The 115,343-nt window shown below is 71.9% G+C and carries 96 protein-coding genes (1 of these 96 running past the window's edge); 43 read left to right on the top strand and 53 right to left on the bottom strand.

What is annotated here, in order from left to right:
- The 3 genes from OERS_RS03785 to OERS_RS03775 all read right to left on the bottom strand — a co-directional run.
- On the bottom strand, positions 1-662 hold the beginning of the coding sequence (locus tag OERS_RS03785; protein ID WP_068624568.1) for a DUF5719 family protein. Its footprint begins 1,096 nt before the window's first position; the window shows 662 of its 1,758 coding nt (coding positions 1-662); it begins with the start codon at positions 660-662; its stop codon lies off the left edge, out of view.
- Positions 663-667: 5 nt separating this feature from the next.
- The gene (locus OERS_RS03780) at positions 668-4,111 is read right to left on the bottom strand and encodes a glycosyltransferase (protein WP_083201206.1); all 3,444 of its coding nucleotides are present in this window, start codon (positions 4,109-4,111) and stop codon (positions 668-670) included.
- Between the two features lie 148 nt (positions 4,112-4,259).
- Positions 4,260-4,589 carry a WhiB family transcriptional regulator gene (locus OERS_RS03775; protein WP_056764226.1) on the bottom strand — a complete coding sequence of 110 codons (330 nt, stop codon included), beginning with the start codon at positions 4,587-4,589 and terminating at the stop codon, positions 4,260-4,262.
- Positions 4,590-4,743: 154 nt separating this feature from the next.
- Between OERS_RS03775 and OERS_RS03770 the strand changes: the two genes are divergently transcribed.
- From OERS_RS03770 to OERS_RS03755, 4 genes are all read left to right on the top strand, one after another.
- Entirely contained in the window at positions 4,744-5,544 is an 801-nt protein-coding gene (locus tag OERS_RS03770) for a TIGR03089 family protein (RefSeq protein ID WP_068624564.1), read from the top strand.
- 75 nt (positions 5,545-5,619) lie between these two features.
- Entirely contained in the window at positions 5,620-6,492 is an 873-nt protein-coding gene (locus tag OERS_RS03765) for a glycosyltransferase family 2 protein (protein ID WP_068624562.1), read from the top strand.
- A 26-nt stretch (positions 6,493-6,518) separates the two neighbouring features.
- Entirely contained in the window at positions 6,519-7,385 is an 867-nt protein-coding gene (gene rfbA / locus OERS_RS03760) for a glucose-1-phosphate thymidylyltransferase RfbA (RefSeq protein WP_068624624.1), read from the top strand.
- Between the two features lie 140 nt (positions 7,386-7,525).
- Positions 7,526-8,146, top strand: a complete 621-nt coding sequence (locus OERS_RS03755) for a dTDP-4-dehydrorhamnose 3,5-epimerase family protein (RefSeq protein WP_068624561.1) — start codon at positions 7,526-7,528, stop codon at positions 8,144-8,146.
- Between the two features lie 51 nt (positions 8,147-8,197).
- Here OERS_RS03755 and OERS_RS03750 read toward each other — a convergent pair whose 3' ends face one another.
- From OERS_RS03750 to OERS_RS03715, 8 genes are all read right to left on the bottom strand, one after another.
- Entirely contained in the window at positions 8,198-9,319 is a 1,122-nt protein-coding gene (locus OERS_RS03750) for a glycosyltransferase family 4 protein (RefSeq protein ID WP_197487109.1), read from the bottom strand.
- Between the two features lie 13 nt (positions 9,320-9,332).
- Positions 9,333-10,925 carry a DUF2142 domain-containing protein gene (locus OERS_RS03745; protein WP_248948333.1) on the bottom strand — a complete coding sequence of 531 codons (1,593 nt, stop codon included), beginning with the start codon at positions 10,923-10,925 and terminating at the stop codon, positions 9,333-9,335.
- A gap of 79 nt (positions 10,926-11,004) precedes the next feature.
- Positions 11,005-11,457, bottom strand: coding sequence for a DUF2304 domain-containing protein (locus OERS_RS03740; RefSeq protein ID WP_068624555.1), 453 nt, complete (start codon positions 11,455-11,457; stop codon positions 11,005-11,007).
- A complete protein-coding gene (locus OERS_RS03735) occupies positions 11,454-12,191 on the bottom strand; it encodes a glycosyltransferase family 2 protein (protein ID WP_068624553.1) in 738 nt (245 codons plus the stop codon). The genes OERS_RS03740 and OERS_RS03735 overlap by 4 nt, the downstream gene beginning before the upstream one ends.
- Before the next feature lie 62 nt (positions 12,192-12,253).
- Positions 12,254-13,348 carry a UDP-N-acetylglucosamine 2-epimerase gene (locus OERS_RS03730; RefSeq protein WP_068624551.1) on the bottom strand — a complete coding sequence of 365 codons (1,095 nt, stop codon included), beginning with the start codon at positions 13,346-13,348 and terminating at the stop codon, positions 12,254-12,256.
- A gap of 227 nt (positions 13,349-13,575) precedes the next feature.
- Entirely contained in the window at positions 13,576-14,562 is a 987-nt protein-coding gene (locus OERS_RS03725; RefSeq protein ID WP_068624549.1) for a Gfo/Idh/MocA family protein, read from the bottom strand.
- Position 14,563: 1 nt separating this feature from the next.
- The gene (locus tag OERS_RS03720; RefSeq protein WP_068624547.1) at positions 14,564-15,664 is read right to left on the bottom strand and encodes a DegT/DnrJ/EryC1/StrS family aminotransferase; all 1,101 of its coding nucleotides are present in this window, start codon (positions 15,662-15,664) and stop codon (positions 14,564-14,566) included.
- Entirely contained in the window at positions 15,661-16,251 is a 591-nt protein-coding gene (locus OERS_RS03715) for an acyltransferase (RefSeq protein ID WP_409365915.1), read from the bottom strand. The genes OERS_RS03720 and OERS_RS03715 overlap by 4 nt, the downstream gene beginning before the upstream one ends.
- Positions 16,252-16,449: 198 nt before the next feature.
- On the opposite strand from OERS_RS03715, the gene OERS_RS03710 reads away from it, so the two are divergent.
- The 3 genes from OERS_RS03710 to OERS_RS03700 all read left to right on the top strand — a co-directional run bounded on the left by OERS_RS03710 (position 16,450) and on the right by OERS_RS03700 (position 19,751).
- Positions 16,450-17,514, top strand: a complete 1,065-nt coding sequence (locus tag OERS_RS03710) for a glycosyltransferase family 2 protein (RefSeq protein WP_083201204.1) — start codon at positions 16,450-16,452, stop codon at positions 17,512-17,514.
- On the top strand, positions 17,511-18,794 hold the full coding sequence (locus OERS_RS03705; protein WP_068624544.1) for a polysaccharide biosynthesis protein: 1,284 nt from the start codon (positions 17,511-17,513) through the stop codon (positions 18,792-18,794). The genes OERS_RS03710 and OERS_RS03705 overlap by 4 nt, the downstream gene beginning before the upstream one ends.
- Before the next feature lie 105 nt (positions 18,795-18,899).
- Positions 18,900-19,751, top strand: coding sequence for an NAD-dependent epimerase/dehydratase family protein (locus tag OERS_RS03700; RefSeq protein ID WP_231907846.1), 852 nt, complete (start codon positions 18,900-18,902; stop codon positions 19,749-19,751).
- Between the two features lie 83 nt (positions 19,752-19,834).
- Here OERS_RS03700 and OERS_RS03695 read toward each other — a convergent pair whose 3' ends face one another.
- Positions 19,835-20,806, bottom strand: a complete 972-nt coding sequence (locus OERS_RS03695; protein WP_083201203.1) for a class I SAM-dependent methyltransferase — start codon at positions 20,804-20,806, stop codon at positions 19,835-19,837.
- Positions 20,807-20,995: 189 nt separating this feature from the next.
- On the opposite strand from OERS_RS03695, the gene rfbB reads away from it, so the two are divergent.
- Both rfbB and rfbD read left to right on the top strand, forming a co-directional pair.
- A complete protein-coding gene (gene rfbB, locus OERS_RS03690; protein WP_068624540.1) occupies positions 20,996-21,994 on the top strand; it encodes a dTDP-glucose 4,6-dehydratase in 999 nt (332 codons plus the stop codon).
- A gap of 47 nt (positions 21,995-22,041) precedes the next feature.
- The gene (rfbD, locus tag OERS_RS03685; RefSeq protein WP_068624538.1) at positions 22,042-22,899 is read left to right on the top strand and encodes a dTDP-4-dehydrorhamnose reductase; all 858 of its coding nucleotides are present in this window, start codon (positions 22,042-22,044) and stop codon (positions 22,897-22,899) included.
- 154 nt (positions 22,900-23,053) lie between these two features.
- Here rfbD and OERS_RS03680 read toward each other — a convergent pair whose 3' ends face one another.
- The 9 genes from OERS_RS03680 to OERS_RS03640 all read right to left on the bottom strand — a co-directional run bounded on the left by OERS_RS03680 (position 23,054) and on the right by OERS_RS03640 (position 34,380).
- Positions 23,054-24,004, bottom strand: a complete 951-nt coding sequence (locus OERS_RS03680) for a glycosyltransferase family 2 protein (RefSeq protein ID WP_248948330.1) — start codon at positions 24,002-24,004, stop codon at positions 23,054-23,056.
- 11 nt (positions 24,005-24,015) lie between these two features.
- Entirely contained in the window at positions 24,016-25,134 is a 1,119-nt protein-coding gene (locus OERS_RS03675) for a glycosyltransferase family 4 protein (protein WP_068624533.1), read from the bottom strand.
- On the bottom strand, positions 25,121-26,368 hold the full coding sequence (locus OERS_RS03670) for an ABC transporter ATP-binding protein (RefSeq protein WP_068624532.1): 1,248 nt from the start codon (positions 26,366-26,368) through the stop codon (positions 25,121-25,123). The genes OERS_RS03675 and OERS_RS03670 overlap by 14 nt, the downstream gene beginning before the upstream one ends.
- Positions 26,365-27,246 carry an ABC transporter permease gene (locus tag OERS_RS03665; protein WP_197487106.1) on the bottom strand — a complete coding sequence of 294 codons (882 nt, stop codon included), beginning with the start codon at positions 27,244-27,246 and terminating at the stop codon, positions 26,365-26,367. The genes OERS_RS03670 and OERS_RS03665 overlap by 4 nt, the downstream gene beginning before the upstream one ends.
- Positions 27,233-28,291 (bottom strand): NAD-dependent epimerase/dehydratase family protein, encoded by a 1,059-nt coding sequence (locus tag OERS_RS03660; protein WP_068624621.1) that lies wholly within the window; start codon positions 28,289-28,291, stop codon positions 27,233-27,235. The genes OERS_RS03665 and OERS_RS03660 overlap by 14 nt, the downstream gene beginning before the upstream one ends.
- A 60-nt stretch (positions 28,292-28,351) precedes the next feature.
- A complete protein-coding gene (locus OERS_RS03655) occupies positions 28,352-29,554 on the bottom strand; it encodes an alginate O-acetyltransferase AlgX-related protein (RefSeq protein WP_082849183.1) in 1,203 nt (400 codons plus the stop codon).
- A complete protein-coding gene (locus OERS_RS03650; protein WP_282956059.1) occupies positions 29,551-30,822 on the bottom strand; it encodes an acyltransferase family protein in 1,272 nt (423 codons plus the stop codon). Before OERS_RS03650 ends, OERS_RS03655 begins: the two co-directional genes overlap by 4 nt.
- A complete protein-coding gene (locus OERS_RS03645) occupies positions 30,819-32,717 on the bottom strand; it encodes a rhamnan synthesis F family protein (protein ID WP_068624527.1) in 1,899 nt (632 codons plus the stop codon). Before OERS_RS03645 ends, OERS_RS03650 begins: the two co-directional genes overlap by 4 nt.
- 73 nt (positions 32,718-32,790) lie before the next feature.
- On the bottom strand, positions 32,791-34,380 hold the full coding sequence (locus tag OERS_RS03640) for a DUF2142 domain-containing protein (protein WP_068624525.1): 1,590 nt from the start codon (positions 34,378-34,380) through the stop codon (positions 32,791-32,793).
- 200 nt (positions 34,381-34,580) lie between these two features.
- On the opposite strand from OERS_RS03640, the gene OERS_RS03635 reads away from it, so the two are divergent.
- The 4 genes from OERS_RS03635 (at position 34,581) to OERS_RS21925 (ending at position 40,158) form a co-directional block, all read left to right on the top strand.
- Complete coding sequence (locus OERS_RS03635) at positions 34,581-35,027, top strand: GtrA family protein (RefSeq protein ID WP_068624524.1); 447 nt, start codon at positions 34,581-34,583, stop codon at positions 35,025-35,027.
- 198 nt (positions 35,028-35,225) lie between these two features.
- Entirely contained in the window at positions 35,226-35,741 is a 516-nt protein-coding gene (locus tag OERS_RS03630) for a hypothetical protein (RefSeq protein ID WP_068624522.1), read from the top strand.
- Complete coding sequence (locus OERS_RS03625) at positions 35,738-38,134, top strand: LGFP repeat-containing protein (protein ID WP_139107683.1); 2,397 nt, start codon at positions 35,738-35,740, stop codon at positions 38,132-38,134. The genes OERS_RS03630 and OERS_RS03625 overlap by 4 nt, the downstream gene beginning before the upstream one ends.
- Positions 38,135-39,291: 1,157 nt before the next feature.
- Positions 39,292-40,158, top strand: coding sequence for an LCP family protein (locus tag OERS_RS21925; protein WP_248948324.1), 867 nt, complete (start codon positions 39,292-39,294; stop codon positions 40,156-40,158).
- A gap of 70 nt (positions 40,159-40,228) precedes the next feature.
- Here the strand turns inward: OERS_RS21925 and purE are convergent, their stop codons facing one another.
- A complete protein-coding gene (gene purE, locus OERS_RS03615) occupies positions 40,229-40,801 on the bottom strand; it encodes a 5-(carboxyamino)imidazole ribonucleotide mutase (RefSeq protein WP_068624517.1) in 573 nt (190 codons plus the stop codon).
- Between the two features lie 3 nt (positions 40,802-40,804).
- A complete protein-coding gene (locus OERS_RS03610) occupies positions 40,805-42,040 on the bottom strand; it encodes a 5-(carboxyamino)imidazole ribonucleotide synthase (RefSeq protein WP_068624515.1) in 1,236 nt (411 codons plus the stop codon).
- A 101-nt stretch (positions 42,041-42,141) separates the two neighbouring features.
- On the opposite strand from OERS_RS03610, the gene OERS_RS03605 reads away from it, so the two are divergent.
- Positions 42,142-42,675, top strand: coding sequence for a GtrA family protein (locus OERS_RS03605; RefSeq protein ID WP_082849181.1), 534 nt, complete (start codon positions 42,142-42,144; stop codon positions 42,673-42,675).
- 39 nt (positions 42,676-42,714) lie between these two features.
- Here OERS_RS03605 and OERS_RS03600 read toward each other — a convergent pair whose 3' ends face one another.
- Together OERS_RS03600 and OERS_RS03595 are read right to left on the bottom strand one after the other, a co-directional pair.
- Positions 42,715-44,070: an ATP-binding protein gene (locus OERS_RS03600; RefSeq protein WP_056645943.1), complete on the bottom strand. Its 1,356-nt coding sequence runs from the start codon at positions 44,068-44,070 to the stop codon at positions 42,715-42,717.
- A gap of 35 nt (positions 44,071-44,105) precedes the next feature.
- Complete coding sequence (locus OERS_RS03595; RefSeq protein ID WP_056645940.1) at positions 44,106-44,789, bottom strand: response regulator transcription factor; 684 nt, start codon at positions 44,787-44,789, stop codon at positions 44,106-44,108.
- A gap of 288 nt (positions 44,790-45,077) precedes the next feature.
- On the opposite strand from OERS_RS03595, the gene OERS_RS03590 reads away from it, so the two are divergent.
- The 5 genes from OERS_RS03590 (at position 45,078) to OERS_RS03570 (ending at position 55,513) form a co-directional block, all read left to right on the top strand.
- Entirely contained in the window at positions 45,078-46,580 is a 1,503-nt protein-coding gene (locus tag OERS_RS03590; protein WP_083201200.1) for a sensor histidine kinase, read from the top strand.
- Complete coding sequence (locus OERS_RS03585; protein ID WP_068624511.1) at positions 46,577-47,299, top strand: response regulator; 723 nt, start codon at positions 46,577-46,579, stop codon at positions 47,297-47,299. The genes OERS_RS03590 and OERS_RS03585 overlap by 4 nt, the downstream gene beginning before the upstream one ends.
- A gap of 244 nt (positions 47,300-47,543) precedes the next feature.
- Positions 47,544-48,386 (top strand): ABC transporter ATP-binding protein, encoded by an 843-nt coding sequence (locus OERS_RS03580; RefSeq protein ID WP_068624509.1) that lies wholly within the window; start codon positions 47,544-47,546, stop codon positions 48,384-48,386.
- A gap of 23 nt (positions 48,387-48,409) precedes the next feature.
- On the top strand, positions 48,410-51,154 hold the full coding sequence (locus OERS_RS03575) for an ABC transporter permease (RefSeq protein WP_139107682.1): 2,745 nt from the start codon (positions 48,410-48,412) through the stop codon (positions 51,152-51,154).
- 114 nt (positions 51,155-51,268) lie between these two features.
- Complete coding sequence (locus OERS_RS03570; protein WP_139107681.1) at positions 51,269-55,513, top strand: FtsK/SpoIIIE domain-containing protein; 4,245 nt, start codon at positions 51,269-51,271, stop codon at positions 55,511-55,513.
- A gap of 56 nt (positions 55,514-55,569) precedes the next feature.
- Here the strand turns inward: OERS_RS03570 and OERS_RS03565 are convergent, their stop codons facing one another.
- The gene (locus OERS_RS03565) at positions 55,570-55,968 is read right to left on the bottom strand and encodes a hypothetical protein (protein WP_068624502.1); all 399 of its coding nucleotides are present in this window, start codon (positions 55,966-55,968) and stop codon (positions 55,570-55,572) included.
- Positions 55,969-56,266: 298 nt separating this feature from the next.
- On the opposite strand from OERS_RS03565, the gene OERS_RS03560 reads away from it, so the two are divergent.
- Complete coding sequence (locus OERS_RS03560) at positions 56,267-56,515, top strand: WhiB family transcriptional regulator (RefSeq protein WP_056645926.1); 249 nt, start codon at positions 56,267-56,269, stop codon at positions 56,513-56,515.
- A 110-nt stretch (positions 56,516-56,625) separates the two neighbouring features.
- On the opposite strand, the gene OERS_RS03555 is transcribed toward OERS_RS03560, so the two are convergent.
- On the bottom strand, positions 56,626-58,113 hold the full coding sequence (locus tag OERS_RS03555; RefSeq protein WP_056646729.1) for a sensor histidine kinase: 1,488 nt from the start codon (positions 58,111-58,113) through the stop codon (positions 56,626-56,628).
- 123 nt (positions 58,114-58,236) lie between these two features.
- Between OERS_RS03555 and OERS_RS03550 the strand changes: the two genes are divergently transcribed.
- From OERS_RS03550 to OERS_RS03525, 6 genes are all read left to right on the top strand, one after another.
- Positions 58,237-58,743, top strand: coding sequence for a DUF2505 domain-containing protein (locus tag OERS_RS03550; protein ID WP_068624500.1), 507 nt, complete (start codon positions 58,237-58,239; stop codon positions 58,741-58,743).
- 285 nt (positions 58,744-59,028) lie between these two features.
- Positions 59,029-60,363, top strand: coding sequence for an extracellular solute-binding protein (locus tag OERS_RS03545; protein ID WP_068624499.1), 1,335 nt, complete (start codon positions 59,029-59,031; stop codon positions 60,361-60,363).
- Positions 60,364-60,466: 103 nt separating this feature from the next.
- A complete protein-coding gene (locus tag OERS_RS03540) occupies positions 60,467-61,594 on the top strand; it encodes a carbohydrate ABC transporter permease (RefSeq protein ID WP_056764118.1) in 1,128 nt (375 codons plus the stop codon).
- On the top strand, positions 61,591-62,520 hold the full coding sequence (locus tag OERS_RS03535) for a carbohydrate ABC transporter permease (RefSeq protein WP_068624496.1): 930 nt from the start codon (positions 61,591-61,593) through the stop codon (positions 62,518-62,520). The genes OERS_RS03540 and OERS_RS03535 overlap by 4 nt, the downstream gene beginning before the upstream one ends.
- Complete coding sequence (locus OERS_RS03530; protein ID WP_068624494.1) at positions 62,517-63,968, top strand: GH1 family beta-glucosidase; 1,452 nt, start codon at positions 62,517-62,519, stop codon at positions 63,966-63,968. The genes OERS_RS03535 and OERS_RS03530 overlap by 4 nt, the downstream gene beginning before the upstream one ends.
- A 57-nt stretch (positions 63,969-64,025) precedes the next feature.
- Positions 64,026-65,042 (top strand): LacI family DNA-binding transcriptional regulator, encoded by a 1,017-nt coding sequence (locus OERS_RS03525; RefSeq protein ID WP_068624492.1) that lies wholly within the window; start codon positions 64,026-64,028, stop codon positions 65,040-65,042.
- Between the two features lie 251 nt (positions 65,043-65,293).
- On the opposite strand, the gene OERS_RS03520 is transcribed toward OERS_RS03525, so the two are convergent.
- Positions 65,294-65,668, bottom strand: a complete 375-nt coding sequence (locus tag OERS_RS03520) for an SdpI family protein (RefSeq protein WP_068624490.1) — start codon at positions 65,666-65,668, stop codon at positions 65,294-65,296.
- A gap of 12 nt (positions 65,669-65,680) precedes the next feature.
- Positions 65,681-65,899 carry a helix-turn-helix transcriptional regulator gene (locus OERS_RS03515; protein WP_068624488.1) on the bottom strand — a complete coding sequence of 73 codons (219 nt, stop codon included), beginning with the start codon at positions 65,897-65,899 and terminating at the stop codon, positions 65,681-65,683.
- 299 nt (positions 65,900-66,198) lie between these two features.
- On the opposite strand from OERS_RS03515, the gene OERS_RS03510 reads away from it, so the two are divergent.
- A complete protein-coding gene (locus OERS_RS03510) occupies positions 66,199-66,987 on the top strand; it encodes an anaerobic ribonucleoside-triphosphate reductase activating protein (RefSeq protein WP_083201199.1) in 789 nt (262 codons plus the stop codon).
- Positions 66,988-67,025: 38 nt separating this feature from the next.
- On the opposite strand, the gene OERS_RS03505 is transcribed toward OERS_RS03510, so the two are convergent.
- Together OERS_RS03505 and OERS_RS03500 are read right to left on the bottom strand one after the other, a co-directional pair.
- Complete coding sequence (locus tag OERS_RS03505; protein WP_068624486.1) at positions 67,026-67,319, bottom strand: hypothetical protein; 294 nt, start codon at positions 67,317-67,319, stop codon at positions 67,026-67,028.
- A gap of 100 nt (positions 67,320-67,419) precedes the next feature.
- Complete coding sequence (locus OERS_RS03500) at positions 67,420-71,025, bottom strand: proline dehydrogenase family protein (protein ID WP_083201198.1); 3,606 nt, start codon at positions 71,023-71,025, stop codon at positions 67,420-67,422.
- A gap of 53 nt (positions 71,026-71,078) precedes the next feature.
- On the opposite strand from OERS_RS03500, the gene OERS_RS03495 reads away from it, so the two are divergent.
- From OERS_RS03495 to OERS_RS03480, 4 genes are all read left to right on the top strand, one after another.
- On the top strand, positions 71,079-71,846 hold the full coding sequence (locus OERS_RS03495; RefSeq protein WP_068624484.1) for an AraC family transcriptional regulator: 768 nt from the start codon (positions 71,079-71,081) through the stop codon (positions 71,844-71,846).
- Positions 71,847-71,936: 90 nt separating this feature from the next.
- Positions 71,937-72,482 carry a hypothetical protein gene (locus tag OERS_RS03490; RefSeq protein ID WP_139107680.1) on the top strand — a complete coding sequence of 182 codons (546 nt, stop codon included), beginning with the start codon at positions 71,937-71,939 and terminating at the stop codon, positions 72,480-72,482.
- A gap of 106 nt (positions 72,483-72,588) precedes the next feature.
- On the top strand, positions 72,589-73,359 hold the full coding sequence (locus OERS_RS03485; RefSeq protein ID WP_056645890.1) for an aldo/keto reductase: 771 nt from the start codon (positions 72,589-72,591) through the stop codon (positions 73,357-73,359).
- Between the two features lie 117 nt (positions 73,360-73,476).
- Positions 73,477-74,778: a Glu/Leu/Phe/Val family dehydrogenase gene (locus OERS_RS03480; protein WP_068624480.1), complete on the top strand. Its 1,302-nt coding sequence runs from the start codon at positions 73,477-73,479 to the stop codon at positions 74,776-74,778.
- Between the two features lie 110 nt (positions 74,779-74,888).
- On the opposite strand, the gene OERS_RS03475 is transcribed toward OERS_RS03480, so the two are convergent.
- Positions 74,889-75,725, bottom strand: a complete 837-nt coding sequence (locus OERS_RS03475; protein ID WP_068624609.1) for a hypothetical protein — start codon at positions 75,723-75,725, stop codon at positions 74,889-74,891.
- 188 nt (positions 75,726-75,913) lie between these two features.
- Between OERS_RS03475 and OERS_RS03470 the strand changes: the two genes are divergently transcribed.
- Positions 75,914-77,776 (top strand): M48 family metalloprotease, encoded by a 1,863-nt coding sequence (locus OERS_RS03470; RefSeq protein ID WP_068624478.1) that lies wholly within the window; start codon positions 75,914-75,916, stop codon positions 77,774-77,776.
- Positions 77,777-77,806: 30 nt separating this feature from the next.
- Here OERS_RS03470 and hemQ read toward each other — a convergent pair whose 3' ends face one another.
- The 8 genes from hemQ to OERS_RS03430 all read right to left on the bottom strand — a co-directional run bounded on the left by hemQ (position 77,807) and on the right by OERS_RS03430 (position 87,599).
- Positions 77,807-78,541, bottom strand: coding sequence for a hydrogen peroxide-dependent heme synthase (gene hemQ / locus OERS_RS03465; RefSeq protein WP_068624476.1), 735 nt, complete (start codon positions 78,539-78,541; stop codon positions 77,807-77,809).
- A gap of 88 nt (positions 78,542-78,629) precedes the next feature.
- Positions 78,630-79,826, bottom strand: coding sequence for a ferrochelatase (locus OERS_RS03460; protein ID WP_248948322.1), 1,197 nt, complete (start codon positions 79,824-79,826; stop codon positions 78,630-78,632).
- A 387-nt stretch (positions 79,827-80,213) separates the two neighbouring features.
- Entirely contained in the window at positions 80,214-81,182 is a 969-nt protein-coding gene (locus OERS_RS03455; protein ID WP_068624604.1) for a carbohydrate ABC transporter permease, read from the bottom strand.
- Positions 81,183-81,328: 146 nt separating this feature from the next.
- A complete protein-coding gene (locus tag OERS_RS03450; RefSeq protein WP_068624474.1) occupies positions 81,329-82,201 on the bottom strand; it encodes a carbohydrate ABC transporter permease in 873 nt (290 codons plus the stop codon).
- 338 nt (positions 82,202-82,539) lie between these two features.
- The gene (locus OERS_RS03445) at positions 82,540-83,931 is read right to left on the bottom strand and encodes an ABC transporter substrate-binding protein (RefSeq protein ID WP_068624472.1); all 1,392 of its coding nucleotides are present in this window, start codon (positions 83,929-83,931) and stop codon (positions 82,540-82,542) included.
- Between the two features lie 82 nt (positions 83,932-84,013).
- Positions 84,014-85,729: a glycoside hydrolase family 13 protein gene (locus OERS_RS03440; RefSeq protein WP_068624470.1), complete on the bottom strand. Its 1,716-nt coding sequence runs from the start codon at positions 85,727-85,729 to the stop codon at positions 84,014-84,016.
- A gap of 402 nt (positions 85,730-86,131) precedes the next feature.
- Complete coding sequence (locus tag OERS_RS03435) at positions 86,132-87,151, bottom strand: LacI family DNA-binding transcriptional regulator (RefSeq protein ID WP_068624468.1); 1,020 nt, start codon at positions 87,149-87,151, stop codon at positions 86,132-86,134.
- Between the two features lie 82 nt (positions 87,152-87,233).
- Entirely contained in the window at positions 87,234-87,599 is a 366-nt protein-coding gene (locus OERS_RS03430) for an ACT domain-containing protein (RefSeq protein WP_068624603.1), read from the bottom strand.
- A gap of 118 nt (positions 87,600-87,717) precedes the next feature.
- On the opposite strand from OERS_RS03430, the gene OERS_RS03425 reads away from it, so the two are divergent.
- The 6 genes from OERS_RS03425 to OERS_RS03400 all read left to right on the top strand — a co-directional run bounded on the left by OERS_RS03425 (position 87,718) and on the right by OERS_RS03400 (position 95,372).
- On the top strand, positions 87,718-89,529 hold the full coding sequence (locus OERS_RS03425; protein ID WP_083201196.1) for a beta-N-acetylhexosaminidase: 1,812 nt from the start codon (positions 87,718-87,720) through the stop codon (positions 89,527-89,529).
- Positions 89,526-91,175 (top strand): N-acyl-D-amino-acid deacylase family protein, encoded by a 1,650-nt coding sequence (locus OERS_RS03420; RefSeq protein WP_083201195.1) that lies wholly within the window; start codon positions 89,526-89,528, stop codon positions 91,173-91,175. The genes OERS_RS03425 and OERS_RS03420 overlap by 4 nt, the downstream gene beginning before the upstream one ends.
- Positions 91,172-92,047 (top strand): IclR family transcriptional regulator, encoded by an 876-nt coding sequence (locus tag OERS_RS03415; protein WP_082849175.1) that lies wholly within the window; start codon positions 91,172-91,174, stop codon positions 92,045-92,047. Before OERS_RS03420 ends, OERS_RS03415 begins: the two co-directional genes overlap by 4 nt.
- Entirely contained in the window at positions 92,044-93,474 is a 1,431-nt protein-coding gene (locus tag OERS_RS03410) for a type III PLP-dependent enzyme domain-containing protein (RefSeq protein WP_083201194.1), read from the top strand. Before OERS_RS03415 ends, OERS_RS03410 begins: the two co-directional genes overlap by 4 nt.
- A gap of 69 nt (positions 93,475-93,543) precedes the next feature.
- Positions 93,544-93,951 carry a RidA family protein gene (locus OERS_RS03405; protein ID WP_068624466.1) on the top strand — a complete coding sequence of 136 codons (408 nt, stop codon included), beginning with the start codon at positions 93,544-93,546 and terminating at the stop codon, positions 93,949-93,951.
- Positions 93,952-94,061: 110 nt separating this feature from the next.
- Positions 94,062-95,372, top strand: coding sequence for an AAA family ATPase (locus OERS_RS03400; RefSeq protein ID WP_068624464.1), 1,311 nt, complete (start codon positions 94,062-94,064; stop codon positions 95,370-95,372).
- A gap of 67 nt (positions 95,373-95,439) precedes the next feature.
- On the opposite strand, the gene OERS_RS03395 is transcribed toward OERS_RS03400, so the two are convergent.
- From OERS_RS03395 to OERS_RS03370, 6 genes are all read right to left on the bottom strand, one after another.
- Entirely contained in the window at positions 95,440-96,687 is a 1,248-nt protein-coding gene (locus tag OERS_RS03395) for a glycerate kinase (protein ID WP_083201193.1), read from the bottom strand.
- Between the two features lie 23 nt (positions 96,688-96,710).
- Complete coding sequence (locus OERS_RS03390; protein WP_068624462.1) at positions 96,711-97,967, bottom strand: hypothetical protein; 1,257 nt, start codon at positions 97,965-97,967, stop codon at positions 96,711-96,713.
- 225 nt (positions 97,968-98,192) lie between these two features.
- A complete protein-coding gene (locus OERS_RS03385; RefSeq protein WP_056645860.1) occupies positions 98,193-100,091 on the bottom strand; it encodes an alkaline phosphatase in 1,899 nt (632 codons plus the stop codon).
- A 165-nt stretch (positions 100,092-100,256) separates the two neighbouring features.
- The gene (locus tag OERS_RS03380) at positions 100,257-100,862 is read right to left on the bottom strand and encodes a CE1759 family FMN reductase (protein ID WP_068624460.1); all 606 of its coding nucleotides are present in this window, start codon (positions 100,860-100,862) and stop codon (positions 100,257-100,259) included.
- Positions 100,859-101,365 carry a MarR family winged helix-turn-helix transcriptional regulator gene (locus OERS_RS03375; RefSeq protein ID WP_056645854.1) on the bottom strand — a complete coding sequence of 169 codons (507 nt, stop codon included), beginning with the start codon at positions 101,363-101,365 and terminating at the stop codon, positions 100,859-100,861. Before OERS_RS03375 ends, OERS_RS03380 begins: the two co-directional genes overlap by 4 nt.
- Before the next feature lie 168 nt (positions 101,366-101,533).
- Entirely contained in the window at positions 101,534-102,295 is a 762-nt protein-coding gene (locus OERS_RS03370) for an isoprenyl transferase (RefSeq protein ID WP_056645851.1), read from the bottom strand.
- 412 nt (positions 102,296-102,707) lie between these two features.
- Here OERS_RS03370 and trhA point away from each other — a divergent pair, with 412 nt between their 5' ends.
- Both trhA and OERS_RS03360 read left to right on the top strand, forming a co-directional pair.
- Positions 102,708-103,382: a PAQR family membrane homeostasis protein TrhA gene (trhA, locus tag OERS_RS03365; RefSeq protein WP_248948326.1), complete on the top strand. Its 675-nt coding sequence runs from the start codon at positions 102,708-102,710 to the stop codon at positions 103,380-103,382.
- Positions 103,383-103,544: 162 nt separating this feature from the next.
- Positions 103,545-103,859, top strand: coding sequence for a hypothetical protein (locus tag OERS_RS03360; RefSeq protein ID WP_211268434.1), 315 nt, complete (start codon positions 103,545-103,547; stop codon positions 103,857-103,859).
- A gap of 69 nt (positions 103,860-103,928) precedes the next feature.
- Here the strand turns inward: OERS_RS03360 and OERS_RS03355 are convergent, their stop codons facing one another.
- Genes OERS_RS03355 through mca form a run of 3 tightly spaced genes read right to left on the bottom strand, consistent with a single transcriptional unit; the run spans position 103,929 to position 106,157 of the window.
- Positions 103,929-104,852 (bottom strand): carbon-nitrogen hydrolase family protein, encoded by a 924-nt coding sequence (locus OERS_RS03355; RefSeq protein ID WP_068624455.1) that lies wholly within the window; start codon positions 104,850-104,852, stop codon positions 103,929-103,931.
- Position 104,853: 1 nt separating this feature from the next.
- Positions 104,854-105,291: a hypothetical protein gene (locus OERS_RS03350; RefSeq protein WP_068624453.1), complete on the bottom strand. Its 438-nt coding sequence runs from the start codon at positions 105,289-105,291 to the stop codon at positions 104,854-104,856.
- On the bottom strand, positions 105,288-106,157 hold the full coding sequence (gene mca / locus OERS_RS03345) for a mycothiol conjugate amidase Mca (RefSeq protein ID WP_056646692.1): 870 nt from the start codon (positions 106,155-106,157) through the stop codon (positions 105,288-105,290). Before mca ends, OERS_RS03350 begins: the two co-directional genes overlap by 4 nt.
- Before the next feature lie 166 nt (positions 106,158-106,323).
- Between mca and OERS_RS03340 the strand changes: the two genes are divergently transcribed.
- Positions 106,324-106,815 carry a DUF4307 domain-containing protein gene (locus OERS_RS03340; protein ID WP_083201190.1) on the top strand — a complete coding sequence of 164 codons (492 nt, stop codon included), beginning with the start codon at positions 106,324-106,326 and terminating at the stop codon, positions 106,813-106,815.
- 518 nt (positions 106,816-107,333) lie between these two features.
- Positions 107,334-107,816, top strand: a complete 483-nt coding sequence (greA, locus tag OERS_RS03335; protein WP_056645841.1) for a transcription elongation factor GreA — start codon at positions 107,334-107,336, stop codon at positions 107,814-107,816.
- 1,257 nt (positions 107,817-109,073) lie between these two features.
- Here greA and ilvA read toward each other — a convergent pair.
- From ilvA to OERS_RS03320, 3 genes are read right to left on the bottom strand one after another with little or no spacing between them, the layout of a single operon-like run.
- Positions 109,074-110,240, bottom strand: a complete 1,167-nt coding sequence (gene ilvA / locus OERS_RS03330) for a threonine ammonia-lyase (RefSeq protein WP_139107687.1) — start codon at positions 110,238-110,240, stop codon at positions 109,074-109,076.
- Between the two features lie 50 nt (positions 110,241-110,290).
- Positions 110,291-111,673 (bottom strand): AI-2E family transporter, encoded by a 1,383-nt coding sequence (locus OERS_RS03325; RefSeq protein ID WP_068624451.1) that lies wholly within the window; start codon positions 111,671-111,673, stop codon positions 110,291-110,293.
- Positions 111,670-112,902: a cystathionine gamma-synthase gene (locus OERS_RS03320; protein WP_068624447.1), complete on the bottom strand. Its 1,233-nt coding sequence runs from the start codon at positions 112,900-112,902 to the stop codon at positions 111,670-111,672. Before OERS_RS03320 ends, OERS_RS03325 begins: the two co-directional genes overlap by 4 nt.
- A 164-nt stretch (positions 112,903-113,066) precedes the next feature.
- Here OERS_RS03320 and msrA point away from each other — a divergent pair, with 164 nt between their 5' ends.
- Positions 113,067-113,729, top strand: a complete 663-nt coding sequence (gene msrA, locus OERS_RS03315; RefSeq protein WP_068624445.1) for a peptide-methionine (S)-S-oxide reductase MsrA — start codon at positions 113,067-113,069, stop codon at positions 113,727-113,729.
- A gap of 123 nt (positions 113,730-113,852) precedes the next feature.
- Here msrA and OERS_RS03310 read toward each other — a convergent pair whose 3' ends face one another.
- A complete protein-coding gene (locus OERS_RS03310) occupies positions 113,853-114,809 on the bottom strand; it encodes a glycoside hydrolase family 19 protein (protein WP_248948320.1) in 957 nt (318 codons plus the stop codon).
- Positions 114,810-115,343 lie beyond the last annotated feature (534 nt).

Genomic DNA, 115,343 nt, shown 5'->3' with positions numbered 1-115,343 from the left:
CCCGGCCCCCAGACGCTCAACCGCACCGTGGCGGGCGTGCGTCCGGGGTTCTGGAGCACGAGCTGCGCGCTGCTGCCGACCTCGGTGCTCCCCCCGACGAGCCACTGGCTGATGTCCGGCACCGAGCAGCTCGCCGCCGCGAGACCGCGCAGGTCCCCTGCTGCCGTCACCGAGCCCACGGACGCCGCGACCCGGGTGTCGACCGGCATCCCGGCACCGACGCGCAGCACCTCGCTGTCCGTCACGTCGGCCAGCGAGACCGTCGTGGCGCCGTCGCCCTGCTCGAGCGGCGAGGCGTCCAGCGCGTCGAGGCCCGTGAGGTTCACGGGCGTGTCCCCCGGGTTCGCCGTGCCCGCCCCCGCACCGCCGACCACCGCCGCGCGCAGGGCCGTCGCGGTCTCGACGGGAGCCGCGCTGAACTGCGCGTCACCCACCTGCGCCGTGTCCGCGAGGCGCACGGGTGCGGGGCACACGAGCACACGCTCGGGCGTCGACGCCTCGATCTGCTCGACGTCGGTCGAGACCGCGCCCGGCGCGGCACCCCACCCCTGAGGAACGCCGACGGCGGCCACGACCCCCGTGAGCGCGACAGCCACGAGGCCCGTGGAGATGGTCGCGACCCGGCGTAGGGCAGCGCGCGGGTGCGAGCGTCTGGTGGTCACAGGTACTACCTCGTTCCGGTCCGACGACGTCCCACCGGCACGGCGAGGAGCACGAAGATCAACAGGGTGACCCCGGCGGCGACGAGCCACGGGAGCCGGTGCGCGGGGTCGTGCTCGATGCTGAGGAACCCGCCGTCCGGGCCGAGCAGGAAAGCCTGGCGCCCGTCGACCTCGGCGCGTGGGAGGTTCCGGCCGTCGAGCGTGGCCGTCCACCCCGGGTCGGCCGTCTCGGCGAGCACCACGGCGCGCGTCTGCGCACCGGGCTCGACCAGGGTCGCCACGGTCTTGTCGTCGGTCGGGAGGAGACGCTCGACGGAGACCGCCTCGCTCGCCTCCTCCCCCGCGGCCGGGGTCGCAGGGAGGGCGTCCACGACGCGCGCCCAGGCGGGCGCGTCGGTCTCCGCCGGACCCGGCGCGACGCGCCACAGGACGCCCGACTGCCCCTCTGTCACGCGCTCGAGGCCAGGCACCATGTCGAGGCGTGCCACGAGCTCGGCGCGCTCACGTGCGGTCGTCGGGTCGGGGGCCGGCTCGGCGGGGATCAGCACCGCCCCGACCGCCAGGTCGGCGAGCCCGGTGGCGGCGTCGGACGAGCTCCCGGAGGCCATGGCGGCGACGAGGTCAGGGACGGGCCCTTGAGCGGACGACGGGTCGCCCATGGCGTGGACGTGGACGACGCTCGACGAGTCGATCATCTGCGGACCGTCGCCACGGAGCAGCGCGTACTCGAGCACCCCACCGGGCCCCAGCTCGATCGAGAGCACGCGCACCTCGCGCTCGGAGTCCTGCATCTGCTGGCCCACCCTGGGCACGACAGGTTCGGTCGTGACGGTCAGGTCGCCGACCGCGCCGACCCGCTCGGTCGCGGACAGCACCCACGAGGTGAGCGACGCCGCGGGGACAGCGAGCGCGACGAGCGCCAGCAGCCCGACGGCGGCGGCCCGCCATCCCGCACGCGCTCGGCTCCGCGGGGTGGCGGTCGGGATCGGACGGACCGGGCGGCGCAGGGCCGGTGCGCCGAGGAGCGCAGCGCCAAGGAGCGCCAGGAGGATCACCGAGACCCCGACCCCGGGCCACCCCGTGATCGCGCCGTGCTCACCGACGGCGACCTCCACCGAGCCCGCCACGGCGGCCGTCACGAGGCCGAGCACGGCGACGAACCAGGCGCTCACGACCGCTGCTCCTCGCCGACGGAACAGCGCCACGAGCGCGAGGGCGGCAACGAGCACACCGGTGGCGAGCGGCGCCCAGCGGGCGGCCTCCCCCAGGGCGCCGACGTCCAGGTCGAACCAGGCAGAGGCCTCGACCGGCTGCCCGAGCAGCTGCTGCCAGGCGGGCGCGGCCACGGCCTGCACCGGGGCGCCCGGGTCCGCGAACAGGAGTCGCCATCCTCCGTCGTCCCAGGTCGTGACGACGCGCCACCAGAACGGGACGAGCAGGACGATCGACGGGAGGAGCACCAGGAGGAGGTACCTGCGGTGCTGTGCGGCTGCCAGGGCGACGACGGACAGCGCGAGGGCGGCGACCGGGAGCAGCACGGGTGCACCGCACACCGCGACGAGCAGCGCGAGTGCCGCCGCGGCGGCCGCCCCGATGGATCCCTGGCGCCGGCGCCGGGCCGTACGGACCACGCGGGGGGCCGTCGGCGTCGTGCCGACCTCGACCACGGACCTGTTCACGAGCGCGGGAGCGACCTCGTCGCGGGCCTGGACGCCGAGCGCCCGCAGCACCCCGAGGGCGACCCAGGGAAGCGCGGCGTGGGCGACGAGGGCTCCCAGCCTGCCGTCGCCGAGGGCGATCACGAGCGAGGGTGCCGCGACCCAGACCACGGTCGCCCAGGCACGCAGCCACACCGAGCGCGTGACGCCACCTGCGGCGAACCACGCTCCGAGCCCCGCGACGAGGAACGACGTCACCACGAGCACGCCGATCACAGGCTGTGCAACGCCTCCGCCGAGGAGCGAGGCCGACAGCAGGAGAGTCGTGAACGGGTCGGCCGGACCTGCAGCCCCCATCCCCTCCGCGATCCAGCCTCCGGTGGCCGCCTGCCAGGTCTCGGCGAGACGGCCCTGCGCGGGCAGGAGCGCCCCGCCGACGAACCGGCCCCCTGCGCCGAGCACGGAGAGCAGCGGGCCGAACACGACCGCGGTCACCCCGAGCAGGGCGACCACGACCACCGAGAGCATCGTGCGTCGACGACGGGCCAGGGCCCGCAGCTCGGCGCGTTCGAGATCCGTCGGAGCCTCGACGGTCCTGCTCAGCTCGGCGTGCGCGAGGCGGTGGTCCCGACGTTCCCCGAGCACGTCCCGCCAGGTCCCCCGCAGCGGCGCCAGGGCACGACGCGGGAGCGCGCTCGTCCGCCGGATCCTCCTGCGCGAACGTGCGAGCGCCCGGAAGCGGAAGACCGCCCACAACGGCGCCAGGAGCTCGTCGCGAGCCTGTCCCGGGCGCTTGACCGCGAGGCGGTACATGGCCTGGAAGGGGGCCCAGAGGATCATCGCCAGAGCCGCCGGCAGGAGCATCGGAGCGGAGACGCTGACGAGCCGCTGGTGCAGGAGGCTCCGTCGTCGTGCACCGTAGGACGCGTCGACGTCGGGAACGGGAGCTTCGTGCTCCTCGTCCCGCGGGTCCTCCTGTCGAAGCCCCAGGAGCGAGGCCTGCGCATGGCGCACGACCGCCCGAGGCACGACGACGATCCGGTGCCCGGCGAGGCGTGCACGGCGGCACAGGTCGAGGCCGTCCCCGAACACCCCGTGCTCGGGGTCGGTGCCGCCCAGCTCCAGCCAGACCGAGGTCCGCACCAGCGCGCCGGCAAGCCCGACCGCCAGGACGTCCTCCCGTGCGTCGTGCTGGCCCTGGTCGATCTCGTGCTCGTCGATGCCGGTCATCCGACGCCCCAGCGGGGAGATCGTGAAGCCGACCTCGAGGAGCAGCCCGTCGTCGTCACCGCCGGCGTCCCATCGACGCTGCTTGGCGCCTGCGACCGCGACCGTGGCGGAGTGCTCGACGGCGCGCAGCTGCTCGGCCAGGGCGCCCGGCTCGGGAGGGGAGTCGTCGTGGAGCAGCCACAGCCAGGTCGGAGGTGCGTCCTCGCCGCGCGAGGCGAGGGCCGTGTCGACCGCCTGCCCGAAGGACCGGGCGTGCGGGGCCGCGAGGAAGCGCGCGCCGCCCAGGTGCAGCTCCTGGTACTCGCTCATGGCCCGGGACGTGGCCACGTCGACGACGATCACCGCGTCGGGGGCGATCGACTGCGCCCGGACCGCGTCGAGGGTCTCTGGGAGGTAGCGCGTGTGTCCCTGCGTCACGATCACGGCAGTGACCGTGACCGTCGCGGAGGACGAGCCCGCTGCTGCCACCGCGGCATCAGCCGCCACGCCGCGTGCACGCTGCTGCGTTGCACCCGGCTGAGAGAGGGGCCCGGTCACGGTGGTGGTGTCTGAAGAAGTCATCCTGCCGTCATCATGACCCGCGTCCGTCGTGGATCGTGGGACCTCGGCTCGGCAGGTCGCGGACCCGGAGCGCTCGGGGGCGCCCCGCGCTGAGGCCCCGGTGCGACGGCGCGCGGACCCTGGACCTGCTGTGCGGGCAGGGTGCCGGTCAGACCACCCGACGCTTCAGCTTGCGGCGCTCACGCTCGGAGAGACCGCCCCAGATACCGAACCGCTCGTCGTGCTCGAGCGCGTACTCGAGGCACTCGGACCGCACCTCGCACCCCGTGCAGACCTTCTTCGCCTCGCGGGTCGAGCCGCCCTTCTCCGGGAAGAACGCCTCGGGGTCCGTCTGTGCGCACAGAGCACGCTCCTGCCACCCCATGAGCGTGTCGTCCACCACCTGACCGAAGAGCGGCAGCACAGGGGCTACCGTCTCGATCGTCCGACCTGCATCCGAGGGGAATGCCCCTTGGTCCTCGCCCAGCACGTTCCACATGATGCGCCCCTTCATGCCGTTCTTTGGAAACTGCATTAGGGAAATTACACGCGTGTCATGCGCGTCCGTCAAGCCGAAATGTGCTATCGAGCCGATCCCGTGGGTGAAATCACGGAGTCCGCCGCGTCGACGACCGCACCCTAGGCTGGACTCCATGGCCCTCTCCCCAGCACCCGTCGCTCACGTCGCTGACCTGCAACGTCTCATCATCCGAGACCCTGGGCGCCCCCGTGTCACCTGGTACGGCGACGACGGCGAGCGCGTAGAGCTTTCGGGAGCGGTCCTGCACAACTGGATCAACAAAACCGTCAACCTCCTCGTCGAAGAATTCGACGCCGCCCCGGGGACACGAGTCCTGCTCGACCTGCCCCCGCATTGGCGGGCGATTGTCTGGGGCCTCGCCGCGTGGAGGACGGGTGCCACGCTCGTCCTCCTGCCGGACACCGCGGCGAGCGGCGTCGTCGAGCAGGAGGAGGGGGCCGGGGTGCCCGCGCTCCCCGAGCTCGCGCGCGACGTCGACGTCGTCGTGACGTCCCGGCCGGCGGCCTGGACGGGGACGCGTGCGCCCGTCGTCGCCGTGCCGCTCCCCGCGCTCGCCCGTCGGTTCGACGGCGACCTCCCTGCCGGTGCCATCGACGCGGGCTCGGCCGTCATGACCTACGGCGACCAGATCGGCTGGGTCGAGGAGGTCGACCCGGAAGCCGTCGCCCTCGAGCCGGGAGCCGTATCCCACGGCGAGCTGGTCACCTGGGCGACCCGGCTCGGCGACGACGTCGCCCCGGGGGCGCGTGTCCTCGTCCAGGAGGGCGCCGCCTCCCGGCTTCTGCGGCGGACGATGCAGGTCCTGGCCGTCGACGGTTCGGTGGTCGTCCTCTCTCCCGCTCTGACCACGGTCCTCGACCAGGACCCCGAGCGGCTCTCCCGCCTGCGGACGAGCGAGCGCGTGGATCTCTGACGCGCGGGACGCAGAGGCGGGCGCCTCGGTACGTGGTTCGACAGCGTCCGAGGTGTCGATAGGCTGAGCGCCATCATGAGCAGCTCTACCGGCGCAACGAACGCCCTTCGTGTCATCTGCGTGATCTACAACCCCGGGGCAGAGCTCCTCGACTTCGCGGCCTCGCTGAGATCCGCGACGGCTCGCCCGACCGAGCTCGTCCTCGTCAACAACGGCGGCCCCAGCGAGATCGCCGACGCGCTCGCGCGGGAGCCCGGGACGCGGGTGGTCGAGTCAGGGGGAAACCTCGGGTACGGCAGGGCCGCCAACCTCGGTGCCCGCGGCGCCGAGGGGAGCTGGATCGTGGTGGCCAACCCTGATCTCATCTGGACGCCCGGATCGCTCGACGTGCTCCTCGACGCCGGCAGCCGCCATCCCCGCGCCGGTGCTCTCGGGCCCAAGATCCTCAACCCGGACGGGAGCGAGTACCCCTCGGCGCGAGCCATCCCGTCCTTGCGTCTTGGCGCCGGGCATGCCGTCCTCGGCAGGATCTGGGCAGAGAACCCGTACTCTCGCGCGTACCGCAGCGCCAACGAACCGGGCGACGGGTCAGAGCGGGCCGCCGGCTGGCTCTCGGGCGCCTGCCTCCTCCTCCGTCGTGAGGCGTTCGCGGAGGTCGGAGGATTCGACGAGAACTACTTCATGTTCTTCGAGGACCTCGACCTCGGGGACCGCCTGGGGCAAACCGGGTGGAGCAACGTGTTCGTCCCCGCAGCCGAGGTGACCCACGTCCAGGGAGTCTCCTGGAAGAAGGACCCGGCACCGATGATCCGAGCACACCACGTGAGCGCTCGACGCTATCTCTCGAGCCGCTACGACGCCTGGTACCAGGCTCCTCTGCGCTGGTCGGTCTCTCTGGGGCTCAGCATCCGCGAACGCCTCGAGATCCGGAGCGCGCGGCGCCGATGATCGGTCCATGCGGCACAATGGCCCGCATGCGTGGAATCATCCTGGCCGGCGGATCCGGCACTCGTCTGCACCCGATCACTCTTGGTATCAGCAAGCAGCTCGTCCCCGTCTACGACAAGCCGATGATCTACTACCCGCTCTCGACGCTGATCCTGGCGGGCATCAAGGACATCCTCATCATCACGACCCCGCACGACGCGGACCAGTTCCGGCGGCTGCTCGGCGACGGCTCGCAGTTCGGGGTGTCGATCGAGTACACGGTCCAGGCCGAGCCGAACGGGCTCGCACAGGCATTCGTCCTCGGGGCCGACTTCATCGGCACCGAGTCCGCGGCCCTCGTCCTGGGCGACAACATCTTCTACGGCCCTGGCATGGGGTCGACCCTCTCGCGCTATGCAGACCTGGACGGCGGAGCCGTCTTCGCCTACCGGGTCGCGGACCCCACCTCCTACGGCGTCGTCGAGTTCGACGCGGCAGGCAAGGCGCTCTCCCTCGAGGAGAAGCCGACCACGCCCAAGTCGAACTACGCCGTGCCGGGCCTGTACTTCTACGACAACGACGTCGTCGCCATCGCGCGCGACCTCGCCCCCTCTGCGCGAGGCGAGTACGAGATCACCGACGTCAACCGGACCTATCTCGAGCAGGGACGCCTGCAGGTCGAGGTCCTCCCCCGCGGCACGGCCTGGCTCGACACGGGGACGTTCGACTCGCTCGTCGAGGCCTCCGACTTCGTGAAGACGATCGAGCATCGCCAGGGCCTCAAGGTCGGCGCTCCCGAGGAGGTCGCCTGGCGCCGCGGCTTCCTGACGGACGACGAGCTGCGCGAGCGCGCTGAGAAGCTCGTCAAGTCGGGCTACGGCTCCTACCTGCTCGGTCTGCTCGAGCGCGACTGACCAGCCACCACGAGTGCCCGCCCTCGCAGGACGGCGGGCACTCGCCGGCCGCTCCCGGCTTCGGTGGACGACACTAGACTCGACCCTTGGCCGTGGTGGATACCGATCCACCGCACGCACCCGCCTGAAGGAGCCGTCCTGTGGAGTATCGCGAGCTGTCCGTCCCCGGAGCCTGGGAGATCACCCCGAAGCAGTTCGGTGATCCCCGGGGAGTCTTCCTCGAGTGGTTCAAGTCGGAGAAGTTCGAGGAGTCGCTCGGGCACCGCCTCGACCTGCACCAGGCGAACATGTCGGTGTCCTCCGCGGGAGTCCTCCGCGGCATCCACTTCGCCGACACCCCTCCGGGACAGGCCAAGTACGTCACGTGCCCCAAGGGTGCGGTGCTGGACGTCGTGGTCGACATCCGCGTCGGCTCCCCGACCTTCGGTCAGTGGGACTCGGTGCTTCTCGACGACACCGACCGGCGCGCGATCTACCTGGGCGAGGGCCTCGGCCACGCGTTCCTGTCGCTCGAGGACGACTCGACCGTCGTGTACCTGTGCTCGACGGGCTACTCACCCGGTCGTGAGCACGGCATCCACCCGCTCGACCCGGAGGTGGGCATCGAGTGGCCGACCTCGGCGCGGGACGGCTCACCGTTGACTCCGCTGCTCTCGGAGAAGGACCTCGCGGCTCCGGGGCTCAGCGAGGCAGCCGCCCTGGGGCTGCTGCCCACGCTGGACCAGGTCAGCGCGTACCTCGAGACGCTCCGCTCCGCCTGATCGGCTGCGGAGCGACGCAGGCCGCCCACCGACCGCCCAGCAGCCCGGCGGTCAGTGGGCGGCGGCCGCCTCGTAGGTCTCCGCATGGAGACGCGCCGCCGCGGCCCACGTGAATCCGACGGCTCGCTCGGCCGCCGCCTCGGCAAGCATCCCGCGTCGCGCGGGGTCGTCGAGCAGCCCGGCGAGCTCGCGACCGATCGAGGCCGCATCGGTTCCGCAGTAGGCGACCGCTTCGCCGCCCACCTCGGGAAGGGACAGCTCCCTGGTCGTGAGGACCGGGACGTGGCATGCCATCGCCTCCAGGACCGGCAGGCCGAATCCCTCGCCCAGGCTGGGGTAGGCGACCACGACGGCTCCCCCCAGAAAGGCCGGCAGGTCCTCGAGCGGCAGGAAGCCGGTGCGACGGACCGTGAGATGGGCCGGGACCGCCTCGATCGCGGCATCGACCTTGTCGTCCCACCCTCGTCCGCCCGCCAGCAGGAGCGCGGGCGGGTCCACCCGGTCCGTACATGCCGCGACCCAGCCTCGGATCAGAGCGGGCACGTTCTTGCGCGGCTCGAGCGTACCGAGGAACGCCACGTAGCTCGCTTCTGCCAACCCCAGCGATTCCCTGACACGGGATTGCTCGGCCACGGTCGTCGGGTGGAACAGCCCGTGATCGACGCCGTGGTAGGCGACGGTGAACTTCTCGGGGCGGGCCCCGACGAGGCGCACCACCTCGTCACGGGTCGCACGCGAAGGCACGATCAGGCGTGCGGCGCGGCGTGCCGCGACACGGATGGCCGTCCGGAAGAAGACCGCCTTGGAGCGCAGGTGCAGCTCGGGCGTCGTGAAGAACGTCGCGTCGTGCAGCGTGACGACCACGGGGGTACGGGTCAGCAGGGGCATCGTGTAGTGCGGACTGTGCACGACGTCGGGCTTGATGCGTCGGACGAGCATCGGCAGGCCCGTCTGTTCCCAGAGCAGACGAGCCGGTCGCCGGGCCGTCCACGCGGGCGCCGCGACGACGCTCGCGTCAGGGGCGAGACGTCGGTAGTGCTCGACATCGCGATGCTGTACGACGATCGTGAGGTCGATCCCGGCCGCTGCGAGCTCGGGCACGAGCTCGTCGACATATCGCCCGACGCCTCCGCGATCGGCGGGGACGGCCGTGGCGTCGAGGAGGATGCGCAAGGAGGGACTCCGATCAGTTCTGAGGGGCTGCGCGAGCATGTCGAGGCGTGGTCGCTTCGAGGGTTTCCAGGGGTTCCTCGGAAACCGGCACTACGGGAGTCGCTCCGCTCGCGACGGACCTCGATCCCCGCAGCTCGTCGCTCTCGCCAAGGCGGCCGGTGACGTCGGCCGCCCCCGGGACGAGCACACGCGTGGCGAGGACGAGCACGGTGACGAGCGCCGCTGCGGAGATGATGCAGAGCACCTCGGGCGACACCGGTGCGCCGGGCCACCACCACTCGGCAGGCGTCAGGCGCAGCTTCTGCACGTCGACGCCTGTGACGTAGCGGCGGAGGTTGATGTAGATCGCCACGGCGCCCGCGATCGAGATCGCCCCGACGACGAACCAACGCTGGGGCACGGTGAGCGTCAGACCCCGCGACGTGGTCGCGGCAGGTCCGCGCGCCTCGGTAACGAGAGTGGCCACGGCAACCGCGATGATCACCATCGGGAAGATGTACCGGGCCTGCAGCGCAGCGCCCGCGACCCAGGACGTCACCGCGATGTACGTCGGGACGGCGAGGAGTGCGCCGACCGCCACGAGCGACGCGAACAGTCGACGCCGACCGAGGGGCGCGACTCCCACGAACACGACCCCCGCGCAGGCCGTACCCACGAGCACCCAGACGATCGTGGGCATGGTCGTGTCCCCCCAGCCGAGGGCGAACCACCCCAGGGAGCCTGGAATGTACTGGAAGACATCGAGGAAGACCTGAACGACCGGCCATGAACCGCTCGTCCCCTCCTGAGGTGCCTGCACCGCAGAGCTGCCTACCGACAGGAAAACCCTGAGCGCCACGACGAGCATCACGGCCGGCAGCACCAAGCGCAGGAGATTGCGCCAGGTCGGGCGCAGGGAGCGCAGCCCGAGCATCGTGGCGACCACCACGGCGAGCCCGGCGTACACGGCCCCGTCAGCGCGTGAACCGACACTCATGGTGAACGCGAGTACCGCGGTCGAAGCCAGGACGGCGATCGTCGTCCTGGAGCGTGACTGCACGACCCCGTAGAGCGCGAAGAACAGGATGGAGGCGGAGCCGATCGTCCAGCCGCTCGGGTTGATCGACGGGATGAGGAAGGCGCCGAGCGGCACCAGCGTGACCGCGGTGGTCGCCACCAGTGCTCGGCGCACGCGCACGGAGGAAAAGGCGTAGACGACACCGACGAGCAGCGTGAAGATCGCGGCGTTCAGCACACGCATGACGAGGATGCTGCGTTGGACGTCGGGCCCGACGAACTGGCTCATCACCGAGTAGAAGAGCCCCGGGTAGTCGCCTGCGTGCTCGCCGAAGTTGCCGACCTTGGTGACCACGTAGCGGTCAGTCCCGATCAGCTCCACCTCGGGTTGGCAGGTCGCCGCCTTCTCCGGGTCGAACGCATAGCAGACCCTCATCGGCAGCGCCTCCGGCACCGCGAAGACGGTGCCGTCATCATTCGTCAGACAGGCGCCGTCGCGCTCGCCCTCAGCGCACCAGATGCTTGCCATGTGGTAGTTCTCGTCAGGCGTCGCCCCCAGGGGTGACGCAAACGCCCACGTCACCAGAAACGTGAACAGCGCCAGGAGCATCACCCCGGCTCGGAACGCCCTCCGTGGGCGCATCGCTGCGCGCCTGGTCGTCTGCTCGCCGCCGGTCGTCTGCGGCTCCTCAGTCGCCATGATGTCCCCCTGCTTCCTCGTCCACGGCATCCTGCCGAACGTCTTGGCCCTCACCTCGCCCGGGCGTCTCGGTCTTTGCTCCTTCCGGCGCGCAGGACTGCGCCCGAGCCAGCCGGTCGACGTCCAGCCGCAGGAGCGCGATCTCCTCGGTCAGCGTCCGGGCCTTCTCCTCCGTGGCGGACAGCTCGACGCTGAGCTGTATGCAGACCCCGAACAGGACGGCGAGCGCCGAGGCGAACAGCAGGTTGCTCGCGGTGGCCACACCCACGAGGGACGCGATCGACGAGACCGTCTCGGGGAACGCACCGATGATGCACACCGCGACCGCCAGGACGAGCCACACCGCGGCGTACTTCTCCTTGATGCGTCGGGTACGCATGAGCATCAGCAGTACGACGACGACCACGACGCACGTCGCCAGAGCAAGGAAGTAGAGCTTCATGAGTGTTCCGTCGGGAGAGTGACCGGTCGCGTGAGCGCGATGAGCAGTGCAAGGACGGCACGCGCAAGGAAGATGGCGGCCTTGACAGGGTTGTGCGAGGGTGTGCCGCCCGCACGAGGACGCATCGAGACCCCGACCTGGCGCACCCGCAGACCCGAGCGCGCCGAGATGACGAGCGACTCGACGGTGTCGCCGAGGTACTCGGCCGGGTACTCACGCGCGAAGAGCTCGATCGCGCGACGGTTGGAGGCCTTGAACCCTGAGGTCGTGTCCGTCAGCCGTGTGTTCGCGACCCGTGACAGGACGAGCGAGAGGACCCGCATGGCCCACCGGCGCGGTCCCCGCACGGAGTACGCGCCCTCGCCGGCGAAACGGGCACCGATCACGACGTCAGCCTGCTCCTCGGCCATGACCCGCAGCAGCGAGGCCACCTCGGCGGGGTCGTGCTGTCCGTCCGCGTCGAGCTGGACGGCGACGTCGTAGCCCTCGCGCTGGGCAAACTTGTACCCCGCGCGCATCGCCCCGCCCACCCCGAGGTTGACCGGCAGGTCGAGCACCATGGCTCGGCCCCGCCGCGCCACCTGGCTCGTGCGGTCGGTCGAGCCGTCGTTGACCACCAGCACGTCCGCGTTCGGAAGGGTGGCCTGCACGTCGTCCAGGACTCCTGGCAACGCCTCCTGCTCGTTCCATGCGGGCAGGACGACGAGTACGCGACGCTCAGCGGACGAGGGCACAGCTTCCCTCCAGGGGCAGGATCGGTCGAGGGGCGGCGGCCCCGCGGCGGAGTGAGCTCATGTCAGACCTCGAGCCGCTCGATCGCGTCGACCACGACGCGTGAGGGGTGGGCGTCGTCGTCGAGGTCCGTGCGACGGTAGGAGTCGACGTCCTGCAGGAAGTGCCCCAGCCGGGCGACGTCCATCTCGGTGAGGATCGCGTTCTCGCCCAGCCCCTGGTGGCTCTCGGTCTTGAGCCGGTGGATCGCGCACGGGATCCCCAGGTGCGCGCACTCCTGCTGCACGCCGCCCGAGTCGGTCACGACGAACCGGGCCCCGGAGAGCACCGGCAGGAAGTCGACGTACCGCAGCTTGTCCTTGATGACGAACCGGTCGTCGAAGAGCCCCAGCAGGTCGTACTCGACCAGACGCGCCTTCTCGGACTCACCTGCGAAGTACACGATCGGCATCGTCGCCGAGGTGTCCTTGAGCGCGCGGAGCGCTTGCGTGTACGCCTTCTGGTCACGGACCAGCTCGAACCGGTGCAGCGTCGAGAGGCCGTATCCGGCCGGCAGGTCGCCGACCTCGTCGGCGGGTCCGCGTTCCAGCACCAGGCGCACGGCGTCGATGACGGTGTTCCCACCGGTGCACACGACCCCGCGACGCCCCGAGAGGTTCTTCACCTCGACCTCGCTCGGGGCGAAGTGCAGGTGCGCCAGCCCAGAGGTCAGCTTGCGGTTGATCTCCTCGGGCAGCGGGTGCAGCAGGTGACCGCTACGCATCCCGGCCTCGATGTGCCCGACCTTCGCACCCAGCATGCGCCCGATCATCGCGCCGATGAACGTCGTGAACGTGTCCCCGTGCACCAGCACGACCGGCGTGCGACCGTCCGCCCGCAGACGTCGGCGCAGCTCCGCGCGTCGTGAGAGCGTCGTCCGCGCGACACGCGTCACCCACCCAGGCACCTGGGCGGTACGCGCAAGGTTCTTCGCGCTCTCACGAGGCACGAGCCACACGGCGGGATCCGGCAGTTCAAGGTCGCCCAGCACTGCGGGCAGCTCCTGGACGTGCTGGCCCGTGTACCAGATCTCCGGGGCGCTCCCACGGCTGATCAGCTCGTGGTGGACGGGGGCGATCTTGATGAGTTCGGCGGTCGTGCCGACGATGAAGACGATCAACGGTGTTCCTTCCAGGTGACGTGAAGAGCGTACCGGTCCCGGGGCAGAGTCCTGTACGCACGTCCGGGAAGATCCGCGGCCAGGAGCCCGTGCGACGTGGACGCTCGAGTCGCGGGACGGCGAGGCCGACGGCCGGTCGGTGCGGGTCCCGTCCGAAGGCCACGCACGAGGACCGGTGGTGGGTGAGGTGTCCTCGCCCACCACCGGTCCTCGGCCCTCGGTCCGTGTCAGAGCCTGATGGTCTGCCCGGTCCTCGCCGACTCGGCCGCAGCCTCGGCGACGACCAGCGTGTGCACACCGGCAGTCAGGGAGACGACATCGTCGCGGACCCCGAGGACCGCGTCGCGGAAGGCCTCGTGCTCGACCCTCAGCGGCTCACGCTTCGCGTGCGCATACCGGATGATGTCACCCTCGGCGACGCCACGGAACGCGGTGATCGAGTCCCACTCGGTGGGGATGACACCGTTGGCGTAGAAGGTGAGGTCCGCGCTCGCCGTGTCCGCGACGAACGCGCCGCGCTCGCCCGTGACGATCGTCAGGCGCTCCTTCATGGGCGAGAGCCAGTTCACCACGTGGCTCACGATCACGCCGCTGTCCAGGAGCCCGGTGGCCAGCACCATGTCCTCGTGCTCTCGGCCGCTGCGGTGCGCCGTCTGCGCCGAGATGCTGCGGTAGGGCGAGCGCGCGATCCACGAGGTCAGGTCGATGTCGTGCGTGCCGAGGTCCTTGATGACCCCGACGTCCGCGATGCGGGCAGGGAACGGCCCCTGGCGACGGGTCGCGATCTGGTAGACCTCCCCCAGCTCGCCTGCCTCCAGGCGTCGTCGAGCCTCCTGCAACGCCGGGTTGAAGCGCTCGACGTGCCCGACGCAGCCCACGAGACCGGCATCGGTGAACGCCTGCGCCACCCGCCGTCCGGCCTCCGCCGTCGCGGCGATCGGCTTCTCCACCATCGTGTGCACGCCTGCGTCCGCCAGCGCGACGCAGACCTCCTCGTGGTAGACCGTCGGGACGGCGACCATCGCCATGTCGATGCCCGCGGCGACGAGCTCGTCGACATCGCGCAGCACCTCCAGGGGGCCTGCCACCCCGAACGGGTCGCCGCCAGGATCGGCGACAGCGACCAGGTCGACCCCGTCGATCTCCCGCAGGACACGCGCGTGGTGACGTCCCATGCTCCCGAGACCGATGAGCCCCGCCCGCAGGTTCGCCATCTCAGGCACCTGCCTTCACGACGCTGTTGACGCTGGTGACGATGCGGTCGAGGTCCTCGGCCGACAGAGACGGGTGCACCGGCAGGGAGATCACCTGGGCGGCTGCCTCCTCGGTGCGCGGCAGGTGGAGGTCCGGCGCGAAGTGCGCGAGGCTCTCGAGGCGGTGGTTGGGGATCGGGTAGTAGACCCCGCACCCGACTCCGTGCTCCTCGCGCAGGGCCTGGACGACGCGGTCACGGTCCTCGGACACCCGGATCGTGTACTGGTGGTAGACGTGGGTCGCCCCCGGCGCGACAGCCGGGACCACGACCCCCTCCAGGTGCGCGGAGAGGAAGTCGGCGTTGGAGCGGCGCGTCGCCGTCCACCCCTCGACCTTGGTGAGCTGCACGCGCCCGATCGCCGCGTGGACGTCGGTCATGCGCGCGTTGAAGCCGATGACCTCGTTCGCATACTGACGTTCCATGCCCTGGTTGCGCAGCAGGCGCACGTTGCGTGCGATGTCCTCGGTCGCGCACGAGACCATGCCCCCCTCACCGGAGGTCATGTTCTTCGTCGGGTAGAGACTGAACATCGCGAAGGTCCCGAACGACCCCACGCGGCGCCCGTCCAGCATCGCACCGTGCGCCTGTGCCGCGTCCTCGAACAGGAGCAGGTCGTGCTCGTCGGCCAGCTTCTGCAGCGCCGCCATGTTCGCGGGGTGGCCGTAGAGGTGCACCGGCATGATCGCCTTGGTGCGCGGGGTGATGGCTGCGCGCACCGACTCCGGGTCGAGGCAGTAGAAGTCCGGCTCGATGTCCGCGAACACCGGTGTCGCGCCGGTCAGCGCGACCGAGTTGGCGGTCGCCGCGAACGTGAACGAAGGCACGATGACCTCGTCGCCGGGGCCGACACCAGCAGCGAGCAGCCCCAGGTGCAGCCCCGAGGTGCCCGAGTTCACCGCGACGCACGTCTGCCCGTCGACGAGGATCTCGGCGAACTCCTTCTCGAAGGTAGCGACCTCCGGGCCCTGGGCGATCATGCCGCTGCGCAGCACGCGGTCCACGGCCTCGCGCTCCTCGTCGCCGATGATCGGCTTCGCTGCCGGGATCATGCTCTGGCTCATGCTGCCACTACCTCTCTGATGGTGTCGTCGTGCTCTTCGTACCGGACCCCCGTCTCGGGGCACAACCAGTGCTGGCCGTCCTGCCGCAGCGGGTGGCCCGCCCGCCCGACCCAGCCGACCCGCCGTGCGGGCACTCCGGCGACGATGGCGTGCGCCGGGACGTCGCGCGTGACCACCGCTCCAGCAGCCACCGTGGCCCAAGCACCGATCGACAGGGGCGCCACGCAGACCGCCCGTGCCCCGATCGAGGCACCGTCGCCGATCCGCACGCCGACCGCGTCCCAGTCGGAAGCACTCTTGAGAGAGCCGTCCGGGTTGACCGCTCGGGGGTACGTGTCGTTCGTCAGGACGACCCCCGGGCCGACGAAGACACCGTCTCCCAGCACGGCGGGCTCGTACACGAGCGCGTAGTTCTGGATCTTGCAGTTACGCCCCACCTGCACGCCGGTGCCGATGTAAGCTCCACGGCCCACCACGCACCCCTCGCCCAGGCGAACGCCCTCGCGCACTTGCGCCAGGTGCCAGACCTGGCTGCCGTCGCCGATCTCGGCGCCCTCGGCGACGTCCGCGCTCGGTGCCACTCGGATACTCACATCGACCCCACTTCTCACGGCCCTCCGGACCTTTCCAGAGAAGAGGCTAGTCCACCTGGAACCGTCCTCCAGCCGCCCGGGACCTAGGTCCCGGGCGGCTGGAGGACGCTCGGGGCCAAGGTCCCCGTGCGGTGGGGCCACAGCGTGGGGCGCTCGACCGGGAGCCCGCCACGCAACCGCTAACCTAGGGCGGTGACCGCTATTCCAGCCACCGCCCCCCTGCCCCCGGCACCTGCGCTGACGGCGCTCAGCGTGGTCGTGCCCGTGTACAACGAGCAGGCGTGGATCCGCCGGTCGCTCACCGCGATCCTGGAGTCCGGCGACCGGGCCGGCCTTCCGCTGGACGTCGTCGTCGTCGACGACGGCTCCACGGACTCCACCGCAGCGGTCGTGCAGGAGATCGCTGCGCACGATCCTCGCGTGCGCCTGGTCGGCCAGGCGAACGCCGGTCGGATGGCCGCCCGCCTGACGGGTGCCGGCGCCGCGCACCACCCGTGGATGCTCCTGCTCGACGCCCGGGTCATCGTCGATCCCGACGCCCTGCGCTGGCTCGTCGAGCAGGCGCCCGACCTGCCCGAGGCCCGCGTGTGGTGCGGTCACGTGGAGGTCGACACGCGAGGCAACCTGCCCGCCGCGTTCTGGGACGCCTTGGCCCGCGTCGGCTGGCGTTCCTACCTGCGTGAGCCTCGGGTCCTCTCCTTCGGCGGAGAGGACTTCGACCGCTACCCCAAGGGCACTGGTTGCCTGCTCATCGAGCGTGACTACTTCGCTCAGCTCGCCGAGTCCTTCGAATCCCTCTACGACGTCCAGCACCTGGCCAGCGACGACACCCGCCTCCTCCGCACGGCTGCTACCGAGCGACGCATCTGGCTCGCCCCGGACTTCAGGTTCACGTACCACGGCAAGTCGGGCTGGGGTGGGTTCCGTCGGCAGGCCCTCTTCCGTGGGACCACCTTCGTCGACAGCTACCTCGGCCAGTCGACACCGCTCACGGTCGCACTCTTGAGCGCCACCGGTATCGGCTTTGCCCTCGTCGCCACCGCGATGCTCAAGCCCGTCGTCGGCCTTCCAGCCATCGCGCTGGCGTGGGCCGCCGTGCCCGTGGCCGTCGGTGCCGCCGGTGGACGCCGCCGGCACGTGGTCGCTGCCGCCGTCATGACCCCACCCTTCGTCGCACTCTTCGGCGCAGGCGTCCTGCGCGGCTACGCCCTGGCGGCCCGGTCAGCCCTGCGCGCACGCTCCGCCCGCACCTCGTGAGCCTGCTGCAACGCGCCCGCACCTCGGGCATCCTCGGCGTCGGCTCGGCCGTCGCCGTCTCCAGCATCGCGGGGTACCTGCTGCTCGCGGTCGTCGGCCGCACCCTGACCACCTCAGAGTTCGCGCTCTTCATGTCCTTCTGGGGTCTGCTCTTCGGGCTCGCGAGCTCGATGTCGATGGTCGAGCAGGAGGCCGCCCGACAGTCGGCCGGAGGCGAGAAGGACCACTCGGCCCCGATCCTGCGCGTCGCTCTCGCGGCGGGTGCCATCGCCACCACGGTCGCGGCCCTGACGCTCCTCCCGGCGGTCTCCGCCCGTCTCTACGGTCACGCCGAGAGCGGCATGGGAGTGCTCGTGGTCATCGCGACGCTCGGCTTCGCCGCGCAGTTCATGGTGCGCGGGCTGCTGATCGGTGCCGACGACATCCGGGGCTACGCCGGCCTGGTCGTCGCCGAACCCACGTCCCGACTGCTCCTCCTGGCCGTCGTCTGGCTCACGGTCGGAGTCACGCTGGGCTCCGCCGCCGCGGCGGTCGCCGTCGGCGCGTTCGCGTGGATCGGGTGGATCGGTCCCGCTCGTCGGTTGCTGCGTCGAACCCAGGTCCAGGCCGGGTTCGGTGTCCGGTCCTGGCTCGATCCGCTGCGGCGCGCAGGATCGCTCATGCTCGGGGCTGCGCTGACCGCCGCGCTGATCACCGGGTACACGACGATGGTCACGGCCTTCTCGGGAGGGGCACCCGGCGCAGCGGGCGGCGCCGTCTTCGCGGCGCTCACCGTCTCCCGTCTACCGCTCCTCTTCGTCGCCCCGCTCCAGGCTCTCGCGGTACCCACGATCCTGCGCTGGCAGCAGGCCGGTACGAACACCGTCAAGGACGCACACCGCCTCCTCGTGCTCGCAGCGGCCGGCACGCTGGCCATCGGCCTCGTCGGTGGCCTCGTCGCGTGGTTCATCGGCCCGTGGGCCGTCCAGATCGCGCTCGGGGCGAAGTACGTCGTCAGCCCCGCGACGATCGCCGTCCTGGTCTTCTCCGCCTGCTTCCTCGGCCTCCTGCAGCTCGCTTCCGCCGCGCTCATCGCCTTCGGCAGCTACCGCTGGATGGCGACCGTCTGGGCCACCGCCACGGGGACGACCGCACTGTGGCTCCTCCTCAACCCGTTCGACATCGTCCTGTCGGCCGTCGTCGGCGCGCTGGTCGGCCCGGTCGTCGGAGTCTGCGTCGCCCTGGTGGTCCTGTGGCGGATGGTCGGTCGGCAGGTGGGCGCCGTCGCGGACCACGCCTGAACCGCAGGTCGACCTGTCCGTCTCGGCGGCTCCGGGTCGCCGGCGCCGCGGACGCGACGGCAGACGGAGGTCGAGCGCTTTCCTCACATGCGGCAGAATGACTGCGTGACTCGGATTCTTGTGACAGGAGCAAACGGCTACATCGGGGCCCACGTGGTCAAGGCCTTGATGCGTGCAGGGGCCACGGTCGTGGCCGCGGACCGGTCGCCGGATGCCTCCACGCGATATCCCGAGGGTGTGGTCGCGGTCCCGGGCGACATCTTCGCGGACCCCGAAGGGCTGTTCGACCGAGCGGGGAAGCTCGACGTCGTCGTGCATCTCGCGTGGGAGAAGGGCTTCGTCCACAACGACCCGGTCCACATCCGCCGCCTTCCAGACCACCTGCGCTTCCTCGAGGCTGCGATCGCCGCGGGGGTGCCGCAGCTGGTCGCCCTCGGGACCATGCACGAGGTCGGCTACCACGAGGGTGCGATCGACGAGTCGACCCCGACGGCCCCACGCTCGCTGTACGGCATCGCCAAGGACGCGCTGCGACGCAGCCTGGGAGTGGTGAGCGAAGGCAAGGGCGTGACCGTCCAGTGGCTGCGCTGCTTCTACATCCACGGCGACGACGAGCGCGGCAGCTCGATCTTCGGCAAGATCGCCGCGGCAGCACGGTCCGGCCAGCGGGAGTTCCCCTTCACCAGCGGGAAGAACCGGTACGACTTCATCGAGGTCGACGAGCTTGCCGAGCAGATCGCCGCGGTAGCCCTGCAGACCCGTGTCACGGGGGTCATCAACTGCTGTACCGGAGAGCCCGTGTCCCTCGCAGACGAGGTCGAGGCGTACATCGCGCAGCACGGCTACGACATCACGCTGGCGTACGGGGCGTTCCCCGACCGCGCCTACGACTCCCCGGGCGTGTGGGGCGACGCGACCAAGATCCGGCAGATCCTCGAGGCCGATCCCTCGATCTGAGCGATGCCTCCGGCCACGCCGCCACCTGCACCGGGCGTCGACCGGAGGCGTGGACCACCCGGAACGGGCCCCGGCGCCCGGGATCAGCCCTTGCCCGGGTCCGTCGGCCGGAACGCACGCTTGGCGGCCCGCAGCGGAGTCACGACGGCGTTGCCCACCCGCCACGTGGCCGAGTCACGGAGCCTTCGCTCCGCCTCGAGCGCTGCCGCCTCGTGGTAGGCGATGATCTCCTTCGCAGCACGGAGCTCGTCCTCACGGTCCGCGAGCGTGCGACGGAGCTGTTCAACCTCCTCGCGTGCCGAGACGATCGTGGGGCTCTCTGCCGGGGCGACGACAGGCCCCGCAGGCAACGGCTCGACCTGCGGCGGCGTCTCGCCGGGCACGGCTCGACGGGCGGACAGGACGAACTGATAGCCGAGCGCCAGGGGCTGGGCACGCACCCAGTCGACGACCTCCTGGGGCAGCAGCGCGGGGTCGACGTCGACCTCGGTCGCCAGAGGATCGGCGGTGGTCATCCATGCGGCGGAGACGATGATGCCGGCGTCGGTGAGCAGGTCCTGGAGGGTGTCCCAGGTGACGAACCGGACATGGGTCTCGTCGAGCAGTCCGAGGGGCGTGTAGTTCCAGCGCCCCTGCAGCAGCCCAAGTCGTAGCGACCCGTGAGCGACGTTGGGGATCGAGATCACCAGGGTCCCGTCCTCGGCGAGGACGGAGAGCGCCCCGGCGAGAACCCGCGCCGGGTTGCGGACGTGCTCGAGCACGTCCGCAAGGACGACGACGTCGAAGGCCTCGGCACCGAACTCCGCCGCATAGTCAAGGGTCTCCGCGTCCGCGACGACCACGGATGCGAGGTGAGCCCGGGCTTCCTCGGCCGCCACGGGGTCCAGCTCCACCCCGCGCACGATGCACTCCTTGTCCTTGAGCGCATCACCCAGGTATCCCGCAGCGCAGCCGACGTCGAGCACGCGGCTCCTGGGTGGGACCATCCCGACGAGGAGGCCATGGCTCGTGTTGGTCTCTTGTGGATCGAAGTCGAAAGCGTACTTCGACGGCATGGACGGTCTCCTTCGACGAAGGGAAGCGCGGCTGTGCGCAACCGGAAGATGACGAGCAGCCGAGCGATCGATGTCGGCAAGCGTACTCACACGTCGAGAACACGACGTCACCCCCGACCTGGGGCGCACGGGGCCATCCTTCGGTTCGGTAGGCTTGCAGGCCACACCACGTTCAGGAGGAACACCCCCATGCGTCTGCTCGTCACCGGCGGAGCCGGCTTCATCGGATCGAACTTCGTCCACCAGACGGTCCGGGAGCGTCCGGACGTCCAGGTCACGGTCCTCGACGCGCTGACGTACGCAGGGGACAAGTCCTCCCTGGCCTCCGTCGCGGACACGATCACCTTCGTCGAAGGGGACATCGCTGACGCGGCGCTCGTCGACGGGCTCGTCGCCGCCGCCGACCTCGTCGTGCACTTCGCCGCTGAGTCTCACAACGACAACTCCCTCGACGACCCGTGGCCGTTCGTGCAGACGAACGTCATCGGCACCTTCACGCTGCTCGAGGCGGTTCGTCGTCACGGAGTGCGCTACCACCACATCTCGACCGACGAGGTGTACGGAGACCTCGAGCTGGACGACCCCGAGCGGTTCACCGAGAACACGCCCTACAACCCTTCGTCGCCGTACTCGTCCACGAAGGCGTCGAGCGACATGCTGGTGCGCGCCTGGGCGCGGTCGTTCGGTGTGCAGGCCACGATCTCGAACTGCTCCAACAACTACGGCCCGTACCAGCACGTCGAGAAGTTCATCCCGCGCCAGATCACCAACCTCATCGACGGGGTTCGCCCCAAGCTCTACGGCGCCGGCCTCAACGTCCGCGACTGGATCCACGTCGAGGACCACAACTCTGCGGTGTGGGCGATCATCGACGGTGGCCGGATCGGCCAGACGTACCTCATCGGTGCCGACGGAGAGGTCAACAACCTGGACGTCGTTCGGACCCTCCTCGAGATCTTCGGCCGCCCCGCCGACGACTTCGACCACGTCAACGACCGTCCCGGCCACGACCTGCGCTACGCGATCGACTCGAGCCTTCTGCGGACCGAGCTGGGTTGGACCCCCCGCTACACGGACTTCCGTGCCGGGCTGGAGGCGACAGTGACCTGGTACCGCGAGAACGAGGCGTGGTGGCGTCCGGTGAAGGCTGCCACGGAAGCCAAGTACGAGCTCTCCGGCCAGGCCTGAGCGTCCCTTCACCATCGCCGGCCCTGGCCAGGACGAGGAGTACTGACATGCAGTGGATCGTGATCGGCGCGGCCGGGATGCTCGGCCAGGACGTCGTCGCACGCCTGGAGGGTGAGGGTCGGTCGGTCGAGGCGCTCGACCGGGCCGACCTCGACATCACCGACACCGGTGCGTGCGATCGGCTCCTCCGTGGCGCTGACGTGGTCGTGAACTGTGCAGCGTGGACGGCTGTCGACCTGGCCGAGGAGCGCGAGGCCGAGGCCTTCGCCGTGAATGCGACAGGCGCCGCAAACCTTGCGCGTTCTGCATCGTCTGTCGGCGCGCGGCTCGTGCAGATCTCTACCGACTACGTGTTCGACGGGTCGGCGCGCACTCCCTACGCCGCGGACGCACCGCAGAACCCCGCGACGGCCTACGGGCGGACCAAGGCCGCAGGCGAGTGGGCTGTCGCGGCCCTCGGCTCCCGGCACCTGATCATGCGGACCGCGTACCTGTACGGGGCCGGCGGCGTGTGCTTCCCGCGGACGATCGTGAAGCTCGCGGCGGAGCGGGGCGGGCTGGACGTGGTCGACGACCAGCACGGCCAGCCGACCTGGACGGTCGACGTCGCCGACCTGGTGCTGCGTGCGGTCGACGCCGAGGTGCCCGGCGGCGTCTACCACGCGACGTCGCAGGGCAGCGCCTCCTGGTTCGAGTTCGCGGCTGAGGCCGTAGCAGCAGCGGGGATGGACCGAGGGCTGGTTCGCCCGACGACGAGCGAGGCCTTCGTACGCCCTGCTCCACGTCCGGCATACTCGGTGCTCGATCACGGGTCCTTGCGGGCGGTGGGGGTCGAGCCCATCGGCGCGTGGCAGGAGCGTTGGAGCAAGGCTGCCGGTTCGGTCCTCGCTGCGACCCGACACTGACACCTTCGGGCGCGCCGATCCGGCGCTCCCGAAGGCACGACGCAGCCCGTCGAGCGGGCCATCGCACCCTGGCCCGTCCCGGCCCACGTCCAGCGCCCCGGAACAGGACACGAACCTGGCTCCGAGTGCTGATGTGCGGATCCGCCGCGAGGACCTAGCGCTCGAACAGCGCGTCCAGCCCCCCTTGCGCGGCGAGCCGTCGGCGAGCCGCGCGGGCAGAACGCCGCTCGACGGGCATCCGCCGACACGCCTGTGCCAGGGCACGGATCCGCGCACGCAGCAGTTCCGGTCGCTCGTCGCGGCGCAGGACGTGCCGCAACGGTGCGACCACTTGACGTGCGAACGCCCTGACGACCACTGAGAACGGTGCGTAGCGCGCGAACACGAGCAACGCGTTGCGGTTGTTGTAGTAGCGGAACAGGGCGCTCGTCGAGTCGGAGCTCTGCGCGTGCCGGTGCCACGCCACAGCATCCCGGTGGAACAGGATCCTCCATCCGCCCGCGCGCAAGCGCCACGAGAGGTCGGTGTCCTCGTAGTACAGGAAGAGCGAGTCGTCGAACTGACCCACCTGGTCCAGCGCGGCCGTCCTCAGCACCGCCGCGCCCCCGCAGAAGCCGAAGACGTCCTGCGGAGCCGACAACCGGTTCAACGGCGTGAGCCAGTCCCGATCCGTCGCCGAGCCGGCCCGTGAGACCACGTTCCCGGTCGAGTTGACCAGGGGGGCGCCTTCGCCAGTCCGGCCTTCCAGCAGGAGCAGGGCCGTGACAGCACCGACGTCGTCGTTGCCCGGCTCCTCGAGCAGCTCGATCATCCGTCTGACGGCATCCGGTTCGAACCGCGCGTCGTTGTTCAGCAGGACGACGTACGGCGCTCGTAGATCGTGAAGCCCAGCGTTGACTCCACCGGCGAATCCCCGGTTGGTCGCGTTCTGCACCAACCGGACGGACGGGTACTCCCTGCGCAGGAGATCCACGGAGCCGTCGTGCGAGGCGTTGTCTACCACCACCGTCTCCAGAGAACCCGGCGGAAGGTCCTGAGCGACGAGCGAGTCCAGGCACGACCGGAGGAGCGCCTCACCGTTCCAGTTGACGACGACGGCCCTCACCAGAGGTGCGGTCACGAGATCACCTCTTGGTAGACCGTTGCCGTAGCCGTCACTGCCGCGTCCCAGGTGAACCGCGAGCTGTTCACACGTCCTGCAGCGGACAGCTCGTCATGCCTGTCCCCCGTCGCGAGAAGCAGTGCCTCGGCCAACGCCGGGACGTCCAGCGGATCGACGGCCAGTGCGCTCGGACCGCAGATTTCCTCCATCGAGGTGCCACGCGATGTCACGACGGGAGTGCCGTGTGCCTGCGCCTCGAGCACAGGGAGGCCGAAGCCCTCCCACACTGACGGGAAGCAGAAGGCACGTGCCCCCGCATACGCCGCCTGGAGGTCGTGCTGGCTCAGCTTGCCCAGCCGATGCACCCGGTCGGGGCCGTTCACCTCGACGGCCCTGTTCACCTCGTCCGCGGTCTCGCCCCACCCCGTGGGTCCGACGAGCACGAGATCCAGGTGGGTGCCGTCCGACCTGAGCTCCGAGTAGGCCCGGAGCAACGTCGGCAGGTTCTTGCGCGGCTCGAGAGTTCCGACCCACAGGAGGTAGGGGCGCTCGAGCCCGTTGCGTCGCCGGAAGTCGGCGACGTCGTCCGCGGAGATCCGCTCGGACGTGACACCGTGCGGGACCACTCGGACGCGGCCGCGCTCGATACCTGCGGACACACAGTCTCGAGCCGTGGCCTCGGAAGGGACGATCACCACCGCTGCCTCCTCACGCGTGATCGCGAGCGCGTCCCGGAAGTAGGCCGCCCCGTGCTTCGTGAAGTGCTCGGGCTCGCGCAGGAATGCGAGATCGTGCACTGTGACCACGAGCGGGACGGGGGCCGGCGGAATGGCCCACGTGGTGGCATGGACGAGGTCGAGATCGCGCCCACCAGGCACCCGGGGTGTGCGCAGCCGGCGCCAGGACTCGTACAGCACCCTTCTCGGAAGGCGAGACATGCTGATCGGGACCCTCGGGTCCAGCCCCTGGAGCTCCCCCGCCGCGCCGTGGGCCCGGATCCCCCGTACGCGTGCGGCACCCGAGCGGACGAGGCCGTTGGCGAGCTCACGGACGTAGGTGCCGGAACCGCCGGGCACGGGCTGCCACAGCTGCTCGACGACCAACGCGACCCGTGGGGTGCTACTTCGTGGCATCGACGACGTCGTTCCTCGGGGAGGTGACCATGGGGCGCGGCGGTGTGAGCCGTTCGAAGTGAGATCCGAAGACCACGTATCCACCCGACTCGGTGCGCCCCGTGGGCACCACCGTGAAGGTCAGCCCGCGCAGGTAGCCGTCGATCAGGTGCGACGTCCCGGGCCCCTGGATCGACGCGGACAACGTGTAGGTGTCCGGACGCAGGGGCAGGCTGGGAATCACCACGTCGATCGACCCGTCACCCGGATCGATGCTCTGGGGCACGTAGTCGGAGTCCTGGGCGTGATGTCCCCAGATGAGACGGTCGTCGAGTGTCTGGACCGAGACACCGAAGACTGGCCGTTCGATGGTTGCCGACGCCGTGTAGTGCAGGCGGATCCGGATCTCGTCGCCCGTCCGGCACGTCCGCGCGTCACGGCCGTCGGGATGGAGCCATTCCATCCGGGTGATCTGGGCGTCACCCGATCCGATACGAGCGCCACCTCCCTCGACGGGCTTGGCAAGGTGTGCTGCCTCCGAGTACTGCTCGATGACCTCGCTGACCGGTCCGGTGCCCTTGAGCTCACCGTGCGAGAGCCAGGCGGCCTCGTCGCAGAAGCTGCGCATCTGCTCCAGACCGTGGCTCACCACGACGACCGTCCGCCCCTCCCGACGGAAGTCGGCGAACTTTCCCATGCAGCGCTCTTGGAACTCCGCGTCCCCCACCGCCAGGATCTCGTCCACCAGAAGGATCTCGGGTTCGACGTGGATCGACACCGCGAACCCCAGTCGCACGTACATGCCGGACGAGTAGTTCTTGACCGGTTGGTCGATGAACGCCCCGATGCCGGCGAAGTCGACGATGTCGTCGAACTTCCGGTCGACCTCGTGTCGATTCATGCCGAGGATCGAGCCGTTCAGGTAGACGTTCTCCCGCCCGGTCAGCTCAGGGTGGAACCCGGATCCCACCTCGAGCATGGCGGCCATGCGTCCACGGCTCGTGATGGACCCCTGGTTGGGGGTCAAGATCTTGGCGATGCACTTGAGCAGCGTCGACTTGCCCGAGCCGTTGTTGCCAAGGAGACCGAAGGTCTTGCCCTCCGGGATCTCCAGCGCGACATCTCGGAGAGCCCAGAAGTCCTCGTACTGCGACCGGCGACGGTCGACGAACAGCGACTTCAGGGACTGGCTCCGGTTCGTGTACATCCGGAACGTCTTGGAGACGTTGTCCACGGTTACGGCTGACGTGCTCACAGTGCCTCCACAATCCGCGCACTGTGCTTGCGGAACACCAGGATCCCAGCAGTCAGTGCAAGTACAGCCCACGCAAGGCAGCCGAGCCACACCCCGAGAGAGGGGGCGGCGAAGTCGTACAAGATGCTGCGGTACGCCTCGACGTAGAGCTGCGCAGGATTCAGTCGTGCGATCTGTGCGAGCGGGATCGGTTCACCGCGGAACTCCCACCCCTCGTCGTAGAGATCGTTCTGCACGGTGACCAGCAATGTCAGCGGAAAGACGATCCCCGAGATGTACAGCCAGATCTGGTTGAAGATCCCCCAGAGGTACGACAGGTCGCGGAAGTAGACCATGCCCAGTGAGAGGACGAGGCCGACCCCGGTCGCGAACAAGCCGGTCAGCAGCACGACTCCGAGGAGCAAGGGGACGAAGGGCAGGACCCCTGGTCCCCCGACGAAGAGCACGAGCACGACCAGGATCGCGATCTCGGGAAGGTGGTTGATCGTGTTCGCGACCATCTCCGAGACCAGCAGCACCCAGCGCGGGAAGTACACCTTGGTCAGCAGCGCGGTGTTGGACGTCAGGGAGTTCATGCCCGACATGATCGACCCGGAGAGATAGCCCCAGGCGATGACTCCGATCGCGATCCACACCGCGAACGAGGTGATTCCCGAGTTCGTGCCGGGTGCGACACCACCGCGCATCACCAGTCCGAACACGAGGGAGTAGATGGCGATCGATGCGAGCGGGTTGAGCAGCGACCACACCCGCCCGAGCATCGTGCGCTTGTACTGGGAGCTGAGCTGACGTCGCGCGAGGTTCCAGATCAGGCCGATGGTGTGACGGAACTCTTCACTCCCCGTGGGCTCGGCCACCCCTCTGTCAATGCTGCTCACTGCCATCGATCCAATCGCACAGTCGGCCAATCCCTCGTTCCACCGACATGGCAGGACGCCATGCCAGCACGGCCTTCGCCGCTTCGATGTCTGCCACGCCCGAACGCACGTCCCCCTCACGGAACTGTCCGGTCACGTGCGGCGCCGGGGCGCCGTACCTCTTCGCGACCATGGTCGCGAGCTCCATGATGGTCGTCCCCTGCCCTGACCCGATGTCGATCGGGTCGGTGGTCGGGGCGACGAGGTCCGTCCCTGCGACGATCGCGCTGGCCACGTCGTCGATGTAGACGAAGTCCCTGACGATCTCGCCGTCCTCGTAGACCGGGATCGACTGGCCCGCCTTGGCCGTCCGGGCGAAGAGCGGGACGATCCCGGTGTAGGGATTGGTCAGCGACTGACCCGGCCCATAGACGTTCTGCAGGCGGAAGAGCACTGCGGCCACTCCCATCGAACGGCACCAGGCGGACACGAGGTTCTCCTGGCACAGCTTGGTGGCCCCGTAGACGCTCGACGGCGTCGCATGGACGTCGTGCGACCGGTGCGGCAGCGGTTCGAGCCCCGGGAAGACCCACTGGTGCGCCGTGAGCATCTCGCTCGAACGCTGGCCCGGAAAGGTGACCTCCCCGGTGACGGAGTCCCGCCACGCCCCTTCGCCGTAGACCGCGCGGGACGACGTCAGGACGATGGAACGTGGTCGGATCCCACGGCGCGCCAGCGCGTCGAGCATGCGGGTGGTACCCACGACGTTGACCATTCCGTGCCGGCTCGCCTCGCTGAGCGACTGAGCAGTCCCGGTCTCTGCGGCGAGGTGCACGATCACGTCAGGGACGAACCGATCGAGAAGCCCTTCCCAGTCCGCGGCCTCCGTCACGTCTCCGACGACGAGCTCCACCCTAGGGTCGAGCCCCTCCGGTCGTGACCGGTCGGAGTGCACCTGCGGATGCAGGTTGTCGATCGCCACCACCTGGTCGAAACGGTCTGCCAGGGAAGCGGACAGTGCGCATCCGATGAAGCCTGCACCACCTGTCACCACACACGTCGTCATCGATCCGTACTCCCTCCACACATCTGGCATGCGCCCCACCGGGGCCCTTCCACCAACACGTCAGCTGAGGATCGTGGGTGGCTGCAGGCTCAGATATCTCTCCGTCAGCTCGAAGACGACCAGGTCGGCACCGGACGTCCGTGCGGCGTGAAGAACATTGGCGCGCTGGCTCGGATCGTCCAGGTGGTGACGGATCTGGAACGTCGACTCGAACGAGCCTGCCCAGAACGCCGACAGGGCGGTTCCTTGCGAGTCACCCACGACGAGCGCCTTCTTGGCAATCTCTCCGCCGGTGGTCGTCACGGGGAGCTCGAGCAGGTCGACACCACCGGGCCAGGAGAGCTCCGACTCCGTCCCGTCGGCCGCGGTGCGGGTGGTGACCACCGGGTCTGGCTCAAGGGTCGGAACGGTCCAGTCGTCCCGCGGCGCCTCGACGCCCCACTCGGCGAACTCGTTCGGCGGGGCCTGCCTCTCGATCTCGACGACCTTCCCGCTCACCAGCCCGTCGTAGTCGGAGTTCGGGTACAGGTCCTGGAGGCACTCGCTGATCGACTCCCAGGCTACCGACGCGCCGTACGGGGTCCAGTGGCTGTTGACCGCGCTGTAGACCCACTCGTCCTCCGCTGCGTCCTGCAGAGCGCTGCGGACGTCCACGATCGGGAGGTCTCCGGAGACCTCGAGCAGCTGGTCGAAGTGCGTCAGGCCGCGCAGGGGCTGCGCCCAGTCGGGCAGCATCTCCGGGTAGACGGAGCCCGACGAGGGGGCGACGACAACGATCAGGTCGGTTCCCTCGCGCGCGAGCCCCGCCTGCAGATCGTCGAAGTAGTCACGCCACTGGTCTCGCTGCTCGTCGAGCCAGGGAGCCCGGCCGAGCATGTCCGAGAAGTTGTTGGCCTGGATGTCGGACCAGAAGACGAAGCCGTCTCGTCCTGGCACTCCCGGGTACGGCAGGTCTGTCGTGTTCGCGGCGAAGACAGCTTCCGACTCGGGTGTCTTGGGCCCTGTCCAGATCGTCGGGTCTCCAGGGACGACCTCGGATCGGCAGGCCTCAGGGGTGCTCGCGGCACCGACCGCCTCGGCGTCGAGCCATCCTCGTGTCGTGGCGACACCGAGACCAGCCATGAGTGCCGAGAGCACGACGAGCGTCACGAGCGGGATGTAGGAGCGACGCGGCAGCAATGGCGTACGCGGGCGGACACCAGGCGCTGACGAGGTCGTTGGAGCGGAGGTCTGCTCACCCGCGCCCTGCAGGGGCTCGCTCATGACTGTCCTTCTGCTGACTGCCGCTGCTTGCGCATCCGGCTGGCGTACGGCGTCGACGAGTAGTCGACGTTGACGAGTTCCTCCCGCAGGAACGTGGTCGCGGGCCTCATGCGGGCGATCCCGCGCTCGAGGAACCGAGGGGTCCAGTTCTTGAGGCTCATCGCAGGAGACTCGATGAGGTGCCACGAAAGATAGGCCAGCACGTGCGTCGCGACGATCACCACGACGTGGTAGACCGCCCACCCGTAGTCCTGCAGGCCGAAGAATGCACCGAGAGTCATGACCGGCCAGGCGGTGATGTAGATCCCGTAGCTGAAGTCTCCGTGCTTCTCCCAGTTGGTGATCCGACCACGCACGGCGAACCACATGAGGAAGTAGAGGAACCCGAACTGGCCGATGACGTTCCAGCCACCGTACGCGTAGGTGAGCGCGCTGAAGATCAGGGCTCCGATCGCGAGACGGTCGTCGACCGGGATCTTGTCACCGAAGAGCGTGAAGAGGACCCCGAAGCAGAAGGGCGCGAGGAACATCAGGAGGAAAGGGTCCGAGAAGATCGGGTTGACGGACCACAGGGTGGCCGCACCGGACCACTGCATCGCGTTGAGCCCCAGGATCACGGCACAGAAGATGCCGCCGACCATGCGGTTCGCCAGCGCGCCGAAGAGGCCGAGTATCGCAACGATGATGTACGCCAGGAACTCGTACCTCAGCGTCCAGGCCGACCCGTTCCAGTCGTAACCACCGTGCAGCTGCGCATAAGGCAGCTCCGCGCCCATGCCAGCGATGTTGCGCTGTCCCAGGTCCAACCACATGTTGTTGGAGAAGTAGGTGAGCGGTGACTCGTAGTTCACACCCCAGTAACCAGCGATCGAGCCGGTCGTGTGCCACCAGGCGATCGGGGCGAAGACCAGGACGACGAGGAGGAGAGTTGCCCAGAATGCCGGGAAGATACGGAGGCAGCGGCGCCAGAGGTAGCGCCAGATGGTCGACGAGCCCATCCGCGAGCGTGCGATGAGAAACCCGCTGAAGAAGAAGAAGCCTGCGACCGCGACGCCACCGATCGACTGCTCCGAGCTGATCTGGACCCCGAGGTCATGGCCGCCGTAGAAGCCGGCGATCGGGCCGGCGTGGCTGAAGATGACAAGGAATGCCATGAGCCAGCGCAAGAATCCGATGCTGTTTGCTCGGGGGTCGAACGCTTCGACGAGCGAGAGCGGCCCCCCTTGCAGGCGCAGCTTGCGGGGGACTGAGAAGACACCTGCGGTCACGTGAGGTCCTCGTCCTGGCTCGCCGTAGCAGCGGGGCCGCCCTTGATCCCTCTGGCCAGGTTCCCGGGAATTCGTCGGACCCCTCGCACTCCCCGATAGGCCGGCCGGAGCATGCTGGCGACACGGGGGTGGCGCAGTGCCACCGAGCGCTTGATCGCGACGAGCACGTTGGGGAGACCGGTGATCGACTCCAGGTACTCGTTCTGCTCGGTGATGGTTCCGGGCAGCCGCGAGCTCAGTGCGCTGAGCTTGTACTCGAGGAAGTTGTAGTTGATGGCAGCGTTCGTCGTGTTGATCACGGTGTGCACCATGTACCGCTGCGACAACGCCGAGTAGCTGAAGAGTCGCTCGACCACGTGGGCCAGGGAGCCGTCGGCGTACTGCCCCTCCAGCGGGAAGTCGCTCCAGGTGAACTGTGCGTCGAGCAGCGGACGGAGCGCATCAGGACGGAAGTAGAACATCGAGCCGTACGGCGACAACGGGGTGGTCGCGTCGAATGCGACATCGATTCCCAGTCGCTTCGCGAGCGCCATGGCCGGCTTCTTGTTGGCGTACCAGGCCTTGCCCAGCGTCGCGTAGCCGATCTGCACCACGGGAGGGAACACCATGCCGACCGACTCGTCGTCGCCGAACAGGTCGAGGACGTTCTGGACGTACCCCGGGGAGCTCAGCAGGTTCTCCATCAGGTGACGCTTGAACCACTCACCGATCGTGAACCCGTCCTGGGCGGACTTCTTGGAGTGCAGCTTGAGCATCACGTCGTACTTCGGGTCCAGGAGGACGTCCCGCAGCCCGATCAGGAAGGCGGTGATGTCACGACCACGGTTCGACTCGAGCACCCGGACGTCGAACTGCTCCCGTCCACGAGCCAGGAGGCGGCGCTCGATGAACTCCTTCTTGAGCGTGTCCGTGGTCGTGATGTACAGGTCGTACGGGACCGGGACGTGATCGATGGAGTCCATGAGCTCGTCGATCATCGACTCGTAGAAGACGTGCACCAGGACGGCCATCGAGACTTCGGAACCGCTCCCGCCGCCGACCGGCACGTCGGGGAGCACGTGCGTCAGGGTCATGTTCGTCGATGCGACCCGTGGCTCTGCCGAGTGCGAGATGTTCTGCCAGACGAGCCGCACCGGATAGTCCGTGGTCCGCAGCTTCTCGATCATGTCTCGCCCGATGACCGCGTTGTCGTTCATGTAGAGCGGGTCCTGGAAGAAGAGACGGCGCTTGACGATCGGGCAGCGATCGTTGAGCAGCAGGACCGGCGTGTCGATCGCCGGGTGGCTGGTCGGGTAGTTGCGCTCGGGGAACGCCACCATGCTGCCGTACCCGAGCTCTTCGAAGTGGTGGGTGAACCGAGCCTCGTGGTTGTCGACCGAGTCGTTGTAGGTCGCGATGGGGGGCATGGTGTCCCAGTACGCCCGGAACGCGTCGGTGTCGAAGAGCGACCGTCGGACCGCGATCCAGTGGGACTGGATGTGGCCGTGCATGGTCCTCTTCGCGGCGAACGGGTGCGGTGTGACCTCACCGTGGTCGGTGAGGCCCCAGAAGTCGACGTTCCAGGTCTCCGACCGCTCGAAGACCTCGGCGAACGGGTAGACCGGACCGAAGAACGTGTAGTTGAGCAGCACGAGCTCGTCGTACTCGCGCAACCGGTCGGCGCCGAGCCTCGCGAGCCCCTCCAGGTAGCCGCCGACGTCGAGTCCGACGTTCTCTCTCTCGACGATCTCCGCGACGAAGGGCGCGACCCGCGCTCGGGAGTCCTCGTCGAGCGGACCGTTGGACACGAAGATGATCGTCTCGACGCTGCGCCCCAAGTCCTCGAGGCAGAACGGGATGTAGTCGTCCACATGACCGTCAGCAGCCCAGAACAGGTAGATGGCAACGCGCTTCAATCGATTCCTCCGTATGGCGAGCTCGCTCGGCAAGGCCGCGCCGAGGACTGCATGATGCTACCCCAACACCACCCTACGGCCGGGCGCCCACCGGCCCGTCTTCCACGACCGGCCGCCGCCCCGCAGAGGGGGCCGGCGCCTTGCTCACGTGCTCAGGAGCTTCGAGCCCGCGAGGACCCCGAGCACCCTCCAGCGCCACGATGAAGATCGTCAGCGCGATCACGTAGAGGACGACAGCCGGCATGAAGCCGAGGTTCGACGACCACGCGGGCTCCGTCGTGGCATAGGGTCCGCTCGCTCCGACGGCATACCTCCTCGCAGCGCCGTAGAACGCCAGCGCTCCCGCCCCCCCGAGGGCTGCGGTCATCCCGCGGGAGAGGCGTGCCGCCGTCGGTTCCTCGCCCTCGTCCCCCGGCGCGAGGATCCAGGCCGCGAGCAGAGGGAGGCCGATGGCGATGGGGAGGGTGTAGCGCCCTTGCCAGACAAGACCGGCGTCCTCGGCCCCTGGGAGCTGGACGAGCATCGGACCGACGACCACACCGACGAAGAGCACGCCCAGTGCCACCTTGGCCGCCACCTGCCCACGGCGCTGGAGAGCGAGCGCGGCCAACATCCCGAGCGACAAGGTCCACACGAGCAGGGTCAGGAGCGGGACCGGCGAGTCGAACCACCCCAGGTTCCCGATCATCTGCTCGTACTGCTTGCTCAAGGAGAGCACCATGTCGGTGACCGCCAGGACCTTGTCCCCGTAGGCCGGCCACAGCCCCTCCCCGGTGAGCAGCGTCCCGTACCGCACGGACCACAGGACCGAGGGCAAGGACACGACCGCCACGTAGGCGAAGGATCCCAGGACGAGCCGTCGTCGTTCGCTCCACAGGATCCGTGCCCGCCCGCTGCCGAGCAGGCTGAGCGTGACGATCACCAGCGCCCAGAGGGGAGAGAGACCTCGGACGTTCGCCAGGACGGCGAAGCTCACCGCGGCGATCACCAGTGCGTGTCGGGGGATGCGACCTCTGGCACCGAACACGGCCCAGCTCGACGCCCACGCCGCGAGCGCGGCCGAGATCTCCAGCCCGTTGGGATTGATCGTCGAGAACAGGAACAGTGCCATCGGAGTGAGTGCGCTGATCGCCCCCCACCAGACGATCCGGCTCGCTCTCACGGCACGGAGCGCGACGAGACCCGCGACGACGAAGGCCGTCGACACCGCAGCCGACACCAGGCGCATCGCCAGGATTCCCGGGTCGGCGGGGAGCAACCGGGAAGGCCAGCCGACGAGCGCGTAGTACAGCGGCGGGTAGTGTCCGGCAGCCGTGTATGCCTCCATGATCGTCGTGTGGTCGTCCAGGACGGCCGGCATGCAGGAGGCAGGCTGCTCCGGGAGTGTCGCGTAGCAGTTGAGCCCTGGCACGACGGCGTAGTCGGCAGGGACGTGGACCATGGTCAGCGCGCCCGGCACCATCCAGGTCGTGGGTCGAGGACCGACGGTTCCCGTGAGCTGCCCTCGGGCGACCGCGACGGCCTTGATCGTGTGACTGGGTTCGTCCGGCGAGGACATCGCCGGCGTCGCGACGGCCCACAACGCGCACATCGCGAAGAAGGAGGCCGTGATGACGAACCACCGCAGACGCACCGCTGCGACGGCTGTCAGCGCCCGGATCACAGGGCGACCACGCGGCGGGGCGTAGCTCGGGAAGAGGAGGGCGCCTGTCGAGGTCGCGGAGCCATCTGGCGGTCCGGCAGACCCCGAGGTCGAGAGGACGTCATGCGGTCACCTTATTCTGGGTCGACCGGCCGGGCGATGTCCGAGCCAGACTTCTCGGCCGCCTGGCCGAGGAAGTGGGACACGAGAGGTGGAACCAGATGCCCGACGAACGTCCGGGTGACAGCGCGAGAGCCTCGGTCCCCCCTGCCGTCGGACCGAGGAGCGCGGTCCAGCGGCTCGTGCGGCACCCGCTGGTGAAGTACCTCGTCGTCGGCGGGCTGTCGTTCCTCGTGGACGCGGGCCTCCTGTGGGTCTGCACCTCGCTCCTCGGGTGGGCCGTGTGGCTCGGAGCGACGATCGGGTTCTGGACCGGCGTGCTGGTCAACTTCACGCTCAACAGGATCGTCATGAATCGCGACAAGAGCTCGCTCCTGACCCAGACGAGTCGGTACGGCGTGCTCCTGGCGTTCAACTACCTCGTGACCCTCGGAATTCTCCACCTCACGACCTCCTGGGGCGTGCCGGTGGTGGTCGCGAAGACCGCGATCGTCGCAGGAAGCACGTGCTGGAACTACGTGCTCTATCGCGTGTGGGTCTTTGCCTGAGCACGGACCCCGGCCAGGTTCGTCTCACGGCGCGCCTGCGAGGCGACAAGTCTCTTACCACGTAGCGTGCCAGAAAGCGACCCTCTGACCTGCCTCCTTACGGGGTTCTCACATCGTCGTCGGCACGTCCTTCGATCTGTGCGTCCCGCGCGCGCCGCGAGCTGTCGCTGAGCACACCGCCGACAGAGAGACCTGACCATGGCCAGCAACACATCACTCACAGGCGTCGCCCTCGTCCTTGCCCTCGCGCTCGCCGTCGGCGGGTGCGCGGTGGACGGCCAGGTCACGCCCGGGGCATCGGAGTCGACGGGCACCGTCCCGACCGAGGCACCCCCGACGGAGACGACCACCGACCCACCAGAGATCGATCCGACGACGCCCGCACCGACCACGCCCGCGGAGTCGGGGAAGCCGGTCGTCGGTGGCGTGGGCGTCCTGATCTCCAACGCGAGCTGGGCTGCGGAGACCGGGGTGACCGTGCGCGGATATGCCGACACGATCGACGCTGCGGCGACCTGCACCCTCGACCTGTCGAAGGCTGGTACCACCCGGAACGTCACGTCCGAGGCACTCGAGGGCCCGACCACCATGTCCTGCGGCGAGCTGATCGTCGGATCGGATGCCCTCTCCTCGGGGGACTGGACGGCAGTCCTCTCCTACAAGTCGACGACCGCGTGGGGCTCCTCCGCCCCCGTGGTCGTCACCGTGCCGTGATCCGCGGAGCGTCGAGCACGAGGCGCTTCCGCTCCCTGGTCGGCGCACTGGCCTCGCTCGTGATTCTCCTCGCCGGAGCACTCGTCTCCGCGGGACCGGCGTCCGCGGTCTCCGGTTCGGACTTCAATCCCGGTTTCATCATCTCGGACGCCGTCTTCTACGACGCCGGGGCGATGAACGCGAACCAGATCCAGTCGTTCATCGACTCGAAGGGTGCTCGGTGCAGCCCGGCCGCCGGGAACACCTGCCTCAAGAACTACCAGGAGTCGACGAACACGATCCCCGCCGACAGCTACTGCGCGGAGTATCGGGGCGCCGCCTCGGAAGCGGCCGCGCAGATCATCGCCAAGGTGGCGGCTGCCTGCCGGATCAATCCCCAGGTCCTCCTGGTCACGCTCCAGAAGGAGCAAGGACTGGTCACCTCGACGGCTGGCAAGCCCGCCGCCACCTTCCGACGCGCCCTCGGGTACGGATGTCCGGACAACGCCGGCGGATGGTGCGACCCGAACTACTCGGGGTTCTTCGTCCAGATGCAGCGCGCCGCCCGCCAGTTCCAGATCTACAAGGCACGGCCCACCAGCTACTCCTACGTCGCGGGCAGGACGAACACGATCCTGTACCACCCGAACACGGCGTGCGGGACGACCCAGGTCTACATCCAGAACCAGGCGACCGCGGCGCTCTACAACTACACCCCCTATGTCCCCAACGCGGCCGCCCTCGCGGCGGGCTACGGTACGGGCGACTCGTGCTCGAGCTATGGGAACCGCAACTTCTTCCTGTACTTCGGCGACTGGTTCGGCTCGTCCGGTCTCGTCATCTCGCCCTACATCTGGGACTGGTACCAGAACCCGACGAACAAGGCGGGCGCAGGCGAGCCCACGACCCCGGCCTCCGTCACCGCAGGAGGCATCCGGCAGGGCTTCCAGGGCGGAACGGTGTACATGTCGGGAATGTTCGGCGTACAGCTCGTCCCGGCAGGGCTGCTCAACCTGTATTACGACGCGCTGGGCGGCCCCCCGGGGGCCCTGGGATTCCCGACCGGTGCGTACTCGGCCCCGGCGGGCGGGCTGTCGCAGCCGTTCCAGAACGGCACCGTCTTCATCTCCGGGGGCTCCGGCTTCGCCTACGTCTCGGGCTGGCTGCTGGACGTCTACCAGTCCAAGGGCGGTCCTGCGGGAGCCCTGGGATTTCCGACGAGCCTGGGCTCGGTGAACACCGGTGGGCTCACGCAGTCGTACCAGGGCGGGACGGTCTGGATCTCCGGGAGCGCCGGCATCCAGACCCTCAGGCCCGAGATGCAGGGTGCGTTCCTTGCCGCCGGTGGGCCGTCCGGGCCGCTCGGCTTCCCCACGGGCGCGCAGACCTCCGTCGGCGGGATGGAGATCCAGCCCTTCCAGGGCGGTGTCATCGCCGGCCGCAGCGGTGCGTTCTACGCGGTGTCCGGATGGATGATGGACGTCTACCGGACGAACGGTTTCCCCTCGGGCAAGCTGGGGCCGCCCATCGGGAACCAGCGGTGGGAGGCTGGTGGGATCGTCCAGTCCTTCGAGGGCGGGACGATCTACATCGCTGGTTCCACCGGGATCCAGGTGGTACCGACCGCGGTGCAGTCCGTCTACTCGGCGAGCAACGGTCCGACCGGTCCGCTGGGCTTCCCGACCGGTCCCGCCACGTCGGCGAGCCCCGTCACGTTCCAGCCGTTCCAGGCGGGGGTCGTCTACACGGACGGGACGGTGGGCGGTTACGTCTCGCGAGGGATGATGGCCGACTTCTACGGGTCGCGCGGTGGGTACAACGGCTCGATGGGCCTGCCCGTCGGCAACACCGAGCTCGTGGGCGGCGGGATCACGCAGGCGTTCAAGAACGCGACCGCGTACATCTCCGGCTCGGGGGGATTCCACACCAACCCCGCCGGTGGTCTCGCCGAGATGTACTTCCGGTCCCTGGGAGGTCCGACCGGGACTCTCGGGTGGCCTGCCGGGTCGGAGCAAGGCGTCGCGGGCGGGATCGTCCAGGCGTACACGGGCGGCACGATGTACATCTCGGGCGGAACGGGGTTTCACTACTCGTCGGGCTGGATGGGAGACGTCTACAAGCAGCTCGGTGGGCCCGCGGGTTCCCTGGGGTTCCCGATCTCCGGCCCCTACTGGGAGGCGGGCGGGATCGTCCAGTCCTTCCAGGGCGGGACGATCTACATCGCCGGCGGCACGGGGATCCACACGGTACCCCCGGCGATCCAGGCCGCGTACGCGTCGAACGGCGGCCCCGCCGGAACGCTCGGATTCCCGGTCGCCGCGGCCGTCGTCTCCGGGACCGTGACGACCCAGCGGTTCCAGCACGGCAGCATCGCGGTGGCGTCGGACGGAACGGTGACGGTCACCCGGGGCTAGGCCCGCGCCGCGCACGGGCCTCGCACGAGGCGGAGGTGCTCCCGTCGCCCACCGTGGCACGGGTCGCCTCCGCCTCGGCAAGGCTTGCGGGGCAGATCCACGGTCTCTACGAGACCTCCACGTCGCACCCTCCGGCGCGCCGCCAGGTGGCCGGGACGACGACCTATGCTCTTGAACCGTGACCTCTCGTAGCTGCTCCTCGCTCGACGTGGCCGGGGGGCCTCAGGAACCGACGATCCGTCGGTCGACCTTGCGCACCTCGGCCCTTCGCGCCACCGGGCGCCGTGATGCACGCCGCGGGCTCGGGACCCACGGGCGCGCTTTGCCCGTTCTGGCCTCGTCGAGTGGCAACATCTCCTTCATGACGGTCTCGTTCGGAACCCGCCTCGACGCCCGGGTAGGGGTCTCCCCGCTCGACGACCTCTCACCCGTCGGGACCTGAGGCGAGCATGAGTCACGAGGAGTCAGGGCGCACTCGCCCACCCAGCTTCACGCCGCAGTCGGGGCGCGCGGTCCGTCCGCCCAGCGTGGGTGACGCGATCGCCGTCGGCTCCGACGGCGCGCGACCCGCCCCACAGAAGCCGGGCGAGCACCTTGCCCCGGACGTCCCGCTCGCCGCGGAACCCCGGATCAAGCGCCAGTCCTCTCGCGCACCGGACAGTGCTCCGTCCCGACCGGGCACCCCGCCACCCGCGGTACCGGTGCGCCCGGTCGGCTCGACCCGCGCCGAGAGACCGCGGGCGTCGGCTCCGCAGCCGTCCGCAGCACGTGGCGAGGCGCCACCGTCGGTCACACCGTCACGTGGAAGGCAGCAGCGCCCCCCGAGCGCGCCTGTGCGCTCCGTGGGGGCGCAGCAGCAAGGTGCCGGGGGAACGGCCGGACGTCCGGCAGCGGTCCAGCCGACCCAGCGACCACGCCCCACGACGCCGGGCCAGGCGACGCGTGGCGCCTCCGCGACCACCGCGCGCAGCGGTCGCGCCCCCGGCTCCGCTTCGCCCCGGCCGGGAGCGGGTTCGCCCCCGGGGGCTCGTCCCCCGCTCGACCGGCCGTCGAGCCCGCGTGGCGGCTCGGGCTTCCGACTGCGGAAGGGACGCCTCGCCGCCGTCGTCGGGGTCTTCGCGCTCGTCCTGCTCCTTGCGTGGCCTGTCGGGTTGCTCGTGTGGGCCAACGGGAAGATCCAGCACGTCGACGCGCTCTCCGGTGCGCCGGGCACGGCCGGCTCGACCTATCTTCTGGCCGGGTCCGACGCTCGTGGTGGCGACGGGATCGCCGAGGACGGGACGGAGGGCGCTCGTACGGACACCATCATGGTCCTGCACAAGCCTTCGAGCGGGCCCGCCGCGCTCATCAGCCTGCCCCGCGACACCTTCGTCGACGTCCCCGGCAAGGGACCCGCGAAGCTCAACGCCGCGTACTCCTGGGGTGGGGCCCCTCTTCTCGTCCAGACCGTCGAGGGCCTGACCGGTCTGACGGTGGACCACTACGTCGAGATCGGCCTCGGCGGGGTCTCGAACGTCGTCAACTCGGTCGGGGGCGTCGAGCTGTGCCTCGACTACGACGTCAACGACCCCAACAGCGGGCTCGTCTGGGCCGCCGGGTGCCACGAGACCGACGGAACGACCGCGCTCGCCTTCGCGCGCATGCGCTATGCGGACCCCAAGGGCGACATCGGTCGTGGCGAACGCCAGCGGCAGGTCGTCGGTGCCGTGAGCCAGAAGGCCGTCGACGCGAGCCTGCTCGTCAAGCCCGGCGACCAGGTCGCGCTGATCGGCGCGGGCCTCGGCGCGATCGAGGTCGACGAGAAGACGGGAATCGTCGACCTCGGCAAGCTCGCCCTGGCCTTCCGCGCTGCCAACGGCCCCGACGGCATCACGGGCACCCCGCCGATCTCCAACCCGGACTACCGACCGGGTGGCGTGGGATCCACCGTGCAGCTCGACCCCGACCTCAGCCCTGCGTTCTGGGCCGACGTCCGCGACGGCAAGCTGCCCCCGGGTGTCGTGGGCGGGCTGCCGCAGTCCTAGCTCGTCGCCGGCCGGCCGCAGCGGGGCGTCCCGATCTCGGAAGGCCCCGCTGCCGATCGCTAGGGACCCCCTACGCCCCGAACCCCGTCCGGCGCTCCCCCGCGACCGAGGCACGCAGCGCGGCGCCCTTGGCGTGCGCCTGCTCGCTGAGCCCCTCCTGGAAGGCGACCATCTTCTCGCGCAGGCGCGCTGCGTCGTCGTCCACGCCCGAGGCCAGGATGCGCGCAGCGAGCAGGCCCGCGTTGCGCGCGCCCCCGATCGAGACGGTCGCGACGGGCACACCCGCGGGCATCTGGACGATCGACAGGAGCGAGTCCATGCCGTCGAGGTAGCGCAGGGGCACGGGGACCCCGATGACCGGCAGGGGCGTCACGGCCGCGAGCATGCCGGGCAGGTGTGCTGCTCCCCCGGCGCCCGCGATGACGACCCGCAGGCCGCGCTCGGCAGCGCTGCGACCGTAGTCGATCATCTCGGTGGGCATGCGGTGGGCCGAGACGACGTCGACGTCGATGGCCACGCCGAACTCGCGCAGCGCGTTCGCGGCCTCCTGCATGACGGGCCAGTCGGAGTCGGAACCCATCACGATCCCCACGACGGGGGTGCCGGTCACCGTGTGCGTGCTGGTCGCAGCGTTCTCCGTCATGTCTCAGGCCTTCGTCTCGTCGGTGGTGGGGTTCTCGGGGAGGGACTCGCCGCGCAGCAGCGCGGCGGCCCCCAGCGCCCGACGGCGGACCTCGCCCAGGTCGTGCCCGCTCACGTTCACGTGGGCGAGCTTGCGGCCCGGGCGCACGTCCTTGCCGTACAGGTTGACGCGCGCGTCGGGGAAGGCGCCCAGGACCGCGGGCAGGGCGTCGGTCAGCCGGGGCAGGCTCGACCCCAGCACGTTGGCCATGACGGTCCACGGGGCCGTGGGCGAGGTGTCGCCGAGCGGAAGGTCGAGGACGGCGCGCAGGTGCTGCTCGAACTGGCTCGTGACCGATCCGTCGATGGTCCAGTGTCCCGAGTTGTGCGGGCGCATCGCGAGCTCGTTGACCAGGACGCGGCGCACCGGACGGCCGTCGCCCGTGCTGTCGAGCACCTCGAACATCTCGACCGCGAGCACGCCCGTCACGTCGAGCCCCTCGGCGATCGCGACCGCGGCGGTCCGGGCCTCCTCGGCCTCGGCCTCCGTGAGGTCGGGCGCGGGCGCGACGACCTCGGAGCACACGCCGTCGCGCTGGATCGACTCGACCACGGGCCAGGTGCGGACCTCGCCGCTCGGACGGCGGGCCACCAGGACCGCGAGCTCGCGCGTGAAGGGGACCTTCTCCTCGACGAGGAGCTGCGGTCCGCCCGCGGCCGCCGCCGCGAGCCAGTCCGCGGCCTCGTCGGCCGACGACACGACGCGCACGCCCTTGCCGTCGTAGCCGCCGCGCGAGGTCTTGACCACGGCCTGCCCCCCGACCTCGGCGAGGAACTCGACGAGCCTCGCGTGGCCCGCCTCGGGGTCGACCGGCAGGGGTGCCCAGCGCGGGCACGGGGCCCCGAGCTCGGTGAGCCGCCGACGCATGACGATCTTGTCCTGCGCCTGGACCAGTGCGTGCGGCGCGGGGCGCACCGGGGTGCCGTGCGCGATGAGGTCGGCAAGCAGGTCGTTGGGCACGTGCTCGTGCTCGAACGTGAGGACGTCTGCGGGGGGCCGACCGTCGGTCGGGGCGATGAGCTCACGCACCGCGGCCTCGTCCCCGGCAGCGCCCACCGGGGCGTCGGTCACGACCTGGGCCGCCGACGAACCGGGAGCCTCGACGAGCACCCGCAGGTGCACCCCGAGCTCACCGGCCGCAGGGGCCATCATGCGGGCGAGCTGCCCGCCTCCGACAACGGCGATCACTGGTGCTGACACGTGTACCGAGGGTAGTCGCTCGGCACGGCTCCGGCCGACCCGTCCCAACAATCGGTTGCTCCTGGCAATTGTTCCCAGGTCGACGGCGTACCCTGCCGACCATGTCCAGCCAGGTCGACGAGCTCGTGCTCGAACCCGCCAGGGCGTCCACCGTCCGTGAACCTGCAGTTCGCGGGCCGGTCGACGGCCGCCCTCGTGGGGCGCTGCGCCGTGCGCGCGTCGCCGCGCGGCTCCTCGAGCTCGGACGCTTCAGCTTCGTCGGGACGATCGCGTTCTTCGTCGACCTCGGCGTCTTCAACCTCCTGCGGTTCGGCCCCTGGGAGGCGCTCAGCTCGAGCCCCCTCGAGGCCAAGGCGTTCGCCGTCGTCGTGTCGACCCTGGTCTCGTGGCTCGGCAGCCGCTACTGGACGTTCTCCGACCGGCGCACCACGCAGCGCACGCGCGAGCTGGTCGGCTTCCTGCTCGTCAACGCCGTCGGCATGGCCATCTCGGTCGGGTGCCTCGCCTTCTCGACGAGCGTCCTGGGCCTGACATCGCCGCTCGCGGAGAACATCTCCGCGAACGTCGTCGGGCTGGCCCTGGCCAACGTCTTCCGCTACGTGAGCTACCGCAGGTTCGTCTTCACGGGAGCCTGACCGGGCGCGGCATCCCGCCGATCACCGGAGCGCCCGCACCTAGCGGGGCTCGACCTCGGGTCCGCGACCACGCCGACGCCGACGTCCACCCCGCGCGGAGATCAGCGTCCCCGTCGGCAGGACGACCCGCGGGTCGAGCGTCCGCGGGACGCCCGCGAGGAAGAGCGCGAAGATCGGCGGACGGCGCTGCGCGAGCTCGAGCCTGCCTCCGTCGGCAGCGGCCAGGTCGCGCGCGAGCGCGAGCCCCAGGCCCGTCCCCGCTCCTGAGGTCGCACCGCGCTCGAAGACCCGTGGCGCCATCTCGTCCGAGACGCCCTCGCCCTCGTCGCCGACCTCGACGGCGACCGCGCCGCTCGTCCCGCTGGGGCGGGCACGGACGGTCGTGGTGCCGGCACCGTGCTTGAGCGAGTTCTCGATGAGCGTCGCGAGGACCTGGGCGAGCGCGCCCGGCGTCGCGAGGACCTGGTACCCCTCGGGCACGTCGATCACGAGCTCACGCCCGGCCTGGGCGAACGTCGGTACCCACTCCTCCTCCTGCTGCCGGACGACCTCGATGAGCCGCACGGCCTCGGTGGTCCCGCCCTGGGCCCGCCGCGACTGGGTCAGCAGGTCGTCGACCACCGTGACGAGCCGCTCGACCTGCTCGAGCGAGATCCGGGCCTCCTCCTGGACGGCAGGGTCGTCCGAGGCCATCGAGATCTCCTCGAGCCGCATGCTCAGCGCCGTCAACGGCGTGCGGAGCTGGTGCGAGGCGTCGGAGGCGAACTGCCGCTCGGCCGCGAGGCGGCCGGCCAGGCGGTCCGAGCTGCGTGCGAGCTCGGCTGCGACGAGGTCGATCTCCTCGACCCCGGAAGGTTCGAGCCGCGGGCGCACCTGCCCCGACCCGAGCTGCTCTGCCGACGCCGCGAGGTAGACCAGCGGCGCGGAGAGCCGGTTCGCCTGCCACACGGCCATGGCGATCCCGGCCGCGAACGCCACGACCGAGGCCGCCACGACGAGCAGGACGATCTGGGCGGCCTTCCAGTAGCTCTCGGCGAACGACGTGCTCAGCGCGACCGTCGCGTTCTGGTCCGTCCGGTCCGCCGCCTCGTTGGCTCGCCCCGTGACGACCTCGCCCGCGGTCATCTGCTCGCCGTCCGGGAGGTTCACGAACACGTACGCGGGCAGCTCCCCCGGTCGCCCCACGGACGCGTTGTCGAGGACCGACTGCGGGATGGGCTCGTTCTGCGCGAGCCTGTTGTCGATGTTGCGCGCCAGGGTGTCGACGCGACCCTGGAGCTGGTCCATCTCGTTGGCCAGGACGAACTGCGCCCCGAGGAACGCGAGCGGAAAACCGAGCAGGAGCACGGCGACGGCGACGGCCGCGACCGTCGCCTGCAGAACGCGTCGACGCACGCTTCCCCGACCCTTCGCTCAGCCCCGTCGGGGGATCAGCCCTCGCCGGTCTCGAAGCGGAAGCCGAGGCCTCGCACCGTGGAGACGTAGCGCGGCGAGTTGGCGTCGTCCCCGAGCTTGCGACGCAGCCAGGACACGTGCATGTCCAGGGTCTTGGTGGAGCCCACGGGCTCAGAGCCCCACACGTCTCGCATGAGGGTGTCACGCACCACGACGGACCCCGCGCTCGCGATGAGGACGCGCAGGAGCTCGAACTCCTTGGTCGTCAGGTGCAGCTCGCGGTCGCCCTGGAAGGCGCGGTGCGCAGCGACGTCGATACGGACGTCCTGGGCGACCAGCTCTTCCTCGTCGGTCGGGTCGCCGTGCGTACGGCGCAGCAGCGCCCGGACGCGGGCGAGCAGCTCGGCGAGGCGGAAAGGCTTGGTCACGTAGTCGTCGGCGCCGGCGTCGAGGCCGACCACCAGGTCGACCTCGTCGGCACGCGCGGTGAGGACCAGGACCGGTGTCGTCAGACCCTTGTTGCGGATCTCACGTGCGACGTCCAGGCCGTCCATGTCCGGGAGGCCCAGATCCAGGACCACGATGTCGACACCGCTCGCGGCGTCGATCGCTCCTTGACCAGTTCCATGCACGACCACGTTGTAACCCTCACGCGTCAGCGCACGCGCCAAAGGTTCGGCAATCGCCGGGTCGTCCTCCGCTAGCAGTACGTGGGTCATTCGATCATGCTAGGGCATTCGTAGAACTTTGGCGTTATCCATCAGGCCCCGTGGGACGCACGTGACACACCTGATGGACACCCCGCGGCAGGCGTTCCGCTCTGCCCGGGTCTGTCCCGGTCCGCGCCGTCCGGCAGGTCCCGGCGCCCGCCGGTTCCCCACCGCAGGACATCGTGCGCCGCCTCTCGTCCCGGCCGCCCGCGCGACCGCGGGTCCCCCCACGGTCGCGCGCCCCGTCCGTCCCCGGGAGGACGCGTCGCCCCGGGCCCGCCACCTACCCTGGCAGTCATGGGTTGGTACGAGAACATGGGCAAGTGGTGGGAGCGGCACCGGTTCGCGGTCGACCTCACGAGCACGGCCGTGGTCGCGCTCGTCTTCATCCCGTTCGCGCTCGCGTACGGGACGAACGTCACGGGCGGGTCGACGCTCTCGACGCTGTTCACGATCGGCATGCTGGCCCCGCTCCCCTGGCGACGGGTCCGCCCCGTCGCCTCGGCCGTCACGGTCTACGCGGTCGCGCTCGTCCACCTGCTCGTCGGGATCGTCTTCCTGCCGTCCGACTTCCTCCTGCTGATCTCGCTGTTCTCGGTGACGGTCTACGGCCCTCGCTGGGCCCACCGCACCGCGATGATCTCCTCGGCGGCCGGCTCGCTCGTGCTCGGGCTGAGGCTCGCCGTCAACGCGAGCAGCACGGCCGAGGCCGCGGGGGTGCTCGTCTTCACGGCGATGTTCACCACGATGATGTTCCTCGCGGTCTGGGCCTTCGGTCTGGTGCGCCGCTCACGGCGCGAGACCATCAACGCCCTGGTCGACCGCGCCGAGCGCCTCGAGGTCGAGCGCGACCAGCAGGCGCAGATCGCGACGGCCGCCGAGCGCTCGCGCATCGCGCGCGAGATGCACGACATCGTGGCCCACTCGCTGTCGGTCATCATCGCCCAGGCCGACGGCGGCCGGTACGCAGGAGCCGCCGACCCCGCCGCGGCCACGCGTGCGCTGGCCACGGTCTCGGACACCGGTCGTGCGGCCCTCGCCGACATGCGCCGTCTCCTGGGCGTCCTGCGCACCGACGACCGCGACGCGGTCGCGGGCTCGGGCCACCCCGCGCAGCTCACGCACGCCCCCGGGCTCAACAACCGGCCCCGGCAGGTCCTGGACGAGGCCCGGGTGACGTGGGCGACGGCAGGCACGGCGACGGGCCAGACGACGGGCGCGCGCACGAGCAGCCCGACGACCGGCGCCGTGCCGACCGCCACCGGGTCCGTGCGGCGTGTCGAGCTGACGCCCCAGCCCGACTCGGCCGACCTCGAGTCGCTCGTCTCGCAGGTCCGCGACAGCGGCATGCGCATCTCGCTCGTCCGCATGGGCACCCCGCGCCCGCTGCCCCCGGGCGCCGGTCTGACGGTCTACCGCGTGTGCCAGGAGGCGCTCACCAACATCCTCAAGCACGCGGGCCCCGACCCGACCGTCACGGTCGTCGTGACGTGGGGGGTCGACTCGCTCCAGCTCGCGGTCGACGACGACGGCCGCGGGGCGTCCGCCGACGGCACGCACTCCCCCGGCTACGGACTGCTCGGGATGCGCGAGCGCGCGGTGATCTTCGGCGGCGCGGTGACCACGGGTCCGCGCCCCGGTGGCGGCTTCCGCGTCCGGTTCACCATGCCCATCCCCCGGCTCGACGGCGTCGCTCCCCCCGTCCCGGCGCCGCCCGCTCCGCCGTCGGGCAGGATGGGGCAGCAGACGTCCGGCACCCCCGCACCCGCACCCGCACCCGACGATCCCCAGGAACCATGACCTCCACCTTCTTCACTCCCGACCTCCCCGCGCAGGCCCCCATCCGGGTCGCGCTCGTCGACGACCAGCAGCTCGTGCGCGCCGGGTTCCGGATGGTCATCGACTCCCAGCCCGACCTCCAGGTCACGGTCGAGGCCGGCGACGGGCTCCAGGCCCTGCGGCTCCTCGCGGACCACCCGGTCGACGTCGTGCTCATGGACGTGCGCATGCCGCACCTCGACGGCCTCTCGGCCACGGCCCAGCTCACCGCCGCGGCGGCCGAGGGCCAGCACGTGCCCCGGGTCATCGTGCTCACGACGTTCGACCTCGACGAGTACGTCCTGGAGGCCATCCGGTCCGGGGCCAGCGGGTTCCTGCTCAAGGACGCCCCGCCCGAGGAGATGCTCGCCGCGATCCGCACCGTGCACTCGGGCGACGCGGTGATCGCCCCGTCCTCGACCCGCCGGCTCCTCGAGCACCTGGTCGTGGCCCTGCCCGCCGAGCAGCTCGTCGACACGGGGGCGCAGGAGCAGATCTCCTCGCTCACCGAGCGTGAGCGCGAGGTCCTCGTGCTCATGGCCCGAGGCCGGTCCAACACCGAGATCGCGAGCGACCTGTTCGTCGCCGAGGCCACGGTCAAGACCCACGTCGGGCGCATCCTCGCCAAGCTCGGGGCGCGCGACCGCGTCCAGGCCGTGGTGACCGCGTACGAGACGGGACTCGTGCGCCCGGGCGCGTGACGCCGTCGGGCACCTGCAGGTAAGGGTATCCCCCGGTCCGCGTACGACCACGGGATGACGTCCCGCGTCCCGAGGACCCGCCCCTCGCCGGACGCACGACCCCCGCCCCGGCTCCTAGTGTCGTCATCAGGTGGGAACGAGGGCCTCGAGCCCTCTCCCGCACCCCCTCGGTCCCGGTCACGGACGCCTCGCGCGCCCCGCCCGGGACCGGCGCAGACCGACGACGAACTCTCCTGGAGCAGACGTGGACACCACCGTGTACCAGCCCATCCCCGGCAACGCCCCGGCGCAAGGCACGCCCGCCGTGCGCGCCCGGTCCCTGACCAAGCTGTACGGCAAGGGCGAGGCGACCGTGCGCGCCCTCGACGGCGTCGACGTGGACTTCGAGAAGGGCGCGTTCACCGCGATCATGGGCCCCTCGGGCTCGGGCAAGTCCACGCTCATGCACCTGCTCGCCGGGCTCGACACGGCCTCGAGCGGCCAGGGCTTCATCGGCGACACCGAGATCACGGCCCTGGGCGACAACGAGCTGACCAGGCTGCGCCGCGACCGCGTCGGCTTCGTCTTCCAGTCGTTCAACCTGCTGCCCATGTTCACGGCCGAGCAGAACATCACGCTGCCGATCGAGCTGGCAGGACGCAAGATCGACGCCGAGACCAAGGAGTGGCTCGCGACGCTCGTCCAGACCCTGGGCCTCGGCGCGCGCCTCACGCACCGCCCCAGCGAGCTCTCGGGCGGCCAGCAGCAGCGCGTGGCCATCGCCCGCGCGCTCATCGCCAAGCCCGAGGTCGTGTTCGCGGACGAGCCCACGGGCAACCTGGACTCGCGCTCGGGCGCCGAGGTCCTGAGCTTCCTGCGCCGCTCGGTGCGCGAGCTCGGCCGGACCATCATCATGGTCACGCACGACCCCACGGCTGCCGCCTACGCGGACCGTGTCATCCTCATCGCCGACGGGCGCATCGCGGGAGACATCGACAACCCGACGCCCGAGTCGGTCCTCGCCGGGCTCGACGCGCTGCGCACGCTCGAGAGCGACCCCGCGGACGCTCTCGCCGGCACCACCGGTCCGACGGCGGTGCGCGCCTGATGGTCCGGCTCACGCTGGCGCAGATGCGCCGCAGCATCGGGCGGCTGAGCGCCGCCGGCATCGCGATCCTCATCGGGACCGCCTTCCTCACCGCGACCCTGCTCGCGGGGACCGTCATCAACCGCATCACGACCGACTCGATCGCCGCGCAGTTCGCCGACTCCGACCTCGTGGTCGCGAACGGTGCAGGCATCGACGAGGCCGGGCTCGAGGAGATCCGTGGGACCGAGGGCGTCGAGGCCGCCGACCCGCAGGTCATGCGCGCCTTCGAGCTCGTCTCGGGGAGCAAGCGCACCTACCAGGTGGTCGTCCCGACCGCCTCGGACCCGCGCTTCGAGGCCCAGGAGGTCGTCGAGGGCGCGATGCCCGCACGCTCGGGCGAGATCGCGCTGCCGTCCGACGTCGCCGAGCGGTTCGGGCTCGCGCTCGGCGACACCGTGACGGTCGTGCGCTCGGTGTGGACGCCGAGCGCCGAGGGCGCAGCGCCCGAGGCGGGTGCACCCACCGAGGAGGGAGCGCCGTCGGAGGACGCCACCGCGCCCGCGGACACCGCGACCACCCCCGACGAGGCCGCCGCGTCGGCTGGCGAGGGCGGCGACGCCGCCCCCGCCGACGAGCCCGCCCCCGACGAGGAGGCGCCCGCTGGCACCTTCGTGGACACCAACGAGAAGCTGACCCTCGTCGGGACCCTCGACGACCCCATGGGCGCCTACGCCCAGGTGGGCGGCGCGGGTGTCCTGTCGAACGAGGACCTGACCGTCTGGGAGGCCGAGAGCTTCGTCCCGGGCGACTCGGCGACCTCGTACAACGCGGTCCTGGTCGCCCTGGCGCCCGGGACCGACCTCGAGGCCGTCCGGTCGACCGTCACGGGCTCGCTCGGGGGAGACACCAAGGTCTGGACGAGTGCCGAGTACGCCAAGGACCAGGCCGCCCAGATGACGGGCGGCGAGGACGTCTTCACCTACGTGATCCTCACGTTCGCGGCGATCGCGCTGCTCGTGGCGGCCCTCGTCATCGCGAACACCTTCCAGGTGCTCGTGGCCCAGCGCACCCGGACGCTCGCGCTCCTGCGCTGCGTCGGCGCCGACCGCAAGCAGCTGGCGCGCTCGGTCCTGCTCGAGGCCGTCATCCTGGGCCTGGTCGCCTCGGTCGCCGGCATCCTGTTCGGCATCGGGCTCGTCCAGCTCGCGCTGACCGTCGCGGGCAGCATGGACCTCGGCATCCCGCTGCCCTCGGTCGTCCAGGTGACGGCCGTCGCGGTCCTGGTCCCGCTGCTCGTCGGGACCGTCGTGACGCTCGTCGCGTCGTTCTCGCCGGCGCGTGCCGCGACCCGGGTCGCCCCGCTCGCCGCGCTGCGTCCCTCCGACGCGCCGACCCTCTCGTCGGGCGCTGGACGCGTCCGCCTCGCGATCTCGTCGATCCTCGTCGTCGGCGGTGCGGGCCTCCTGGTCCTGGGGGTCCTCCTGGGACAGCAGGGCAGCGCGGAGGCCGGCCTGCTCGCCGCGACCGCCGGAGGCGCCGCCTCGTTCGTGGGCGTCCTCGTGGGAGCGATCTTCTGGCTCCCCAAGGTCGTGAGCCTCGTGGGCAAGGTCCTCACGGGCTCGGGCAGCACGGCCAAGCTCGCGGCCGCGAACACGCTGCGCAACCCGCGCCGCACGGCCGCGACGAGCACCGCGCTCCTCATCGGCGTAACGCTCGTGGCCATGATGTCGACCGGGGCCGTGAGCGCCCGGATGAGCATGAACAACGAGCTCGACGGCCGCTACCCCGTGGACGTCTCGCTCGCGACCGACGGCTACGACGAGTACGGCGGCAACCAGCCCGTCGAGCTCCCGCAGTCGACGATCGCCACGGCCGAGAAGGTCGACGGCGTCGAGTCCGTCGTCCCGCTGACCGCGACGTCCGTCACGGTCCCCCTCGACGGCAACGACATCACGTTCCTCGCACGCGGCGTCGACCCCGGTGCGGCGACCGCGCTCTCGCGCGACAAGAAGGCCGTCGAGGGCCTGGCCCCCGGCACGGTCGTCGTCCCGGCAGGGGTCGCCGAGAGCTGGGACATCTCGACGGGCGACCAGCTCGTCCTGACCGCCGCACCGCTCCCCGAGGACGCGAACCCCGAAGGCACGCCCGCGACCCTCGAGGCCCTCGTGACCCCGATGGGTGGACGTGCGCTGCTCGTCACGCCGCAGACGCTCGAGGGCGTCGCGACGGGCGCGCCGGTCACGACCGCGTGGGTCGGTCTGGCGGACGTCAACGACGCTGCGTCCGTGGTGCCCGCCCTCCAGGACGCGCTCGCCGACAGCGACCTCCCGATCGACGTCACGGGGGCCGCGGTCGAACGAGCGATGTACCAGAAGGTCGTCGACACGATCCTCGGCGTCATCGTCGGACTCCTCGCGGTCGCGGTCGTCATCGCCCTCATCGGCGTCGCGAACACGCTCTCGCTCTCGGTCATCGAGCGCCGTCGCGAGTCCGCGACCCTTCGGGCCATCGGCCTGAGCCGGTCCCAGCTGCGCTGGATGCTCGCGATCGAGGGCATGCTCATCGCGGGGGTCGGTGCCGTGCTCGGCATCCTGCTGGGCATCCTCTACGGCTGGGCCGGCGCGTCCGCAGCCCTGGCCGTGATGGGCGACGTGACGCTCGCCGTGCCGTGGCGCGACGTCGCCCTGGTCCTTGTCGTGGCCCTCGTCGCGGGACTCCTGGCGTCGGTGATCCCCGGCCGCTCGGCCGCCCGCACCTCCCCGGTGGAGGCGCTCGCGGTCGACTGACCCGCGGCATGGCTCGACGCCCGACGGCGCGCCTGTGGACGACCCCCTCGTCCACAGGCGCGCCGTCGTCGTCTGCGGGGGCGTCCGCCCGGGCGCCAGGATCGGCTCGTGCGCATGACCCTCCATCCCGGCCTCGACGTCCTGCTCGAGCCCGGCGCCCGCCTGGGCGACCTCCGGGCCGACCTCGCGCGCCTCGCGCGCCGGCCCGAGCTGCTCGTCTCACCGCTCGCGGTCGACGGGGTGCTCGTGCACGACGACCACCTCGTCGGCACCCGTCCGCTGCTCCCGGGGGCGACGCTGCGCGCACTGCCACCGGGGACGGGCCCGGCCGCGAGCGCCGTGGCGCAGGACCCGGAGGCCGAGGCGCTGCGTGCGCCCTGGCACGTCGCGGTCCTGTCGGGTCCGGGGACCGGCGGGCTGCACGCCGTGCACGAGGGCTCGACGATCGTGCCGGCCGCCTCGGGGGCCGGTGGGGCGTCGGTCGTCGTGACGCTCGAGGCCCGGCGCGGCGCGGCGTTCCCGTGGACCCGGCGGACCGGGCGGCGCCCGCGGGTCCGGGCCGCGGTCCGGGTCTCGGTCCGGGGCGCCCGCGGCACGTGGGAGTCCCCCGGCGTGCGTCCACGCCGGGTGCGAGGTCGTCGGCCCCAGGCCTGGCCCCCGGGCAGGGTCCTGCTCGTGGGCGACGCGGTCCACGACCTGCGCCCGCGTCCCCGTCTCGAGGAGTGGGCCGTCACGAGCGCACTGCCCCTCCCCGCCCCGGCGCCAGCCGTCGGTCCAGGCCTCAGCGGTCAGTCGATCGCCATGGCGCTCACCCCCGCGGTCGGCTCGCTCGCGCTCGCGGCCACGCTGCGTCAGCCCGTGCTCGCGCTCCTGGCCCTGCTCGGTCCGCTCATGCTCGTGGTCCCGCTCCTCGTCGCTGCCCGACGACGTCGCTCACCCGGGCAGGACGGGTCCGGCCCTGCCGCCGGCCAGGCCGGGCGACCGGTGCCGGGCGTCGGCACAGGTTCCCGGCGCTCCCCCGGTGGGGGTGCGGACGACGGGCGACCGATCGCGCCGCGAACGAGTACGGACCCTGTCGGCACGCCCTCCCTCGCCGGCGCGCACCGGGGCACGGGTGCGGGCAGAGACATGGGCCCGGACCGCATCCCCGGGCCGGCGACCGAGGCGGCCGACGGCGGGCCGCCGGTCCCGAGCCCGGCAGACCTCATGACCGCCGTGATCGCGGTCCACCGCGCCGCTCCCGACCCGTCGCGCGCGCAGGGTGCCGCTCCGGCGACGAGTCTCGGTCCAGCCCCCGGGACCGGCACGCCTCCCGGGCCACCCCGCGCCCCGGGGGCACGGCTCCCCGACGGGTGCGTGGCCGTCGTCGGGCAGCGGGCCGACCGGCTCGCCGCGGCCCGCACGCTCCTCCTGGCCCAGGTCGCCTCGGGCGCGACGGTCGAGGCCGTGCACGCCGACGAGGACGCCCACGAGTGGGCGTGGTTGCGCTGGCTCCCCCGGGCCTCCCGGCGCCGGGACACCTCTCCGGGAGCCCCCACGACCGACCGCGCACTGCTCGTCGACGACTCCCCTGCCCGGCCCGACGGCCGACGGGACGGCGCCCAGGCCCTCGACCGGTGGTGGGCCGCCCGAGGCCCGCACGACCGGCTGATCCTGCTCACCCCGGACAAGATCGCCGTGCCTGCCTGGTGCCGGACCGTGCTCGACGCCACGCACGGCAGGTGGCACCTCGCGGACGGCAGCGACGGGCCCGCCCCCTGGTTCGGTGTGACCGCCGGCTGGGCGGAGCGGTACGCCCGGCACCTCGCCGCGACGGCCCGGCTCGGGCGCTGGCCCGTCGGCGCGGGCACCCCGACCGCCGGGGAACCGTCCGACCCCGCCGCCTCCGGGCTTCCCGTCACGGTGTCCCTCGCGGCGCTCCTCGGGCTCACGGCTGACGAGGCAGCCGCCCCCGTGGCCGACGTATCCCGCTCGCTCGCGACCCACGTCGCGCTCCGGTGGGAGGCGTCCGCCCTGAACGCCTCGACCACCCCGGGTCTCCCGGTCGCGCTCGGGCTCGATGCGTCCGGCCGACCGGTCCTGGTCGACGTCGTCCGGGACGGCCCGCACGCGCTCGTCGCCGGGACCACGGGCGCAGGCAAGTCCGAGCTGCTCCAGTCGCTCGTCCTGGGCCTGGCCCTCACCACGTCCCCGCGCGACCTCGCGATCGCGCTCGTCGACTACAAGGGCGGCGCGAGCTTCGGCGGGTGCGTCGGGCTCCCGCACGTCGTCGGGCAGGTCACGGACCTCGAGCCCGGCCTCGCGGGCCGGGCGCTCGCAGGGCTGCGCGCAGAGCTCCGCCGCCGCGAGCACGTCGTCGCGGGCGCGGGGGCCACGTGCCTCGAGGACCTGCCGCCCGGCGCCCTGCCTCGCCTGCTCGTGGTCGTCGACGAGTTCCGGGCGCTCGCGGACGACCTGCCGGACTTCCTTCCCGGGCTCCTGCGCCTCGCGTCCCAAGGGCGCTCGCTCGGGGTGCACCTCGTCCTGGCCACCCAGCGGCCCGCCGGCGCGGTCACCGCGGACATGCGCGCCAACATCTCGCTGCGGGTCGCGCTGCGGCAGGTCGACGCGGGCGACTCGCACGACGTGATCGACGCACCGCACGCCGCACGGATACCGGTCGACCGCCCCGGGCGGGCCGTCCTGCGCCGCGGCGACGGTCCGCCCCTCGCGTTCCAGTGCGCCCATGCGGCCTCCCCAGCCCCACGGGGGACGGACACCGTGCGCCCCGCACCACGGTGGGGCGCGGCCCCCCTCCCCGTGCGTGCGCCGGAGCCGGACGCCCCCGACCTGGTGACGGTCCTCGTCGCGGCAGCCCGCGAGGCCGCGGCGACCGCGGCGCACACCCCTCACCCCGCGCCCTGGCTCCCGGGCCTGCCAAGGCGCGTGACGCCGTCGGACCTTCCCGGCGCGCGCACCTCCCCCGGCGGCGCCTCCGAACGCCTGCCCCTGGCCCTCTCCGACCTGCCCGCCGAGCAGCGCCGAGGTGTCGTGACGTGGGACGTCGGCGAGGGGCACCTCGCGGTCGTCGGCCGACCGCGCTCAGGGCGTACCACGGCACTTCGGGCGCTCGCGGTCGCCGCCCTCGACCGGGGGTGGGACGTGCACGTCGTCGCCGAGGACCCCGCACTCACGGGGCCGGCGCTGCGGGAGCACGCGGGCTGCGGGACCGTCGTCGACCAGCACGACCCACGCCGCGTCGCCCGGCTCGTCGACCTCCTGCTCGCCCGGGCCGGGCGCCGCCCCACGCTCGTGCTGCTGGACGGGAGCGAGGACCTGCGTGCCTCGCTCGGGCTCCTGGCCGGGGGCACGGGGGCCGACCTCCTGGGCCGCCTCCTCGGCGACGGGGCCGCGCGCGGCGTGCACGTCGTCCTCTCGGGGCAGACCGCGGGACTGGGCGGGCTCGCCCACCGTGTCGGGCCGCGGCTCGTGCTGACCTCGAGCGCGGTGCACGACGACGTCGCGCACGGCGTCCCCTCGCGCCTCGCAGGACGCGGCGGACGAGCAGGGCGGGGCGTGTGGCTCGGTGCGGACGAGCCCGTCGAGTGCCAGGTCGTGATCGACGCCTCGCCGCTCGAGCGCGACGCGTCCTCGGACGCGCCGTCCCTCGACGACGGCCGGTCGCTTCCCCTCCGGCTCGCGCCCCTTCCCCGCCTCGTGCTCCCGGCGGACCTCCCGGTGCCGGGCGAGGACTCGCTGCGGGCCGTACCCGTCGGGATCGGCGGAGACGCCGCGGTACCGCAGTGCCTCGACGTGACCGCGGGTGGGCTCGTCGTCGGCCCGGGGGGCAGCGGGCGCAGCAGCGCGTTGCTCCTCGTGCTCGGGTACGCGCTGCCGACGGGCCGGGTGCGGGCCGTGCTCTCGCGCGACCCGCGTCTCACGGAGCTCGTGACCACGGATGCGGGCGCGGGCGGACTCGTGGTCGCGAGCACCTTCTCCCCGTACGAGGCAGCCACGGCGCTGAACCTGCTCGCCACCACGCCGCCGGCCCCGGGGGACCTCGTGGTCGTCGACGACCTCGACGTCCTCCAGCAGGCGTGCCCGCTCGAGGTCGAGGTCCTCACGGGACTCGTGCGGACGGGCGTCGTGCTCCTGGCCTCCGCGTCGACGGTCGCCGCCGCGACGGCGCACCGGGGCCCGCTCGCCGAGGTGCGCGCGGCGCGCTGCGGGATCGTGCTGCGCCCCGGTGAGCGCGGCAGCGGCGACGTGTTCGGGATGTCGCTCGAGCGGGTGCTCGACCCTGGTGCGGGGCCCGCTGGCCGGGCCGTGCTCGTCCGCTCGGGCGCGCTCGTCCCTGTGCAGGTCGCGTCCGCGGGGTGAGGTGCCGCCGGGGCGGGGTGCGGCCAGCCGGCCGGCCGACGACTCCGCTCGTCCGGTCAGTCCTCGGCGCGGGCCGTGTCGCGCGTCGTCGCGACGACGACCGGACGCAGCATGAGGCACACGAGCACCACCACCGCGAGCACCATGACCGCGATCCCCGGAGCCGTGACCTCCACCTGGAGCCAGCTGAACGCGACGACGACCTGCAGCAGCTGCCAGGTGGCCACCGGGGACCGGGACCAGCGCTGTCCGCGCAGGAGTCCTCGCGCGCTCGCACCGAGCACCGCGGCGACCCCCAGGGCGAACACGACCAGGAAGATCGAGACGCCCACGGCCGACGACCTGCCCGAGACGAGCTCGACCAGGACGAGCAGCGCGCCGACGACGAGCGCGACCGCCTCGAGCCCGATCCCGGCGATCACGACCCACAGCGCGAGCGGTCGCGGACCACCCACGGGCGGGGTCGACGGGCCTGAACCGTCCTCAGGAGGTTCGGGCGTGGATTGATTCGGAGTCCTCACAGCTGCCACGACAACCCAGACTACGCGTGACCTGCACCTTCACCGAAGTGTGACCAAGACCTCACCGTTCACGTCGCAGAAACTTTCCGGCAACCCCTTGTGCTGGGCTTCTCAAGATGTGAACCTAGTTCAAGCATCAATTACCCCCCACCTGAGCCTGAAGCCCTTTTGTGGACGTGCGTCCGACACCATTCCACCTGGGGCCTTGCTCGTCATGCCAAGGAGACCTCACATGGACTGGCGCCACCGCGCAGCCTGCCTGGACGAAGACCCGGAGCTGTTCTTCCCGATCGGGAACACCGGACCCGCCCTCCTCCAGATCGAAGAGGCGAAGGCCGTGTGCCGCCGCTGCGACGTCGTCGACACCTGCCTCAAGTGGGCGCTCGAGTCCGGTCAGGACGCGGGAGTCTGGGGCGGCCTGTCCGAGGACGAGCGTCGTGCGCTCAAGCGCCGCACCGCTCGCGCCCGTCGCGCCGGCTGAGCTTCACATACTTTTCTCATAAAGGGCCGTCACCTGCTGGTGACGGCCCTTTATGTTTGCCTCGGGAAGAGAATTGTCGACGTTCTGGATCCTCTCCGTCGAGGCGCTCGTCACCCCTGGCGCGATCCCCCGCCGTCACGCAGCACGAGCTGAAGCACCACCTGCGTCCCGCCTCCCGGACGATCGGACCACTCGATGGTCCCGCCCAGCTCGTTGGACACGAGCGTCGCGACGATCTGGGAGCCCAGGCCGCTCTTCTTGGGCTTCTCCGAGGGCTCGGTCCCGGGCACGGGCATGCCCACCCCGTCGTCGGCGACGATGATCCGCAACGCCGACCCCTCGCGCTGCGCGTCGATCTCGACCGTCCCGTTCGTCCGGTTCGAGAACCCGTGCTCGACCGCGTTGGTCACGAGCTCGGTCAGGACGAGCGCGAGCGGCGTCGCGTCCTCCGCCGGCACCAGTCCGAAGCTCCCGGTCTGGACCGTGCGGACCTTGGTGTCGGCCGAGGCCACGTCCGCGGCCAGGCGCAGCGCGCGCCCACCCATGTCGTCGAACTCGACCTCCTCGTCGAGGGTCTGCGAGAGGCTCTCGTGGACCAGCGCGATGGTCGCGACGCGACGCATGGCTTCCTCGAGGGCCGCGCGCGCCTCGGGCACGTCCATCCGGCGCGCCTGGAGCCGCAGCAGGGCCGCGACCGTCTGCAGGTTGTTCTTGACCCGGTGGTGGATCTCGCGGATCGTCGCGTCCTTGGTGATGAGCTCGCGCTCACGGCGGCGCAGCTCGGAGACGTCACGACACAGCAGCACCGCACCGATCCGCTGCCCCGACTCGGTGAGCGGCAGGGCCCGCAGCGAGAGCGCGACCCCGCGGGCCTCGATGTCTGTGCGCCACGGGGCGCGGCCCATGACCACGAGCGGCAGGGACTCGTCGACGGGTGTCTGGTGCTCGATGAGGTCCGTCGTGACCTCGATGAGCGAGCGGCCCACGAGCGGTCCGATCACCCCGAGGCGGTGGAAGCAGCTCAGCGCGTTGGGGCTCGCGTAGAGGACCTCGCCCTCGGAGTTGAGGCGGATCAGGCCGTCGCCCACGCGGGGCGCGCCCCGACGCGGGCCGGTCGCGGCGTTGGGCGCCGGGAACTCGCCCCGGGAGATCATCGCGATGAGGTCGTCGGCGGCCTCGACGTAGTTGAGCTCGAGGCGGCTGGGCGTGCGCCCGCTCCCGAGGTTGGTCTGGCGCGCGACGACGGCGATCGCGTGCCCGTTGTGGACGACGGGGATGGCCTCCTCGCGCACCGCGTACGCCCCGAACCAGCGCGGCTCGCGCGAGCGCTGCGACCGCGCCTCGGACAGCGCCCGCTCGAGCTGGGGTCGCTGCCCCTCGGGGGCGGTCGAGCCGACGATGTCGTCGTAGTGGACCGTGGCCCCGGTGCTGGGCCGGCACTGCGCGACGGCGACGAAGCTGCCGTCGTCGGTGGGCAGCCACAGGACGAGGTCCGCGAAGGCCAGGTCGGAGACCACCTGCCAGTCGCCGACGAGCAGGTGCAGCCATTCGTTGTCGGCAGGCGACAGCTCGGCGTGGCGGGAGATCAAGTCACTCATGGCAGACACGAGCCCCAGCGTACGCATCCGTGGGCGTCTTCACGGGATCGGGGCCCCTCCTTCGGTAGAGTCGGACTCCCTGGCGCACCCTGCGCGCCGGTCAGCACGTCCCGAGGAGAACCTGTGCACCTGAGCGTCGATCTGCACTACCCCGCCGGTCTCGACGAGGTCACCCGGATGCTCGCGAGCGAGGCCTTCGTCCGCTGGCGCGCACAGCGCACGGGCGGCCCGCAGGCCCTCGTGGAGCTCGCCGACGTGACGGGCTCGATCGACGAGGGCTTCTCGGTGGTCGTGCGGCGCACGCTGCCCACGGACCAGATCCCGGGTCACCTGCGCGCGTTCGTGGGCAACGCGCTCGAGGTCCGCCAGGCCGAGGTGTGGGAGCCCGCGGACGGCGGCGTCCGGCGCGGCACGGTCTCGCTCGAGATCACGGGAGCGCCCGTGCGCATGACCGGCACGGTCACGCTCGAGGCCCTGCCCGACGGCGGCACACGGCACGCGTACGACGGCGAGCTCAAGGCCACGGTCCCCCTGTTCGCGGCAGCCGTCGAGGAGGCCGCGGCCGGGGCGGTCCGCGCGACCCTCACGTCGGAGGAGCAGGCCGGCGTGGAGTGGCTCACGGCCCCCTGAGGCCTGCGCGATCGTCGGCCCGTTCAACGCCGCGAGCAGAGTTGAACGACCGTCCATATTACTTTCCAGGCGGTCGGTAACCAATAACGATTGGGGAACGGTCGACGCGACCACAACGCGCTGACCTGCACGAACATGCGCGTGGGAGCGTTTCCACGACGAGATGTCACGTCACGAGGTTGACATCCCCAGAGGCGGCGGGCCACCATCGTGGCACTTCGTGGGAGCGCTACCACCCCTGACCGTGGAAGCGCTGCCACGCCGATCATCGACAAGGGAGTCATCGTGCTGAGCAGCACCCGTCCGACCCGCACCCGCACGGCAACCGCCGCCGTCGCAGGGCTCGCGGCCCTCACCCTCACCCTCACCGCCTGCTCCTCGGGCTCCGGCTCGTCGGACGACAGCAGCGGTTCCTCCGACGGCGAGAAGATCACCCTCACCGTCGCCACGTTCAACGACTTCGGCTACACCGACGAGCTCCTTGCGGCGTACACCGCCGAGCACCCCAACGTCACGGTCAAGCAGACCAAGGCCGCGAAGTCCGAGGACGCACGCACCAACCTCACGACCAAGCTCGCCGCCGGTGGCGACGGACTGGCCGACATCGAGGCGATCGAGGTCGACTGGCTCCCCGAGCTCATGCAGTACCCCGACCTCTTCACCGACCTGACCGATGCCTCGCTCGACGGGCGCTGGGTGGACTGGAAGGTCCAGCAGGCCACGACCCCCGACGGCAAGGTCATCGGCTACGGCACCGACATCGGCCCGAGCGCCATCTGCTACCGCCAGGACCTGTTCGAGGCCGCAGGCCTCCCGACCGACCCGGCAGCCGTCGCCGAGCTCCTCGGCGGGACCGACGCGACCTGGGACGACTACTTCGCCGCGGGCGCCACCTTCACGGCCGCGAGCGACGCCGCCTGGTACGACAGCGCGATGTCGATCTCCCAGGGCATGGTCAACCAGATCGACAACGCCTACGAGGAGTCCGACGGCACGCCCAAGGACCTCGCGACCAACACCGCGATCCAGGACATCTACAACACGGTCGTCGAGCAGTCGGCCACCAACGGCCTGTCCGCCGGGCTCGAGCAGTGGAGCGCCGACTGGGACGCCGCGTTCCAGAACAACGGCTTCGCCACGATGATCTGCCCCGCATGGATGACCGGCCCGGTCGAGGAGCGCTCGGGTGGCGTGACCGGCTGGAACGTCGCTGACGTCTTCCCCGGCGGCGGCCTCAACTGGGGCGGCTCGTTCCTCACGGTCCCCGCGTCGGGCAAGAACGCCGACGCCGCCAAGGAGCTCGCCGCCTGGCTGACCGACCCCGCGCAGCAGACCACGGCGTTCACCAACGCCGGCACCTTCCCCTCGCAGATCGAGGCGCAGGAGTCCGACGCCGTGCAGTCCTTCACCAACGAGTTCTTCAACGACGCACCGGTCGGCACCATCTTCGTCAACCGTGCGCTCGCGATCGACGGGGCCCCGTTCAAGGGCGCGAACTACTTCGCGATCCACCAGACGGTCCAGGACGCCATCAAGCGCGTCGACGTCGAGAAGACCGCCGACGCCCAGGCGTCGTGGGACAAGGCAGTCCAGGCCTACAAGGACCTGGGCCTGAGCTGATCCGGTGCGCGGGGTGACCTCTCCGGGAGGTCACCCCGCGCTCCCACGCCCCAGCCCGCCGTCGGGCACCGCGTCCCAGCTCGACCCAGCACAGGAAAGTCAGATGACCGTCCTTTCTCCCACCCAGCCCTCCCAGGGCCTCGGCGAACCGCCGCGCCGCTCCTCGCGCCGCGTCGGCTTCTCCCAGCGGCTCGGCCGCTGGGACGTCAAGCTCTCCCCCTACCTCTACATCTCCCCGTTCTTCATCCTCTTCGCCATCACGGGGCTCTTCCCGCTGATCTACACGGCGTTCGTGTCGGTCCACGAGTGGAACCTGCTGGGCGGACAGGGAGACTTCGTCGGCCTGCAGAACTTCACCGACGTGCTCGCGCAGCCCACCTTCTGGAAGTCGCTGCGCAACACCTTCTCGATCTTCCTGCTGTCCTCTGTCCCGCAGGTGATCTGCGCGATCATCATCGCGGCCCTGCTCGACCAGAACCTGCGCGCGGCCACGTTCTGGCGCATGGGGGTCCTGCTGCCCTACGTCGTGGCCCCCATCGCGGTCAGCCTCATCTTCGGGCGCCTCTTCGCCGACCAGTACGGCCTCATCAACGGAGTGCTCGGGACGTTCGGGATCGACCCCATCCGCTGGCACGCCGACACGCTCGCGAGCCACGTCGCGATCGCCTCGATGGTCAACTTCCGCTGGACCGGCTACAACGCGCTGATCTTCCTCGCCGCGATGCAGGCCGTCCCGCGCGAGCTCTACGAGGCTGCGATCATCGACGGCGCCGGACGCTTCCGCCAGTTCTTCTCCGTGACCGTCCCGCAGATCCGCGCCACGATCATCTTCGTCATCATCACCTCGACCATCGGCGGCCTGCAGATCTTCGACGAGGTCCGTGCGTTCGACGCCCAGGGGCTCGGCGGCGCCGACCGGCAGTGGATGACGACCGTGCTCTACCTCTACGACGTCGCGTGGGGCAACCAGAAGAACTTCGGCCGTGCGGCCGCGATCGCCTGGATCCTGTTCATCGTCATCCTGCTCATCGGCCTGGTGAACTTCGCGATCACGCGGAGCATCTCGACGTCGGGCCCCAGCAAGAAGGTCCCCCGCGGCGTCCAGCGTGCCCGACGCAAGGCCGCTGCCGCGGCCGTCCGCGCGCAGAACGCCTCCGGCCGACCCAGCGGTGCCCCCGCCCGCAGCACCAGCGCGCCCACGGGCGCTCCGAACGAACGGAAGAAGCGATGAGCTCGATCCCCGTCGTCGCGCAGACCGCCGGAGCCGGCGCCGCTCGCGCCGCGGCCCGCCGCCCGAACCGTCGCCCCGTCCGCAAGGGCACGGGCGGCTACACCCGCCGCCCGGGCTGGATCACCTACACGGTCCTCGGGCTCGTGCTGCTGGTCTCGGTCTTCCCGCTGTACTTCACGCTCATCCTGGGCTCCTCGACCCCCGAGGAGATCTCCAAGAGCGCGCTGCCGCAGCTCCTGCCGGACATGAGCCTGTTCACCCAGTTCGCCGAGGTGGTCGGCTCGAGCGCGATCAACTTCTGGAAGGCGTTCACGAACTCGGTCATCATCGCGGTCATCACCTCGCTGTCCGTGGTGCTGTTCTCGACGCTCGCGGGCTACTCGTTCGCCAAGCTCCGTTTCCGCGGCCGGGGGCCCCTGCTGGTCTTCGTCATCGCGACCATGGCCGTGCCGACCCAGCTCGGCGTGATCCCCATGTTCATCCTCATGTCGGACCTGGGGTGGATCGGGAAGCTGCAGGCCGTGATCGTGCCGGCGCTCGTCACGGCGTTCGGCGTGTTCTGGATGACCCAGTACCTGTCCGAGTCGCTGCCGTACGAGCTCATCGAGGCCGCACGCGTCGACGGTGCGTCGATGTTCCGGACGTTCTGGTCGATCGCGCTGCCCGCGGCACGGCCCGCCGCGGCGATGCTCGGGCTGTTCACGTTCGTCCAGCAGTGGACGAACTTCTTCTGGCCGTCCATCGTGTTGAACCAGGAGAACCCGACGTTGCCGCTCGTGGTGCGCTCTCTCCAGGCGAACTACTTCGTGGACTACTCGCTCGTCATGGCAGGAGTGTTCCTCGTGACCCTGCCGTTGATCGTGCTGTTCATCTTCACCGGTCGCCAGCTGGTCGCCGGCATCATGCAAGGAGCTGTCAAGGGATGACCGAGATCATCACGCCCCGCACCCTGGGCACCACGGGGCGCGTCCCGTTCCCCGAGGGATTCCTCTGGGGCGCCGCCACGGCCGCGTTCCAGATCGAGGGGGCCGCGCACACCGACGGCCGCGAGGACTCCGTCTGGGACACGTTCTGCCGGATCCCGGGCGCCGTCCTGGGTGGCGACGACGGCGAGGTCGCGTGCGACCACTACCACCGCTACCGCGAGGACGTCGCGCTCCTGGCCGACCTGAACCTGGACACGTACCGGTTCTCGTCCTCCTGGGCACGCGTGCAGCCCGGCGGCGGAGCGGTCAACCAGAAGGGGCTCGACTTCTACTCGCGCCTCGTCGACGAGCTGCTCGCCAAGGACCTCCTGCCCTGGATCACGCTGTACCACTGGGACCTCCCGCAGGCGATCGAGGACCAGGGCGGGTGGACCAACCGCGACACGGCCTACCGGTTCGCCGACTACGCCGTGACGATGCACGAGGCGCTCGGCGACCGGGTCGGGGTCTGGACGACTCTCAACGAGCCCTGGTGCTCGGCCTTCCTCGGGTACACGGGCGGCATCCACGCCCCCGGGCGCCAGAGCCGGCCCGACGGGCTCGCCGCGGCGCACCACCTGCTGCTCGGCCACGGCCTCGCGGTCCAGGCGTTGCGTGAGCGGGCCCCCGAGGCGAACCTCGGGATCACGCTCAACTTCACGGTCGCCGACCCGGTCGACCCCGACGACGCGGGCGACGTCGACGCGGCCCGCCGCATCGACGGTCAGTTCAACCGCATCTTCCTCGACCCGGTCATCAAGGGCGAGTACCCGGCCGACGTCCTCGCGGACGTCGCGCAGTACGGCTTCACGGACCACATCCAGGACGGCGACCTGGCGATCATCTCGTCGCCCATCGACGCGCTCGGGGTGAACTACTACCACGGCGAGCTCGTCTCCTCGCGTCCCGCGAGCACCGAGCTCGTGGGCGACGCCCCGGTCGAGCGCAGGACGTCGAGCCCCTACCCGGCCGCCGACGGCGTGTTCAACCACCCGCGCGGTCTGCCCGTCACGGACCAGAACTGGGAGATCCAGCCCGAGGGCCTGACGCGCCTGCTCAACCGCCTCCAGGCGGACTACACGGGTCCCGCGGGAGTGCCGCTCTACATCACCGAGAACGGCTGCGCCTACGACGACGTCGTGGAGGCCGACGGGTCGGTCGACGACCAGAACCGCCTCGAGTTCTTCGACGCCCACCTGCGGGCCGTCAAGGACGCGATCGTCGACGGCGCCGACGTGCGCGGCTACTTCGCGTGGTCGCTCCTGGACAACTTCGAGTGGTCGTGGGGCTACTCGAAGCGGTTCGGGGTCGTCCGGGTCGACTACGAGACCCAGGAGCGCACGGTCAAGGCCAGCGGTCGGTGGTTCGCCCAGGTGGCGGCCGACAACGCCGTCCCCGCGCGCTCCTAGCGCGTCGACGCCGATCGTGGCAGTTCTCTCATCGTGGCCTGGCAGGATACTGAGACCATGAGCACCTTGAGTTCCGCGCCGACCCTGGACGAGGTCGCCCAGACCGCCGGCGTGTCCCGCTCGACGGCGTCCCGCGCGATCAACGGCGGCCTGCGCGTCTCTCCCGAGGCGCAGGCCGCCGTCGACGCCGCGGTCCTCCAGCTCGGGTACACCCCGAACCGCGCGGCCCGCTCGCTCGTGACGCGACGGACCGACTCGATCGCGCTCGTCGTACCCGAGCCGGACGAGCGCATCCTCACGGACCCGTTCCTCTCGGGAACGCTCCGTGGGGTCAGTGCGGCCCTCGCCCCCACGGACCTGCAGCTCGTGCTGCTCATCGCCCGGCCCGACGAGCACGCGGGCCGGATCGTGCGCTACCTGCGCAGCGGTCACGTCGACGGCGCGATCATCACCTCGCACCACCGCGAGGACGACCTCGAGGGGGCGGTGCTCGCCTCGCCGCTGCCCGCGGTGTTCGTCGGGCGCCCCTTCACCGCGATGGACGACCTGGTCTACGTCGACGTCGACAACGTCGAGGGTGGTCGCATCGCGACCCGGCGCCTGCTCGACGGCGGCTACCGCCGCATCGCGACGATCGCCGGACCGCAGGACATGACCGCCGCGGTGGACCGCCTCGCGGGGTGGCGCGCGGCCCTGGGCTCGGCGGGCCTGCCCGACGACGCGATCGCCTACGGGGACTTCGCCGCGGCAGGCGGGGCGGCAGCCATGGAGGAGCTCCTCGACCGCCACCCGGACATCGACGCGGTCTTCGCCGCGTCGGACCTCATGGCCGAGGGCGCGCTGCGCGTCCTGCGCGCCCGGGGCAGGTCCGTGCCGGGCGACGTCGCGGTGGTCGGCTTCGACAACCTGGGCGTCGCCGCGACCACGAGCCCCGCCCTGACGACGGTCCAGAACCCCGTGGTGGAGATGGTCAAGGCTGCGACCGGCATGCTCCTCGACCTCATCGCCGGCCGCCCCGTGAAGGAGTCGGCACGCGTCTTCTCCCCCGAGCTCATCCGCGGGGCGTCGGACTGACAGCAGGCAGTGGCGGTATCCGGCACGCGTCCGTACCAGACCTCTCCCGTCGGGGGTGAGCGTCTGCGCACGTCCCACCACTCCCGAGCCTCGCCCCGCGAGATGCGGCCAACGGGGGTCTTCTCAGCGATTCGACCCCCGTTTGCCGCATCTCGACCTCAGAGCGTCCCGACCTCCGTGGCGACGCGAGCGGTCGGGGCCCACTCTTCAGCAGGGGTCGGCGAGCGTCACCGACCTCATGAACCGCAGCATCAGTCGACGTCCCACTGGTCGGCGCGCTCGTCGCCCCGGCCCACGTCCACGCCACGGGCCGCGACCTCGGCGACCACGGCCGCGACGACCACCTCGACGAGCAACGCACCCGCGACGGCGAAGAACGCGACGTCCGTGGCGCCGTCGGGCTCGAGGACCGTCACCACGAGCGCGACCACGACGACGAGGGCCGCCCCCGGGACCACGACCCTGAGCGCCGCCCGGTGCCCGGCGATCCACCCCGCATCGCTGCGCTGCGTCGCGGGCGTCCTGATCCCGATCAGACCGTTGCGCGTCATCCGGTCGGTCGCGCCGAGGAACGCGAGCCACGCGACGAGGAGCGCGACCACGACGAGTATCCAGACTCCGAGCACGGGGGCCTCTTTCTAGAGGGGGTCGGTGCGGACGTCGTGGTCCGCGGGGACGAACAGCTCCTCGATCGACGCGCCGAGGAGGGCCGCCAACCGGAACGCGAGCGGGAGGCTCGGGTCAAACCGGCCACGCTCGATCGAGATGACGGTCTGGCGGGAGACCCCGAGCCGCTCGGCGAGCTCGGCCTGCGTGAGCCCGAGAGCCGCGCGGCGGGTGCGCACGTGGTTCTCCATCAGGCGGCGACCAGGCGTGCCCAGTGCACGCGGGAGCGCAGCGCGAAGTCGAACAGCACGACGGTCCGGAGCGCTCGGTGCAGCATGCGTTCAGAGTAAAGGACACTTGACATCCAGACAAGGATCAGATGAGCGGCGCGCCACACACTCCGATCCGCACCTCTTGTGAAAGTTCTCACAAGAAGCGTCGGTGAGTCGCGGGTCACACGCGCGTACGGTCGAGGGACGTCGCGTCGACGCCGACCCGTGCGCGCCCGGGAGGGCTTCCCGACACCCATCCACGGACGGAAGGACCTGTCATGACCGCCCTCGCGAGCACTCCCCCGGGTCCCTCCGGCCGCCCGGCCGGGTCGCCGACCGCAGGACACCGCACCGGCTCGCACCGGAGCCGCACGCTCGCGCCGCTCGCGGTCGCAGGCATGACCTCGCTCTCGACCGTCGACTGGCCGGGTCGCCTCGTCGCGACCGTCTTCCTGCAGGGCTGCCCCTGGCACTGCACCTACTGCCACGCCCCGGACCTCGCCGCCGTCGCGCCGGGAGACGTCACGAGCCCCATCTCGTGGCCCGACGTCGTCGCGTTCCTCGAGCGGCGCCGCGAAGCGCTCGACGGGGTCGTCTTCTCGGGCGGGGAGCCCACCCTCCAGGCCGCGCTCCCCGCAGCGATCGCCGACGTGCGGAACCTGGGCCTCGCCGTCGGGCTGCACACCGCGGGGCCCTGGCCCGTGCGGCTCGAGCACGTCCTGCCGCTCGTCGACTGGGTGGGCCTCGACATCAAGCACCTGCCCGAGGACTACGCGCTCGTCACGGGCGCGCGACCCTCGGGCGAGGCCGCCTACAAGTCGCTCGCGGTGCTCCAGCGCTCGGGCGTCGACCACGAGGTCCGCACGACCGTCGACCCGACCGTCCACTCGCGCGGGGACGTCCTCGAGCTCTGCGGGCGGCTCGCAGCACTGGGGGTACGCGGGCACGTGCTCCAGGAGGCGCACCCCCTCGGGACGGACGCCCGGTACGGCGCCGCACTGGCCGGCCGTCGGCTGTCCGACGTGCTCCACGACGACGACCTGCCGCAGCTCGAACGCCGCACGTAGCCCGCGTCCGTGCTCGCCCTCGAGCGGAACGGTCCCGCTCAGCGCCCCCGCGGCCCGAGGTGCTTGCGCGGGGAGAACGTCACCACGAAGTTCGGCCAGTGGCCGTCCTCGTCGATGATCTCCTCGTAGGTGATCGAGATGATGTCCTCGGCCTTCAGTCCCATCGCCCGTACCTCGGCCGCCACGTGCTCGAACAGGGCGGCGACGTCGTCCCGTCCCTCCCCGTCCGGCAGGCTGAGCGCGAAATGACGCGCCGGGTACCCGTGGGTGTCGACGCGCGTGCGTGCGGTCCTGTTCCACCGCTTGGAGGCGCGGCGTGCGAGAGGGTCCATGCGGGGCACCCTACCGACACCTCCCCGTGCCGAGCCCGAGGTTTCTCCGGTGACCGGCAGCGGTCGCCGGTCGCACCTCGGGCTCGGCACACCCCAGGGGTCAGGCGGTCACGTGCCCGAACCGGTGCATCGTCCGGCTGATCGCCTGCTCGCGCAGGACCGTGAGGAGCTCGCGCCGACCGCTCGCGAGCACCGGGTGGTCGAGCACCGTCACGTCGCCCACGTGGCCGGCCGCAGCCTCGCGCAGGCCCTGCGCCGAGCCCACCACACGCACGCGGCCCGTGACCTCGCCGCGCGCGACCGCCGCGGCGAAGTCCTCGTCGCTCACGGGAGCGGCGCCGTCGGCGCGGCTCACCACGACCGGCACCCCGGCGGTGCGCGCCGCGGACAGCACACGCTCGACCTCGACGGGCGCAGCCCCCGTCCCGACCCGGACCGTGAGCACGTCGATCGGCCGGTACCGGAACAGGTTGGACTCGACGAGCAGGCCCGAGGGGTCGTGCTCGACCGCGAACTCGTGCGCCCACCAGCGGGCGTCGTCGGCCCGTGCCCACGCGAGCCAGGCCTCGGGCGAGGTCTCGCGCGCGGGGACGGGTCCGCCGTCGGGCAGGCCGCTCCCGGAAGCCGCGGCGACCGCGTCGCTCCACGTGCCCAGCTCGGCCACGTAGTTGGGCCCACCGGCCTTGGCGCCCGGGCCCACGGCCGAGCGCTTCCAGCCGCCGAACGACTGACGCTGCACGATCGCCCCCGTGATGACCCGGTTGACGTACGCGTTGCCGACCTGGACGCGGTCGAGCCAGGTGTCGACCTCGGCGTCGTCGAGGCTGTGGATTCCGCCCGTGAGACCGAACGAGACCGCGTTCTGGAGCTCGATCGCCTCGTCGAGCGTCGCGGCCGTCATGACGCCCAGCACGGGGCCGAACACCTCGGTGAGGTGGAAGAACGAGCCGGGCGCGACGCCCGAGCGCAGGCCCGGGGTCCACAGCCGCCCGTCCTCGTCGAGCCTGCGCGGCGCGACGAGCCACTGCTCCCCGGGCTCGAGCGTCGTGAGGGCGCGCAGGAGCTTGCCCTCGGCGACCTCGGTGAGCGGTCCCATGGTCGTCGAGACGTCGGTCGCCGGTCCCACCGCGAGCGAGCGGACCGCGTCCACGAGCTGCACCGAGAACCGGCGGCCGGTCTCGGTGCGCTGGTCGCCGACCGAGCCCACGAGGATCACGAGCGAGGCCGCCGAGCACTTCTGCCCCGCGTGGCCGAACGCCGAGCGCACGACGTCCGCCGCCGCGAGGTCGAGGTCCGCCGAGGGGGTCACGACGATCGCGTTCTTGCCCGACGTCTCGGCGAGCACGTCCAGGCCGGGGCGCCACGACGCGAACATCTGCGCGGTCTCGATCGCACCCGTGAGGATCACGCGGGCCACGCCCTCGTGCGTCACGAGATGGCGCCCCAGGTCGCCGTCGGGCACGCGCGAGAGCTGCACGACGTCGCGCACGGCCTCGGGCGTGAGGCTGCTGCCCACGGGCGCGTCCGCGACCGCGTCGGCGAGCCCCGCGTGGATCGCGTCGACCGCGACCTCGAGGCAGCGCGGCGTCGCGGGGGCCGGCTTGGCGACCACGGCCGAGCCGGCCGCGAGCGCCGCGACGATCCCGCCCACGGGGATCGCGACGGGGAAGTTCCAGGGCGGGGTCACGAGCGTCACGCCGTCGGGCGTGAAGGTCGCGCCGGGCACCTGGTCGAGCGCCTCGGCCGACCGCGCGTAGTAGCTCGCGAAGTCGACGGCCTCGCTGACCTCGGGGTCGGCCTCGGCGACGGTCTTGCCGGGCTCGTGCACCATGGCGGTCACGAGCGCGGTGCGGGCGTCCTCGAGCCGCACGGCCACGGCCCGCAGCGCGCGGGCACGGTCAGCGGGGGCGACCTGCGCCCAGGCCGCGGCGGCCTTCTCGGCGCGCGCGACGACGTCGTCCACCTCGTCCGTGCTGGTCACCTCGGGCGACTGCGCGGGCACGTACCCGGAGTCCGGTCCGACGACCCGCGCGGCCCAGGCGCGGTTCGCCGCGACGGCCGGGTCGGTGTCGGAGGCGTTGTGGAACCCGGACCCGACGATGCGGTCGGGCGTCGCGGCGTCGCGTAGCCCGACGGCGTCGCGCACCCGACGACGCGGCGTCACGTCCGCGTCGGCGTAGTGCGTGCCGAGAACGACCGAGGCGCGGTACGCGGCCTCCTGGCGGTCCATCGCGGAGGCGGCGGAGTTGTCAGAACCAGCACGGTCCCGAGCCCGGTCCAGCTCTGACACCGGGTCGGTGGCAGGCGCGAACATGGCGTGCAGGAAGTTCTGCTCGGCCGCGTTCTCCTCGAGACGGCGCACGAGGTAGGAGATCGCGACGTCGAAGTCCTCGCGCGCGACGACCGGCGTGTAGAGGACGACGCGGCCGCCGTCCCGGGAGACTTCGTCCCGCACGGCCCGCGCCTCGCCGGGCGCCATGCCCTGGAGCATCTCGATGTCGAGCGCGTGGCTGACCCCGCGTGCACGCGCGGCGAGGATCGCGAGCGCGACGTGGAACAGGTTGTGGCTCGCGACGCCGATCCGCACGGCGTCGGTGCGCGGGGCGCGCAGCGCATGGTCGACGAGGCGCACGTAGTTGGCGTCGACGTCGGGCTTGGTCGGGTAGGGCGCCTGCTCCCAGCCGTGGAGCTCGGCCTCGACCTTCTCCATCGCGAGGTTCGCGCCCTTGACGAGGCGCACCTTGACGGGGGCGCCGCCCGCCGCGACGCGCTCGGTCGCGAACGCGGTGAGGCCGTCGAGCGCGCCGAGCGCGTCAGGCAGGTACGCCTGGAGCACGATCCCGGCCTCCAGGGCGCGGAACTCCTCGCGCCCCAGGATCGCCTGGAAGACCTCGGTCGTCAGCGCCAGGTCGCGGTACTCCTCCATGTCGAGGTTGAGGAAGACCCCGTGGTCGCGCGCTGCGCGGAACAGCGGCAGGAGCCGCTCGACGACGCGGTCGCGCGACCCCTCGAGGTCCCACGTGACGAGCTGGGACGCGACCGAGGACACCTTGACCGACACGTAGTCGACGTCGGGGCGCTCGACGAGCGCGATGGTCCGGGCGAGACGGGCCTGCGCCTCGTCCTCGCCGAGCACGGCCTCTCCGAGGAGGTTGACGTTGAGCGCGTACCCCTCGGCGCGCGTGCGCGCGAGGTGCTTGCCGAGACCCGGGCCGGCGTCGGCCACGAGGTGGCCCACGAGCTGGCGCAGGCGGATCCGCGCGGCGGGCACGACGACCGTCGGCAGCACGGACGCCATGCGCGCGCCGAGCCGCAGCAGCGTGGTGTCGACCGGGCCGAGGAAGCCCTTGGCGCCTCCCGCGAGCTCACCCAGCAGGCCCAGCTCGCGCGCGGCGACCTGGACGTCCTGCGGGCGCGCCACGTTGTCGACGAAACGCACGGCGAGCTCGAGGCCCGCGGGGTCGGACACCAGTGCGCCGAGCCGCTCGGCGGTCCTGCGCTCGCGCGCCCCCTCGGAGGCCGCTTCCGCCGCGGCGATCCAGCTGCGGGCGAGGCGCGCGGCGTCGTCGGTCAGGTCGGCGATCGGGGTGTCGGTCGAGGTGCTGGTCGGGTCGTCGGCCCTGTCGGCCGGGTGCAGGGGCGCGGCGGTGCCGGCTCGTGACCGGTCCTCCGCGTGTGGTTCAGCCGCGAGGGCGTCGTCGCTCATCTCCCTAGCCTGCCCCCGATGCTGACGCTTCGTCTTGTACGATCCGGGCTGTCATGGCACCACTTCCGGACAAGCCCACCGCACCGCGCACCTGGCCCGAGGGCGAGGCGCTGCTCGCTGCCCTCAGCCCCGCGATGGTCGACCTCATGGACGAGCTGGCGTCGACCATGTTCTGCGCCAAGGACGTCACGGGCCGCTACGTGCTGGTCAACCGGGTCTTCGTGGCCCGCACCACCGAACGCTCGCGCCGCACGGTCCTGGGGCGGCGCGCCACGGACCTGTTCGTGGCGCAGCTCGCCGAGCGCTACGACCAGCAGGACGCCGAGGTGCTGCGCACGGGTCGCCCGCTGCGCAACGAGCTCGAGCTCATCCGCCGCCTGGGCGGCACCCCCGGCTGGTTCCTCACGTCCAAGCTCCCGGTGCACGACGGCGCAGGTCGCCTCGTCGGGCTGGTCTCGGTCTCGCAGGACCTGCGCGAGGACGACGCCGACGACGCCTCGATGGACTCGATGGCGCGGCTCGTCGCGGGGATCGAGGCGCGCCTCGGCCAGTCGCTCACGGTCGCCGACCTCGCGGCCCTCGCGGGGTGCACGCCCGCGGTGCTCGACCGGCGCGTGCGCCGGGTGTTCTCGCTCAGCCCGCGCCAGCTCGTGCTCCGCGCCCGGGTCGACCGCGCGGCCGAGATGCTCGCGGCGACGGACTCCCCCATCGCCGAGATCGCGGTCGTCACGGGCTTCTACGACCAGCCCGCGTTCACCCGGACCTTCGCGCGCCTGACGGGCGAGACGCCGTCGTCGTTCCGGCGCCGGGCGCGGCGGTGAGCGAGTCGGCGTGACGCGTCGCGCCGAGCCGCCTAGCCTCGGGGCGACGAGGATCGAAGGGATCCCCCGACGACGAGGAGACCTGTGCCCGTGCGCCACGACGACCGTCCACGACGCACTGCCGGCGCTCTCGTGCTCGGTGCCGCGGTGCTCCCCCTGCTGGCGGCCTGCGGCGTGGGCGACGACGGGATCGCCTGCGCGCTCGTCATGCACGCGTCGACGCTCGAGGTGCGGCTCGCCGACTCGTGGCCCGACCGCGAGGCCTTCGACGTCGCGGTCGACTGCCCGCCGGGTACCGGGGGCTGCGACCTCGTCCGCGCGGGCACGGTGCAGCTGGTGCCGGCCCCGGACGCTCCGCCGATCGCCGACCTCTCCGGCGGTGCAGCTCCGTCCGTCGCCGCGCCGTCCGACGGCTCGGCCGACGCACCGGCCGCGCCGTCCCCGCCCACGGTCACCGGACCGGTCTGGACCGGCACCACCTTCTCCCCGCCGTCGGAGGTCGTCGTCACGGTCGAACGCACCTCGACGGGCGACGTCGCTCTCGACCGCGTCGTCGAGCTCGACTGGCAGGCAGCGAGCCCCGGCGACGACTGCCCCGGACCCCGGACGGTGACGGTCGTCCTGGACGAGGAATGAGCAGCGGGCGTCCTGGTCGCCACGGAAGGACGCCCGCGGGCGCCCACCCCGGGCCTTTCGCCCTCCCGGTCGCGCACCCGCGCCGGCCGTGCCAAGACTGGGACCCATGACCTCGATCCCCACCGCCGCCCTGCCCGGCGGCGACATCCCCCTGCTCGGCCTCGGCACCTGGCAGTCCGAGGGCGACGACTGCTACCGCGCGGTCCGCCACGCGCTCGACGTCGGGTACCGGCACATCGACACCGCGACCATGTACGGCAACGAGGAGCAGGTCGGCCGCGCCCTCGCCGCGTCGGGCGTCCCGCGCGAGGACGTGTTCCTCACGACCAAGCTGCGCCCCGCCGACGTCGGGCGCGAGCACGAGACCCTCGCGCAGTCGCTGCGCCTGCTCGGCACCGACTACCTGGACCTGTGGCTCATCCACTGGCCCCCGTCGGGGGACGCCTCGCCCTGGGTGTGGGCCGAGCTGCTCGCGGCGCGGAACGTAGGCCTCGTGCGATCGGTCGGGGTGTCCAACTACTCGGTGGACCAGCTCGACATCCTGTCCGAGCAGACCGGTGAGACGCCCGCGGTCAACCAGATCCCGTGGGGCCCTGACGACTACGACGCGCAGGTCGTCGAGCAGCACGCCAAGCGCGGCGTGGTCCTCGAGGGGTACAGCCCGTTCAAGCGCACGAACCTCGACTCCCCCGCCCTGCAGGCCGTCGCCCGGGCGCACGGCGTGAGCACCGCGCAGGTCGTCGTGCGCTGGCACCTCGACCACGGGTTCGTCGTGATCCCCAAGTCGGTGACCCCGGCACGGATCGAGACGAACTTCGACGTCACGGGCTTCTCCCTGACCCCCGACGAGCTCGCGAGCATCGACGCGCTCGGGTGAGGACACGACCGCCGGGACGGGCGCGGACGTGAATCACGCCCCGACCTGGCGGTACGTTGGTCGGACACGGTCCCTCACCACGGGACCGCGAGGAATCCCTCATCACCCGGAGGAAGAGTGACGACGACGTCAACGCCGCCCACGAGCGGTGCCACCCAGCCAGCACCCACCCCTGAGAAGGCCTCGGCCCTCGCGACGGCCCACAGCCAGCTCGCGAACGCGGTGGAGATCCTCGGCTACGACCCGGGCCTGCACGAGATGCTCGCGACCCCGCGCCGCGAGGTCAACGTCTCGGTCCCGCTCCGACGCGACAGCGGGGACATCGTGCTGTTCCGCGGCTACCGCGTCCAGCACAACGTCTCGCGCGGCCCCGGCAAGGGCGGACTGCGCTACCACCCGAGCGTCGACATCGACGAGGTGCGCGCGCTCGCGATGTGGATGACCTGGAAGTGCGCCGTCGTCGACCTGCCGTACGGCGGGGCCAAGGGCGGCGTGTCGATCGACCCGCGCGAGTACTCGCAGGCCGAGCTCGAGCGCGTGACCCGTCGCTACACGAGCGAGATCATGCCCGTGATCGGCCCCGAGCGGGACATCATGGCACCGGACATGGGCACCAACGAGCAGACCATGGCGTGGGTCATGGACACCTACTCGGTCAACCGCGGCTACACGATCCCGGGCGTCGTGACGGGCAAGCCCATCCCCGTGGGCGGTTCGCTCGGGCGCACCACGGCCACGTCGCAGGGCGTGGTCCACACGACCAGGGCCGCGCTCGCCGAGGCGGGCCTCGAGCTCTCCGACGCATCGGTCGCGGTCCAGGGCTTCGGCAAGGTCGGCTCGCACGCCGCCGCGATCCTCGCGGGCCACGGCGCCCGGGTCGTCGCGGTGAGCGACCAGTACGGCGGTATCCATGACGAGGGCGGGCTCGACGTCGCCGCGCTGTTCCGGCACGTCGCCGAGACCGGGACCGTGGTCGGCTTCGAGGACGCCGAGCCGATCGACAACCACGCGCTGCTCGCGCTGCCGGTCGACGTGCTCATCCCGGCCGCGGTCGAGGGAGTGCTCGACGACGTGACCGCGCACACCGTCAAGGCGCGCTGGGTCGTCGAGGGCGCGAACGGCCCGACCACGGCCGCGGGCGACCGGATCCTCGCCAAGAACGGCGTGACCGTGGTGCCGGACATCCTCGCGAACGCCGGCGGCGTCGTCGTGTCCTACTTCGAGTGGGTCCAGGCGAACCAGGCGTACTGGTGGACCGAGCAGGAGATCGGCGAGAAGCTCGAGCACCGCATGCACGTGGCCTACCAGGGGGTCTCGTCGTTGGCGCGCCGCGAGGAGCTGAGCCTGCGCGACGCCGCGCTCGTCATCGGCATCCAGCGGACCGCCGAGGCGCACCAGATCCGCGGGCTCTACCCGTAGGGTCCTTGCTCGACGCTCGGCAGGGGCGGTCCTCGCACGGCGAGGGCCGCCCCTCGCGCGTCGGGGGCGGGTGCCGGGCCGTGGGAGGTGCCAGGCCCGACGGCGGCGCGTCAGCCGCGCCGTGCGCGCAGCGTGGTCACGACAGGGGCCAGGAGCGCGACGCCCGCAGCGAGGCCGGCCGCGACCGCGACCGTGGTGTCGACCAGCGGGCCGTTCGCCCGGCCGTAGGCGATCCACCCCAGTCCCCAGGACATCGCCAGCCCGATGCCGATCGCGACCACCGGTCGCCTCGCCGCGAAGACCGCGTAGGCGACGGCCAGGACCGCACCGGCGGCGACGACGAGCACACCCCAGACGATCGCCCCGAGGACCAGGTCCCCCACGCCCGCGTCGGTGAGGGCGGCGGCGACGTTCGCGAGCGTGGCCACGCTGGCCCAGCCCAGGTAGAGGCCGACCGTGCCGTCGAGGACGAGCGCCTGGGCTCCGCTCGTGGGCGGGGTCCGGACCAGCCGCACGAGGATCACGGCGAGCACCGCGACGAGGACCCCGATCACCACGACGCTCAGGGGCAGGACGCCCGTCTGGACCACACCGATCCAGGCCGCGTTGAGCAGCATCGAGGCCAGGACCCACCAGGACACGGCGCGCAGCCGGACGTCGGCGGCGTGGCGTGGGAGCGCCTGGTAGACCGCGAAGACCGCGAGCCCCAGGTAGATCAGCGACCAGATCGAGAACGCCGGGCCGTCGGGGGCGACCGGGGTGGCATCGGCCGCGAGGGCTCCTCCCGAGGCGTTCTGCACGGCCTGCCCACCGAACGCGCCGGAGCCGAACGCGGCCCCCACGATCGCGATCACGGCCCCGACGAGGACGGTGACCTGGCGGACCCGGTCGGCGGTCGTGGGGACCGCGACCGGCTGGGAGGTGGCAGTGTGTCGGTCGGTGCTCATACCTCCCAGGATGCCAACGCTCAGCATGCTGAGCATCTTGAAGGAGGCGCCCTGCGCGCGCGAGACCACCGACGGCCCACGACGAGCGACCGGCCGCACGTCGATCCGCTGGTGCAGCGTGCCTCCGAGGCGCTAGGCTCCGGCGCCAGCGGACCGCATCGGAGCGGTCCCCGTCGTCGGAGAACGCCATGTCCACCACCCTGCGAGCAGCGCTCTCAGTCCTCATGCTCGTCGGCTTCTACGTCCTCGCGCTCGCGATGCTCGTCGGGCTCGGGGCCGCCACGGTGTGGGCCTTCTCGGAGCACGCCGGGTCCTGGGCGGCGAAGCTCGGGTTCTTCACCGTGGTCGTCGCGGTCGGCCTCGTGGTCGCCCTGTGGAAGGTCGCCCGCGCCAAGCCGTCGCCCGAGCCGGGCGTCGTCCTCTCACCCTCGGACGCCCCCGAGCTGTGGTCGACGGTCCGTGAGCTCGCCGACGCCGCGCAGACCCGCGTGCCCGACGAGATCCGCCTGGTCGCCGACGTCAACGCGGCCGTCTCGGAGGAGACCCGCCTCCTCGGCCTGGTCGGCGGCAAGCGCCACCTGTACATCGGCATCCCGCTGCTCCAGGCCATGAGCGTCGCGCAGATGCGCTCGATCCTCGGGCACGAGCTGGGCCACTACTCCCAGCAGCACACCCGTCTCGGCGCCATCACCTACCGCGGCCGCTCCGCGATCATGGCGACCGTCCAGGAGCTCTCGGGGAACCTCGTGGGCTGGTTCCTCAAGCAGTACGCCAAGCTCTACGTCCTGGTCTCGGCCGCCGTGAGCCGCCGGCAGGAGCTCGAGGCCGACCAGATCTCGGTACGAGTCGCCGGCCGCTCGACCGCGCAGTCGGCGCTTCGCGAGGTGCCCCTCGTCGACACCGCCTGGACGTTCTACGAGCGCCAGTACATCGGCCTCGGCTGGGAGAACGGGTACGCGCCCACGTCTGCGGACGTGTTCGGCGGCTTCGCCCGCATCCTCGAGGCGCGGGACGCCGAGCTCGCGTCGATGCGCGAGGAGACCCCCGACGAGGAGCACTCGCGCTGGGACACGCACCCGGCGATCGGTCTGCGCATCGCGGCCATGGAGAAGATGCCCGAGGGCACGGTCACGGTCGACGAGCGGCCGGCCAGCGTGCTCGTGCCGGGCTTCGACGAGCGCAGCGCGCAGGTCGCCGGACGAGCGCTCGACATCGGCACCCGCACCGCCGTCGACTGGCAGACGCTCACCGAGCGCTCCATGCCCCAGACCGAGCAGCGGCACGCCGACCTCGTGTACCGCGGCGCGGCGCGGGTCGCGGGCCAGGCGTCGGCCGACCTCACGACGGTGCTCGAGCTCGTGCGGACCGGGCGCCTGGTCGCGCTCGTCCGGGAGTTCGTCCCCGAGGTCGCGGAGCCCGACGCCGCCGAGGCGTTCATGCCCTCGATCGAGACCCTGCTCGGGACGGCCGCCGTCCGCAGCGGCGTCGGGACCTGGCGCCTGTCCTGGTCCGGACCTGCCCGGCTCGTCGGACCGGACGGCGAACCGCTCCCGCTCGAGGAGATCGGCCGTCTGGCCCTCGACCCGGCGACGGTCGATGAGGCCGTCTCGCGGCTCTCGGCGCTCGGGATCGACACCGCGCGAGCCGTCCAGGTCAGCACGACGGCCACGGCCCACGGCGCCGAGATCCTCGGCGGCCTGGCGAACGTCAAGGTCGACGGGGCTCAGCACGACGTGCTCGTCCTCGACACCGGGCTCGTCCTGCGCCCGTGCCCCAAGAAGACGGAGGGTGGCAAGAACCGGCTCATCGCCCTGCTGCAGTCCGGTGAGGTCGCGGACGTCGCCTCGTCCAACAGGTACCTCGCCTTCGAGGACATCCGCGAGGCCACGATCGTCAAGGCCGGCCCGGTCCGCGCAGACCTCACGCTCCACGACGGCACGGTCGTGCGCGTGCACGAGACCTGGTCCGGCGAGCGCCTCACCAAGGACAGCGACCAGGCGTTCCTCGCGGGCGTCTACCCCTACGTCAAGGACGAGGTCCCGGCGGGCTGACGCTCCGCACTCAGCGGTCGGGACGGCGGCTCAGGACAGCGGCTGCCGGCCCGCCCACTCGATCAGCGTGGTCCGAGGCCCCGTGAAGAACGGCGTCTCCTCGCGCACGTGGCGGCGCGCCTCGGTGGCCCGCAGCTCGCGCATGAGGTCGACGATGCGGTGCAGCTCGGCGGCCTCGAAGGCCAAGAGCCACTCGTAGTCGCCCAGCGCGAACGAGGCGACCGTGTTGGCGCGCACGTCCGGGTAGTCGCGCGCCGCGAGGCCGTGGTCGCGCAGCATGGTGCGGCGCTCGGCGTCGGGCAGGAGGTACCAGTCGTACGACCGCACGAACGGGTACACGCACAGGTACGCCCCCGGCTCCTCGTTCATGAGGAACGCCGGGACGTGGCCACGGTTGAACTCGGCCGGGCGGTGCAGCGCCGCGTTGGACCAGACGGGCTCGAGGTGACGGCCGAGCTCGCTGGCCCGCAGGCGCTGGTAGGCACCCTGGACCGACTCGATGCTGGGGCCGTGCCACCAGACCATGAGGTCCGCGTCCGAGCGCAGGCCACCCACGTCGTACCAGCCGCGGACCACGAGGTCGCCGTCGACGGCCGCGGGGTCCTCGCCGCCGCCCACCGCGGCGAGCGCGGCCTCGACCATCTCGGTGCGCTCGGCGGGGTCGGCCGGCAGGGACTCGGCCAGCGCGAAGACCGACCACATGGTGTAGCGGATCGCGTCGTTGATCTGCTCGTGGTCCACGGGGACGCGGTGCGCGTCGTTCATCGTCGTGCCTCTCTCGGTGCGGGGGCCTCGGTGACGTCGGCGTCCCGAGGGCGGGTCGTGGCGACCAGGGGCCGCCGTGTCGTCGGGGTCAGCGGTGCACGTCGGTGCTGCACAGCGCCGGGATGCCGCTGGGCTCGCCGTCGCGGCGCAGGCAGCAGTCCGGTGCGCACACCGAGCGGAACGGGCCGAGCTCGCCCACGACGGCCTCGGCGAACTTCTCGTCGCGCGCGATGGCCGCACGCTCGAGGACCAGGTCCACCAGGCCCGCCACGAACGGGGCGCGGGTCCCCACGGTCCCGGCACGCACGGCCGTGATGCCCAGGCGCGACGCGGTCTCCATGGCCTCGGTGTCGAGGTCGTACGCGACCTCCATGTGGTCCGACACGAAGCCGATGGGCGAGAGCACGACGTTCGTGACGTCGTCGGCCGCGAGCGACTCGAGGTGGTCGTTGACGTCGGGCTCGAGCCACGGCTGCGCGGGCGGGCCCGAGCGCGAGCAGAACGTGAGGTTCCACTCGACCTCGTGGCCGAGTCGCGCCGAGACCTCCTCGGCGACGACGCGCGCCAGGTCGAGGTGCTGGCGCGAGTAGGTCGCGTGCGAGATGCGCGACGCGGCCTCCATGGTCAGCGGGATGGAGTGCGTGACGAACACGAGGCGGGCCTCGGTCACGTCGCCGCCCTTGGCCGCGAGCGCCTCGTAGGCCTCGAGCACGGCGTCGACGTTGGCCTGCGCGAACCCGGGGTGGTTGAAGTACGAGCGCACCTTGTCGAACTGGATGCCGGTCGAGCCGTCGGGGCCGAGCTCGCCGCGCGCGTCGAGCGTGAGCGCGAGGTCCTCGCGGTACTGGCGGCACCCGGAGTAGGACGAGAAGGCCGAGGTCACGAGGGCCACGACGCGCTGGGCGCCCGCACCGGCGAGCTGCTCGACGGCGTCGCGCGTGTACGGCTCCCAGTTGCGGTTGCCCCACACCACGGGCAGGTCGATCCCGCGCGAGGCGAGCTCCTCCTCGAGCGCGGCCTTGAGGGCCAGGTTCTGCTCGTTGATAGGGCTCTTGCCACCGAACCCGTAGTAGTGCTCGCCGACCTCCTCGAGGCGCGAGTCGGGGATCCCCTTGCCGACCGTGACGTTGCGCAGGAACGGCACGACGTCCTCGGGCTTGTTGGGCCCTCCGAACGAGTACAGGAGGAGGGCGTCGTAGGGGCGGACTTCTGCGGCAGCGGCAGGAGCGGTGCTGGTCCGTGCACCGGGTCCGGCGGCCGTCGTCTGAGGCGAGAACGAGGGCATGCCTGCCATCATGTCAGGCGTTCCTGGGGGTTCTCGGCCGGAGCCGGACGACCCCGACGTGACATTGACGGGACAGTTCGTCAGAACCGCCGGGAGTGAGGCTCGGGCCCGGCCCGTGGCGCGGGAGCGGTGGGACGAGCTGACGCGGGGGCCGCGGCACGGGCCGTCTCGCGTGCGTCGGACGGGCCCCGCCGCGCCAGGGCGGGACCAGCGCCGACAGGTGTGAGCGGCACGGTCGCGGAAGTGTGGCGCGAGCCGACGAGATGCGGCGAACGGGGGTCGAGAGGCGCTCTCGACCCCCGTTCGCCGCATCTCACGAGCGAGTGTCCGCGCGGTCAGCGCGAGCGCGCCGCCGTCGGCACCACGTGCCGCACCCGGCGCCCACGGCTACCCCTTGACCGCTCCCCCGAGCCCCGCACCCTGCAGGAACGTGCGCTGGAACACGAGGAACAACAGCACCGGGATGATGGTCGAGATCGCGAGCGCCGCGAGGAACACGCCCTTGTCGGTCGTGGCCGCGATCGCGGGCAGACGCACCGACAGCGGCTGGATCAGCGGGTCCTTGAGGACCAGGAGCGGCCAGAGGAAGTCCTTCCAGCTCGCGATGATCGCGAACACCGAGACCACGCCCAGGATCGGCTTGGACATGGGCAGCACGATCGACCAGAACAACCGGTAGGGACCCGCGCCGTCGACCCGTGCGGCCTCGAAGACCTCGCGCGGCAGGTTGTCGAAGAACCGCTGCACGAGCAGCACGTTGAACGCGCTCGCGCCCGCGGGCAGCCACACGGCCCAGAAGCTGTTGATGAGCGAGGTGCCCAGCAGCGGCGGGTTCAGGATCGTCAGGTACAGCGGGACGAGCAGCACCACGGCCGGGATGAACATGGTCGACAGCACCGCGGCCTGGATCGCCTTGCCGTAGCGCGGGCGCAGGACGGACAGCGCGTACCCGGCCGTCGTCGCGACGACCATCTGCACGGCCCACGAGCCCAGCGCGAGCCAGATCGTGTTGAAGAAGTACTTGCTGACCTGGACCTCGTTCCACGCCTTGTCGAGGTTGTCCCACGCGATGCCGTTCGGGAAGATCGCCATGGGAGTGCGCAGGATGTCCTGCGTGGGCGTGACCGCGAACTTGGCGAGCAGCAGCATGGGCCCGAGCCCCGCGACGACGAGCAGCACGAGCAGCAGGACGTGCGTCCCGCCCATCCCGAACCGCACCGAGGGGCGTCGCCAGTCGGCGGTCGACACGGCGCCGCGGTCGGCCACGGCATCCAGCGCCCGACGGCGGTTCTTGCGCTCGCGTGCCGCGTCGCCCTCGCGTCGGGTCAGCAGGGCCTTCTCGGCGAGCACGGCCATCGAGCCGCCCGCCTGGGCCGAGACCTCCTCGGGCGGGGGGTAGGTCCCGGGGCGTGCTGCGCCGTCGGGCAGGTCACCGGGCGTGGCCCCCCGCCCCGCGGGGGACGTGCCGCCCGAGGCGGCAGGACGGTCTGTGCGCGAGGTCGTCATGAGGTGCTCCAGGACCGGGTCAGGCGGAAGTACAGGGCGGAGAAGGCCGCGAGGGCGAGCGCGAGCATGAGCGACAGGGCCGTCGCTGCGCCGTAGTTGCCGCCCAGGCTGTTCGCGAACGCGTAGTTGTAGATGAGCAGCAGGATCGTGATCGTCGAGTTCGCGGGGCCGCCCCCCGTGAACAGGTACGGCTCGAGGAACACCTGCGCGGTCCCGATGATCTGCAGGATCAGCGTGATGAACAGGACCCCGCGCAGCTGGGGCATGGTCACGTGCCACACCTTGCGCCACACGCCCGCGCCGTCGACCTCGGCCGCGTCGTAGAGCTCGGGTGGGACGCTCGTGAGGGCCGCGAGGTAGATGATGATCGTGCCGCCCGCGCCGGCCCACGTGGCAGCGAGGACGAGCGAGGGCATGGCGGTCGACGCGTCCTGGAGCCACGGGTACGGGCCCAGGCCCACCCAGCCGAGGATCGTGTTGAACACCCCGTTGGGGCCGGCGTCGTAGAAGAACTTCCACAGCAGCACGGCCACGACGGGCGGCACCACGACCGGCAGGTAGGCCAGGGCCGAGTACAGGCCCTTGTACCGTCGGACCTCGCTCATCAGCACGGCGGCCACGAGCGGGATCGGGTAGCCGAACAGGAGCGCGAGGAACGCGAAGTACGCCGTGTTCTTGACCGCGGTCCACAGCAACGGGTCGGCCAGGACGTACCGGAAGTTGTCGAGCCCCACGAACTGGGTGTCGACGAGGTTCGTCTCCTGCACGCTCATGACGAGCGCGCGCACGATGGGGAACCACGAGAAGACCCCGAAGATCACGATCACGGGCAGCATGAAGATCAGGTTGCTCAGCCCGCCGCCACGCACCCAGGTCGCGGGCGACCGTCGTCGGGCGGGCTTGTCGGCGGGCGCTTCATGGCGTCTGCGCGGTGGTGCACTGGTCGCGGTCACGAGGGGTCCTTCGGGTCAGGGAGAGGAGAAGAGGGTTCCCGGTCGGTCGGAGGGGGCGCCCGCGACCGACCGGGAGGATGGGAGCCGGGCCGCCCGCTCTCACGAGCTCCGGGAGAGCCCGGGCGAGAACAGCGGCGAGGGCCGGGAGGTGAGGCGGGGGACGGGGCCGGGCCGCGGCGGGTCTGGCGGGAGGCCGAGGAACGAGGCCGGATGGAAGGCCCGGCCCCGTCCCCCGCGTCACCTCCCCCAGGGACTCACCCCTGGTCGAGCAGCGCCTGTGCCTGCTTGTTCGCGTCCGCCAGCAGCTTGTCGATGTCGGCGTTCTGGTCGGTCAGCACGGCCTGGACGACGGGGTCCATGAGCGCATAGACCTCCTGCGTCTTCTGCGACGGCTCACCGACGAGGGGCAGGTCGAACATGGTGTCGGTGTACCCGGTCATCTGGTTCAGCGGGACGTTGATGTAGTCCTTGATCCATTCCTGGTTCTCGAGGTACTGCTCCTTGCTGAACATGGGGAGCACCGGCGTGCCGACGGGCTGGTCGCTCGCGACGAGCGTCTGGGCGTCCTTGACGGCGGCGTCCTGGTCGACGAGCTTGTTGAGGTAGAAGAAGTCGATCCACTTGACGGCGGCGGCCTTCTTGTCGTCGGTGGCCTTGGCGGGCATCGCGGCGAGGGTGCCGCCCGTGAGGACGCCGGCGTCGTCGCCGTCGAGCGGGAGCGCGGTCAGCCCGTAGGTCGCGGGGTCGAGCCCGTTGGACTGGACCATCGAGGTGTAGACGTCGGAGCCCGACGTGTACATGCCGACCTGGCCTGCGGCGAAGGCCTCGTTCATGGTGCCCCAGTCGAGCAGGAAGTTGCTGCCCATGGAGTTGTCCTCCCAGCGCAGGGCCTGCAGGAACTCGAGGGCCTCCTTGGTGCCGTCGTTGTCGAGCGACTCGGTGGCCTTGCCGTCGTCGCCGACCTCCTGGACGCGTCCGCCGCGCGAGTAGGTGTTGACGGTGAGCTGCCAGCCGCCCGTGTTGTTCTGGGTCATCTGGGCGTAGCCGGCGACGCCGGGGTTGGCGTCGGCGATCTTCTTGGCGTACTCGCGGACCTGGTCCCAGGTGGTGGGCGGCGAGTCGGGGTCGAGGCCTGCGGACTCGAACAGGGCCCGGTTGTAGTGGAGGCCGACGCCGTAGACGTTCTTGGCGGGGATCGCGTAGACGTGGCCGTCGGGGCCGGTCCCGGCCTCGATGATCGCCGGGTTGAACTTGTCGGCGTAGGGCAGGGTGCGGAACTGGGTGTCGAGGTCCGCGATCTGCTTGTTCTCGACGAGGGTCTTGGCGTCGGTGAACGGGATCTCGAACACGTCGGGCAGCGTGCCGCCGGCGAGCTGGGCGGCGAACGTGGTCGCCTTCCACTCGTACTCCTCGGGCACGACGTCGATGTCGGGGTTGGCGTCCTCGAACTGCTTGACCTGCTCGTTGAAGGCGTCGATCGCCTCGGGCTCGGAGCCGGGAAGGAGGGAGACGACCTTGAGGGTGGTCTTCCCGTCGGCGGACTCGCCGTCGCCGTCGCCCGAGCCGGAGCTCGAGCAGGCGGCGAGGGCGGTGGCGGTGAGGGCCCCCACGAGGGTGAGGGCGATCGCGCGGCGTGTGGACTTCATTGTCTCTGCTCCTTGTGCGGGCGGGTGCGCTGGGCGGTGCTGCTCAGCACGGTGCGGTGGTGGGTGCGGGTGGGTGGGCTGGTCAGGTCGGGGTGGTGCCGGTCGCGTGGCCCGGCGGGGTGCGCCGGAGCCACGCGGCCGTGTCGGTGGGGAGCTCGACGCCAGAGGCGCCCTGCTCGAGGTCGGCGCTCGCCAGGAGCACGTCGTACCCCGCGGGCAGGGGGACGGCGGGGCCCAGGTTGACGACGCACAGCACGTCGCCGCGCGTGAACGCGAGGAGGTCGCCGGTCACGTCGCCCGGGCCGCTGCCGACGAAGACGTCGTCGGCCCAGGCGAAGCCACCGCGGAACGCGGGGTCGTCGTGGCGCAGCGCGAGGACGCGGCGGTAGAGGCTGAGCATCGACGCGTCGTCGCCCGCCTGCGCCTCGACCGACAGGTCGCCCCACCCGGCCGGCTGGGGCAGCCAGGGGTGAGTGCCGCCGTCGGGCCCGAACCCTTGGCTGCTCCCGCCGCGCGCCCACGGCAGGGGGACGCGGCAGCCGTCGCGGCCGGGGTCCACTCCCCCGGACCGGAAGTGCATGGGGTCGTTGATGACGTCGAGCGGGAGGTCCTCGACCTCGGGCAGGCCGAGCTCGTCGCCCTGGTAGACGTACAGCGAGCCGGGCAGCGCGGCGGAGAGCAGGGCGGCCGCCCGTGCCCGACGGCGTCCCGCGGCCAGGTCGGTCGGCGTCCCGAAGCGCTTGGCGCCGAACGAGAACGCGCTGTCCTCACGGCCGTAGCGCGTCACGGGGCGGGTCACGTCGTGGTTGGACAGGACCCACGTGGCGGGGGCGCCCACGGGGGCGTGCGCGTCGAGCGTCGTCTGGACGGACTCGCGCAGCGACTTGGCGTCCCAGGGGCGGGCCATGAAGTCGAAGTTGAACGCGGTGTGCATCTCGTCGGGGCGCAGGTACTGCGCGAACCGGGAGCGGTCGGCGAGCCAGACCTCGCCCACCAGGACGCGCGGCTCGTCGTAGGACTCGGCGACGGTGCGCCAGCCGCGGTAGATGTCGTGGATCTCGTCGCGGTCGACGTGGGGGTGCTCGCCCGGGCCGGGGTGGGCCGGGACCTCGGGGAGCGTCGCGTCCTTGACGAGCAGGGCCGCGGAGTCGATGCGGATGCCCGCGGCACCACGGTCGAACCAGAACCGCAGGATGTCCTCGTGCTCGCGTCGGACGTCGGGGTGGTTCCAGTTGAGGTCCGGCTGCTCGGGCGTGAACAGGTGCAGGTACCACTCGCCGGGCGTGCCGTCGTGGTTCGTGGTGCGGGTCCAGGTGGTGCCCTGGAAGTCGGAGACCCAGTGCGTGGGCATCTCGTCGCCGCCCGGGCCCTTGCCGGGGTGGAACCAGAAGCGCTCGCGCTCGGGCGAGCCGGGGCCCGCGTCGAGCGCGGCCTGGAACCAGCGGTGCGCGGCCGAGACGTGGTTGGGCACGACGTCGACGATCGTGCGGATGCCCAGCTCCCGGGCCTCGGCGATGAGCTGCTCGGCCTCGGTGAGGGTGCCGAACTGCGGGTCGATCTCGCGGTAGTCCGCGACGTCGTAGCCGCCGTCGGCGAGCGGGGACAGGTACCAGGGGGTGAACCAGATCGCGTCGACGCCCAGGTCGCGCAGGTACGGCAGACGCTGCCGCACGCCGGCCAGGTCGCCCGTGCCGTCGCCGTCGCCGTCCGCGAAGCTGCGTACGTACACCTGGTAGATGACCGCGTCCCGCCACCAGGTGGGGTCGGCCGTCGTTCGGGTCGAGTCGTCCTCGCGCACCGTGTCCTCGTCTTCCGTCCGTCCCGTTCAGCGATGAACGGGTGCTCTGCGTCGAGCGCGGCGTCCCGGGTGGGCGGGCCGCTGGACTCCCGATCCGTGGATCCGGCGTCTTGGGCATCAACGTAATCACTCGACAGCAATCGCGCAAGAACTCGACAGTAGCGTTATCGAAACGCGACCTTTGGCGGTGGTCAGGGCGACTCCCGGGCAGCGCGTCGCTGAGTGCGGAGTTCTTGCGCGACTCGCCGGGTGCGTCGCGCAAGAACTCCGCACTCAGCGAGCAGCTCCGGGCACGACGAAGGGCGCCGCCCCGGGTTCCCCCAGGGCGGCGCCCTCAGTGCCGCTCGACCAGCCGGTGCCGCTCGACCAGCCGGTGCTGCCCGCCTAGCGGGTACCGCTCGCCTAGCGAGTACCGCTCGTGCTCAGCGGCGCGGTCGAGGCGCGCACCACGAGCTCGGGCTCGAACAGCAGCTCGTCGCGGGACACGTCGGCCCCCGCGATCATGCTCGCGAGCAGGTCCACGGCCGCGCGCCCCATGGGCTCGATGGGCTGGCGGACGGTCGTGAGCGCGGGGTCGGTCGAGTTCATGAGCGCCGAGTCGTCGTACCCGACGACCGACACGTCGGTCGGGACCTCGCGCCCGGCCCGGCGCACCGCCCGGATCGCGCCGAGCGCGAGCGGGTCGCTCGCGCACACGATCGCGGTCGCACCGGCCTCGAGGAGCCGCACCGAGGCGGCCTGGCCGCTCTCGAGCGAGTACTGGCTGTGCTGGACGAGCGCGGGATCGATCGTGACGCCGTGGCGCGCCGCGAGGGCGTGCGCCGCCGCGAGCTTGCGCTCGGACGGGATGTGGTCGGCGGGGCCGAGCAGGAGCCCGATCCGGCGGTGCCCCAGGGACAGGACGTGCCCGAGCGCCTGGTTCATGGCGACCACGTCGTCGCACGAGACCCGTGGGAAGTCGAGCGACTCGATCGAGGCGTTCATGAGGACCACGGGCAGGTTGCGCTCGGCCAGGCGCCGGTAGGGCTCGTGGTCGGCCTCGCGCTGGGCGTAGAAGCCGCCCGCGAAGAGCACGCCCGAGACCTGCTGGCCGAGCAGCAGGTCGATGTACTCGGACTCGGTGATGCCGCCCGCGGTGCGCGTGCAGAGCACGGGCGTGAACCCCTGCTGAGCCAGTGCGCCGCCGATGACCTCGGCGAACGCGGGGAAGATGGGGTTGGCGAGCTCGGGGAGGACGAGGCCGACGAGTCGGCCTCGTTCACCGCGCAGCTTGGTGGGGCGCTCGTACCCGAGCACGTCGAGGGCCGTGAGGACGGAGTCGCGCGTCGCCTGGGAGACCCCTGGCTTGCCGTTGAGCACGCGGCTGACCGTGGCCTCGCTGACGCCGACCTTCTTGGCTACCTCGGCAAGTCGTCTGGACATGCTGCTGACTATACGCAGCGCGCAAGCCGCTTGCGTTCACTTGCGCAACCTTGAGCAGCGCCGTCAGCGCCCTTCCGCGCCGTCAGCGCCCCCGCGTCACGGTGTGCCCCGCGTCGACCAGCACGTCCACGGCGGCCTCGACCGAGTCCTCGGGGACCAGCACGAGGTCCGCGTGGAACGTCGAGGCGACGAACACCGCGATGCTCGCGTCGGCGAGCGGCCCGACGAGCGCCGCGAGCATGCCCGGCATGCCCAGCCCGTGCGGGTCGCCGTAGAACCCCGCCCAGCGGTCGCCACCGCCACCGAAGGGCGAGGCCTCGCGCAGGACCGTCAGGCCCTCGGGCGCACGCACGAGCGCGACCCACTCGTCGTCGTCCGGGAACGCGGAGTGGGGCTCGTGCGCGAGCGTGAAGAACGAGTCGAGGAGGCGCAGCTTCTGGGCGGGCATGCCCGCGAGCCTAGGGCGCGCCACCGACACGCGGATCACCACCCCGACCGTCGTGCAGTGCACAACGACCCGTGTGCGCGGCACACCACGAGCGCCGCGCCGTGGTTAGGCTCGACAGGTGAGCGCCCCCACCCTCTCGCCCGGGCTCCTGCCCGCGCCCGTGAGCCTTCAGCCCGCCACCGGCTCCTTCCCGCTGACCGACGGCACGCCCGTCCGTACGGACCCGGCCCTCGCCGCGGCCGCGCGCTGGTGGCGTCGGACCACGGAGGCGGCGTTCGGCGTCGACCTCCCGTTCGTCGTCGGTGACGGCGCCGTTGACAGCCCCGCCGCAGCTCCCGGCGGCGCTCCCCGAGGGGCGCACCAGGCGAACGTCACGCCCGACGACGCAGCCCGCCCGGGCGTGACCCTCGCCCTCGACGCGTCGCGCCCCGCGGGCGGCTACCGCCTCGAGATCACCCCGCAGGCCGTGCTGCTCACGGCCGCGGACGCGGCCGGTGCCCACGCGGGTGCCCAGACCCTGCGCCAGCTCGCAGGCCCGCAGGCCTACCGCACGGCGCCGGTCGCCGCGGCCCCCGGGACCCCGGCGAGCACCGTCCACCTGCCCGCCCTCACCGTCGAGGACCACCCGCGCTTCGGCTGGCGAGGCGTCCTGCTCGACGTCGCCCGGCACTTCCTGCCCACGCGCGAGGTGCTGCGGTTCATCGACCTCGCGGCGGCGCACAAGCTCAACGTGGTCCAGCTCCACCTCACGGACGACCAGGGCTGGCGCATGCAGGTCCACCGCTACCCGCTCCTGACCGAGGTCGGCGGCTGGCGCACCGAGTCGAACGTCGGGACGTGGCGCACGGGGGTCTTCGACGGCCGCCCGCACGGCGGCTTCTACACCCAGGACGACCTGCGCGAGATCGTCGCCCACGCGCGCGAGCGGGGCGTCGTCGTCGTGCCGGAGATCGACGCGCCGGGGCACGTCGAGGCGGCCGTCGCGGCCTACCCGTTCCTCGGGACCCGCAAGACCCCGCACACGGTGCGCACCACGTGGGGCGTGAGCACCGAGGTGCTCGACCCGTCCGACGAGGCGCTCGAGTTCTTCACGAACGTGCTGGACGAGGTCCTGGACGTCTTCGACTCCCCCTGGATCGCGATCGGCGGCGACGAGGTCCCCACGACGCTGTGGCGCGAGAGCCCGGCGATCGTGGCCCTCGCCGAGCAGCGTGGCCTCGCGGACGTCGCCGACCTCGCGGGCTGGTTCCTGGCCCGCCTGAGCGAGCACGTCACGGCCCAGGGGCGTCGGGCGGTCGTGTGGGACGAGGGCTTCGGCGAGCAGCTCCCGCGCGACGTCGTCGTGACCGCGTGGCGCGGCTTCACCGTGGGGGCGGACGCGCTCGAGGCGGGCAACGACGTCGTCATGGCCCCGGAGCAGGTCGTCTACCTGGACCACCGTGCGGGTGACGGCGAGGACGAGCCCGTCCCCGTGGGGTTCCTGCGCACGGTCGAGGACGTCCTCGCGTTCGACCCGTTCCCGCCCGAGGTCCTCGCGCAGTACCCGGGCCTCGACGCGGCGCCCGGTCGTCTGCTGGGTGCCCAGGCCGAGGTCTGGTCCGAGCACCTCGACTCGCCGCGCCGCGTCGACTACGCGGCGTTCCCCCGCCTCGCGGCGTTCGCGGAGGTCGTCTGGAGCCCGACGGCGGAGCGCACCCCGGGCGGTCCGGCCTCGGCCGAGTTCCTCGCTCGGCTCGAGCAGGACCACCTGCCGCGCCTCGACGCGGCGGGCGTCGAGTACCGCCCGCTCGACGGGCCGAAGCCCTGGCAGCGGCGTCCGGGCGTGCACGGGTTCCTGCGCCACCTCGACCAGGAGATGGCCGCGGGCGGCTACGCCGGCGTGGGCGGCTGGGTCGAGGGACGCGACGCGAGCTCGGAGGGGCAGGCATGAGCACCACGGACCGTCAGGACACCCACGGCCCGGCTGCAGGGGGCTCGGCGGGCGTGACGCTCGTCGTCCGCGGCGCACGGCTCACCACCCCGGAGGGGCTGTCGGGGCCCGTGGACCTGCTGGTCGCAGGAGACGTGATCGACCACGTCGTGCCGGCGGGCAGCGTGCCCGTCCCCGCCGGGGCGCACGTGATCGAGGCCGCGGGCCGCATCGCGTTCCCCGGCTTCGTCGACTCCCACGTGCACGGCGAGGCCGCGGTCCTGGACCCTGACGTGCAGCTCGCGATGCTGCGCCAGGGCGTCACGAGCATCGTCGTGGGCCAGGACGGCGTCTCCTACGCCCCCTCCGCGAGGCAGCCCGTCGCGGACGGGACCCACGACGCGCACACCTGGGCGACCGGCTACTTCAGCGCGATCAACGGCGAGCACCCCACGTTCCGGGGCGGCTCGGTCGCCGACCTGCTCGCGACGTACGAGGGCACCACTCCCCTCAACGTCGCCTACCTCGTCCCGCACGGCACGCTGCGCTACGACGTCCTGGGCGGCGCGGCCCGACCCGCGAGCCCCGAGGAGACGGGCCGCATGGTCGCCCTGCTGCGCGAGGCCCTCGACGACGGCGCGTGCGGCATGTCCACAGGCCTCGAGTACGCGCCGGCCTCGAACGCGACCGACGACGAGCTGGTCGCGCTGACCCGTGTCCTCGCCGAGCACGACCTGCCCCACGTGAGCCACATGCGCGGCTACGAGGACAGGGCCGGGTCCGCGATGGCCGAGCTCGTCCGGGTCGCCCGGGCGTCGGGCGTCGCGACCCACGTCTCGCACTACCACGGGCCCGCGGACGAGCTCATCGGCTACGTCGAGGACGCCCACGCGGCCGGGCTCGACGTCACGTTCGACTCCTACCCGTACCTGCGCGGCTGCTCGATCCTCTCGATGGTCTCGCTGCCCACGTGGTTGCCCGTCGCGGACCCGGACGCCACGGTCGCGATGCTCCAGGACCCCGACGTCGTCGCGCGCCTCCGCGCCGAGCACTTCCCCGGCCTCGCGGACCTCTGGGAGCGCGTGACCATGGCCGCCGTGCCCGGCGAGCTGCAGTGGAGCGAGGGCATGGCGCTGCTCGACGTCGCCGACCGCCTGGGCCTCGACCCCGTCGAGACGACGCTGCGGATCCTGGTCTCGACCCACCTGCGCGCGGGCTGCGTGTTCGCCCAGCCCCCCACCAACTCCCCCGGGTCCGTCCGGGCGCTGCTGCGCCACCCGGCGCAGATGGGCGGATCGGACGCGATCTACCAGGGCGGGCGCCCGCACCCGCGCGGCTGGGGGGCGTTCGCGCGCTTCCTCGCCGAGCACGTGCGCGCGCTCGGCGACTGGACGTGGCACGACGCCGAACGGCACCTGTCGACGGCCGCCGCCGAGCGCTTCGGGTTCGGCGACCGCGGGGTCCTGCGGCCGGGCGCACGCGCCGACGTCGTGCTGCTCGACCCCGAGACCGTGCAGGACGTCGCGACGTACGAGGACCCGCGCCGTCCCGCGACCGGGATCGACGACGTGCTCGTCGCGGGCGTGCCCGTGCTCGCGGGCGGGCGGCCCACCGGTGCCACCCCCGGGCGGGCGCTGCGCCCGACCGTCCTGGCGGGGCGCGCATGACGGCGACCGCGCGGGAGGCGGCGAGCGCCGCCCACCCGGGGCGGCAGGCGCTCCCGGACGCGTCGGCGCCCGCCGCCGACGCCGCCCGGAACTCGTCCCAGTCGCTCCGCCGCGCCCTGACGATCCTCGACGCCCTGCGTCACGACGCGGCCCGCGGCCTGAGCCTCGTCGAGCTCGCGGACGTCCTGGGCGCGCACAAGAGCACGGTCTCTCGCCTGCTGGCGCCGCTCGTCGAGGTCCACCTGGTCCGGCGCACCCCGGGCGGACGGTTCGTGCTGGGCGCCGGCACGCTCCGGCTCGGCCAGGCCTACCTCGAGGGGCTCGACCTGCGCACGGTCGCCGAGCCCCACCTCGCGGACCTCATGCGGGCCTCGGGGGCCACGTGCCACCTCGTGGTGCGCGACGGTCTCGACGTCGTCTACATCGACAAGAAGGAGAACACCGCGGTCGTGCGCATGGCCTCGCGCATCGGACGCCGCATGCCGCTGTACTGCACGGGAGTCGGCAAGGCGATCCTCGCCGCGAGCGACGTCGACCTGCTGGAGTCCGTGCTCGACCACCCGCTGCCCGCCGTGACCGCGCGGACCCTGACGGACCCCGACGCCCTGCGCGCCGAGCTCCGCACGGTCGCACAGCGCGGCTACGCGATCGACGACCGCGAGAACGAGGCCGAGGTGCGCTGCGTCGCGGCCGCCGTCGTCGACCACACGGAGACCGCGATCGGCGCGCTCTCCGTCTCCGCCCTCGCCTCGCACATGCCGCCCGCGCGGGTGCGCGAGCTGGGCCCGCTCGTCGTGCAGGCCGCCCGCGCGGTCTCCGCCGGGATGGGCTCCGTGCGCTGCGGCTACGAACCCACCGGGAGGAACGCATGACCGACCCCACCCAGGCTGCCCACCCCACCCAGCCGTCCGCCCGCGCGACCGTCCCCGCGGACCCGAGCGCCGTCGTCGGGCCCGCGACCAAGGGCCTGCGGCTCGACGCCGAGCGGACCGTCGCGGACGTCCTCGCGGACTCCCCCCGCATCACCGACGACGCCTTCTCCTGGCCGCTGCTGACGCTCGACGACGCGGCCCTCGACCACAACGTCTCGCTCATGGCGCGGCTGTGCGCCGAGCACGGCGTCGAGCACGCACCGCACGTCAAGACCGCGATGTCCCGCGGGCTCTACGCCCGTCAGGCCCGCGCCGGGGCCTGGGGCGCGACCGTCGCGAACCCGGCGCAGCTCCGCGTGGTGCGCACGTGGGGCGTCGAGCGGGTGTTCCTCGCGAACGAGCTCATGGATCCGCGCGAGATCGCGTGGCTGCGCCGCGAGCTCGAGGCCTCGGTCGCCCCCGGCGGCACCCCCTGCGAGGTGTGGGTCTACGTCGACTCGATCGAAGGCGTCGGGCTGCTCTCGCGCGGCTTCGCGGGCGCCTCGCCCCAGGTCGTCGCAGGCCTCGGCGTGCTCGTCGAGGTCGGCGTCCCCGGCGGCCGGACGGGCGTGCGCAGCACGGCCGACGCGCTGGGTCTCGCGCGGGCCGTGCGTGCCGCGGGACTGCGCGTGCCCGGGGTCGCCGGGTACGAGGGGTCGGCCGCGGGCGGCACCACGCCCGAGGACCTGGACAAGGTCACGGCCTACTGCCGGGGCCTGCGCGACGTCGCGGCCGCGTTCGTCCGCGAGGGCCTGGTGCCCGGCGACGAGCCCGTGGTCGTGACCGCGGGGGGCAGCTCGTTCCTCGACGTCGTGCTCGCCGAGCTCCCCGGGCCGCTCACGGTCACGGGCACGGGTGACGGGGTGGACGGTGGCGGCGGCGCCGACGGGGGCGGGACCACCCGCGACGTCCGCGTGGTCGTGCGCTCGGGCGCCTACCTCACGCACGACCACGGGTTCTGCGCCCGCATGGACCCGTGGGACCGCATCCCGGGCGGCGAGCCCATGCACGCGGCCGCGGTCGTGTGGGGCCAGGTGCTCTCGGTCCCCGAGCCGGGGCTCGTCCTGTGCGGTGTGGGGCGACGCGACGTGTCGTACGACATCGACCTGCCCACCGCGCTGTGGCTGCGCACGCTCGACGAGAACGGAGGTCTGCGCCCCGCGCACGACCTCGCGGGCGCGCGCGTCACGGGCCTCAACGACCAGCACCTGTACCTCACGGTCGACCCCGCACCCGCGGGCAGCGCCCCGGTCACGACGCAGATCCGGCCCGGCGACGTCGTCGGGTTCGGGATCTCGCACCCGTGCACGCTGTTCGACAAATGGCGCGTGGCGGCCGTGGTGGGCGACGACGACCAGGTGGTCGACCTGGTCGGCACCGAGTTCTGACGCTGCCCGTCCCGGACCACCCAGCATCACCCGCGACATCCCGAGAGAAACCCGAGAGAAAGAGGCACGATGAGCACCGCCAAGTCCCCGATCAGCACCCCGCACGCACCGGCACCGGCCCACACGTTCCACCAGGGCGTGCGCAAGGGCCCGTTCGTCCAGGTCTCGGGTCAGGGGCCGGTCGACCCCGCGACGAGCGAGTACCTGTTCCCCGGCGACGTCGCCGCGCAGACCACGCGGACCCTGGAGAACGTCAAGGCCATCGTCGAGGGCGCGGGCGCCACGTTCGACGACGTCGTGATGCTGCGCGTGTACCTCACCAAGCGCGAGGACTTCCCGATCATGAACGACGCGTACGGCGCGTTCGTCGAGGCCAACTGCCCGGGCGGCGTGCTGCCCGCCCGCACCACGGTCTTCACGGGCCTGCCCCGCGAGGAGATGCTGGTCGAGATCGACGCGTTCGCGATCACGGACTGACCCCTTCGCCGCCGAGTGCACGGTTCGGCTGCGACACGCCCGGCGAGTCGCAGCCGAACCATGCACTCGGCGGAACGCGCGTCGTGGGTGACCGCGCCTAGCCTGGCGGGATGATCGAGACGCTCGCCATCGAGGGCTACCGCTCGCTGCGGCACCTCGTCCTGCCGCTCGGCCGGCTCACGGTCGTGACGGGTGCCAACGGCGCGGGCAAGTCGAGCCTGTACCGCTCGCTGCGCCTGCTCGCCGAGTGCGCGCTGGGCGGCGCGGTCGGGGCGCTGGCCCGCGAGGGCGGGCTGCCCTCGACGCTGTGGGCCGGGCCGGAGGTGATCGGCCGCTCGGTGCGCGCGGGCGTGCACCCCGTGCAGGGCACGGTCCGCAACGGACCGGTCGCGCTGCGCCTGGGCTTCGCGAGCGGCCCGGACCTCCTGCCCGACGGCGCCACCCCCGCAGGTCCACCCCTCACGGGCGCGTACGGGTACGCGATCGACCTGGGGCTGCCGCAGGACGGCGGCGAGTCGTTCGGCCTGGACCCGGAGATCAAGACCGAGGTCGTGTGGTCGGGCCCTGTGCTGCGACCCGCGACGCTGGTCGCCGACCGACACGGCCCGTCGGTCCGGCTGCGCGACGAGGACGGGTCGTGGCAGGTGTCGGGTCGGCGCCTGCGGTCGTTCGACAGCATGCTCTCGGAGGTCGTGGACCCCGTGGGCGCACCCGAGCTCGTGCTCGTGCGCGAGCGGCTGCGGTCCTGGCGCTTCTACGACCAGTTCCGCACCGACGCCCTGGCTCCGGCCCGCGGCGCGCACGTCGGCACCCGGACCCCCGTCCTGGCGCACGACGGCGCCGACCTCGCCGCAGCGCTCGAGACGATCCGCGAGCTGGGGCTGGCCGACGAGCTGGACGCCGCGGTCGAGGACGCGTTCCCGGGGTCGACCGTGCGGGTCCGTGCGGCGGACGACGGCCGGTTCTCGCTCGAGCTGCGCCAGCACGGCCTGCTGCGTCCCCTGGGCAGCGCCGAGCTGTCCGACGGCACGCTGCGCTACCTGCTGTGGGTCGCCGCGCTGCTCACGCCCCGGCCCCCTGAGCTGCTCGTGCTCAACGAGCCCGAGACCAGCCTGCACCCCGACCTGCTGCCCGCGCTGGGGTCGTTGATCGCGGGGGCCGCGCAGCGCACGCAGGTCGTGGTGGTGACGCACTCGGGGGCGCTCGTGCGGGCCATGGAGGAGGCGGCGGACGGCTCGCGCGCGTCGGGGACGTCGGCGCTGTCGGCACCGGGAGGCCGCGCGCCCCGGACCGGTCACGCTGGGGCGCGCGGACTGCCCGGGCTCGGGCACGTCGAGCTCGTCAAGGAGCTCGGGGAGACGACCGTCGCGGGCCGCGAGGGTCCGCTCGACGAGCCGCTGTGGCACTGGCCGAAGCGCTGAGTGCATGATCCTGCGGCGACTCGCCGGGTGTGTCGCTGCAGGATCATGCACTCGGCGGGTCCCGGGATCAGCGGCGCACGGACCCCAGGTACAGGCTCATGACCGACGCCGCGAGCTCGGCCAACCTGCTCCCCGTGCGCCCCACGAGCTCGTCGAGGTCGATCGGCCCCGGAGCGATCGAGAACGCGGCCGTGACCCCTGCGGCCCGGGCGCGCTGGGCGGGCAGCAGGACCTGCCCCGCGAGCACCACCACCGGAGGCCTCCCGGGAGCCGCCGCAGCGAGCGTGCCGATCGCGTCCGCGACCTTGCCGTTGACCGACTGCGAGTCGAACGAACCCTCGCCCGTGAGCACCAGGTCCGCGTCCGCGACGGCCGCGGGCAGCCCGATGCTCTGCGCGACCAGGGTCGCGCCGTGCTCGAGCTCGGCGCCCAGGACCGCGACGAGCGCCGCGGGCACCCCGCCCGCGGCCCCAGCCCCCGAGAGCTCGTGCGTGCGCACCCCGGTCTCGCGCTCGAGCAGGTCGGCCCAGCGCACGAGGGCCGCGTCGAGGAACGCGACGTCCGACCCGCGCGCGCCCTTCTGCGGGCCGAACACCGCCGCCGCTCCGCGCTCGCCCACGAGCGGGTTCGTCACGTCGACCGCCACGCGCCAGCGCACCTCACGGGCGCGTGGGTGCAGCCCGTCGAGGTCGAGGCCCACGACGCGCGCGAGCCCCTCGCCGCCGTCGGGCACGACCCTGCCCGCGAGCTCCCCGTCCGTCGAGGACGGGACCGTCGCCGGCTCGTGCGCGACCAGCCGCGCCCCGAGGCCCGTGAGGAGACCCGCCCCGCCGTCGGTCGAGGCCGACCCGCCGAGGCACACGAGGACCTCCTCGACCCCCGCGTCCAGGACTGCGGCGGCGACCGCGCCCGTGCCGCGCGTGTGCGCGTGCAGGGGCTGGAGGGCGACGTCGCTCACGTCGGGCAGGCCGCTCGCGGCGGCGAGCTCGACCACACCGACCCGGCCGTCGGCCGAGACCCCGTAGCGGGCCGTGTGCGGCCGGCCGATCGCGTCGACCGTGACGAGCTCACGTGCCGGCACGCCCCAGACCGCGAGGAGCGCGTCGAGCGTGCCCTCCCCGCCGTCGGCCATGGGCAGGAGCGTGAGGAGGGCGTCGGGCGCGGCGGCCAGGACCCCGTCCGCGATGTGCCGCGCGACCGCGTCCGCGGTCGCCGACCCCTTGAACGAGTCGGGCGCGATCACGACCCGCAACGGTCGCGCTCCGCCGGGTGGGTCGAGGGTCCGGGAGGCGTCGGTGTTCGTCGTCGAAGGCACGTCCCGATCGTAGCCACGCTCCTTCAGGCGCGCTGGGCAGCCTGGGCCGCGACCGCGGCATCGATCCGTGCCTGCGTGCGCGCCTCGCGCCGGCGACGTGCGCGCACCGCCGCGAGCACGAGCCCGACGAGCACGAGCAGCGACCCCAGCTGGACCCACGGCAGCGCCCACGCGCCGTAGGCCGCTGCGGCGGGCGTGAGCGTGACCTCGACGACGTCGTCGCCCACGACGAGCGGGGTCGTCGTCAGGTCCCCCGAGACCTTGCCGAGCGGCCAGACGCCGTCGATCACGACGGTCCCGCCCGCGTCCTGCCCGGGCAGTACCTCGCGCTGCGCGGGGGCCACGACCTCGCGCGCGTTCCAGCCGAACAGGCCCGCGACCGCAGCCTGCGTGTCGGCGCCCAGGCGCACGTTGCCCTCGTTCGCGACCGAGTACTCGACGCGCACCGAGCCGGGCGCGAACGGGTTCCAGCTCGGCTCGTACGTCGCGCGGACGTCGGTGAGAGCGAGCGCCGGGGCGAGGTCGCCCGCGACGCGCAGGTGCAGGCGCGCGCCCACACGGGTGTCGAACGTGACGCTCGACCCGTCCCCCTCGGCGCGGGCCAGCGCGGCGACGACCCCGGCCGGGTGGTCGCCCGGGGTCGCGTCGGCGGGCACCGCGACCGTGAACGGGATGGTCGCCGACGACTCGGCCGCGATCTCGACGCGCTGGCTCGGTCCCGCCGTCTCGCCCTCGCCGAGCGTGATCCACGAGCCGCCGTCGGTCGGCGCAGTGCCGGCCGACAGCAGGTCGAACTGCCCGTCCGCGGTCACGACGCCGTCGCTCGCGTACACGTCGAACGTCGCGGGGTGGTCGCTGAAGTTGGTCACGGTGACGTGCTCGACGGCCTGGCCGCCCGGGTCGACCGTCACGCGGTAGGACACGCGTCCGTCGGGCCCCTCGGCGGTCGCGGGCTCGACGGCCCAGGTCGTGCGCGCGGCGGGCGGCTCGCCGGAGGCCGGGGCGGCGGCGCTGTCAGCGGTCGCTGCGCCGTCCACGGTCGAGGTCGCCGTGCCCGACGGCGCCGCACCGGTCCCGGCGACGGGTCCGGCCACGACCGGGGTTCCGGGGAGGACCAGCGCACCGGCGGGCGCCGCGAGCGCGCCCGTCAGCAGGGCGCCCACGAGGGCTGCGGCGCCGGCCGTCCTGGCCACGCGCGCCGGGGCGGGCAGGCGGACCGGGCCTGCCGGACGAGCCGTGAGGCGGCGCGGACGAGCCGTGAGGCGGGGGGTGACGTTCATCGAGGAGCTCCGAGCGGGAAGAGTCGTGGCCCCGCGCCCAGCGCGACCCGCGGGCGGGACGGGCGTGGCACCGTCGGGCAGGAGACGGACGTGGCCCACGGTCACCCGACGACGCACGGTGCGTGACGTCGTCGAGAGACCGACGAGCGGAATCCGAAGAGGCCGCCGGGCCCCCGGCGCGCCGCAGCGCACCCGGGACCCGACGGCTCCGTCAGGTGACGACGGTCAGTCGACCGGGAACAGCGAGACCGTCAGGGTGCCCGCGTAGTCGCCCTCGCGGGTGTCCACGGGGACCTCGAGCGCCAGGTCGGCCGAGACCGTCGTGGTGCCCAGGCGGCTGTCCGAGGTCGCGGTCGCGAGCGTGGCCGGGGCCGCGAGGCCCGTGCCGCCGCCCAGGAGCGAGGCCACGGGCGAGCCCGCGATCACGCCGTCCTTGGCCGAGACCAGGCCGGGGGTCCAGCCGAGGTTCTGGGCGCGCAGCGTGCGCGGGCCCGAGGACAGGTCGCCCGACTGGCCCGAGACGGTCCAGCCGCCCGTGCCGACCGTGGCGGTCGCGCGCGAGTCCGTCACCGAGACCTCGGGGAGCGTGCCCGCGAAGCGCAGGCGGTCGCCCACGTTCTCGCCGCCCGTGAGCGCCACGCCCGCACCGAAGTCCGCGACGGACAGCGTGAGCTTGCCGCCGACCTCACCGGCCTCGGGGACGGTCGCGAGGAGCGGGATGCCGTCGGTGTCGTTCGCGGCCCACAGGGCGTTGGAGACGCGGCCGACGTCGGCGTTGTCGAGGTAGGCGCCACGCACCGGGTCGGTGCCCGTCGCGGCCGCCGCGAGCAGCTCCGAGCCCGGGCCCTTGGCGAACACGGGCACGAGGTGGTTGGTGTGGCCGCCGCTGTTCCAGCTGACCTGGGGCGCCTCGCCCTGCGCGCCCTGGACCGGGGTCCAGGCGGGGTTCGCCGCGGGGCCCGAGAGGTAGCCGCACTCGTGGTCCGCCGTGATGACCACGAGGGTCTCGTCCCAGCTCGAGTTCTCCTCGACCCAGTCCACGACCGTCTCGATGGTCCGGTTGAAGTCGACCTGCTCCTCGACGGCTCCTGCGGTGTTGTTGTCGTGCGAGGCCCAGTCGATCGCGCCGCCCTCGATCATCACGAAGAAGCCCTCGTCCGAGGCGTTGGACAGCACGTTGAGCGCGGCGTCCGTCATCTGCGGGAGCGAGGGCACGTTGTCGTTCTGCGGGGCGGTGAACGGCACGTCGCCCGACTTCAGCGCCGTGCGGTCGGCCTGGAGCGTGCCCGCGACCTGCGCGGTTCCGAGCACGTGCGTGGGCGTGTCGCCCTCGGCGAGAGCGAGGAAGTCGTCCTTGGACTCGACCAGGTCGAACGCCGACTGGCCGTCGACCAGCTTGTTCCACTCGGTCTCGCCGATGTAGCTGTAGCTGGGGTTGGCGCGCTTGTCGCCGTTGTCGTCGTACCAGGGGTTGCCCGCGCCGAAGATCACGTTCGCGCCCGAGTCCATCATGTCGGCGGCGATGTCGTGGTAGTTGTTGCGGTGCTCGTTGTGCGCCAGGTAGGACGCGGGCGTCGCGTGGGTCCACGGCACCGAGGTGACGACTCCCGTGGCCTTGCCCAGCTCGAGCGCGCGCTCGGCGACCGTCTTGAGGTCCTCGTGGTTCTCGTCCTGGCCGATCACGTTGTTGAGCGTCTTGACGCCCGTCGCGAGCGTCGTGGCGGCGGCCGCGGAGTCGGTCGAGTTCTTGAGCGGCGCGGAGAAGCTGCTCCAGTTCTGGACCGGGTCGTACGTGTTGCCGAACTGGTACGTGGACATCGCGAGGGCGACCGGGAACTCCTGGTACACCTGCGTGCCGGCCTGGCCGGGGACCGGGGTCGAGACGCCGCCGGGCTTCACGGTGGTCTGGTAGGCCGTGCGGCCGTGCTCGAACTGGCTGCCGAGGTCGACCTGGTTGAACCCCATCCCGTCACCGATGAGGTGGATGATGTTCTTCGGTCCGGGCGCCCCGGGGTCTGCGGACGGCGCGGCGAGCGCCGGCGTGGTCGAGGAGATCGCGATACCAGCAGCGAGGACGCCGGTCCCGGCGATCCGCAGCCACTTCATCGGTACACGTGAAGTCATGGTCTCTTCCCTGTCGAGGTCTGGTCCGGTCCGGAGTCGAGTTCCGGCCGGCACCTGAGAGCCAAGCGGGTCGAGGTGGCGCGACGGTGAACGGTGGGAGGCCGTGCGGGGACAGATGGGGTAAATGTCCGGCCGGGTCGCGGACAACCCGGCCCGGTCAGGCCGTCACTGCGCGGCGGGCAGGTCCGCGAACCGCACGAGCTGACCCACGGCGCGCTCGGCGCGCTCGTCGAGCCACGGCATGGGGAAGAGCTCGATCGTCCAGTCCTCCTTGGACGCGAACACGCCCGTGGGCACGATCAGGTCGCCCATGAAGGAGAAGAGGGGGCGCAGCGCCTGGTCGATCACGAGGGTGTGACGGGCCGTGCCGCCCGTGGCGGCGAGCAGCACGGGCTTGTCGACCATCGCGAGCGAGTCGACGAGGTCGAAGAAGGACTTGAAGATCCCGGAGTAGGAGCCGCGGAACACGGGCGAGGCGACGACCAGAAGGTCGGCCTGCTCGACGGTCTTGAGCGCGAGCTCGAGCTCCTCGCTGCGCATGCCCACGACGGTCGCGGTCGCGACGTCCTGCGCGTGCTCGCGGATCTCGACGGTCCGTGCGTCGACCGCGACCCCCGCGGCCGTGAGGCGGGCGACGGTCTTGTCGAGCAGCAGGTCGGTCAGCGCGCGCGTGGTCGAGGGGAAGCTCACCCCGCCCGTGACGGCGACGACGCTCAGCGTCCGGGCCTCGGCCGGCTCCGCGGCGCTCCCCTCCTGGGGGCCCGCGCTCACGCCTCGCTCCCCTCGCGCGCGGGCAGGTGCTCCTGTGCACCCCGGAGCTTGTCGAGCAGTCCCTTGAGGGTCGCGAGCTCGTCGGCGTCGAGGGCCCCGCCCACGTAGGCGCTGATCGTGCGGACGTGCCTGCGCCCGATCTCCTTCTGGAGCCGCGCGCCCTCCGGGGTGAGCCGGACGATCGTGCCGCGTGCGTCGTCGGGCGCGGGGACGCGTTCCACGAGGCCGCGCTGCTCGAGTCGCTCGGCCATGCGGCTCAGCGAGGGCTGGCTGATGAGGACGAACTCGTTGAGGTCGCGCAGCCGAGTCCCGCCCTGGGGGCACGTGGAGAGCGTGAAGAGCACGTCGTACTCGCGCATCGTGAGCTCCTCCCAGATGTCGTCGGCCTGGAAGCGGCGCATGAGGGCGACCTGGGTGCGGAAGAGCGACTCCCAGGTCTCGGCGGCCTCGCGCGTGGTGGCTCGGTCGTGGACGGCGGGGAGGGCGGTGGTGGGGCTTGGCATGCGTCTCTCGATCCTGCGGGGTGCACCGGCCCGACGGCGCCGCTCGCCTCGTCGGCGCACGTCACCCGGGTAGATGCGTTCGTATGAACTCGAGCGGTACAACCGGCGGGGCGAGAGGTGTATTCCGGACCGTCAGGACGGCACGGGCGGGCGCCGCGCCCCGGAGGCCTACCTGCCGAGCCGGCGCTCGCGCTGGGAGTACGACCGCAGAGCACGCAGGTAGTCGACCCGGCGGAAGCTGGGCCAGTACGCCTCGCAGAAGTAGAACTCGGCGTGCGCGCTCTGCCACAGCAGGAACCCGCCGAGCCGCTGCTCGCCCGAGGTGCGGATCACGAGCTCCGGGTCCGGCTGCCCCTTGGTGTAGAGGTGCTCCTCGATGTGCTCGACGTCGAGGTTCTCCGCCAGGTCCTCGAGGGACGCGCCGCGGTCGGCCTGCTCGCGCAGGTAGGACCGGACGGCGTCCGCGATCTCGTGGCGACCGCCGTAGCCGATCGCGACGTTGACCTGGAGGCCGTCGACCCCCGCGGTGCGCTCCTCGGCGTCGCGCAGCGCCGCCGCGAGACGCTCGGGGAGCAGGTCGAGGCGGCCCATGACGCGCAGGCGCCAGCGGCCGGTCTCCGCGAGGTCGCGCACGGCGTCCTCGATGATGTCGAGCAGCGCGCTGAGCTCCTCGTGCGAGCGCGAGAGGTTGTCCGTGGACAGCATCCAGAGCGTGACGACCTCGATGCCGAGGTCCTCGCTCCAGGTGAGGAACTCGGCGATCTTGTCGGCGCCGCGCCGATGGCCTGTCGCGGCGGTCTCGCCGAACGACTTGGCCCAGCGCCGGTTGCCGTCGAGGATCACGCCCACGTGCCGGGGCATCGCCTCGCGCGGCAGCGAGGTCGCCAGTCGTCGCTCGTACAGCCCGTAGAGCAGGTGGGGCATGCGCACGTGAGGTCCTTAGCGGTATGAAGGGAGTGGAGCGACGGGGGCCGGCGCGGCCGGGGCGCTCCCGCGACGAGCACGAGGGGCACGAGCCGCGCGGCCGCAGGTCACGATCGAGCAGGTCGCCCGCCAAACGGTACCGGAGGCAACAGTCGAAATGTCCAGTCGCCCGCGCTGCGGTGCGCCTTTGCGCAGGATCTTCACAGTCCGCGGCCGCTACCTACGGTGACGTAACTTACGATGGCGTAGGTTGTTTCCTGAGCCGTTCACGTCGACTCACGTGCAGTCCCCCGGGTCAGGGACACCCCGCTCCCTGGCCCGACGCAGAACGAGTAGGAGTCTCTCCGTGGCACGACCCTCCGAGCGCCCGTCCGCAGGCGACGCCGTCGAGAACACGCTGGCGTCGACAGGCGAAGCCCTGTCGAGCATCGGCGAGAAGGCCGCCGACGCTCTTGAATCGGTCAAGCCCCGGCTGCGCGGCTGGATCCATGCCGGCACCTTCCCTGTGGCCCTCGTCGCGAGCATCGTCCTGGTGGTCCTCGCTCCCCCGGTCGCGGGCAAGGTCGCGTGCGCGATCTTCGGCCTGAGCGCCTGCCTGCTGTTCGGCACGAGCGCCGTCTACCACCGTGGGACCTGGTCTCCCCGGGTCGCGGGGATCCTGCGCCGAGCCGACCACTCGAACATCTTCCTCATCATCGCGGGCACGTACACGCCGCTCGCGGTGCTGCTCCTGCCGAAGCAGACCGCGACGATCCTGCTGATCGTCGTGTGGTCCGGGGCGCTGCTCGGGCTCGCGGCGCGCATCATCTGGCTCGGCGCACCGCGGTGGGTCTACGTCCCGATCTATGTCGCGCTCGGCTGGGTCGCGGTCGGCTACATGCCGCAGTTCTGGACCACGCCAGGTGGCCCCGCGATCGTGTGGCTCGTCGCGATCGGCGGGCTCGCCTACACGCTGGGCGCCGTGGTCTACGGCCTCAAGCGCCCCAACCCGAGCCCCCGGTGGTTCGGGTTCCACGAGATCTTCCACGTCCTGACGGTCGTGGGCTTCGGGTGCCACTACGCGGCGATCATGATCGCCGCGCTCAACGCCTAGCCGCCCAGAGAAGGACACCGGGGGCGCCGCCCACTCACAAGAATCACGCTGACGCCCTCGTCCGCAGTGAGCCCGCGGGTCCTGGCTTCGGCCGCTCCCGTGGTGGGCTGACGATCACCTGGCTTCGCAGCCGAGCCGACGCACCTGCCGCATCATGTGAGGATGCGCGAAGACATGCAGGTGTGGAGAAGCACGATCAAGAACGTCCTCGAACTGCTCAACGAACTGGACCCGTACGGCCTCACCCCTGGACAACCCGACGGCGCGCCACAAGACGAGTACGACCTCGAGGCGAAGCCCATCGCTCAGCGGCTGATCAACGACGGCGTCATCACGAACGCGCAGGTCGATGCGATCTGGCTCAAGTGGTTCGACGAGCCACTCAACGAGGTGATCGGCAGGGAAGCAACCGAGCGATTCGTCGACAACCTCAACAGCTTGCCCACGCCGACGACCCCATCAGGAGACATTTCCTAGGGGTAGATCTCGGGACGCCGGGTGCGGGGTGTCCGCCGCCGATCAAGTCGATCGACGGCGGCGCCGCGTTCACCGCGTCGGGTCCGGCTCGTACGGCTGCGTGGCAGGGCCGGGAACAGGCACGACGGCGTAGCGCCTGTTCGCGAGCGACGGGTTCGTCCGGCGCACCCCGGCCAGGGCCTCGGGGTCGATGTCGGCCGTACGCAGGCCCGCTCGCTCGTCGAGCTCGAGCCCCACCTGGCCGTCGGGCCCCACGAGCAGCGACCGTCCGGTCACGCCCTTGCCGGCCTGCCCGACCGCGAGCACGACCGAGGTGTTCTCGATCGCCCGGGCGCGGGCCAGGGTGCGCCAGTGATCGGCCTTGAGATCGCCCGCGGCCCATGCGGCCGGGACCACCAGGACGTCGGCGCCCGCGTCGACCAGCCGACGGGCCGTCTCGGGGAAGCGCAGGTCGTAGCAGGTCATGACGCCGAACGTCAGGCCGCCGACCGTGAGGACCGTCGGCGGCGCGTCGGCGGGTCCTGGCTCCAGGCGGTCCGACTCGCGGTGCCCGAACGCGTCGTACAGGTGCACCTTGCGGTAGACGCCCGACAGCCGACCGTGCGCGTCGATCGCGACGACCGCGTTGACGGCGCGGGTGGGGCTGTCAGGTGCCGCTGCGACCGGTGCGCCGCCCGAGCCCTCCTGCGAGGCTGCGCCGTCGGAGGACGTCGAGCCCGGGATCGTCGTGCCCGCGATCACCGCGACCCCGGTCTCGCTCGCCCAGCGCTGGAGCGTCGTGACGAACGGGCCGTCGAGAGGCTCGGCGTGCTCGATCCCCACACCCCGAGGGTCGAACCCCGAGGCGTACTCGGGGAGCACCAGGAGATCGGCGTGCAACCGTTCTGCCTCGGCGAACGCCGAGCGCACCACGAGCAGATTCGCCGCATGGTCGTTCGAGACCTCGATCTGGGCGATCGTGACCCGGACCGGACCGTGCGGCGTCTGCGTCATGTCAGTCGCCGCCGCCGCCGGAGTCGCCGCTCGATCCCGAGTCGCTGCTGCTCCCGGAGTCGCTCGATCCCGCGTCGTCGCGGCTGGAGCCGGCGTCCGACACGCCGTCCCGACGGTCCGGGTCAGCGGCCGTGCCGGCCGTTCCCGTCGCTGCGGCCCCGCCCGACGACGCAGCCCCGGCGCCGCGCTCGTCGTAGCGGACCTTGCGCAGCTGCTTGGTCAGCGAGAGGAACAGGACCACGCACGCGAGGGCCACCGCGAAGATCGTGAGGAAGCCCGGGAGGCCGGGCGACACGTCGGTCGGCTCGAGCCCCGGACGGAGCTCGTCGGTCGTCGGCGCGGGAGACGGCGTCGTCTCGGCAGTCACCCCCGCCGCCCAACCGGGGCCTCCGGCCAGGTGGGACGACAGGTCGACCGCGAGCTGCGGCGTCGGGCTCATACGAGACCTTCCTCGGTGCGGATGCCGGCGAACAGGTCGTCCTCCGGAAGCGTGGTGGGGACGCGCGACTCGGCGAGCTCGAACTCCTCGAAGGGCCACACGTCGGCCTCGAGGTCGCGCGGGATCGCGAAGAAGAAGCCCTCGGGGTCGATCTGCGTCGCGTGCGCGATGAGCGCCGCGTCGCGCTGCGGGAAGTACGGGGCGACCTCGACGCGCGTCGTGACCTCACGCTCGGGGATCTCGCGGGCGGCTCGCGACTCGACCCAGTCGCTGAAGGGCGACTCGAGCCCTGCGTCCACCACGGCCTCGTGGATCGTGCGGATGCGGTTCATCGAGAAGTCGTGGTTGTAGTACAGCTTGGCGGGCTCCCACGCGGGCGCCCCTCCCTCGACCTGGTAGCGCTCCGGGTCGCCCGCTGCGTGGAACGCCTCGAACGCGACCTTGTGGCACATGATGTGGTCCGGGTGCGGGTAGCCGCCGCTCGGGTCGTACGTCGTGATGACGTGCGGGCGGAACTCGCGGACCAGCTCGACGAGCGGCGCCGCAGCCTCCTCGAGCGGCACGAGCGCGAAGCAGCCTTCGGGCAGCGGGGGCAGCGGGTCGCCCTCGGGCAGCCCCGAGTCGACGAAGCCCAGCCAGCGGTGGCTCACGCCGAGCGCCTTGGCCGCTGCGGCCATCTCCGCGCGCCGCAGCTCGGCCATGCCCTCCGCGGTCGCGGGGAGCTCGCCGAAGCTCGGGTTGAGCACGTCGCCGCGCTCGCCGCCCGTGCAGCTCACGACGAGGACCTCGACGCCCTCGGCGGCGTAGCGGGCCGACGTCGCAGCCCCCTTGCTCGACTCGTCGTCGGGGTGCGCGTGGACGGCCATGAGGCGCAGCGGTGCGCGGTCGACCGTCCCGGGCGCCGATCCTGCGGTCTGGCGCGCCGTCGATTCGGTCACAGGTCCTCCTGGGGGTACTTCGCGGTGAAGAAGTTCAGAGACAATGATGACTCACGAGCAGGTAGTCCACCCAACCCTTGGACGTCGATCGACCATGACGAACAGCACGCCCCCGCTGGGAACTTCCCCGAACCCCGGGCCGGACGCCCTCGACGAGGACGAGAACCCGATCGGCCTCGTGCCGCGCAGCGAGGGCCCCCGGCCCCCGGCAGGACGCTACGGGCCCGAGCCCACGCCCCTGCGACGCCGCCTGGCGATCGCGGGCATCGTCGCCGCCGCGCTCGTCGGGATCGCCGTCACGGTCTGGATCGGCCTGGGGCAGGCCGCCACGCCCGTGCGCTACGACGACTTCGGCTTCAAGGTCGTCAGCTCCGAGCAGATCGACGTGACGTTCCAGGTCTCCATGAAGCCCGGCACGCAGGCCGAGTGCACGATCGACGCGCTCGCCGACAGCTACGCCCAGGTCGGGACCGTCAAGGTGGTCGTCGGCCCGAGCGACAAGCTCGAAGGCCGGTACACCGTGAGCGTGGCCACGTCCGAGCTCGCCACGACCGGGATCGTCGAGAGCTGCGTCGCGCTGCCCTGACGCTGGGTGCGCTGCGGGACCTGCGGCCGGGTCGGGACCAGGGGCGGCTGGGGGGTCCGGCGTCGCGCGCCGGGGACCTGAAGCCGGGGCGGGGCCAGGGGGTTTGACGGTGTCCGACGTCCGGCGTGACACCTGCGACCGGGTCCCTGGGCACGGCGCCAGGAGCCGGCTGCACGGCCTCCTGGCGACCGCTCTGCGAGCAGTGCGAAGATGGGACCGCGGGCGGAGCCGCCCGCAACGGTTCGGAGGCGTCCCACCACGGGTCGCGGGGCAGACCATGGAGGTCTGCCGGGGGCAGGGAACGGTGTGATGCAGCGGACATTTGGTATCCTGAGGGATTCACGCTGCCCCAGAAGCTTCAGGACCAGCGAAACCCGCCACGCGGCACCGGCCACCGGTCGGTGCCACCACCACGGGCAGGCAGCGGAGTCGCCCTCACCCGCACCCACTGCCTCCCCCTGTGCGGCCACGTCTACCGACGACGGCCGCCGGAACGCAAGGAAAGGAAGGAGCGAACCGTGACCGAGACCAGCGTCACCTGGCTGACCCAGGAGGCACACGACAGGCTTCAGGCCGAGTTGGCTCACCTGTCCGGTGCTGGCCGCACCGACATCGCCGAGCGCATCGCCGCCGCCCGCGACGAGGGCGACCTCAAGGAGAACGGCGGATACCACGCCGCCCGCGAGGAGCAGGCCAAGAACGAGGCGCGCATCCGCGAGCTCACCGCGAAGCTGCGCAACGTGCAGATCGGCACGCCCCCGGACGACGGCAAGGTCGAGCCCGGCATGGTCGTGACCGCGAACGTGGCCGGCGAGGAGATGTCCTTCCTGCTCGGATCGCGCGAGATCGCCGGCGGCACGGACATCCGGGTCTACTCCCCCACGTCCCCGATGGGCGCCGCGATCAACGGCACCTCGATCGGCGACAAGGTCTCCTACACGGCTCCCAACGGGAACGAGATCGCGGTCGAGATCCTCGCCGCCAAGCCGTTCGAGGCCTGACCTCCCCGCACACCGGCGTCGCCGCTCCGGCCGGAGCAGGCTCGACGCACCCCTGACGGCCCGGGAACCGCATGGTTCCCGGGCCGTCGTGCGTCCGGGGCGTGGGGGCGACAGGTGGCGTGCATCCAGGGCGCCGGGCGCGGCACGCGACGTGCGCCGCAGGGCCCCCGCCGAGTCGAGTCGCGGGTACCTGGTCGGCGCCCGGCTCGCCAGGCAGCGATGTCGGGCCGTCGAACGACCGAGCAGGCGGCAGGCCACGGCCCGAGCCCCGGCACTCGACACCGACACTCGGGGCGCCCCAGCGAGATGCGGCCAACGGGGGTCATCTCGGCAGTTCGACCCCCGTTGGCCGCATCTCGATCCAGGGTCGGGCCCTGGCCACCCCTCGCGGCCTAGCCCGTCATCCACAGGAACCACGACCGACCCCACGAGGACGCCCGGATCTGCGAGCCTCTCCCCGTGCCGTCTGCCCTCGTCCCGCTCCCGCCCACCCCGTTCCTCGTAGCCGACGCCTACGCGGCCGGGTGCACGCGCGACCAGCTTCGCCACCCCGCGCTGCACGCGCCGGTGCGCGGGGTACGCATGGCGGCCAGTTCCGCCGACGACCTCGAAGCACTCTGCCGAGCCGTCGCGCTGACCTTCCGGGACGGGGACACGTTCTCGCACCTCACGGCGGCCGCTCTCCTGGGACTGCCTCTGCCCGCGCACCATCGACCGCTCGAGAGGTTGCACGTCTCCAGCCGCGCTGGGCTACGACCGCGCGAGGCGGCGCTGATCGTCGGGCACTCCGGGCGATCGCCCGGCATTTCCTCTACTCGCAGGACGTGCTCACGGCGTGGGAAGCGACCTGCGGGCGGCTGATCACCGCGTTCGAGGACCAGGGGGTGGACCTCCGCCGGCTCGCCGACGCTCCCGACACCCCGGTGCGCGCCCGTGTCGTCGTCGCTCGACGCTGACCGGCCCCGGCCCCGGCTCCGGGCCTGGCTCCGGGGCCGGCCCGGCCCCACGCCCACGCCGCCCGGAGAGCGCCGGCGCACGGCCGCCACCCGCGAGATGCGGCCAACGGGGGCCGTCTCAGCGATTCAACCCCCCCTTGGCCACATCTCGGCGTCAGGTCAGCCCAGCCCCCAGCGAGCGGAAGGGTGCCGGCCCGACTCAGCGAGTCAGGACCCCTCAGCCCGCAGCAGGGCCGCGACACCACGGCGCCAGCTCACCTCAGCCCGTCCAGCCCCGCGCCCACGAGCAGCGCGGTCCACCTCACCCCGCCAGGACCCGGTACCCCGCACCCCTCAGCTGCGCGACGAGCGCCTCGCAGTGCTCCTGCCCCTTGGTCTCGACCTGCATGCGCACCCACGCCTCACCGATCGCGAGGTGCACGTCGGTGCGGTCGTGGTCGATGTGCATGATCGAGCCACCGACCCCTGCGATGACGTCGAGCATCTGCGCGAGCGCCCCCGGCCGGTCGTCGAGCAGGACCTGCATCTGCATGTACCGGCCCGCGGCCGCGAGCCCGTGCCGCAGCACGCGCAGCAGCACCAGCGGGTCGATGTTCCCGCCGGACAGGATCACCACGACCGGGCCCTCCCACCCGGTCGGGTCGGCCAGCAGCGCGGCCACCCCGGCGGCTCCCGCGGGCTCGACGACGAGCTTGGCCCGCTCGGTGATCATCAGCAGCGCCCGGGACAGCTCGTCCTCGGTCACGGTGCGGACCTCGGAGCCGAGCTCGGACACGATCGAGAACGGCACGGGGCCCGGGGTGCCCACCGCGATGCCGTCGGCCATGGTCGAGCGGGCGAGCGACGTCGTCGGGACCCCTGCCGCGAGCGACCCCGGGTACGCCGCCGCACGCGCTGCCTGGACCCCCACGACCTTGACGTGGGGCGCGGCCTCGGCCATGGCCGCCGCGACGCCCGCGACGAGCCCGCCACCGCCGAGCGGCATGACGACCGTGCGGACGTCGGGCACCTGCTCGAGGATCTCGAGCGCGAGCGTGCCCTGGCCCGCGACCACGTCCGGGTGGTCGAACGGGTGGATGAACACGGCGCCCGTGCGCTCGGCCTCGGCCTTGGCCGCCGCGAGCGTCTCGTCGACGTCGACACCGACCAGGCGCACCTCGGCCCCGTACTCGCGCGTCGCGGCGACCTTGGGCAGCGCGGCGTCGACGGGCATGTAGACGACCGCCTGGATGCCGAGCAGCCCCGCCGCGAACGCGACGCCCTGGGCGTGGTTGCCGGCGCTCGCCGCGACGACGCCGCGCGCCTTCTCCTCGGCCGTGAGCCGGGCCATGCGGATGTACGCCCCGCGGATCTTGAACGATCCGGCGCGCTGGAGGTTCTCGCACTTGAGCAGCACGGGCACGCCCACGACCTGGCTGATCGCGCGGCTCGTCTGGACGGGGGTCCGGTAGGCGACGCCGTCGAGCATGCGGGCCGCGTCACGGATGCTGTCGAGCGTCACGGCGGGTCGGGCGAGGGTCACGCGTCCTCGCCCGCGCTCGTCCCGGTGCCCGACGGCGCCGCGCGCCCGGGGCGGGCACGCCGTCGACCCGCGGGGGTCGAGGAGGCCGGGACCATCTCGTCGTCCGCGAGGTCGGCCTCGGCGCGACGGATCATGACCGGGAGCACGGGCTCGCCCCGGATGACGAGGGTGTCGTCGGTCCCCAGGTCGGGGAACTTGTCGTGCCCGTTGAAGTACAGGACCACGGTGTTGATCAGGGCCGCGAGCGGCACCGCGAACAGCGCGCCGACGATGCCTGCGGCGAACCCGCCGGCCGCGACCACGAGGAGCACCGCGACGGGGTGCAGCGAGACCGCGTGCCCCATGAGGAACGGCTGGAGAGCGTGGCTCTCGATCTGCTGGACCGCGAGCACGATGCCCAGCATGATGAGCGCCGCGACCCACCCGTTCGCGACCAGCACGACCAGCACGGCGACCGCGCCCGTCACCACAGCGCCCACGATCGGGATGAACGAGCCGACGAACACGAGGATGCCGAGCGGCAGGGCCAGGGACGGCACGAAGAACGCCGCACCGACACCGATACCGACCGCGTCCACGAGCGCCACGAGGATCTGGGTGCGGGCGTAGGCGGACAGCGTGACGATGCCACGGCGTCCGGCCTGGTGGATCGTGTCGCGCGAGCGCGCCGGGAACAACCCCACGCACCAGGACCAGATGGTCCGTCCGTCGAGCAGGAAGAAGAACGTGCAGAACAGCGCGATCACGGCCCCCGCGGCCACGTGACCGACCGTCGTGGCCGCACCCAGCGCGCCCGACACGATGCTGTCCTGGCTCGAGGCGATGAACCCCTCGAGCTCCTTGAGGTACCCGTTGATCTGCTCGACGCCGAGCCCGAACGGACCCGACTCCAACCAGCTCATGAACTCGTTGAAGCCGTCGATCGCCTTGTCCTTGAGCTCGGCGATGCCGCTCACGATCGTGCTGCCGGCGACCGTGACGAGCCCTGCGACGACCAGGAGCATCCCGAGGAGCGCCGAGATCGAGGCCAGCCCGCGCGAGAAGCGCAGGTGTCGCTGGAGGAAGCCCCGGACGGGCGTGAGCAGGACCGTGAGGAGCAGCGCGATCGCGACCGGGACGACGATCACCTTGAAGAGCCCCGTGACGTAGAGGCTCGCAGTGACGAGCGCGCCGATCAGGAGGAGTCTCCAGGACCAGGCCGCGGCGGTCTGGATCGACGGCGGGACGGCGTCCGCGCCGAACGGCTTGCCGCCGCGCGTGCCCTTGCCTGCGGAGGCCGTCGAGGACGCGACGGCCCCTGCCGTGGCGGGCGACGCCGTCGGGCGGGGGGTGCCGGCCTGTGCCTGGGCGGCGCGACGCTTGCGGGGTGCCGCGCTCACGCGAGCGCCCGCGCGAGGTCCGCGATCAGGTCGGCTGCGTCCTCGATGCCGACCGACAGGCGCACGAGGTCGTCGGGGACCTCGAGGGCCGAACCCGCGACCGACGCGTGCGTCATGCGACCAGGGTGCTCGATCAGGGACTCGACCCCGCCGAGAGACTCCGCGAGCGTGAACACCTGGGTGCGGGCGCAGACCGCGAGCGCCTTCTCCTCGCTCCCTGCCCGGAAGGACACCATGCCGCCGAAGCCGCGCATCTGCCGCGTCGCGAGCTCGTGACCGGGGTGCGAGGCCAACCCCGGGTAGATGACCTGGGTCACCGCGGGGTGCGACTCGAGGAACTCGGCCACCGCCGCGGCGTTGGCCGCGTGCCGGTCCATGCGGACCGCGAGCGTCTTGAGACCGCGCAGCGTGAGCCACGCGTCGAACGGCCCAGCGACCGCGCCCGAGGAGTTCTGGTGGAAGCCGACCGCGTCGGCCAGGCTGCGGGTTCCCGCGGGCGAGACGAGGTCGCCGGGGAGCTCGGCCCCGTCGGCCACGACGAGCGCTCCTCCGACGACGTCGCTGTGCCCGCCGATGTACTTGGTCGTGGAGTGCACGACGACGTCCGCGCCCAGGCCGATGGGCTGCTGCAGGTAGGGCGTCGCGAACGTGTTGTCGACCACGAGGGTCGCGCCGTGCTCGTGCGCGATCTCGGCGAGGGCGGCGATGTCGCTGACCCCGAGCAGTGGGTTCGTGGGCGTCTCGACCCACAGGACCTTGGTACGGCCGGGCTGGACCGCGGCCCGCACGGCGTCGAGGTCGGTGAGGTCGACCGCGGTGTGCTCGATCCCCCACGGGCCGAAGACCCGGGCGACCAGGCGGTACGTGCCGCCGTACGCGTCGTCGGGCACCAGGACGTGGTCGCCCGGGCGCAGCGTCGCTCGCAGGAGCGTGTCCTCCGCGGCGAGGCCCGAGGCGAACGCGAAACCGCGCGCCTGCGCAGCCCCGGCAGGCGTCTCGACGGCGCCGAGCGCCTCCTCGAGCGCGGTGCGGGTCGGGTTCGCGGACCGGGAGTACTCGTACCCCCCGCGCAGACCGCCGACGCCGTCCTGCTTGTAGGTGGAGACCTGGTAGATCGGGGGCACGACGGCCCCCGTCGTCGCGTCCGGGTCCTGTCCCGCATGGATGGCGCGGGTCGCGAAGCCGGTGCTCGACCAGTCGGGGTGGGAGGGAGTGCTCGCGCTGCTCATCCTGTGAGCCTACGTGCCCCGAGGGCGCGCGTTCCTGCGGAACACGACGGTTCTCGGAGAGCGGACGTGTGCATTTCACCCACGCCCTCGCGGCGGGAGGGTTCCGGGGAACAGCCGACGGCGACGAGGTGTTGCCCAGGTGTCGGCAACAGGTGGAGGTAAAGATGTTCGAGTCGTTGTTCGGGTCCTCGATGAAGACCCAGATGGTCGCGCCCGAGAAGGCGCTCGCCGGGCGGGACCAGCCCGTGCTCCCCGCGGCCCGCCCGCACACGGTCCTCGGGACCTCGATCACGGGTCCCTGGCCCGAGGGCACACGCGTGCTGTACCTCGCGATGGGCTGTTTCTGGGGGGCCGAGGAGATCTTCTGGCAGGTGCCGGGCGTGATCTCGACGGCCGTCGGCTACATGGGCGGCACCACGCCGAACCCCACGTACGAGGAGGTCTGCACCGCACGCACGGGGCACACCGAGACCGCGCTCGTCGCGTACGACCCGTCGGTCGTGAGCGAGGAGGAGCTGCTCAAGATCTTCTGGGAGCGCCACGACCCCACGCAGGGCTACCGGCAGGGCAACGACGTCGGCACCCAGTACCGCTCGGCGGTCTACTGGACGACGCCCGAGCAGGAGGCCGCGGTCCGCGAGACCGAGGCGCGGTACCAGAAGGTGCTGACCGCGCGCGGTCTGGACCCCATCACCACGGAGGTCGCGCCGGCCGAGGGGCGCACGTTCTACTACGCCGAGGACTACCACCAGCAGTACCTCGACAAGAACCCCCACGGGTACCGCTGCCACGCGACGACGGGGATCCCGTTCCCCGACGCGGCGTGATGCCGGGCTGAGCGGCCTCGCCGGGACGTGAGGAGGTGCCCCTGATCCGACCGGATCAGGGGCACCTCCTCACTTCCCGGTGGGTTGGCCCCGCGGGTCCGGGGTGAGCCGATCCTCAGCCGCTCAGCAGCTCAGGCCCGATCCCGGCTCGACGCCCAGGATCGCCGTGATCTTCTCGTAGCGGGCGACGCGGCTCGCGACCGAGGCCGGGTTGCCCCCGTTGCACTCGAGCGCCCCGTTGAGCGAGTTGATCGTCTGGCCGAAGCCCGCGCCACCGACCATCGCCTCGTGCGAGGTCATGACGCCCGGACCGTTCTGCGTGTTCCAGTACCAGAGGGCGGTCTGCCACGCGATCGACGGGTCCTGCTCGACGAGCCACGGGTCGTTCAGCAGGTCGATCCCGAGCGCGTCCCCGGCCGCCTTGTAGTTGAAGTTCCAGCTGAACATGATCGGCCCGCGACCGTAGTAGGCCTCCTGGCCCGCCGGGCACCCGAACGACTGCGAGTAGTCGCACTTGATCCAGTAGTTCGCGGTGTTGATCTCCTTGACGTACCGCAGGCCGACCGACTCGAAGTCGGAATGGGTCAGGAACGCCGCCGCCTCCTGGGTCTTCATGGTGTCGGTCCCGGTGTTCGCGAACCTCGGGTACGCGGCCAGGGCGTCGACGAGCCCCTGGTAGGTGTAGAACGCGGCACGCGTCGGGAAGATCGCGTCGAACTCGGCCTCGCTGATCACGAAGTCGGACTCGAGGCCCGCGCACGCCCCGGCGTCGGTCCACACGCTCGTCGCACCCGGGCTCTCGCGCTGCGTCCACCACTTCGCGACGAAGTTGCGGCCGTGGTGCGAGGCGGTGGCGCCACCCTGATAGGCCGTGGTCTCGCTCCAGGCGCCGGCGCACGTGCTCGCGGGTGCCGTCGTCTCGGTGACGACCGCGAGCGGCGCTGCGGCCGGTGCGGTCGTCGCGGCTCCTGGTGCGGCGGCAGCCGTCGCGACGACCGCGCTCACGAGTCCTGCGGCCACGATCGCGACGCCTCGGCGCACACCAGAGACAGTTCTTGTGCCGAACATCCAAGCCCCCATTTTTTGCTCATCGTTGAACACTTCACAGCGACATCTCGCCGCGGTGACAAGGTAGCGACGCGGACAAATGTCAGCAACTCGAACAAACTGACCAATCGACAGGTTTCGGCTCGTCCGTGCGAGAGGTCAGGTCACCCTCGATCGCTCCGCACGTCTCCGTCGACCGCGCCGCAGATCGGCGACTCGACACAACCGAGGGCGACCGATTGGACCTCCGACGGTGACCGGCTCCATCGCCGGGGGTGACGGGCCCCTCGGCGAGGGTGACGCCGTCGACGGCGGAGGGCGTCACCCTCGGCACGATCGGCGGTCACCGTCGCCGGACGGTCACCCTCGGCGGTCGACATGGTCACCCTCGACGGTCGACGCGGTCGACATCGGGCGGACCGCACGTCACCCTCGGCGACCTGGCGCGTCACCCCCGAGCGGCCGTCAGCGCCGGCCCAGGGCCTGCTCCCTGCTCTCGGCCCGCGCGTCCGGCGCCAGCACCAGCCGGCGCACCACCTCGTTGCGGCACAGCACCCCGAGCCCCGC

This window comes from Oerskovia enterophila (genome assembly GCF_001692445.1).
In the GTDB taxonomy this organism is placed as follows: domain Bacteria; phylum Actinomycetota; class Actinomycetes; order Actinomycetales; family Cellulomonadaceae; genus Oerskovia; species Oerskovia enterophila.
This window is presented reverse-complemented; position numbering and strand designations above follow the sequence as displayed.

Excerpts from the sequence above, each read along its gene's own strand:
- OERS_RS03510 (WP_083201199.1), top strand. The coding sequence starts at position 66,199 with ATGACCGCCCTCGCGAGCACTCCCCCGGGTCCCTCCGGCCGCCCGGCC.
- OERS_RS03585 (WP_068624511.1), top strand. The coding sequence starts at position 46,577 with ATGACCTCCACCTTCTTCACTCCCGACCTCCCCGCGCAGGCCCCCATC.
- OERS_RS03630 (WP_068624522.1), top strand. The coding sequence starts at position 35,226 with ATGGCCAGCAACACATCACTCACAGGCGTCGCCCTCGTCCTTGCCCTC.
- OERS_RS03675 (WP_068624533.1), bottom strand. The coding sequence starts at position 25,134 with ATGCCACGAAGTAGCACCCCACGGGTCGCGTTGGTCGTCGAGCAGCTG.
- purE (WP_068624517.1), bottom strand. The coding sequence starts at position 40,801 with ATGACGGAGAACGCTGCGACCAGCACGCACACGGTGACCGGCACCCCC.
- OERS_RS03505 (WP_068624486.1), bottom strand. The coding sequence starts at position 67,319 with ATGGACCCTCTCGCACGCCGCGCCTCCAAGCGGTGGAACAGGACCGCA.
- OERS_RS03540 (WP_056764118.1), top strand. The coding sequence starts at position 60,467 with ATGACCGTCCTTTCTCCCACCCAGCCCTCCCAGGGCCTCGGCGAACCG.
- OERS_RS03740 (WP_068624555.1), bottom strand. The coding sequence starts at position 11,457 with ATGAAGCTCTACTTCCTTGCTCTGGCGACGTGCGTCGTGGTCGTCGTC.
- OERS_RS03415 (WP_082849175.1), top strand. The coding sequence starts at position 91,172 with ATGACGGCGACCGCGCGGGAGGCGGCGAGCGCCGCCCACCCGGGGCGG.
- OERS_RS03695 (WP_083201203.1), bottom strand. The coding sequence starts at position 20,806 with ATGCCGTCGAAGTACGCTTTCGACTTCGATCCACAAGAGACCAACACG.
- OERS_RS03765 (WP_068624562.1), top strand. The coding sequence starts at position 5,620 with ATGAGCAGCTCTACCGGCGCAACGAACGCCCTTCGTGTCATCTGCGTG.
- OERS_RS03595 (WP_056645940.1), bottom strand. The coding sequence starts at position 44,789 with ATGACCCACGTACTGCTAGCGGAGGACGACCCGGCGATTGCCGAACCT.
- OERS_RS03310 (WP_248948320.1), bottom strand. The coding sequence starts at position 114,809 with ATGGGGGCTTGGATGTTCGGCACAAGAACTGTCTCTGGTGTGCGCCGA.
- OERS_RS03780 (WP_083201206.1), bottom strand. The coding sequence starts at position 4,111 with ATGACTTCTTCAGACACCACCACCGTGACCGGGCCCCTCTCTCAGCCG.
- OERS_RS03720 (WP_068624547.1), bottom strand. The coding sequence starts at position 15,664 with ATGAGCCAGAGCATGATCCCGGCAGCGAAGCCGATCATCGGCGACGAG.
- OERS_RS03405 (WP_068624466.1), top strand. The coding sequence starts at position 93,544 with ATGAGCACCGCCAAGTCCCCGATCAGCACCCCGCACGCACCGGCACCG.
- hemQ (WP_068624476.1), bottom strand. The coding sequence starts at position 78,541 with ATGAACGACGCGCACCGCGTCCCCGTGGACCACGAGCAGATCAACGAC.
- rfbB (WP_068624540.1), top strand. The coding sequence starts at position 20,996 with ATGCGTCTGCTCGTCACCGGCGGAGCCGGCTTCATCGGATCGAACTTC.
- OERS_RS03350 (WP_068624453.1), bottom strand. The coding sequence starts at position 105,291 with ATGAGCCCGACGCCGCAGCTCGCGGTCGACCTGTCGTCCCACCTGGCC.
- rfbD (WP_068624538.1), top strand. The coding sequence starts at position 22,042 with ATGCAGTGGATCGTGATCGGCGCGGCCGGGATGCTCGGCCAGGACGTC.
- OERS_RS03390 (WP_068624462.1), bottom strand. The coding sequence starts at position 97,967 with ATGAACGTCACCCCCCGCCTCACGGCTCGTCCGCGCCGCCTCACGGCT.
- OERS_RS03320 (WP_068624447.1), bottom strand. The coding sequence starts at position 112,902 with ATGAGCAGCGCGAGCACTCCCTCCCACCCCGACTGGTCGAGCACCGGC.
- OERS_RS03400 (WP_068624464.1), top strand. The coding sequence starts at position 94,062 with ATGATCGAGACGCTCGCCATCGAGGGCTACCGCTCGCTGCGGCACCTC.
- rfbA (WP_068624624.1), top strand. The coding sequence starts at position 6,519 with ATGCGTGGAATCATCCTGGCCGGCGGATCCGGCACTCGTCTGCACCCG.
- msrA (WP_068624445.1), top strand. The coding sequence starts at position 113,067 with ATGTTCGAGTCGTTGTTCGGGTCCTCGATGAAGACCCAGATGGTCGCG.
- OERS_RS03555 (WP_056646729.1), bottom strand. The coding sequence starts at position 58,113 with ATGAGTGACTTGATCTCCCGCCACGCCGAGCTGTCGCCTGCCGACAAC.
- OERS_RS03590 (WP_083201200.1), top strand. The coding sequence starts at position 45,078 with ATGGGTTGGTACGAGAACATGGGCAAGTGGTGGGAGCGGCACCGGTTC.
- OERS_RS03420 (WP_083201195.1), top strand. The coding sequence starts at position 89,526 with ATGAGCACCACGGACCGTCAGGACACCCACGGCCCGGCTGCAGGGGGC.
- OERS_RS03525 (WP_068624492.1), top strand. The coding sequence starts at position 64,026 with ATGAGCACCTTGAGTTCCGCGCCGACCCTGGACGAGGTCGCCCAGACC.
- OERS_RS03515 (WP_068624488.1), bottom strand. The coding sequence starts at position 65,899 with ATGGAGAACCACGTGCGCACCCGCCGCGCGGCTCTCGGGCTCACGCAG.
- OERS_RS03385 (WP_056645860.1), bottom strand. The coding sequence starts at position 100,091 with ATGACTTCACGTGTACCGATGAAGTGGCTGCGGATCGCCGGGACCGGC.
- OERS_RS03635 (WP_068624524.1), top strand. The coding sequence starts at position 34,581 with ATGCCCGACGAACGTCCGGGTGACAGCGCGAGAGCCTCGGTCCCCCCT.
- OERS_RS03355 (WP_068624455.1), bottom strand. The coding sequence starts at position 104,852 with ATGACGCAGACGCCGCACGGTCCGGTCCGGGTCACGATCGCCCAGATC.
- OERS_RS03570 (WP_139107681.1), top strand. The coding sequence starts at position 51,269 with ATGACCCTCCATCCCGGCCTCGACGTCCTGCTCGAGCCCGGCGCCCGC.
- mca (WP_056646692.1), bottom strand. The coding sequence starts at position 106,157 with ATGGCCGTCCACGCGCACCCCGACGACGAGTCGAGCAAGGGGGCTGCG.
- OERS_RS03500 (WP_083201198.1), bottom strand. The coding sequence starts at position 71,025 with ATGAGCGACGACGCCCTCGCGGCTGAACCACACGCGGAGGACCGGTCA.
- OERS_RS03435 (WP_068624468.1), bottom strand. The coding sequence starts at position 87,151 with ATGTCCAGACGACTTGCCGAGGTAGCCAAGAAGGTCGGCGTCAGCGAG.
- OERS_RS03605 (WP_082849181.1), top strand. The coding sequence starts at position 42,142 with ATGTCCAGCCAGGTCGACGAGCTCGTGCTCGAACCCGCCAGGGCGTCC.
- OERS_RS03445 (WP_068624472.1), bottom strand. The coding sequence starts at position 83,931 with ATGAAGTCCACACGCCGCGCGATCGCCCTCACCCTCGTGGGGGCCCTC.
- OERS_RS03725 (WP_068624549.1), bottom strand. The coding sequence starts at position 14,562 with ATGGCGAACCTGCGGGCGGGGCTCATCGGTCTCGGGAGCATGGGACGT.
- OERS_RS03375 (WP_056645854.1), bottom strand. The coding sequence starts at position 101,365 with ATGCCAAGCCCCACCACCGCCCTCCCCGCCGTCCACGACCGAGCCACC.
- OERS_RS03775 (WP_056764226.1), bottom strand. The coding sequence starts at position 4,589 with ATGTGGAACGTGCTGGGCGAGGACCAAGGGGCATTCCCCTCGGATGCA.
- OERS_RS03560 (WP_056645926.1), top strand. The coding sequence starts at position 56,267 with ATGGACTGGCGCCACCGCGCAGCCTGCCTGGACGAAGACCCGGAGCTG.
- ilvA (WP_139107687.1), bottom strand. The coding sequence starts at position 110,240 with ATGCTCGACGGCGTCGCCTACCGGACCCCCGTCCAGACGAGCCGCGCG.
- OERS_RS03660 (WP_068624621.1), bottom strand. The coding sequence starts at position 28,291 with ATGACGACGTGTGTGGTGACAGGTGGTGCAGGCTTCATCGGATGCGCA.
- OERS_RS03770 (WP_068624564.1), top strand. The coding sequence starts at position 4,744 with ATGGCCCTCTCCCCAGCACCCGTCGCTCACGTCGCTGACCTGCAACGT.
- OERS_RS03530 (WP_068624494.1), top strand. The coding sequence starts at position 62,517 with ATGACCGAGATCATCACGCCCCGCACCCTGGGCACCACGGGGCGCGTC.
- OERS_RS03485 (WP_056645890.1), top strand. The coding sequence starts at position 72,589 with ATGACCTCGATCCCCACCGCCGCCCTGCCCGGCGGCGACATCCCCCTG.
- OERS_RS03655 (WP_082849183.1), bottom strand. The coding sequence starts at position 29,554 with ATGAGCGAGCCCCTGCAGGGCGCGGGTGAGCAGACCTCCGCTCCAACG.
- OERS_RS03430 (WP_068624603.1), bottom strand. The coding sequence starts at position 87,599 with ATGCCCGCCCAGAAGCTGCGCCTCCTCGACTCGTTCTTCACGCTCGCG.
- OERS_RS03745 (WP_248948333.1), bottom strand. The coding sequence starts at position 10,925 with ATGCTCCTGGCGCTGTTCACGTTTCTGGTGACGTGGGCGTTTGCGTCA.
- OERS_RS03575 (WP_139107682.1), top strand. The coding sequence starts at position 48,410 with ATGCGCCGCAGCATCGGGCGGCTGAGCGCCGCCGGCATCGCGATCCTC.
- OERS_RS03410 (WP_083201194.1), top strand. The coding sequence starts at position 92,044 with ATGACCGACCCCACCCAGGCTGCCCACCCCACCCAGCCGTCCGCCCGC.
- OERS_RS03340 (WP_083201190.1), top strand. The coding sequence starts at position 106,324 with ATGACGAACAGCACGCCCCCGCTGGGAACTTCCCCGAACCCCGGGCCG.
- OERS_RS03460 (WP_248948322.1), bottom strand. The coding sequence starts at position 79,826 with ATGCCCTCGTTCTCGCCTCAGACGACGGCCGCCGGACCCGGTGCACGG.
- OERS_RS03470 (WP_068624478.1), top strand. The coding sequence starts at position 75,914 with ATGTCCACCACCCTGCGAGCAGCGCTCTCAGTCCTCATGCTCGTCGGC.
- OERS_RS03475 (WP_068624609.1), bottom strand. The coding sequence starts at position 75,725 with ATGAGCACCGACCGACACACTGCCACCTCCCAGCCGGTCGCGGTCCCC.
- OERS_RS03455 (WP_068624604.1), bottom strand. The coding sequence starts at position 81,182 with ATGGCCGTGCTCGCCGAGAAGGCCCTGCTGACCCGACGCGAGGGCGAC.
- OERS_RS03360 (WP_211268434.1), top strand. The coding sequence starts at position 103,545 with ATGCGCGAAGACATGCAGGTGTGGAGAAGCACGATCAAGAACGTCCTC.
- OERS_RS03535 (WP_068624496.1), top strand. The coding sequence starts at position 61,591 with ATGAGCTCGATCCCCGTCGTCGCGCAGACCGCCGGAGCCGGCGCCGCT.
- OERS_RS03495 (WP_068624484.1), top strand. The coding sequence starts at position 71,079 with ATGGCACCACTTCCGGACAAGCCCACCGCACCGCGCACCTGGCCCGAG.